Source organism: Aeromonas sp. 1805, from assembly GCF_013085525.1.
Classification (GTDB): domain Bacteria; phylum Pseudomonadota; class Gammaproteobacteria; order Enterobacterales; family Aeromonadaceae; genus Aeromonas; species Aeromonas hydrophila.
In genome coordinates this window covers 2,445,001-2,559,943 of sequence record NZ_CP038515.1, presented here as the reverse complement: position 1 = coordinate 2,559,943, position 114,943 = coordinate 2,445,001, and the positions used below count along the sequence as shown (strand labels likewise).

The window sequence follows — 114,943 nt, the reverse complement described above, 5'->3', positions numbered from 1 at the left end:
GCCCTGCAGCAGGGCCGAGATCAGCAGGAAGCGGCGCACCTGAGGGGACTTGAGGGTATCGAGCAGGGAGGCCTTGGCCCGTTCGCCCTGAATGTCCTGCGGCGCCGGGTGTAGCGGCAGCCAACTCAGCAGCAGCATCAGCAGCAGCCCGGCCACCATGGTGTGCAGTATCCAGTCGCTGCCAAAATTCCCCACCAGCGCCCCCACCAGGGTCGAAGCGACGATGAAGGCGAACGAGCCGCACAGGCGCACCTTGCCATAGTCGAGGTGCGCCTGCACCACCATGCGGGTGGCCAGCGCCTCCCCCACCGGCATCAGGGTCGGGTAGATGAAGTTCGCCACCAGGGTCAGCCCCACCAGCCACCAGAGGTTGTGGCTGAGGTAAAAGCCGAGGAAGGCCAGCAGACTGAGCAGGCAGAGCAGGCGGGTGACCGGCAGCAGGTGCCCCGCCCCCTTGATCTGCCCCATCACCATCAGATTGCCGGCAAAGCGGATCGCCATGCCCGCGCCGAGCAGCAGGCCGATCATCTCGGCGCTGACCCCGATCCCCTCCAGCCAGAGCGACCAGAACGGCAGATAGGCACCGTAGACGAAGTAGAAAGCGCCAAAAAACAGGGCTAACCAGGAGAAGGCGGGCATAGATCCTCGACACTGAGAAACGGGGGCACAAATGATAACCGATTTGTCGGTGGGGATCCTGCGATCCCGGCTGGGACGCCGCGCAGATAATAATGAAAAACATCAATAAAATTGAACTATTGGCGCAAGGCTGGTGTCTATTGAGTAACACCTCCTCCTGGTTAGTGTTGCAATCCTTCCACCCGCCTTCGGCGGGTTTCTTTTTGGCCGCCTTTTTGTCCGCCATCGGGGGCCCGGTCCCCGCCATGAAAAAGGGGCCCGCAGGCCCCTTGTCGTGGTGTGCATTCATCAGAACACGTACTTGACCCGTGCACTCAGGTTGCGACCCGGCTCGGTCTGGCGGCTGGTGCTGGCACTGGCGCTCTGGCCGGTGATGCTCTCGTAGTTGACGTACTCCTTGTCGAACAAGTTGAAGACGCCCACGTTGAACTGCAGATCCTGCACCGGCTTGAACTGGGCATAGATGTCCACCACGCCCCAGCCCGCACTCTTGATGTTGTCGTTGCCCTTGGCATCCTTGCCCACCTTGCTCATGTCGTCGGCAAAGCGCAGGGCGGTGTTGATGTTCCAGTTGGGCTGCTCCAGTCGAACACCCAGGGTCCCCTTGAGCGGGCTCAGGCTGTTGATGTAGTTGCCGTCGCCATCCTTGCCCTCGATGTAGGAGAGGTTGCCCCAGACGTTGACCAGATCGTTCAGCCAGTAGTCCGCCTTGGCCTCGGCCCCCTTGGTGGTTGCCTTGTCCAGGTTCTGATACTGATACAGCGCGGTGCGGCCCTCGGTGCCGACCCCGGCCAGCTCGATGAAGTCGTCGAACTTGTTGTAGAAGGTGGCCACTTCATAGCTGAAGCCGCCGGCGCTGCCGCGCACCCCCAGATCGATGCCGTCGCTGCTCTCGGGCTTGAGGTTCGGGTTGGGCTCGATGCGATAGCCGTATGCCTGGTGGTTCAGGGTGGAGAACGCGTTGTCATACATGGGGGTCTTGTAGCCGTGGCTGTACTGGGCGAACAGGTTGGCCGCCTCGTGCGCCTTGAACACCAGCCCCAGCTTGGGCGAGAACTCCCCTTCGGAGAAGCGCTTGAGGTTCTCGCCGGTGTAGGCGGGATCCTGATCTGGGTTCATCCGGTAGTAGTCGTAGCGAGCACCCGGCGTCAACACCCAGCGCTCGCCGAACTTCAGCTCGTCAAACGCCCACAGGGCGCCGTGCTCGGTGGTGGTGGAGGGGAAGCTCAGCTCGTTGTAGCCGACGAAATCCCCCGGCACGGTCGGCGCCTTGAAGCGGGTCCGCTCGTTGTCGGTGTGCTCATACTCCAGGCCCCAGGCCAGCCGCTGGCTCGCCAGCGCCTTGCTGAACTTCAGCTGGGCACCCAGGCTCTTCTGCTCGAAACCGTTGTTGTCCAGCGAGTTCTTGGTCACGTAGGGGTTGGTCGGCCGCACCGGGTATTTGGAAGAGGCGTACTGATCCATGGTCTGCTTGGTGCGGGCGTAGTAGATCTTGCTGTCGATGCGATCGACCCAGGGCGCGTTCAGGGCGATGCCGTGATCCAGCACCAGCGACAGGTTGTCGGTCTCCTTGTCGGTGATCGGCTGGTTGAAGACCGAGCCCGCCTTGGTGAGGTCGACGGCATCGGGGTCCTGCCCCTCGTTGAAGTAGTCGACGGTCAGCTTGAGGAACTGGGCATCGCTCAGGTTCCACTGGCTCTTGAACAGCACGGCCTGGCTGACAATGTCGAACTCGTTCTTGTCGCCGTCGTAGTTCTGGGTCACCCCGCCGTCACGCCAGGTGTAGCGCAGCAGGTTCTCGAACGCGCCGGCGCGCAGGGCCCCGGTAACGCCGGCCATCTTCTGGTGACTGCTGGAGGCATAGCCGGTGGTGGCATCCAGGTAGCTGTCACGACCCTTGAGGAAATCGGCCGCATCCTTGGTGGTGATGGCGATGACGCCGCCCAGTGCATCAGAGCCGTAGGCTGCCGAGGCCGGTCCCTTGACCACCTCGACCTGCTTGATCATGTCGGTGTCGAAATAGCTCTGACCCACGCCGCCGTTCTTGTAAGCGTCGTTCTGGCGCACGCCGTCGCGCACTATCTTGACCCGGTTCTCGCCCATGCCGCGAATGATGAAGGTCTGGGCGTCGCCGGCGCCGCCGAGGGCGGTGACGCCCGGTTCGTAACGGAACAGGTCGGCGACGTTGCTCACCACCTGCTCTTCAATCTGTTCGGCTGTGATGACCGAGATGGGGCCGGAGACATCCTCCAGTTTCTGCTCCATCCGAGAGCCACTGACCACCATGACTTCATCTGCTTTCTTGTCCGCCGCAAAAACCGGGGAAGCGAGGCCGGCCGCCACGGCAAGGGCGACCAGCGATAGGGTGTTGTTATGGGCCACTGCAAATCCTTATTGAGAACTGTTATCAAACAGCTGGCATCTTACCCACCTCTCAACAAAGATCAATAATAAACGGAATCATTCTCATTTTCTTTTGTCATAATTCGGTTCTACACTACGCCCCTCTGTTTTCCCGCCCGCCATGCTGCCATTGTATGGTGCAGGTACCTCATCGCTGCGAGACATCCATGACCCGACTACTGCCCCTGTTCACCCTGCCCCTGCTGCTGGCCGCCTGTGCCACGACGGCCCCCGTCAACGATGCCGGCACCCTCTACCACTATCAGCTCAAGGCCACCCAGGGGAACGATCTGACCCTCGAACAGGCCCTGGCCCGGGTGGCGGATGCCGACATAGTGCTGGTCGGCGAGCTGCACACCCATCCGGCGGTGCACCTGCTGCAGGCCAGAATGCTGGCGGGCCTGGCCGCAGACGGTCGCCCTCTGGTGCTCTCCATGGAGCAGTTCAGCCGCGCCGATCAGCCGGTGCTGGATGCCTACCTGGCCGGTCGCATCGGCGAGGCGGCGCTCATTCGTGACGGCAACGCCTGGCCCAACTACCAGAGCGACTATCGCCCGCTGGTGGAGTTCGCCAAGGCGCACCACCTGCCGGTCATCGCCGCCAATGCGCCCAAACCGCTGGTGAGCTGTGTCGGCCAGGAGGGGCCGGCCTGGCTGGAGAAGCTGCCCGCCAGCCGTCGCAGCCAGCTGGCCCGCACCCTCACCCTCGGCGATGACCCCTATCGCCAGAAGTTCATGGCCTCGCTCCATCATGGCGATGCCGACAGCAACGCCCGCCGCTTTGCCGCCCAGACCAGCTGGGACGACACCATGGCCGAGAGCATGGTGGATTACCTGCGCAGCCACCCAGGCCAGCGCATCATGCACATCGCCGGCAACTTCCACGTAGAGGGCGGGCTGGGGCTGGCCAGCCGCATCGCCAGCCGCAACCCGGATCTCAAGGTGGCGCTGGTCGTGCCGGAGCTGACGACGCCGCAAGCGGGTGACGGTCAAGCAGCGGCCGGCCGGGTTGCCGACGTGCGGGTCGGCATCGCCCCCTGCCGGAACGCTGGCTAAATGCCGATGAAATGAAGCAAGATATGGGCGCACTGCATCAATCCCGCAGTCGTGACTGCAGCCAGTGGCTGCAACCCTGACCTTGCGTCTGAGGAGCCCAGTGGCTGCCACCCTGACAAACATTTGCCCAAGGATTTCATATGGATGTGTTACTGGTCATCGACATGCAACAGGGGCTGTTCACCCAGCCTCGCCATCAGGACACTCAGGTCATCGCCAATATCAATCGATTGGCCGAACGCGTGCGGGCAAAACAGGGTCGTGTCATCTATGTGCAGCACGACGAACCCGGCACCGAGCTGGATCCCGCCAGCCCGGGCTGGCAGCTGCACGCCGATCTCGCCCCGCAGGGGCATGACAGCCGGGTACGCAAGACCGCCTGCGACAGCTTCCTCGACACCGAGCTCGGTTTCCTCTTGGCAGAACAGGCGGTGGACAGGCTGCTCGTCTGCGGCTGTGCCACCGACTTTTGCGTCGACACCACGCTGCGCAGCGCCGCCGCCCGCGGCTTCGAGGTGGTGGCGGTGACCGACGCCCATACCACGGCGGACAGGCCCCACCTGAGCGCGGAGCAGATCATCGAGCACCATCACTGGATGTGGCGTCACCTCAGCCTGCCAAAAGGCAGAAGCGTGACCCTGCTCACGACGGATGAGCTGCTCGGCGCCACCCAACCCGAGCCGGCATGTTAATCTGTCCGCTCTGAAGCGATCACCCGATTGGAGTCTTGTGTGCGTCTACTCTCTGCCGTTGCCTTCACGCTGCTGTTACCGGCAATCACCGCCTGCTCAGGCCTGCCGGGGCGCCAGCCGGATGGCCCGGCCCCCCTGTTCAGGACCCACATCAACGAGGAGGGGAGCAAGCGCTTCACCTTCGAAGCCGCCCCGCTCGATACCCTGCCCACCCGCCTGCAGGACGATGACGGCAGCCGCCTGAGTCGCAGCAAGAGCCTGCTGGAGCGGCGTGAAGCGCTGCAGGATGCCCAGCTCACCCAGGCGCTGGCCGAGCGCAAATACTGCCGTGAAGGCTACATAGTACTGAGCCAGACCTCCTGGAAGATCCGGGGCGAGTGCAACGAGACCGCCACCCGGGCCGACCGCGACGCCTTCCCCAACAAGGCCTCCTGGCAGGATTGAGGGAAAACCGTCCATAAAAAACGGGCAGCCCCAGGGCTGCCCGTTTTGTCATGTTGGTGATCGCGTGGATCAGACCGGCGCATCGGCCGGGCTGGTCAGCTCGGCGCCGTTGTCGACGCGCTTGTGCCCTTCCACCAGGTGGACGAAGTCCACCAGCTCGTCGCCTGAGACCCGGAACGCCTGGCCGAAGCCCTTGACGAACAGCCCCTGCTCGGGCTTGAGACGAAACAGCACGAAATCCTTGAGGTTGGAGAGCCCCTTGACTATCTCGCCGAAGCGCCCTTCCAGGGCGGCGATGGCCTTTTCCCAGCGCTCGTCGTCACGGGCCACCACTTCGGCCACCGCATCGAAGGTAAGGCGCTTGCGGGCAAACAGTTCGCGGGCTCCGTTCTCGTCCTCGATCAGCATCAGCGACACCTTGGGCACCTGTTGCAGGTTGCGGGCGTGGCGGGCGATCTCGGAGATGAGCACATAGTAGCCATCTTCCTGCAGCACGAAGGGGGCATAGCTGGCATTGGGGTTGCCTTCACTGTCCACCGTCGCCAGCTGCAGGGTGCGGCAACCGTCGCGAAACTCGCGGATCTCCGGTTGCAGGCGGTTCTGCAGACGCTCCTGACGTTCACTCATGCTTTGACTTCCTCTTGATACTGGTGGCGCAGGGCCATGAAGCGTTCCACCTGGGCCGGCAGCAGCTGACGCTGCTCGTCACGCCCCAGATAGACCTTGAAAATGCAGCGACCGCTGTGGCCGAAGAACTGGAAGGAGTGCCCCTCCTTGCCCATGAACAGCTTGCTGACCAGGGCGATGCCGACCACGTTGTCGAGCTTGAGGTGGCCGTGCATCTCGCCGTCGCGCCCCATCAGGTTGTAGTAGCCGCGGGCGCTCTTGCCACGGGGGAAGGGGGCCTTCACCTCGAAGATGGAGCCGTCGGACTCGACGATGGTGGTCACCTGGCCCCAGTCGGCCAGATCCGCCAGCAGGGCTTCGGCCTGCTCGGCGGGCACCAGGGTGACCAGCTCGGCCGGCAGGTGGCGTACCACTTCCCATTCGCTGACGGCCAGCTCGGCGGCGATGGTGGATGGGTGAGCGCTGGGATCTTGTTCCAGCAGCCCATGAATGCGTTGTGCAATGCTCATCGGTTCTCCCTTGGGGTGCCTGTGGCATCCCTGTTCTGTCATGGCGGATACTGTAATGAAGGCCCCAAACCAACGCAATTGATAATCGCTTTCATTCTCAGTGCATTTTTTTCGACGGCTTGATATTCTCGGCGGCAACCCAACTTCATTCACCCTTCGGAGGTTAGCATGGGCCGTCGTTTTGCCCTCGCACTCAGCCTGCTCGGCTGCTCAGCCTGGTCCCTGCCCGTTCTGGCGCAGGAACGTATCGTCAGCATAGGCCCGGCCACCACGGAACTCATTCTGGCGCTGGGCGGTGAGCAGAGCCTCATCGCCACCGACATCAGCAGCCCAGAGCCGAAAAACCTGCCACGGGTCGGCTATCACCGCGCTCTTGCCGCCGAAGGGATCCTGAGCCTGGCGCCGACCCGGCTGGTCGGCAGCGACGAGATGGGGCCACCGCCCGCCCTGGAGCAGTTGCGCCGGGCCGGGGTCGAGGTGGACGTGCTGCCCACCGCCCCCACCCTCGCCAACCTCAACCAGCGCATCGATACCCTGGCCGCCCTGCTCAAGGATCCGGCCGCCGGCTCCCGCCTGAAGGCCGAGATCCAGACCCAGAGCGAGCAGCTGGCCGCCCAGGCGAAGCAGAACGAACCGCTCAAGGTGGTCTTCCTGCTGCTGCACAAGGGCCAGCCCACCAGCATCGCCGGCGGCAACACCACCGCCAGTGCCCTGCTCACCCTGGCCGGCGGCGTCAACCCGGTGGCCCAGTTGCAAGACTACAAGCCCGTCTCCACCGAATCCCTGATCGAGCTGCAGCCCGATCTGGTGCTGGTGAGCGGCCGCGACTGGCAGCAGTATCAGGATCCTGAAACCGTGCTGAGCCAGGTGCCCGCCCTTTCCGCCACCCCGGCCGGCAAGAACAGGGCCATCCACGCCATCGACGGTCACGCCCTGCAAGGGGGGCTCAGCCTCACCTCGCTGCAGCAGGCCAGCCAGATCGCCAAGTGGATCAAGCTGGGTTCATGATGCGTCTGCCACTGCCCTGGCTGCTGTGCCTCACCGGCGGCGCTCTGGCGCTGCTGCTGGTCGGATCCTTGGCCACCGGCCCCATGGCCCTCTCCTTTGGCGAGAGCCTGCGTGCCCTGTTCGCCGGCCAAGGGAGCGGGATTGAGGCTCACAAGCTGCTGATCGTGCAGGAGATCCGCCTGCCGCGTACCCTGCTTTGCATCGCCGTAGGGGGGATTCTCGGCCTCTGCGGCGCCGTGATGCAGGGGCTGTTTCGCAACCCCCTGGCCGACCCCGGCATCATCGGGGTCTCCGGCGGCGCGGCACTCGGCGCGGCGCTGGCCATCGTGCTGCTGGCCCCCCTCGGCCAGCAGTGGCAGAGCCTGCTCGGCATCGGCCTGCTGCCCCTGCTCGCCTTTCTCGGCGGAGCGCTGACCACCACCCTCGTCTATCTGCTCGGCACCCGGGAAGGCGGCACCTCGGTCACCGTCATGCTGCTGGCCGGGGTGGCCGTCACCGCGCTGTCCGGCGCCGTCATCGGCCTGCTCACCTATCTCGCCGACGATCAGATGCTGCGCAACCTGAGCCTGTGGCAGATGGGGTCGCTGGCGGCGGGCAAGCCGGTAGACGTGGCGCTGGCGCTGCTGACCCTGGTTGCCCTGCTCATTCTGTTCTTGCGCGATGCCAACCCCCTCAACGCCCTGCTGCTGGGTGAAGGGGAGGCCCGCCACCTCGGCATCCAGGTGCAGTCCCTCAAACGGCGGCTGATCCTGCTCACCGCCGCCGGGGTCGGCGTGGCGGTGGCGGTGGCCGGCATGATCGGTTTCGTCGGTTTGGTGGTGCCCCACCTGGTACGGCTGCTGACCGGCCCCAACCACGTCCGGCTGCTGCCGCTCTCCGCCCTGCTCGGGGCCGCCCTGCTGCTGGGCGCCGACATGCTGGCCCGCACCCTGCTGGCGCCGGCCGAGATGCCGGTCGGCATCATCACCGCCCTGCTGGGCGCCCCCTTCTTCATCTGGCTGCTGGTCAAGGGCCGCCGGACGCTTTAACCGGAGGACTCCTCTTGTCTGCTTCATCGACCCTGCTGCACTGTCGCCAGCTCAGCCTCAGCCGGGGTGGCCGCCCCATTCTGGACAGGCTCGACCTCAGCCTGCAGGCGGGCAGCCTCACCGCCCTGCTCGGCCCCAACGGCGCCGGCAAGAGCTCGCTGCTCAAATGCCTCACCGGCGAGCTGGAACATCAGGGGGAGATCCGCCTGTTTGGTCGGGAACGGCAGGAGTGGGCCGGCACCGAGCTGGCCCATCGGGTTGGGGTGCTGCCGCAGAGCTCGTCCCTGAACTTCCCCTTCCTGTGCGAGGAGGTGGTGGCCATGGGCCGGCTGCCCCACAGCGAACCGGCCAGCCGGCGCGACCAGATAGTCCGGGCCGCCATGACCCATGCCGGGGTCGATCACCTGGCCGGCCGGCTCTATCCCGGCCTCTCCGGCGGGGAGCGCCAGCGGGTGCAGTTCGCCCGGGTGCTGGCCCAGATCTGGCAGGCACCGGACGAACCGCAGCAAGCCCGGCTGCTGCTGCTCGACGAACCCACCTCGGCGCTCGATCTCAAGTACCAGCACCAGCTGCTCACCATGGCGCGCGCCCTCGCCGCCCGCCATACCGCCGTGCTGGTGGTGCTGCACGACCTCAATCTGGCGGCCCGTTACGCCGACCGGCTGGTGATGCTGGAACAGGGCAGAGTGATGGCAGACGGCACCCCGCGCGAGGTGCTGACGCCTGATCTCATCGATCGGCTCTACGACTACCCGGCCCAGGTGATCCTCCACCCCGAAAGCGGGCTGCCCATGGTGGTGTGATGCGGTGATGGCCGTGCGGCAGATAGCAACAGAGCGCCATCAGGCGCTCTGTTTGTTTGCAAGGCGGGCAGGCTAATCGCCTGCCAAACAGCCTCATATGATTCTTTTCTCGTCAAGCGATCTGATAGCGGCCCGGCTTGTGGTTGAGTGTCAACACCAGGTTACAGATGATGGCCGCCACCACGGAGAGCGCCAGGATCCAGGGTTGCACCACGAAGAAAGAGGCGATGACGATGGTGCAATCCAGCCCCATCTGCAGCTTGCCGGCGCGGATGCCGAATCGATCCTGGATAAACAGCGCCAGGATGTTGAAGCCGCCCAGGCTCGATTTGTGGCGAAACATGATGAGCAACCCCATGCCGATCAGGGTACCGCCTATCAGCGCCGCGTAGACCGGCTCAATCTTGCCGATTTGCAGCACGGCGTTGAGGTGATCCGTCATGAAGGAGACCGCCGCCACCGAGACGAAGGTGTTGAGGGTGAAGCGCGGCCCCATCCTGAACCAGGCCAGGGCATAGAAGGGCAAGTTCATGCCGAAGAACAGCAGGCCGAAGCTCAGCCCCGTCACCTGCTGCAGCAGCAGCGCCAGCCCGGCGGTGCCGCCGGTGAGCAGACCGACCTGATGAAACAGAAAGATGCCGAGGGAGACGAAGCCGGCCGCGGTCAGCAGGGCGATGACGTCTTCATAGAGGGGGTGCGCAGTCCGAACGGAGTGCGCCGAGCCAGGGGTGTTGTCCATAACCGGTATCCAATAGCGAAGTGAAAGAGTGTCAGTTGCCCGTCTGGCGGGCGCGAGCCCTGTCCGCAGGGCTTCGTTATGGGGTTCAGTCTATTTTTTGCGACCATGATCACAATAGTTGCCGCCCACGCCCCGTTTTGGTGCCTGTCATTCTCCATTGACAGCCGCTGCACCAAGATGCAGCATGCCGCGCCTGAGCCGCCCCCGCTGCGCCGACACGGGCGGCTTGCCATGGCACAGATGCGCCGGCTCTGCTACAAAGCGCGCAGCCCCTTTTCCCATCACCGTCAGGAGCCCCATGATCTGCACAGGACCCCAACCATGAAGTATCTGGTCACCGGCGCCGCCGGCTTTATCGGTTTTCACGTGGCCAGACGGCTGTGCGAGGCGGGTCATCAGGTGGTGGGGCTGGACAACCTCAACGACTACTACGAAGTGAGCCTCAAGGAGGCTCGCCTGGCGATGCTGACCCCCTTCCCCCATTTTCGCTTCGTGCAGGGCGAGCTGGCAGACCAGGCCGGCATGGCCGCCCTGTTTGCCGAGGGGCAGTTCGAGCGGGTGCTCCACCTGGGTGCCCAGGCGGGGGTGCGCCACTCGCTGGAAAACCCGTTTGCCTACAGCGAGAGCAACCTCACCGGCATGCTGACAGTGCTGGAGGGGTGCCGCCAGCACGGCATCCGGCATCTGATCTACGCCTCCTCCAGCTCGGTCTACGGCATGGGCGAGCAGCTGCCGTTCAGTGCCGATCAGCAGGTGGACCACCCGGTCTCCCTCTATGCCGCCACCAAGAAGAGCGGCGAGCTGATGGCCCACGCCTACTCGGCGCTCTACGGCCTGCCCACCACGGGGCTGCGCTTTTTCACCGTCTACGGCCCCTGGGGCCGGCCCGACATGGCCATCGCCAAGTTCACCCGCGCCATCCTGGCGGGCGAACCCATCGACGTCTACAACCAGGGCGATCTCAGCCGCGACTTCACCTTCATCGACGACATCGTCGAGGGGATCCTGGCCGTCGCCGAGTTGCCGCCCCGCCCCAACCCTCACTGGCACGCCGGCGAGCAGAGCCCGGCCGAGAGCGCCGCCCCCTATCGCATCCTCAACATCGGCCATGGTCAGCCGGTGCGGCTGCTCGACTTCATCGAGGCGCTGGAACAGGCGCTGGACAGGCCCGCCATCAAGCGGATGCTGCCGATGCAGGCGGGCGACATGCACGCCACCTGGGCCGACAGCGAGCCCCTCCACACCCTCACCGGCCTGCGCCCCGCCACCTCCATCAAGGAAGGGGTTGCCGCGTTCGTACGCTGGTATCTCGACTACTACCAGCCCGCCCGCTGACCCATTCAGGCACGGCGTGCCTGCCGAGCGGGCACCAGCACCATGACCGCCATGGTCAGCAGCACGCCGAGCACGCCCCAGCCCACCTGCCGCCAGATCACCTCCTCCCCGCTCAGCATGCCGGTCAACAACACCAGCACCGGGATCAGGTAGGTGTAGGCCGAGACCTGCTCCGGCTGCAGCACCACGCTCCCCTGCTGGAACAAAAAGAAGCTGAGCGCCGTGGCAAACAGCGCCAGATAGGCAAGGCCGAGCCAGAGCGGCAGCGACACCTGCTGCCAGTCGGTTGTCAGCAGCCGCGGCGCCACCACCAGGGTAAGCAGCAGGGTGGCGCAGATCAGGGTCCAGCAGGTGAGGTGGGCAAACGACTCGCCCCGGTAGTAGCGCTTCACCAGTATGGGGTTGAGTGCCATCCCCACGCAGCCCAGCAGATAGATGCGGTTGCTGGGGGTGAGGCTCAGGCTCGCCAGCTGGCTCAGCTCACCGCGAAAGATGATGAGAGCGGCCGCCACCATGCCCCCCAGCAGGGCGAACGCCATCGACCAGCCGATGCGGCGCTGCAGAACAAGCATGCTGGCCAGCGCACTGATGAGGGGCACCGTGGTGTAGAGCGCGCTGGCATCGAGGGCGCTGGTCTCCTGCAACGCCACGAACATGGCGACGAAGTAGCAGAGGGCCGGCAGCGAGATGAGGGTATAACGCCCCAGATCCCGCAGCGAAGGTAGCGCGAGACGGCGCTGACACGCCAGCAGAATCACGAAGGTGAGCGCCGCCAGCAGGTAGCGCGCCCAGGTCACCACCAATGGGTCCAACACCGCGGTGAGGGCGCTGCCGATGGGAAAGGAGAGGCTGATGAGCAGGGTGAACAGCAGCACCTTGCCGTGGGCCTGCACGAAATGAAAACGGGGATGGGACATGGCATGCACCTGTGCAAAGGGGCGCCCCGCCGGGCGCCGCACTGGATTGGAATGATTCAATAACTGCCGTCGGCAGCAACCGGCTTCTTGCCTTCGATAGTGGCCAGCAACTGGCCAAGCAGGCTGGAGGCGCCGAAGCGAAAGCGATCGGCAACCAGCCACTCATCGCCAAAGAGTGCGGCCGCCATGGCCAGATACTCCCCCGCCTCCTGCGCGCTTTTCACCCCGCCTGCCGCCTTGAAACCCACCCGATTCTGCGCACCGCACTCGGCGATGGCCGCCAGCATGATGCGACACGCCTCGGGGGTGGCATTGACCGGCACCTTGCCGGTGGAGGTCTTGATGAAATTGGCCCCCTCCTCGATGGCGAGCAGGGAGGCGGCGCGGATAAGCGCGGGCTCCTGCAGCTCGCCGGATTCGATGATCACCTTGAGCAGCCGCGTTCCGCACAACGCCTTGCAGCCGCGCACCAGTGCCCGGGCAGGTGCCTCGTCCCCCGCCTTGAGCGCACGCCAGGGGATCACCAGATCGATCTCGTCGGCGCCATCGAGCAGGGCTGCGCGGGTCTCGGCCAGCACGACATCCAACTCATCGTCGCCGTGGGGGAAGTTGACCACGGTGGCGACCTTGATTTCGGGGGTGCCCTGGGCCGCTAGGGTGAGCCTGGCCAGCCCCACGAAGCGCGGATAGATACAGACCGCAGCGGTGTTGCCGACCGGGGTCTGCGCCTGATGGCAGAGCGCTATGATGCGCGCGTCGTGGTCATCGTCATTGAGGCTGGTGAGATCCATCAAGTGGATGGCTCGGCTGGCGGCCTCGGTGGCGGCGCAGGCAGGTGCAAAAGCAGTAGCTGGAATCATGGAAGGCTCCTGTCGGGATAAGAAAGGGGCGCCGCAGCGCCCCGGGATAAAGGATGGGACGCTCAGGCCAGGGAGAAGAAGATCCCGGCGATGGCGGCGCTCATCAGGTTGGAACAGGTGGCAGCCAGCACGGTACGCAGGCCGTAGCGGGCGATGAACTCGGTGCGGGAAGGGCAGAGGGTGCCGAGGCCACCGATCAGGATCCCCATGGAGGCCAGGTTGGCAAAGCCGCACAGGGCAAAGCTGATGATCACCTTGGACTTCTCCTCCAGCACCTGCAGGCCGGCGGCGGTCACAGTGCTGGCGTCTTTCAGGTAGGGGGAGAGGTCGCTGTAGGCCACGAACTCGTTCACCACCAGCTTCTTGCCGATCATGGCGCCAGCGATGCCGATGTCCGCCAGCGGTACCCCGAGCAGGAAGGCGAGCGGCGAGAAGATCCAGCCCAGGATGAGCTCGAGGGAGAGCGGCATGCCCACCATCTCCCCCACCCCGCCCAGCAGGGTGTTGACCAGGGTCACCAGGCCGATCATGGCGATCAGCATGGCGCCGATGGCCGCCGCCAGCTTGAGGCCGCTGCTGGCCCCCTCGCCTGCCGCCGCCAGCACGTTCTCCGGCTTCTTGCCGTCAAACTGGATGCTGTTGTCGAACACATAGTCCGGCTGGCTGGTTTCGGGAATGATCAGCTTGGCGAACAGGATCCCGCCCGGCGCCGCCATGAAGGAGGCGGCCAGCAGGTACTGCATGTCGACACCCATCATGGCGTAACCCGCCAGCACGGTGCCGGAGACCGAGGCCATGCCGCCACACATGACGGCGAAGAACTCCGAATCGCTCATCTTGGGCATGTAGGGCTTGACCACCAGCGGCGCCTCGCTCTGGCCGACGAAGACGTTGGCCACCGCCGACATGGATTCGGTCTGGGAGGTGCCGAGCAGTCGCGCCATGGCGCCGCCGATGAAGCGGATCACCAGCTGCATGATGCCGAGATAGTAGAGCACGGCGATCAGCGCCGAGAAGAACACCACCAGCGGCAGCACGTTGAGGGCAAACACGAAGCCGATGCCGTCCACCGAGAAGTTGACCAGGTTGCCAAACAGGAAGTGGATGCCCGCCTTGCCGCTCGCCAGCACGGCGTCGACCCCGTGAGCCATCCCCTCCAGCGCCCGGCGCCCCAGCGGTACATAGAGCACCAGGGCACCGATGGCGACCTGCAAGGCCAGCGCCAGCCCCACGGTGCGCAGGCTAATGGCCCTGCGGTTGGTCGATGCGAGCACGGCGATGAGGATCAGCGCCGCCATACCGAGAAATCCTGCTGCAAACATAACTGACCTCCTGGTCGTTCCCTGCTTACTGAAAGTGGTGCTTGATAAAGGCGTTGATGAGGCGGATGAAGTCCGTTTCCGCCAGCTTGGCGCACTTGAGGGTCTGCTCATGGGAGAGCTGCACGTCGCCAAGCCCCTCCGCCATGTTGGTGATGGCGCAGATGGCCAGCACCGGCAGCGCACAGTGAGCGGCGCTGACCACTTCTGGCACCACCGACATCCCCACCACGTCGCCACCGATGATCTGCATCATGCGGATCTCGGCCTCGGTCTCGAAACAGGGGCCGCTGTAGGAGACGAACACCCCCTGATTGACGGCGATCCCCTCCCGCTCGGCCAGCGCCAGCGCCTCGCTGCGCAGGCTCTTGTCATAGGCATTGGCCAGACTGAAGAAGCGCGGGCCGTAGGCCTCGTCATTGGCGCCCGTCATGGGGGTGCCCGGCATGGTGTTGATGTGATCGTTGAAGATGACCAGGGAGCCGACCCCGATCCGCTCCGGGCGCAGCGAGCCGGCCGCGTTGGTCACCAGCAGCAGCTCGCAGCCCAGCCGCTTGAAGGTGCGCACCGGGGTGGTCATCACCTTCATGGTTTCGTGTTCGTAGTAGTGGCCGCGCCCCTTCATGCAGACCACATCCACCCCGTGCAGCTTGCCGAGCACCAGCTCGCCGCTGTGGCCGGCCACCGTGCTGACCGGGAAGCCGTCCAGCTCCTCGTAGGGAATGGTGACCTTCTCCTCCAGCGCATCGGCCAGCACACCGAGGCCGGAGCCCAGGATCATGGCGGCGCGGGGGGCAAACCCCGGCTTGCGGGCGAGAATGGTGGCGACGGCGTTGAGTACCGGATCTTGTTGCATGAGCTGCACCTCTTGAGGCTGTAAATGGGACATGGCGCTCACTCTAGGGGAGGTATTGGGCGATAAAAATCGCTAAAATCGGCCTGACTATCCTGATTTTCAGCACAATTTCCCGCCGGGAGATGGCTGAAAACCAAAGGAACTGGCATGAATGGCGCTGATTGGCCCCGTTTTGCCGCCAGCCAGTCCCGCCACGGTCAAAACGGACCGGCAAAGGTGTGAGCCGGATCGACCATCCGCCGCGCAGCGGCCCTGCTGCCGCACGCACCGGTCGCGCAAACTTTGACGGGGATCGCACCCGGCCCTCAATCAGCCACCGAAGGAGGTCGCTTGGCCCTCGACAGTCACTGGCGCGATCGCGTCACCCTCAAGATGCTGCGCTACTTCCATGCGGTGGCCAGCCAGGGGCATTTCAGCCGGGCCGCCCTGCAGCTCAATGTCTCCAAGTCGCCGCTCAGCGCCCAGATAAAGGAACTCGAATCCCTGCTGGGGCTGGCGCTGTTCGAGCGCCACACCCGCCAGGTGAGCCTCACCGCCACCGGCCGGCTGCTGCAGGCCGAGTGCGCCCTGCTGTTCGACGTGCTGGAAAGCGGCCTCAACCGGGTGGTGCAGGCGGGGCGCATGGAGCGTAACCAGATCCGCATCGGGCTGGTCAGCTCCATCTTCTGGGCCGGCTTTGGCGAGGTGATCCGCCAGTGTCACCAGCGCCACCCCGAGTTCGAGATCACCTTCACCGAGCTCTCCCCCGAGCGGCAGAAACAGGCGCTCGCGCGCAAGGAGATAGACCTCGGCCTCGCCCGCTTCGCCGACACCGTCAACATCCATCCGCTGCTGGCCGAAACCATCTATCGCGAGTCCATGGTGCTGGTGGTGTCGGACGAGCATCCGCTGCGGGATCGCAAGCTGGTCTCCCTGCCCGAGCTGGCGGGGGAGCCGTTCGTCCTGATGAGCCGCGCCAACTCCTCCTCTACCGACCTCATCATCAACGCCTGTCTGGTGGAGGGCTTCTACCCCCATCTCAACCAGGAGGTGGTCGAACCCAACACCCTGATGGCGGTGGTGGCCACCAGCCTGCAGGTGGCGCTGGTGCCGGCCAGCTACGCCCGCCAGAAGTGGCCCCACGTGCGCTTCATCCGGCTCGAGCAAGCGATCCCCGCCGATCTCTGCGTGCTTTACGCCCCGCCCGGCGACGGCCAGCCGGCCGCGGTGGCGATCCGCCACTTCATCGACACCATGAGCGCGCAGATGAACCGGCCGACCGCGGATTGATGAGTTAATCGGATGGCGCTTAACTACCTCCGCCCTTAGGATGGGGATGTGAAGCGGATGGCGGTTTGCCGGGCACCGACTGGGGTATACTGGCCACACTTGGTGCCACACGGGCACGCATCCGCGCCCTCACCATGATGAGAAGGAGTCACCTCATGATCCGTATTCTGCTGTTGCTGGGCGCCGCCTTGTCTGCCTACGGACTGCAACAGAGCCACACCCTGGCGCCACTGCTGAGCCTGCTCGGCCTGCTCTCGCTCTGGGTGGCGAGCGAAATTCGCCTGATGTATCGCCAGCTGCCCGCCACCGAGCCGGACGAGCAGCCCTATCACCTCGACGTCTGAGGGGCCAGCAAGGCCCCTCCCTTCCTCTCTCCTTGTTCATGCCTGGTCAATTCCATGAAACCGACTCGTCCCCTCTGCTCTCTGCTGTTGCTGCTTGGCTGCCTGCACGGTGCCCCGCTGCAGGCCCGCACTCCCTGCCCGGCCGGTGATGACTGTCCGCCGGCGGACAATGGCCAGTGGCTCCCTGAACCGGGCAGCGATGGCAGCGCCGGTGCCAACGGCATGGACGGTGCTGATGGTATTGATGGCGCTGACGGTATCGATGGGGCCGATGGGGCCGATGGGGCCGATGGTGCCGATGGTGCCGATGGTGCCGATGGTGCCGATGGTGCCGATGGTGCCGATGGTGCCGAGCCTGGCCAGGGGCAGCTTATCTAGCAACCCCTTTGCTGGCTGCGATCCTTATGAGCCGTCGCCAACCCCTGCCGCATCAGCTTCGGTCATTGGTTCCATACCGTTTTGATCTCTGGATACCCGGATCCATAACAACAGGATCCACTGGATTAATGGCGGAGCAGGCCATGTTCCCCTATATCTTCTGTACCCCAACAGGAGAGAATCCATGTCGAGTTCCAGCGAAAACAGGCTGTTTTTGCTGCTTTTTTTATCGCTGTTGCTGGCCGGCACCGGGCAGGCAGCGGCGCAAAGCAGGGATTTCAGACAGGCGCCCAAGGCGCTCAGCGCACTGAAGAAAGGTCAGCAGGCACAGAGTCAGGGCAACCTGACCCAGGCCATCCACTTCTACTGCGCCGCCGCCACCACGGGTAACCCGGAAGGTTACTTTCGCATCGGCCGCCTGCTCGCCACCGGCCCGGGCTCGGTTCGCAACCCCCGCATGGCCAACGCCTACCTGGCCATGGCGATCCGCCTTGGCAACCAGCAGGCCGCCCGCTACTACAACAACCGGGTCGGCAATGCCGTGATGGGGGATCAGTGCGGCAGCGGCGTCGGTGGATCCGGCGGCTACTTCGCCGCCATTCCCACCACCCCCTTCAATCTGGAGGCCTATCTGGCCCGCCAGTCGCCCGCCAAGCAGAAGCTGGCCACCATGCTGCGCCACGCCGCCAAGCGCCACCGCATCGACGAACGGCTGGTGCTGGCCATCGCCATCGCCGAATCCAACCTCGACAGCCGCGCCGTCTCCCCCAAGAATGCCCAGGGGCTGATGCAGCTCATCCCCGAGACCCAGCAGCGCTTTGGGGTGACCCGCCCCTTCGATCCGGAGCAGAACATCAAGGGCGGCGTGGCCTATCTCAAGTGGCTGCACACCCACTTCGACGGCAACTGGACCCTGATGTCGGCGGCCTACAACGCTGGCGAAAAATCGGTGGAGCAGTATGGCGGCATCCCCCCCTATCAGGAGACCCAGCAATATGTGCGGCGGGTACTCTACTTCGCTGGCCACAAGCAGCCCTGAGCCAGGCTCCCTGCCGGCCCGCTATTGACAAAAACCATACCTGCATTTGCGCAATCGTTTGCCTTTCGGTAGGATCCGGCGCTTTCTCGCACGTTCTACAGGTAATCCATGAATTTCATCAAACGCTGCTCGCGCCTGCTCACCCTGCTTGCCCTCTTCTCCTCCGCCGTCGTGGCGGCCAAGCCGGCTCCCGCCCCCATCCTGATCCAGGGGGCGATGGATGTCGAAGTCGAGACCCTGGTGGCCGCCCTCAAGGACAAGCAAGAGCTGACCGTGGGCGCCTGGACCTACTGGCAGGGCACCCTCTCGGGCTATCCGGTGGTCGTCTCCCGCACCGAGGTGGGGCTGGCCAATGCCGCCGCGGCCACCACCCTCGCCATGGAGCGCTTCCAGCCACGCCTCGTCATCAACCAGGGCACGGCGGGCGGCCACGATCCGGCGCTGCACCGGGGTGACATCGTCATCGGCACCAAGAGCTTCAACATGGGGGCCTACCGCAGTGATCTGACGCCCGCCGAGCAAGGCGTCGACCCGAGCAGATGGCACAACTTCGAGGTCACCATGCGCCTGCGCGACAACGGCAAGCTGGTGGAACACTCCGCCTTTGCCGGCGATCCCGAGCTGGTCGGCCGCGCCCTCGGCATGGCCGACCGTTATCGTCACGGTCGGGTGGTCCCCGGCATCATAGGCACCGCCGACGAGTGGAACCGCCAGGTCGCCCGCATCAACTGGCTGCATCAGACCTACCATACCGCCGCGGAAGAGATGGAGACCTCCTCCGCCGCCCTGGTAGCCGAGGCCTACAAGGTGCCCTTCGTGGGCATCCGGGTGCTCTCCAACACCGATCTGCACGGCGAGGAGTTCGATCCGCAGACCGCCATCCACTGCCAGCAGTTCGTCATCGATTACGCAAAAGCGCTCATCAACGGCTTCAACAAAGCCTGACATGCCAGAGAGGCCGCCACTATGGCGGCCTCTCTACTTTGTAATCCCTATCAGGCAGGACTTGCCCCACGGTTTCTCCCGCAGCCGATATCAACTCCCCGGACATGCCCTGCGCCCATAGTGGCGGTAGTAACCCACCAGATTGCTGACCAGAAACAGCCCCTCCATCAGTGCCGCCACGGGCGACCCCACCAGCAGGTTGTTGGCCAGCCAGCAGAGGGTACCCAGCAGCATCCAGCGCCGCAGCAGGCGATCATCTAGGCAAAACGCAGCCCGGGTCTGCAGCAGGCTGGCCAGCAGCCCGATCAATGAGAGTACGCCCTGATAGGTCGCCAGCGCAGCCGCACAGGCCAACCCCATGAAAAACCACATAAAGATGCGCCTAACCAGCCAGATACTCACCAGAAAGCGCACGCTGGCCAGCAGCAACAGGCAGGCGGCCGACCACTGCCCGAGCAGGGCAAAGTGACCGGCATTGAGCGCGCAGGAGAGGGCCAGACAGGCCAGGATCCTGCGACGATCCCGCAACTGAAACGACAACAGATCGAGCAACAAGGCCAGGCTCACCACCAGTTGCGACCACAGAAACAGCGACATCATCCACCCCTCGTCCGTCATTTGGATGGCGCAGCATGAGGGGATGGCCGGAGAGCGGCATTAACCCGTGTTAATGCGCCGGCGGATCCGCGACAGGGTGACCGGGCTGATGCCGATGTAGTTGGCGAGCTGCACCTGAGTGAGCCGCGCCGGCCAGTGAGGGAAGGTGCGGCAGAGCTCCCGGTAGCGCTCTTCGGGGGAGTGCAGCAGCAAGAAGGCCTCCTTGCGCTCCTTGTAGCACAGCTGCTGGCGCAACAGGGCCATGCAGACCGGCTGCCAGGCGGGCTCGTCCAGCAGGGCGAGCGGTACCCGCACCAGCTGCAGCGCCGTGACGGCCTCCAGCTGGTAGCGGGCAGGCGACCCGGTGAGCCAGCTGTCGTAGAGCAGACAGAGCTCCCCTTCGAAGTAGAACTCCTTGCAGCGCTCCTGCCCGTCCCAGGCGTAGTGACAGGCGCGGGCGATGCCTCGCTCGAGGTAGAAGGCCGACTCCTGCATCGCCCCCTGGGCCAGCAGCGGCTGACCCGGCTGCAAGGTCAAACGGGGCAGGCTGGCGGCAAGCGGCTCACCGATGACGGGTGACAGCCCCATGGCGGCGAGGGTGGCCGCCAGAGGCGGGGCTGAAGGCAGGCTGGTCATGCAAACTCCGGGGCAAACAGGGCCTTCATCATGCCAAGTTTGGCGCCCCGTTGCAGCAGGCTGTGATGGCCCCGGCAAAGGGAATGGCCGACCGGGTGCCACCTTTGCCCCCCCTCGCCCATTGGTTTACAATCGACGGGTTTTTTGGAACCCGGTTGACCTGCGTCGACCTGGCCCCACCACGACATCAGTCTGTTAATGTCAAGACATTAACCTGCTGAAAAGGAAGAGAATTAGCCAATGGCTCAATTTATTTACACCATGAACAGGGTCGGCAAGGTAGTGCCGCCCAAGCGTCATATTCTCAAGAACATCTCCCTCTCCTTCTTCCCGGGCGCCAAGATCGGCGTGTTGGGTCTGAACGGCGCCGGTAAATCGACCCTGCTGCGCATCATGGCGGGCATCGATACCGAGATCGAAGGGGAAGCCCGTCCGCAGCCCGGCATCAAGATCGGCTACCTGCCGCAGGAACCGAAGCTGGATCCGGAGCAGACCGTGCGCGAAGCGGTCGAAGAGGCGGTCGGCGAGGTGAAACGCGCCATGGCCCGGCTGGACGAGGTCTATGCGGCCTACGCCGACCCGGATGCGGATTTCGACAAGCTGGCCCGCGAACAGGGCGAGCTGGAAGCCATCATCCAGGCCCAGGGCGGCCACAACATGGAGAACCAGCTGGAGCGCGCGGCCGACGCCCTGCGCCTGCCGGCCTGGGATGCCCAGATCAAGCACCTCTCCGGTGGTGAGCGCCGCCGGGTGGCGCTGTGCCGCCTGCTGCTGGAAAAGCCGGACATGCTGCTGCTGGACGAACCGACCAACCACCTGGATGCGGAATCCGTGGCCTGGCTGGAGCGCTTCCTGCATGACTACGAGGGCACCGTCGTGGCCATCACCCACGACCGTTACTTCCTCGACAACGTGGCCGGCTGGATCCTGGAACTGGACCGCGGCGAAGGGATCCCGTGGGAGGGCAACTACTCCTCCTGGCTGGAGCAAAAAGATGCCCGTCTGGCGCAAGAAGCCAGCACGGAAGCTGCTCGTCGCAAGTCTATCGAGAAAGAGCTGGAGTGGGTTCGCCAGAACCCGAAAGGCCGTCAGGCCAAATCCAAGGCCCGTATGGCTCGCTTCGAGGAGCTCAACACCAACGACTACCAGAAGCGCAACGAGACCAACGAGCTGTTCATTCCGCCCGGACCGCGCCTCGGCGACAAGGTGGTGGAGGTGGCAAACCTCTGCAAGTCCTACGGTGACCGCCAGCTGATCGACGATCTCTCCTTCTCCATTCCGAAGGGGGCCATCGTCGGCATCATCGGTCCGAACGGTGCCGGTAAATCGACCCTGTTCCGCATGATGTCGGGTCAGGAGCAGCCGGACTCCGGTTCCATCACCCTGGGTGAGACCGTGGTGCTGGCCTCGGTGGATCAGTTCCGCGACAGCATGAACGACAAGAAGACAGTGTTCGAGGAAGTCGCCGACGGCCAGGACATCCTGCGCATCGGCAACTACGAGTTCCCGAGCCGCGCCTACATAGGCCGCTTCAACTTCAAGGGCGCCGATCAGCAGAAGCGGGTTGGCGAGCTGTCCGGTGGTGAACGCGGCCGTCTGCACCTGGCCAAGCTGCTGCAGACCGGCGGCAACGTGCTGCTCTTGGATGAACCGACCAACGATCTGGACATCGAAACCCTGCGCGCCCTCGAGAACGCCCTGCTGGAGTTCCCGGGTTGCGCCATGGTCATCTCCCACGACCGCTGGTTCCTCGACCGCATCGCCACCCACATCCTGGACTACCAGGACGAGGGCAAGATCGCCTTCTTCGAGGGCAACTTCACCGAATACGAAGAGTGGAAGAAGAAGACCTACGGCGCCGAGGCCATCCAGCCGCACCGCGCCAAGTACAAGCGCATCGCCAAGTAACAGGGCAAACAAGTGCGGCTTCTGTATCAGCCGCACCGTTCCCATCACGACAAGCGCATCGCCAAGTAAACCGGCACATGCCACAAGGGGAGCCCAGGCTCCCCTTTCTTGTGCCCGATCGCTTACAATCCAAGACGGATACCTTATGCATGGATGTAGCAAGATGACGACCCAGCCCACCACAGAGAAGAAACTGACCATCCAGATCCGGGTCGAGCCCGGCTGCCTCGGGCCGGACGGCAAGGCGCACATCGAGACCTTCTGCGCTGCCGCCGCCAAGATCTTCGCCGCCGTGGAGCCCGAGCTGGTGAACTGGACCCTGCTGCCCCGCTATGACAAGCAGTTGCCGGAGCAGGAGTTTTTCATCGACGGCCGCAAGCTGACCGAAGAGCAGGCCAGCCTGTTTCTGCGCCGCCTGGGGCGGGAGCTGGGGGAAGTGCAGGAGACCCTCGACTCCGTGCTGGCCCAGCTGGTGGAGCGCTACTTCAAGACCCTCTGATGGGCAGCTGCCTGCGCAAAAGGTTCTCCAGCGAGAACCTTTTTTATTTTCGGCAGGGCAAACGTTTGAATTTTTGCTCTATTCATTGATCCGCCTCGCAGATCCGGGGTTTGTAAACGGCGCCGCCTGTGTAAAAATGTGCGCGCTGTCACGGTATCAGGACGAGTCTGGTTGTTTAACCACCAGAAACAGGGCATCACGCCCGCATGGATGGGACCGGCTCCTCGCCTGCTGCTTATTTCACGTCACCTATTGGAATCCAACATGAATCAACCACACCAGGCCCCCGCACAGGCCGCCGGGCAAGGATTGCTTGAGCGTCTGTTTGCCCTGAAGGGCCATGGCACCAACGCCCGCACCGAAGTGATCGCCGGCATCACCACCTTCCTGACCATGGTCTACATCGTCTTCGTCAACCCGCAGATCCTCTCTGCGGCAGGCATGGACACCCAGGCCGTGTTCGTCACCACCTGCCTCATCGCCGGCATCGGCAGCATCCTGATGGGCCTGCTCGCCAACCTGCCCATCGCGCTGGCCCCGGCCATGGGCCTCAACGCCTTCTTCGCCTTCGTGGTGGTGGCCGGTATGGGCTACTCCTGGCAAGTGGGCATGGGCACCATCTTCTGGGGTGCCATGGGCCTGCTGATCCTCACCCTGCTGCGGGTACGCTACTGGCTCATCGCCAACATTCCGCTCACCCTGCGGGTCGGCATCACCGCCGGCATCGGTCTGCTGATCGCCCTGCTCGGCCTGCACAACGCCGGCATCGTAGTCGCTAGCCCCGCCACCATGGTGACGGTGGGCAACCTCACCTCCCTGCCCTGCCTGCTGGGGCTGCTCGGTTTCTTCCTGATCTGCATCTTCTCCGCCCGCGGCGTCCACTCCGCGGTGCTGATCGCCATCGTGGTAACCACCACCCTGGGCTGGCTGTTTGGCGACGTCACCTTCAAGGGCTTCGTCTCCATGCCCCCCAGCATAGAGCCGGTATTCGGCCAGCTGGATCTGATGGGCTCGCTCGACATCAGCCTGGCCGGGATCATCTTCTCCTTCATGCTGGTCAACCTGTTCGACTCCTCCGGCACCCTGATCGGCGTTACCAACCGCGCCAAGCTGGCCGATGACAAGGGGCACTTCCCGCGCATGAAGCAGGCCCTGCTGGTGGATAGCGCCAGCTCCGTCGGCGGCGCCTTCATGGGTACCTCCTCGGTCACCGCCTTCATCGAAAGCAGCTCCGGCGTCGCCGTCGGCGGCCGTACCGGCCTCACCGCCATCGTGGTCGGCCTGCTGTTCCTGCTGGCGATCTTCTTCTCTCCGGTGGCCGCTATGGTGCCGGCGTATGCGGCGGCGGGCGCCCTCATCTACGTGGGCGTGCTGATGTGCTCCGAGCTGACCCGGGTGAAGTGGGAAGACCTGACCGAAGCGGTGCCGGCCTTCATGACCGCCGTCATGATGCCGTTCAGCTTCTCCATCACCGAGGGGATCGCCGTGGGCTTCATCTCCTACTGCGTGATGAAGGCGGGCACCGGCCGCTGGCGCGAGATCAACCCCTGCGTGCTGGTGGTGGCTCTGCTGTTCGTACTCAAGTTCGTCTGGGTCGACAGCCACTAAGCCGCGACGCACAAACACAGCGCAAACAAAAATGCCCGTCAGCGACGGGCATTTTTTATGGCTGACGAAGGGGCGCTCAGCGAATGCCGCGCGCCTCGCGGATCCACTCCCAGGCCTGCTGGATCTCCTGGGTCTTCTCCTTGGCCATCTCCATCATCTCCGGCGGCAAGCCCTTGGCGGCCAGCTTGTCCGGGTGATGCTTGCTCATCTCCTTGCGGTAGGCACGCTTGATCTCCTGATCGCTGTCGCTCTCGCTCACCCCCAGCAGCTGGTAGGCATCCTTGAGCCGATCACGGGAGGGGGCCTCCTGCCGGTACTGCTGCCCGCCGTGACCGCCATCCTGATACTGGCCACCGTGCGCCCGGTTGAAGAAGTTCATCTGCGCCTCGGCCATCGCCAGAATGCGGGCCAGCTCGATGCGGCTGAAGCCCAGCTCGTCGGCGATGGTGTGCAGGATGGCGCGCTCGTTGGCCTCGACCTTGCCATCGGCGAACGCGGCCTGCAGCTGCACCTCGAGGAAGAAGCGCAGGATATCGCGCTGGCCCTGGCTGGCACGGCGAAACTCGGCCAGGGTCTCCCGCAGCGGAAAGTCCGCCTCCTTGCCCTGGCGGAACGACTCCTGGGCGCGAGCCCGCTGCTCACCTGCCAGCCGCATCCGGTCCATCAGGTTGGAGGCGACCCGGATCTCCTGCTCGGTCACCTGGCCGCTCGCCTTGGCGATATGGCCCATGACGGCGAAGGTGGCGTGGAAGAAGACCGCCTGTTGCTGCTGGGTGGGTGCGCGGCGAAAATTCAAGCCCATGCCACGGTCGAAACGGTGGCCTATCCAGAGGCCAAGCAAGGCACCGAAGATGTTGCCGAGCAGAAAACCGAAGAAGGCGCCAAGCACCTTACCCCAAATACGCATGGTTCAAGACCTCGTGAAATTAATGAGTGCGTCCTTGCAACTGATCGTCCAGCGCCTGCAGCCGCGCCACCGTGCCGATGTCGCGCCACTCGCCGGCCAGCAGGCTGCCGCCCACCCGGCCCTGCGCCATCCACTCTCGCAGCAGAGGCGCCAGCTTGCGCGCTCCCGGCGTGAGTCCGGCAAAGGCGGCGGGATCATAGAGTCCGACTCCGCTGAAGGTCAGCGCCGGGCTATCGACCACCTTGCCCGCCTGCAGCGCAAAGTCCCCCGCCGGATGTTGCGGCGGGTTGGGCACCAGCCAGAGGTGGGCCAGATCCGTGCCCAGCGGCTGGGTCACCAGAGTGCGGTAGTCCAGATCGAGCCAGGTATCGCCGTTGATCACCAGAAACGGCTCAGCCCCCAGCAGCGACAGCGCCTGCACGATGCCGCCGGCGGTCTCCAGCGCGCTCTCCTCCGCCGACCATTGAATGTCGACGCCGAACTGACGGCCATCGCCGAGGGCCTCTACCAGCTTGTGGCCGAGCCAGGCGTGGTTGATGACCAGGTCGGTCACACCGGCATCCCTGAGCTTGTCGATATGGTGCACGATGAGCGGCTTGCCCCCCACCGCCAGCAGCGGCTTGGGCAGGCTGTCGGTGAGCGGACGCATCCGCTCGCCGCGACCGGCGGCCAGGATCATCGCCTTCATGACGTTACTCCGGTGCGGGCCAGCCCGGGCAGCACCACCTGCACCAGCCACTGGCCGAAGCGGGCCAGCACCGGGTAGGTCGCGCCATGGCTGTGGCAGACATCCACCACGTAGCCGAGGGTGCGGGGAATGTCCTTGAGGTAGCCGGACTTGCCATCGCGGTGGTAGAGGCGGGTGAAGATGCCCGCCGCCTTGAGGTGGCGCTGCATGCCGGTGAGATCAGCGGCGCGACGAAACGCGGCGTAATCGAGCTCGCCCAGCAGCCTGGCCTGCTGCAGGGTGTCGAACCCGAGCCGCATGCCCTGCTCGATCACCGTGTCCGGCCAGCGCACGTAGCAGTCTTTCAGCAGCGAGATCAGGTCATAGCTGAGCGGGCCTATGACCATGTCCTGGAAATCGATAACCGCCAGCCGGCTGTCGGCCGGGGTCTCGCCGCCGCACACCATCAGGTTGCGGCTGTGAAAATCCCGGTGCATCACCCCCTGCGGCTGGGCCAGGTTGTTCTCGGTGAGGCAGGCGAAGGTCTCAGCCAGCAACTGCTGCTCTTCATCGCTCAGGGTCAGTTGCAGATGGTGACCCAGCAGCCACTCGGGGAAAATGCTGTTCTCCCGCGCCATAAAGGCGGCATCAAAAGGCTCAAGGTCCAGTTCAACAGCGCCGAGACGGGGCAGCAGCGCGATGGCCTTGCCGTACCAGGCCAGCACGTTGTCTGCATTCAGGCAGCCGATAAGCTGGATGTCCCCCAGATCCGTCACCGCCAGCAGACCCTGCTCGTAGTCCACCGCCCGCACCTCGGGAGCCAGCAGGCCACCGGCGTTCAAGGCCGAGGCATTGCGGACAAACTCATGATTTTTTTCGGTTTTAGGATTGGCATCCACCCAGATCAGACCACCGCCACGGTGGTAGCGGCGAAAACTGGCGTCACCGGAAATGAGGGTCAACTGCAGGCTGGCATCACCGGAAATCCGGCGCGCCCAGTGCAACAAGAGGGAATCGCGATCGTGCATAAGTCGGGGACCAAATTGGAAAGCAGCACTTGGCTGTTAGCCCTGGCCGCAATAATGCTTTATCATTGCCGGCTAACATAAAGCAATGACATGCAATGTCAACTCGATGAATCCTGTCGTAAAATGCATGTCTTGAATCAGCCGTAGCTACCACGGATTGCGCGAGTCTTTCACATGACAAAACGGACACTGGGATACTCCTATCCCATCGCCCTGACCATCAGCCTTGTTCCAGCCCTGACCCCGGCCATCGTGCAGGCGGCGCCGCTGACGCCGCCGCCCGCCACCGGGATCCTGGACGGGCTCTGCTATGACTATGTCCCCAAGATTGAGAAGCTGGCGCCCGGCAAGGACGCCAACGCCCAACCCGTGGAAGTGGATGCCGATCGGCTCGAAGCCAAGCAGGGCGGCACCGCCGTCTACCAGGGTGACGTCAAGGTGCGCCAGGGCGTGCGCAAGTTCGATTCCGACTATGCCGAGCTCGATCAGAAGAGCCGGGACGTCATCGCCATCGGCAACATCTACTACAACGATGGCCAGATCACGGTCACCAGCGACAAGACCCTGAAATCCAACCTAGATACCAAGAACTCCGAGCTGGAAGAGGGCAAGTATCAGGTGCATGGCTCGCCGGTGCGCGGCTCAGCCGACCGGGTCACCATGACCAACAACAACCAGAACATCACCCTGGAAGGGGCCCAGTACACTACCTGCCCGCCGGGTCAGGAAGTGTGGACCCTGAAGGCGGGCAGCATCGACATCGATCAGACCGAGGTGTTCGGGGAGGCCTGGAACGCCAGTCTCTGGCTCTACGACTACCCGGTGTTCTACTTCCCGTACATCAACTTCCCGATCAAGGATGAACGCAAGACGGGCCTGCTCTACCCGGGTTATACCCAGAGCTCCAAGAACGGCATGGACATCACCCAGCCGTTCTACTGGAACATAGCCCCGAACTACGATGCCACCATCACCTCCCGCTTCATGGACAGACGGGGCCTGATGGAGCAGGTCGAGTTCCGCTACATGCCGGATCCGGCCCATGTCGGCAGCCTCTATTTCGAGAACCTGGCCAACGACAAGCAGTACGACGAGACGCCGAGTCTCAACGATTACCTCTCCGATGGTCATCGCTACCTGTTGAACGCCCGTCATACCTCCATGTTCATGGACAATGCGATGCGGGTCTCGGTGGACTACACCAAGGTGCGGGATCGGGATTACAACTACTTCAACGACTTCTCCCCCAAGGTGGGCACCCAGGTCGACAACCAGTTGCAGCAATCCCTGATGGCCGGTTACTTCCAGCCCAACTGGAACATCAACACCGAGGTACGCACATACCAGATCCTGCTGGCCAGCGCCCAGCAGCCCCACGAGCTGATGCCGCGCATCGACCACAACTATTACCAGCAAGGCAGCTGGTACGATCTCGCCTGGAACACCGAGATCACCAAGTTCGGTTACAACAATGCCCAGGCAATCGAGCAGAACAAGGGCGGCGCCTACACCGGCACCCGGGTCTACACGGCCCCGACCCTGACCATGCCGCTCATTGACGAGGCCGGTTACTACCTCGACAGCCAGTACAAGCTGATGTACACCCGTTACGATCAGGAAGTGCCGGACAACATGAGCCAAGCCTTCCGTGACAAATTTGATCCCAGCTCCAAAGGTGTTAACACAGGAACAGGCAAACAAGAAAACGTCACTCTGGACGAAGGGATCATCACCCGCACCCTGCCCTCCTTCCGTCTCAAGGGCGGCATGACCTTCGAGCGCAACCAGAACTGGTTCGGCGGCGATGCCAACCAGACCCTAGAGCCGGAGTTCCAGTACCTCTATGTGCCCTACAAGGATCAGGACAACATAGGTGTCTATGACTCCACCAATATGCGCCAGGACTACTACAGCCTGTTCAGCGATCGCCGCTACGCCGGTCTGGATCGCATCAGCGACTCCAACCGCCTGTCAGTCGGTGTCACCAGCCGGGTATATGATGAGGCTGGTGATGAACGAATTCGGCTAGCCGTTGCCCAAGCTTTCGATTTTGTTGCGCCCAGGGTCAAGCTCTATCCCAGCGATGCTCTGACCACCAATACCCGCTCTCCGCTCTCCTTCGAGGGGGATGCCAAGATCAACGAGCAGTGGTTTGCCCATGCCGGCGCGCAATATGATGTGGACCAGAGTCGCTTCAGCTCTGCCAACAGTGCCGTCGAGTATCGCCGCGAGAAGCTGATCAGCCAGCTGAACCATCGTTTCGTGCGCGATGCCAACCTTGTGCCGAACACCAATAACGAGGTCACCGACCTCAACCAGATCGGCCTGCTGTTGACCACACCGCTCAACGATCAGTGGCACCTGTACGGGGGTTACTATCAGGAGCTGAATCAGAGCGTGAAGTCTGACCGCAAGGTAGGTCTGAAGTACGACTCCTGCTGCTGGAGCATCAACTTCAACCTGGAGTGGGTCAATACGCCCAACAACGTGAACAATACGTCCACAGCCGAGCGCAGTTTCGGTATTCAGTTTGAAATGAAAGGATTGGGTAGCGTGGGTACCGGCACCAAGGGCACCTCCCTGGACACCGAAGCACTGCCTTACATTCGTCCGTTTAACCTGCGAGACCAATAAGCGGTCTGGCAAACGCCTTGAGAGATGGATATGAAGAAGACGTTGATTTCCCTGCTGACTGCAGGCCTGTTCGGAGCCATGAGCCAGGGTGCCTTCGCCGCCCCCGAACTGATGGACAAGGTGCTTGCCGTGGTCAACAAGGACGTGGTGCTGGCCAGCCAGCAGGAAGCCCTGGTGCAGAAGGTAAAGGCCTCTGCCCAGGAAAGCGGCCAGTCCCTGCCCGATGACGCCACCCTGCGCAAACAGGCGCTGGATCGGCTGATCCAGGAGAGCCTGCAACTGCAACTGGCGGATCGTCAGGGCCTCAAGATCAGCGATACCCAGCTGGAGCAGGCCATCCAGAGCATCGCCGCCGACAACAAGATGACCCTGGATCAGCTGCGGGCCCAGCTGGCCCGTGAAGGGCTGACCTATGCCCAGTATCGGGAAGAGGTGCGCCGCGAAATTCTGATGAACGAGGTACGCCGCAACCAGGTGCGCCGCCGCATCAACATCTCCGAGCAGGAGGTGAAGCAGGTGGTCGACATCCTCGCCAAGCAGGGTCAGCAACAGCAGCAATACCATGTCGGCCACATCCAGGTTGCCCTGCCGGACAACCCGAGCGCCGAGCAGCTCAACGCCGCCAAGAGCAAGATTGAACGCATCCTGGCCGCCCTCAAGCAGGGTGCCGACTTCCGCAAGATGGCCATTGCCGAGAGCAGCGGACCCAAGGCGCTGGAAGGGGGTGACTGGGGCTGGATGAGCCCGCAGGAGATGCCGACCCTGATGGCCGAGGCAGTGCAAGGCACCAAGAAGGGCGACATCGTCGGCCCGCTGCGTTCCGGTGCCGGCCTGCACATCATCAAGGTGTTCGACACCAAGGGCCAGCAGCAGGTCGTGCAGACCGAAGTGCGCGCTCGCCACATCCTGATCAAGCCCTCCATCATCCTGAGCGAAGAAAAAGCCAAGGGCATGCTGGACGGCATCCTGCACGACATCAAGAGCGGCCAGGCCAGCTTCGCCAGCCTGGCGGAGAAATACTCCGAGGATCCGGGCTCTGCAGTGCAGGGTGGCGAACTGGGCTGGTCTGATCCCAATGTCTATGTGCCGGAGTTCCGCGACATGGTCAACCGGCTGCAACCGGGCCAGATCAGCGAACCCTTCCGCACCACCCACGGCTGGCACATCGTCCAGCTGGAAGAGCGCCGCAGCCAGGATGCCACCAACAAGGCCCAGGAGCAGCGCGCCTATCAGCTGATCTACAACCGTCGCTTCACCGAAGAGTCCCAGGCCTGGCTGGACGAGCTGCGTGACGAGGCCTACATCCAGATCGAAGGCGCCGGCAGCTGATGAGTTGTCGTCGTCTCGCCATCACCCCGGGTGAACCGGCCGGGATCGGTCCGGATCTGGTGCTGCAGATTGCCCAGCAGGATTGGCCGCACCAGCTGGTGGTGATCGCCGATCCGGCGCTGCTGCGCGAGCGGGCCGCCCTGCTGGGGCTGCCCGTCGAGCTGCAACCCTATGATGCCGATCAGCCTGCCCGCCCGCAGCGGGCGGGCACTCTGACCGTCTGTCCGGTTCCCCTCGGCGCTGCCGTGGTGCCGGGCATGCTCGACGAGGGCAACGGCGCCTACGTGCTGGCCACCCTGCAGCGCGCCTGCGACGGCAACATGAGCGGCGAGTTTGCCGCCGTGGTGACCGGGCCGGTGCACAAGGGGATCATCAACCAGGCTGGCGTCTCGTTCAGCGGTCACACCGAGTTCTTTGCCCAGCAGTCGGGCACCGCCGACGTGGTGATGCTGCTGGCAACCGAGGGACTGCGGGTCGCGCTGGCGACCACCCACATTCCGCTGGCCTATGTGGCGATGGCCATCACCGAGGATCGGCTCGGCAAGGTGATCCGCATCCTGGATGAGGATCTCAAGAGCAAATTCGGCATCGCCAAGCCCCGCATTTACGTCTGCGGCCTCAACCCCCACGCCGGGGAAGGCGGCCATCTCGGCCGTGAAGAGATTGACGTGATCGAACCCGCCCTGGCAGGCCTTCGCCAGGAGGGGATCGATCTGGTCGGCCCGTTGCCGGCCGATACCCTGTTCCAGGACAAATACCTCAAGGATGCGGATGCGGTACTCGCCATGTACCACGACCAGGGGCTGCCCGTGCTCAAATACAAGGGCTTCGGCAGTTCGGTCAATATCACCCTTGGACTTCCTTTCATCCGCACTTCGGTGGATCACGGCACCGCACTGGATCTGGCAGGCAAGGGCCTCGCCGACTCGGGCAGCCTGATCACCGCGATCAACCACGCCATCAAGATGGTAGAGAAAAAAAGATATGAGCAGTAAGGTGCAGAGCAACAAGGTGCACATGGGCCACACCGCCCGTAAGCGTTTCGGTCAGAACTTCTTGCACGATCGCTACGTGATCGATCAGATCGTGGCCGCCATCAATCCGCAGCCGGGTCAGAATCTGGTGGAGATCGGCCCGGGTCTGGCCGCGCTGACCGAGCCGGTCGCCTCCCAGATGGACAAGATGACCGTGGTCGAGCTGGACCGGGATCTGGCCGCGCGCCTGCGCGAACACCCGACCCTCAAGGAGAAGCTGACCGTCATCGAGGCCGATGCCATGCGCTTCGACTTCGGCACCCTGATGGGGGAAGGCAAGGGGCCGCTGCGCATCTTCGGCAACCTGCCCTACAACATCTCCACCCCGCTCATCTTCCACCTGTGCGAGTTCGCCGACCGGGTAGAGGACATGCACTTCATGCTGCAAAAGGAAGTGGTGCTGCGTCTGGCCGCCGGCCCCGGCAGCAAGGCCTATGGCCGACTGAGCGTGATGACCCAGTACTACTGTCAGGTGGTGCCTGTGCTGGAAGTGGGCCCTGGCGCCTTCAAGCCGGCGCCAAAGGTGGATTCCGCCGTGGTGCGTCTGATCCCGCACAAGAACCCGACCATCGTCGCGAAAGACATTCGTTGCCTGAACCGGGTCTGTACCGAGGGTTTCGGCCAGCGTCGCAAGACCATTCGCAACAGCTTCTCCAACTTCATCACGGACGCCCAGCTGACCGAGCTTGGTATCGATGGCAACCTGCGCCCGGAGAACCTCTCCCTCGAGCAGTTCGTCATGATCGCCAACTGGCTGGCGGATCAGCAACAGGCCTGATCCCGTGGCCACTCCGCACATAGTCATCCGCCCATACCCCCGTTATGTGGCGGATTCCAAAGACCCTTACCAGTTCCACTATCTCATCGAGATCGAGAACCTGGGGCCGGGCCCGGCGCAGCTGCTGCACCGGCGCTGGCTCATCACCGATGCCAATGGCAAGATGCTGGAAGTCGAAGGCCCCGGCGTGGTCGGCGAGCAGCCGGTGATCGCAGAGGGAGAGACCTTCCGCTATCAGAGCGGCGTACCGCTGGCCACTCCGCTTGGGGTGATGGAAGGGAGTTATACCCTGCAAGACGAGTCGGGGCAGCAATTCGAGGCGCCCATCGCGCCCTTTACGCTGGCCGTCCCCCACATTATCAACTGAGGTTTCATGGCGAACTGTTTTGTTGGCGATATCCAGGGCTGTTACGACGACTTGCGCCGTCTGCTGGATCTGGCCGAGTTCGATCCCGCTAACGACGTGCTCTGGCTGTGCGGCGATCTGGTCGCCCGCGGCCCGGACTCGCTCAATACCCTGCGCTTCGTCAAGGGGCTGGGCAACCGGGCCGTCACCGTACTTGGCAACCACGATCTGCACCTGCTGGCGGTCGCCGATGGCGTCGCCCCGCTCAAGAAGAAAGACAAGCTGCAGGAGCTGATGGAGGCACTGGACCGGGACGAACTGCTGGAGTGGCTGCGCCACCGTCCACTGCTGGCGGAGCACCCCGACCTGCCCATCATGATGGTGCATGCCGGTATCTCCCCGGCGTGGGACGCCCGCACCGCCCGCAACTGCGCCCGCGAGGTGGAAAGCCTGCTGCGTGGCGATCAGTACCAGTGGCTGCTGCACAACATGTATGGCGATCAGCCGGATGGCTGGCAGGACGATCTGGTCGGGATCGAACGCTACCGCTACATCATCAACACCTTCACCCGGATGCGCTTCTGCTATTTCGACGGCCGGCTCGACTTCAAATGCAAGAAGGGCCCCAAGGAGTCGACCCCGGGCCTGCGCCCCTGGTTCGAGCAGCGCGAGCACCATGTGGATGACCCCATCCTGGTGTTCGGCCACTGGGCGGCCCTGATGGGCAACACCGGCAAGCAGGACATCAAGGCGCTGGACACCGGCTGTGTCTGGGGCAACAGCCTCACCCTGTGGCGCTATGAAGATGATGCCCTGATCGCCACCCCCTGTCCCACTTACGCCAAGTGACGATAAGGGGGCTGTGTCTGAGCAATCAGTGTCTCACCCTGCGGCGCTATGAAGATGACGCCCTGATCGCCACCCCCTGTACCACTTACGCCAAGTGACGATAAGAGGCTGGGTCTGAGTGATCAGCACCTCACTATAAAGATGATGCCTTGATAACTCTTCTGTCCCACCCACACCAAGCAGGTGGCGCAGGTGGCAGGCAATAAAACAAAACGGGCCCGGCATTGCCGGGCCCGTTTTTTATGGTGCATCGCTCACCCTAGAGCTTGCGCCCCAACCGCTTCTCGATCTGTTGCCGCTCCCACTCGGGCCCGAACAGCTTGAACGGCTGGAACAGGTTGATGGCATGGGAGATCAATCCCAGCCCCCAGCCCAGCGCCGGCCACCAGGCCCAGATATAGCCCGGGTTGCTCAGGTAGTTGATGACAAACAGCCCGCAAATCACCAGCAGGTAGCTGGCGATGTGATAATAGAAGCCCTTGAGCCCCTCCACATAACGCATGGCGGCCCGCTCCTCTACCGATACCCGTATCTCATCCCGTTCCATCGTGTCACTCCCTCTCATCTCGTGCTCCTGTTGGCTTGTACCGTCAAGTTGCGCCACCTCGAGCTCAAAGACGGCGGCCAGGGCCTTGAGGGATTCCAGTCCGGGCTGCTGGCCCTGCTCGATCCGCTGTATGGTGCGAACGCTCAGGCCGGTAAAGGCGGCCAACTGCTCCTGTGACCAGCCCCGCTGCAATCTCAACTTCCTGACGATCATCTCGAACTCCTTGTGGTTGATTGACGGGGCCAGCATAGGGGCCGGCGGGTGCCATGGGCCACGACAGCGCCCTGACACCAACCTGACTTTCCTTTGGATTCAGTGCATTAGATAAAAGAGCGTGCTCAAAAACTCAGCCTTCCCTCCCCCCTTTCGATCACCTGACAGCAGGGCGACAGAGGCGGCGCTTTGTGCAAGATAGCGCCTTGGTATCGGGCAGGCGAGCTTATAGCGCCTGCATCAACTCGGCGGCAATCTCGAAAGAGCGCAGACGAGCCTGATGATCGACGATGGGACCGTTGAACATCAGCTCGTCGGCCCGGGTTTCCGCCAGCAGCGCCTTGAGGCCGTGACGTATCTGGTCCGGATTGCCCACCAGCGAACGGGCCAGGGTCTGCTCCATGGCCAGCAGCTCGTGCTCCGACCACTCCTCCCCCAGCTCGATGACGGGGGCCGGCAGCTTGCCTGCGTTGCCGCGATGCAGGCGCAGGAACTGCTGCTGCAGGGTGGTGAACTGGAAGCGCGCCTCCCGCTCGCTGTCGGCGGCGATCATGTTGATGCAGACCACCGCATGGGGCTTGGGCCAGCGGGCGGAGGGGCGATACTGGGCGCGGTAGATCTCCAGCGCCTGCAGCAGCATGGCGGGGGCGAAGTGGGAGGCAAAGCCGAACGGCAGACCCATGGCCGCCGCCAGCTGGGCGCTGTAGAGACTGGAACCCAGCAGCCAGATGGGCAGATGCAGCCCCTGCCCCGGTACCGCCTGCACCGCCCCCACCTCGTCGCCAAAGTAATCCATCAACTCGCGCACATCGGCCGGGAAGTCATCCACCTCACCGCTGCGCTGGCGTCTGAGCGCCCGCATGGTGCGCTGATCGGTGCCCGGCGCACGGCCAAGCCCCAGATCGATGCGATCCGGATAGAGCGAAGCCAGGGTGCCGAACTGCTCGGCGATGACCAGCGGCGAGTGGTTCGGCAGCATGATGCCGCCGGCACCGATGCGCAGGGTATTGGTACCGCCGGCCAGATGACCGATCAGCACCGAGGTGGCGGCGCTGGCGATGCCCGGCATGTTGTGGTGCTCGGCCAGCCAGTAGCGGCAATAGCCCAGGCGTTCGGCATGACGGGCCAGGTCCAGCGAGCGGCGAAACGACTCGGCCGGCTGGGAGCCTTCGGCCACGGGCACCAGATCGAGTACGGAATAGGGGATGGCAGACATGGGTCACTCCATTGATTCACAGACCAGTAACAAGTGGGGCAATGTAGCACGGGATACCTGAATGAATCACGTGATCAGCCGGCAAAATTGGCCAGAGCGAGCACCGAGAGCTCCGGCAGGCGCCGTTTCCGTCAGCCACATCCCGATATCCATGAATGGGTTATTGTGTTTTCTGTCATCCTGTTGGCACACTGCAAGCTGATCGTCTCTGCAATCGCCCGTGTGACAAGGATGTGTCCATGACAACTGCCAGGCCAGGTCGTAAACCCTTCTACGTGCATATCGCCACCCTCTTCATCCTGCTGTTCACCCTGCTCGGCAGTGCCCTCATCGCCTTGCAGTTCCAGCAAGGGGCGCGCCAGGGACTGGAGCACGAGCGACAGAACTTCCTGCAGTATCGCCAGCAGCTGGCCCTCGCCCTGCAACTGAACGAGCGACCGGCCCGCATGTCGCTCAGCCTGTTGCGCAGCGGCCAGCTGGCCGCCATGACGACGTTGACCGAACGCCTGGCCTACCTGCCGCAACTGGCGGAGGTGCTGGCCAACAGCCCCAGCTATGGGGCCGTCTATGCCGGCTACGAAGATGGCGACTTCTTTCTGGTACGCAAGCTGACCGAGCGGGCCAGAGCCCAGCTGGGGGGCGTACCGACCGCCAGTACCCTGCTGGTGCAGAGCCTCAGCCAGGGCAAGGGGGAGTTTCTCTATTTCGATCAACGGCTGACCCTGCTCGAGCGCCGCCCCATGCCGAACTACCGCTACGATCCCCGCAGCCGCGACTGGTACAAGCAGGCCCGCTGGCGCGCGGGGATCGCCACCACCAGTCCCTATCTCTTCTTCACCACCAAGGAGCCAGGCATGACGCTGGCGGTGGAGAGCGACGATCGGCGCGCCGTGATCGGACTCGACACCAGTGTCGAGGGGCTGTCGGCCCTGATCGGCAAGCTGCAGTTGCCCGCCCAGAGCCAGGTGATCCTGTTCGATGAATACGCCACCCTGCTGGCTGCCGACCCCAGGCACCTGCCCAGCTTCGAGCAACTGAGCCAGCTGCCCATGCTGGCGACCCTGCCTCACCCGGCCCTGCCGGATCTGCAGCAGCGTATCATCAGCCAGCCCACCCTGCTGAGCGAGCCGGCGGAGCTCAACCTGACCGCCGCCGATGGCAGTGACTGGCTGGTCAACCTCGCCCCCCTCGGGACCGACTCCCCCTTCCATATCGCCCTGCTGGTCTCGGCCGACCTGCTCTATCAGCAGGCCCGGGACGAAGCCTTGGTCAACCTGGGCTGGGCACTGGCGGGCCTGCTGTTGCTGCTGCCGGTGATCTGGCTGGTCTCGCGGCGTACCGCCACCCCGCTGCTGGCGCTCACCAAGGAGGCGGAGCGGATCCAGCACTTCGATTTTGGCGAGAGCCGGGTCCCCGAGTCGGCCATCCGCGAGATCGACGATCTGGCCCGCACCATGTCCGGCATGCGGCTGACCCTAGGCAACTTCATGAACATGGGGCGGGCACTGGCGGCCGAACACCGCTTCGACTCCCTGCTCAGCCGCATCCTGCATGAGACCATCGCCGCGGTGCAGGCCGAAGGCGGGTGCCTCTATCTCTCCCAGGAGCGGGGCATGGTGGCGGTACAGGCGCTGTGGCACCAAGCTCCGCTGCCGGCCGGACAGATCCGCTGGCAGCAGGCCCTGTTTGGCGAGCTGGCCCGGGGCGAGCGGCTCAGCCTCGCCATCGACCAGAGTGGCTGGCAGCAGTATCTGGCCGACTGGGGCCCCTTCCCCGGCCCCTGCCAGCTGGTGGCCGAGCCGCTGCGCAACCATCGCCAGGAGCTGAGCGGCTGCCTGCTGCTGATCCTGCCTGACTGCCCGGCCCGCGAGCTGGCCTCGCGCATCAGCCTGATCGAGGCGCTGGCGGGCACCTCGGCCTCCGCCATCGAGAACCAGCGCCTGCTGGAGGAACAGAAACAGCTGCTGGAATCCTTCATCGAGCTGATGGCTGGCGCGATCGACGCCAAGAGCCCCTACACCGGCGGCCACTGCCAGCGGGTGCCGGAGCTGACCCGGATGCTGACCGAAGCTGCCTGCGCCCAGCAGCAGGGGCCGTTCGCCGAGTTTCGGCTCAACGAGGAGGAGTGGGAGGCCATCCATATCGCCAGCTGGCTGCACGACTGTGGCAAGGTGACCACCCCCGAGTTCGTGGTGGACAAGGCCACCAAGCTGGAGACCCTCTACGACCGGATCCACGAGATCCGCACCCGCTTCGAGGTGCTCAAACGCGACGGCTATATCGAAGCGCTGGCGGCCCGCCTGCCGGCATCGGAGCGGGAAGCGGCCAGGAGCGAGGTGGCCCCTCTCTGGAGCACCCTGGATCAGGAGTTCGCCTTCGTCGCCGAGTGCAACCTGGGCGGTGAGTGGATGGCGCCAGAGAAGCTGGCCAGGCTGGATGCCATCGCCAGCCGCACCTGGCTGCGCACCCTGGACGATCGGCTCGGCATCAGCCGGGAGGAGCTCAAGCTGCGCCAGAACGAGCCGGCCGCGCCGCAGCCCTGCGTCGAACCCCTGCTGGCGGACAAGGCCGCCCACCTCATCCCCCGCCCCGTTCACGATCAGCTGGACGAGCGCAACCCCTGGGGCTTCAAGGTGCGAGTGCCCACTCACCTCTACAACCGTGGCGAGCGCTACAACCTCGCCATCGGCCGCGGCACCCTCACCGAGGAGGAGCGCTACAAGATCAACGAGCACATCATCCAGACTATCCGCATGCTCGAACGCCTCCCCTTCCCCCGCCATCTGCGCAGCGTGCCCGAGATTGCCGGCGGCCACCACGAGCGGATGGACGGCAAGGGCTATCCGCGCCAGCTGCTGGGCAGCCAGATGAGCATCCCCGCCCGCATCATGGCCATCGCCGACATCTTCGAGGCGCTGACCGCCAGCGATCGCCCCTACAAATCGGGCAAGACGGTCTCCCAGTCGCTGGCCATCATGCAGAGCATGGTGCGCGAGCAGCACATCGATCCCGCCCTGTTTGCTCTGTTTGTCAGCAGCGGCATCTGGCACGACTATGCCGAGCGCTTCCTCGCCCCCGAGCAGCTGGATCCGGTGGATGAAACCGCCCTGCTGGCCGCACTGGCCTAGGGCGGGTCATATTTTCTTACATTTGCGGGCTGGCCTGAGCGCCCCCGGCTGGTTATAACGGTGCCCCTATAGCGAAGGGGGAGCAATAGACTCCCCCTCACTCTTTGTCACACCACACTGTTCAGGTTATCTATGTCAAAACATCTCATTGTGCTGGGCGCGCTGACGCTGTCCGGCTGCTCCTTGCTGTCTCCCCCCGCCCCCACCGTCACCCCGGTGCACCTGGCCGATGCCAGCCAGCGCGGCTTCTACATCGAGTGCAGCAGCATGACGGCCTGCTTCCAGCAGGCCAACCAGACCTGCCCGCAGGGCTACAAGGAGACCGATCGCCGCCAGCAGACGCTCTACAGCACCCAGTATCTGGGGGGCAGCTACGACGAAGACAAGAAGGTCTACAAGGCGGCCAAGCCCTATCGCGTCGCCAACACGGTCCACTCCCTGACCATCCAGTGTCCGGTCGATATGGGCATCACGCCGCGCTGATCCGCACCTCGCGGCCGGCACGGGAGATCCAGGCCGGCCCTTCTCTTGTCTCACCGAGAACGAGCCTCTTATGTCACCCAGAATATGGCTGCTGGGCAGCATCTTGCTGTCCGGCTGCGCCCTGCTGCCGGCGTCCGCCACCGTCAGGGAACTTCCCTCCGCCAATCCCGCCCAGCAACGCTTCCAGATCGAGTGCGGCGCGCCAGAGGAGTGCCAGCAACAGGCACTCTTGAGCTGCCCCCACGGCTATCAGGAAGTCGCTCGAAGCAAGCGCACCATCACCACTCACCAGATGAGCATGGGGGTCGCCGATCCGGTGACGGGATTTAGCCCGGGCTTCCCCCAGACCAGCACCTTCACCACCCACATGCTGCTGGTACAGTGCCCCCGCACACCGGCACAACCACATCCGCTTGGACTCTGACGAAAAAGGGCCCGCAGGCCCTTTTTCCGTTGTCACCGCCACTCAGCCCGTCGCCTCGGCGTGCTGGCGGGCCAGCTCGTCACTCATCAGCTCCCGCATCCTGAATTTTTGCAGCTTGCCGGTCACCGTCATGGGGTACTCCTCCACAAACCGGATGTATCTGGGCACCTTGAAATAGGCGATGCGGGCCGCCAGGAACTGTTTCAGCTCCTCCTCGCTGGCCTCCTGGCGGGGCCTGAGCTTGACCCAGGCGCACACCTCTTCGCCATAGCGCTCACTGTCGACCCCGAACACCGCCGCATCCTGCACCGCCGGATGATCGTACAGACGCTCTTCGATCTCGCGCGGATAGATGTTCTCGCCACCGCGGATGATCAGCTCCTTGCTGCGCCCGACGATCCGCACATAGCCCTCTTCATCCATGATGCCGATGTCCCCCGAGTGCAGCCACCCCTCCTGGTCGATGGTCTCCGCCGTCTTGACCGGATCCTGCCAGTACCCCTGCATCACTCCGTTGCTGCGACAGCAGATCTCGCCCCGCTCGCCGATGGCGACTATCTCTCCGCTGGGGTCGACCAGCTTGATCTCGGTGTGGCCGATGGCGCGGCCGACCGTGGTGACCCGCTTGTCCAGCGGCGCATCGATGGCGGTCATGTGATTGATGGGGCTGCACTCGGTCTGGCCGTAGGCGATGGTCACCTCGGTCATGTGCATCAGGGTCTGCACCTTGCGCATCAAGGGCTCGGGGCAGATGGCACCGGCCATGATGCCGGTGCGCAGGGAGGAGAGATCGAACTGGTCAAACTCCGCCAGCTCCAGCTCGGCGATGAACATGGTCGGCACCCCGTGCAGGGCGGTGCAGCGCTCCTCGCTCACCATCCGCAGGGTGGCCGCCGGATCGAAGGCTTCGGCCGGAAACAGGGCGCAGGCCCCCACGCTGATGCTGGCCAGGTTGCCGAGCACCATGCCGAAACAGTGGTAGAGCGGCACCGGGATGCAGAGCCGGTCCTGCTCGCTGAACGCCATGCCTTGCGCCACCTGGCGACCGTTGTTGAGGATGTTGCTGTGGCTGAGGGTTGCCCCCTTGGGGTTGCCCGTGGTGCCAGAGGTGAACTGGATGTTGATGGCGTCATCGGGTTTGAGGGTGGCCGCCACCCGGGCCAGCCAGGCCGGCTCCTGCTGGTCGCCCAGTGCCAGCACCTCGGGGAAGTTGAGCATGCCGGCGCTTTGTTCCTCCCCGAGCCGGATCACCATCTCCAGGCTCGGCAGCCGGGATGATGCAAGGTGGCCAGGTGGGCAGTGCTCTAGTTCTGGCGCCAACTCCCCCAGCATGGCGAGGTAGTCGCAACCCTTGAACGCACTGGCACAGATGAGGGCGCGACAGCCCACGTTGTTGATGGCAAAGACCAGCTCGTAACTGCGGTAGGCGGGGTTGATGCAGACCATGATGGCCCCGATGCGGGCCGTGGCAAATTGCACCAGGCACCACTCGATGTTGTTCGGCGACCAGATGCCGACCCGCTCCCCCGGCCGGATCCCGAGCGCCAGCAGGCCCAGCGCCAACCTGTCTATCTGGGTCAGGTATTCACGGTAGTTCCAGCGGATCTGCTGGTGGCGCACCACCACTGCGGGCCGGTCGGGGAAACGTTCCGCCACCTGTTGCAGGTAGGCGCCTATGGTCTGGTGAAGCAGCGGCTGATCGCAGGGACCGGCCCGGTAGCTGAGCAGTGAGGTCATGGGGTGACTCCTGGCCACATAGGTTTGGACGTGCCTACTGCTCGGCTGGCGTGTTTTTGCAGCCTGTTACATTAATGTAAAAACAAGACCTGTAAAAGACTCACTTTGGTCTAATGTCGGCCATAAAAAACGGCCAACCGAAGTTGACCGTGTGACAAGGTGCGAGCCGGCTCAGAACAGCAGGTGGGCCACCCCGGCGATGACCGGCAGAGTGATCAGGGTACGCAGCAGGAAGATCACGAACAGCTCCCACAACTTGACCGGGATCTTGCTGCCCAGCAGCAGGGCGCCCACTTCCGACATGTAGATGAGCTGGGTGACCGACATGGCGGCGATCACGAAGCGGGTGATGTCGCTCTCGATGGTGGAAGCCAGCACCGCGGGGATGAACATGTCGGCGAAGCCCACCATGATGGTCTTGGAGGCCGCTTCCGCCTCCGGCAGTTGCAGCAGCTCCAGCAAGGGCACGAAGGGGGCTCCCAGCCAGTTGAAGATGGAGGTGTGCTCGGCCAGCATCAGGGCGCAGGTGCCGATGGCCATCACCACCGGCAGCACGCCGAAGATCATGTCCAGCGCGTTCTTCACCCCTTCCCGCGCCACAGCCCCCATGTCGGTCATGCCCTCGGCCTTGGTCAGGGCCCGCTCATAGCCGTAGCTCAGCACGCTGTGCTGGTGCGGCACCGACTCCTGCTTGCGGCACAGGGGAGTTCCGTCGCTGTAGACATCCTTCTTCCAGCAGAGCGGCGGCAGACGGGGCACCACGATGGCGGCCACCACCCCGGCCAGACAGACGGTCAGGTAGAAGGGCACGAACATGTGCTCCAGCCGAACCTGGGAGATCACCACCAGGCAGAAGGTGATGGAGACGGCGGAGAAGGTGGTGCCGATGACGGCCGCTTCCCGCTGGGTGTAGAACTTGCCTTCGTACTGTTTGCTGGTCAGCAGGATGCCGACGCTGCCATCCCCCAGCCAGGAGGCGAAACAGTCCACCGCGGAGCGACCGGGCAGACGGAACACCGGGCGCATGATGCGGGTCATCATGGTGCCGACAAACTCCAGCAGACCGAAATCGAGCAGCAAGGGCAGCAGCAGGCCGGCGAAGATGAAGACGGAGAACAGCACCGGCAGCAGATCGTGCAGCACCAGGCCGCCGGTCGCATCGGAGCGCAGGGCTGCCGGGCCCGCCTCGAAGAAAGTCAGCAGCACGAAGATGCCGCCCAGCACCCGCACGCAGGCCCAGAAGGGGGAGACGTTGAACAGGCTGTTGAGGAAGGGGCGTCTGACCAGGATCGCCGGCTTGAACAGCCAGGCTACCAGCGTCATCAGCATGGTGGTGGTGATGATGGCGCTGACCATGGCCACCAGATAATCGGCGAACACCGTCTGTACCAGCTTCGCCAGCACGGCCACAGGGATGGTGACGTTTCCGTCATAAATGACGGGGGTCATGAACAGCAGGATCCCGATGAGTGACGGGACCAGGAACATCAGCACGTTGCGGCGGGTATTGAGCGCAGGTGCTTGCAGAGTCTTTTCCAGCATGGTCTACAGCCTTAATGTTACTTTTCCTTAGCCAGGCAAACCTGCATATCCATGCTCTCGCCCGGCAAAACGGGCGCAAGAATACCCCAATAAAATGCACAAACAAGCTTTTAATGGATCATTTCAAGCATAAATATTTATACAGGCAAACCTTCCATAAGAATGCACGCAAGCAGATACGCATATCAATTCATTGCAATTGGTTAGCATATTGTTTCAGCAAGGTTACATTCAGGTGCGCAGTATAATCAGTTGCGGTTGGCAGGCAATAAGTGACATGAGAAATATATCTATATGGTGATCCGGTCGATCCCCATAAAAAAACCGGAGCCTGGGAAGGCTCCGGTTTCTCAGCACCGGGTGGCGGCGCCATGACCGCGCACGGGATGCGGGTCAGTCACGCACGTAGATGACTTCCACGCCATCATCGTCTTCGTCGTCCCACTCGTCGTCGTCCAGCGATTCATCAAACGCCTTGGAGGCGGCCAGCGCATCGGCTTCAGCCTTGGCCAGCTGGTTCTTGTGGTAGTCGTCCCACTTGAACTCCACCTTCTCGATGGCGTCTTTGGCATCTTCCGCCAGCTGACGGGGCATGGTGTCCAGCAGGTCCAGGATGTCGTAGCAGACCTTCTTGGTCCCTTCCTTGCTGATGGCGGTGATGGCGTAGACAGGGCCTTCATGATTGAGGGCGGTCTTGACGCGATCCATCACTTCCTGCGCCTCTTCTTCCAGGATCAGGTCCATCTTGTTGAACACCAGCCAGCGCGGCTTGCTCGCCAGCTCAGGGCTGTATTTTTCCAGCTCCCGGACGATGGTCACCGCATTCTCGGCCGGATCAGAACCATCGACCGGGCAGATGTCCACCAGATGGATCAGCACGCGGCAGCGCTCGAGGTGCTTGAGGAAGCGGATACCGAGGCCAGCGCCTTCGGCGGCGCCTTCGATCAGACCGGGAATGTCGGCGATGACGAAGGAGCGGGAGTTCTCACCACGCACCACACCCAGGTTCGGAACCAGGGTGGTGAAGGGGTAGTCGGCCACTTTCGGACGGGCCGCGGAGACGGCGCGGATGAAGGTGGACTTGCCGGCGTTGGGCAGACCCAGCATGCCGACGTCGGCCAGCAGCAACAGCTCCAGCTTCAGGGTGCGTACTTCACCCGGGGTACCGTTGCTCTTCTGGCGCGGTGCCCGGTTGACGGAGCTCTTGAAACGGGTGTTGCCCAGACCGTGGAAGCCGCCCTTGGCGACCAGCAGTTTCTGCTCGTGGTGGGTCAGGTCACCCAGCAGTTCGCCGGTGTCTTCATCGCTGGCGCGGGTGCCGACCGGTACGCGCAGGATCCTGTCCTTGCCGCGACGGCCGGTACAATTGGCGCTCTGGCCATTCTCGCCACGTTCGGCGGCGTGAAAACGCTCGAAACGGTAGTCGATCAGGGTGTTCAGGTTTTCATCGGCAACCAGATATACGTCGCCACCGTCACCGCCGTCACCGCCGTCCGGGCCGCCGTTTGGAATGTACTTCTCACGGCGAAAGCTCACACAACCGTTACCACCGTCACCGGCATCGACTCGAATCTGGACTTCATCAACAAACTTCATAGGTAACCGTCACCTTAATTCGAAAAACCGATACGCAATTATAGTGGTACAGACCCCTGCGGGCGATACGCATCTTGCCAAGCATGCCCTTTCAGAGCCAGGGTCAGCTGCGTGCCGTTTTTTCGTAAACTGCTGCAGAAAAACAAAAGCCCCGCCTGTTGGCGGGGCTTCGGATCCTTGCGGTCCGTAATTACTCAGCAACGATGCTAACGTACTTACGGTTCAGCGGACCTTTAACTTCGAACAGGATTTTACCAGTCGCAGTAGCGAACAGGGTGTGATCCTTGCCCAGACCAACGTTGGTACCGGCGTGGAACTTGGTGCCACGCTGACGAACGATGATGCTGCCAGCCAGAACTGTTTCGCCGCCGAAACGCTTCACGCCCAGGCGTTTAGCTTCTGAATCGCGGCCGTTGCGGGATGAACCGCCAGCTTTTTTGTGTGCCATCTATCGTACTCCTCTAATTAAGCGCTGATGCCAGTGATTTTGACTTCAGTGAACCACTGACGGTGGCCCGCTTGCTTACGGTGGTGCTTACGACGACGGAACTTGACGATAGTCACTTTCTCGCCACGGCCGTGAGCCACAACTTCAGCTACAACCTTGCCACCTTCAACGAAAGGAGCACCTACTTTAAAAGTGTCGCCTGCAGCAACCATCAGCACTTCGTTGAAGTCGATGGTAGCGCCAGTCTCAACGTTCAGCTTTTCCAGACGAACGATTTGACCTTCGGCCACACGGTGTTGTTTTCCGCCGCTTTGGAATACCGCGTACATTTGATTAACTCCGTAAAGGCGTGTCTTTTGCTCAAGGCCAGACACGCGCAAAAACCTATAACAATGGGCCGGCATTCTACGCAAATCGATTTGCTCAGGCAAGGCCAATTTAGCAAAAAGTTTATTTTGTGCGCATATCTGCCGCCGTGAACAAACGCTTAACTGTAACCCATTGTGAAATCGTGTAGAATCCCCGCCATTGCTAAAATCGCAGTCATCACTGCCGTCACGTTACGAGACTTATGGACCAACAGACTATCCGTGCGCTCTGTGCCGCCGACATGACGGCGGTCAATGAACTGATCCTGGCGAGACTCCAGTCCGATGTCAGCCTGATCAACCAGCTGGGTTTCTATATTGTCAGTGCAGGCGGGAAACGGATGCGCCCCATGCTGACCGTCATGGCCGCCCGCTCACTGGGATACGAAGGTGAAGATCACCTGAAACTGGCTGCCATCATCGAATTCATTCATACCTCCACCCTGCTGCACGACGACGTGGTCGACGAATCCGACCTGCGTCGCGGCCGGGAAACCGCCAACGCCCTGTTCGGCAATGCCGCCAGCGTGCTGGTGGGCGACTACCTCTACAGCCGCTCCTTCCAGATGATGAGCGAGCTCTCCAACCTGCGGGTGATGGAGATCCTCTCCGATGCCACCAATACCATCGCCGAAGGGGAAGTGTTGCAGCTGATGAACTGCAACGATCCGGATACCACCGAAGAGAGCTACATGACGGTCATCTACTGCAAGACCGCCAAGCTGTTCGAGGCGGCCACCCGACTCGCTGCCGTGCTGACCCATCAGCCCGCGCCCGTCGAGCAGGCCATGACCGACTATGGCAAGTATCTGGGCACCGCCTTCCAGATCATTGACGACGTGATGGACTACTGCTCCCAGAGCGACGAGATGGGCAAGAACGTCGGCGATGATCTGGCCGAAGGCAAGCCGACCCTGCCGCTGCTGCGGGCCATGGAAGTGGGTAGCCCGGATGAGCGCCAGCTGGTGCGCGATGCCATCGAGCACCGCAACGGCATGGAACACCTCGACCGGATCCTGGCCATCCTCGACCGTACCGGCGCCCTGGAATACTCCCGCATGCGGGCTCGGGAAGAGGCCGACAAAGCCATCGCGGCCCTCGCCATCCTGCCGGACTCTCAGCACAAACAGGCATTGGCAACACTGGCCCACATGGCGGTGCAGCGCAGCGCCTGATGCCAGTCGGAGCACAATAAAAAAGAGGCCCTTTGGCCTCTTTTTTATTGTCCGGCAAACACAGTCTGGCTCACTCAGCTCCATCCTCTAACGCGCCAGCACCCACAGAATCACGGCCCCGGCCACCACCAGACAGCCGCCGATGCGGCGCAGCTGCTCGGTGGGCTGCTCGCTCAGCAGCCGCAGCATCTGTTGCCAGGCGCGCGGCATCAGCAGCGGTCCCAGCCCCTCGAACAGCAACAGCAAGCCCAGCCCCATCAAGATGGATGTCAGCATCACCTCTCCTCTCAACCACCAGGTCCACAAGCTGCCGGAGCACCGGCAAGCCCCCGACCGGCAAACAAAAGGGCCTGAATCATCAGGCCCTTGGGTGTTATTGCGACTCGCTTACTGCTTGCTGCCGTGCGGCGACTTGAGGTAGCGGAAGAACTCGCTGTCCGGCTTGAGGACCATCAGGTCATTGCCACCGGCAAAGCTCTTGCGATAGGCCTCCATGCTGCGCACGAAGCTGAAAAACTCGGGGTCTTTCTTGTAGCTGTCGGCATAGATCTTGGCGGCCTCGGCATCCCCTTCACCACGCAGCTGACGGGCGTTACTCTCGGCGTCGGCGATCATCACGGTCACCTTGCGGTCGATGTCGGCGCGCAGGATCTCGGCCTGCTCGCGGCCCTGGGAGCGATGCTCGCGGGCTACCGCAGTCCGCTCGGCACGCATCCGCTGATAGATGGAGCTGGAGACTTCCACCGGCAGGTTGATCTGCTTGATGCGCACATCTACCACCTTGATGCCGAGCTCGGAGGAGCGCGCCATCTTCATCAGGGCATCTTCCATCACGGTGCTGCGCTCACCGGAGACGATGTCCTTGATGGTGCGGTTACCGATCTCGGAACGCAGACCGTTGTTGATCTTGCGCTTGAGCAGGTCTTCGGCCTGGATCTTGTTGCCACCACCGGTCGCCAGGTAGTACTTGGAGAAGTCCTCGATCTTCCACTTCACGTAGGAGTCGATGATGAGGTCTTTCTTCTCCGAGGTAACGAAGCGATCCGCCTGGCCTTCCAGGGTCTGGATGCGGGCATCCATCTTGCGTACCTGGTCGATGAGCGGCACCTTGAAGTGCAGGCCCGGCTCGTACAGGCGCGGCTCACCGGAGTCGACCCGCTTCACCTTGCCGAACTGCACGACGATGCCCTTCTGGCCTTCATCGACGATGAAGACCGACGAGAAGCAGACCATGGCGGCCACAGCGATGACACCAATAGCTATCTTTTTCATCTATTAGTTTCTCCCTGAGCTGAAACGGTCGCCGCTACGCAGCGGAGTCGGAGTGGAGTTGGCCCCTTCGTTGGACGGCGGGGTCTGTTCCACCACAGGCGCACCTGCCGGACGAGCCGGTTGCACTGCGGTCGCCTTGCCGGAAAGCTTGTCGAGCGGCAGATAGATCATGCTGTTGTTGCCAGCCGGCATGTCGACCACCACCTTGTTGGCCTGCTGATACAGCTCCTCCATGGTCTCCAGGTAGATACGATCACGGGTCAGCTCGGGCGCAGCCTGATACTGGGGCAGCAACTCGTTGAAGCGAGCGACTTCACCCTTGGCCTTCAGCACGATCTGGGACTTGTAGGCTTCGGCCTCCTGCTCCAGACGCTTGACCTGGCCACGGGCCTTCGGCTCCACTTCACGGGCATAGGCTTCGGCTTCACGAATGAAGCGCTGTTCATCTTCCTGGGCGGAGATGGCGTCATCGAAGGCGTCTTTCACCTCTTCCGGCGGACGTGCCGGCAGGAAGTTGACGTCGACGATCTGCAGACCCATGTGATACGGCTCGATGATGCTGTCGATCACCTGCCAGGTCTCCTGGCGCACCTTCTCACGACCTGTGGTCAGCACGTCGTCCATCCGGGTGTGGCCCACCACGTAACGCAGGGCGCTGTCGGTGGCCTGGCTCAGACTCTCGTCGGCATTGGTCACGCTGAACAGATACTGCTCCGGGTCGACCACGCGATACTGCACGTCCATCTCGACCCGCACCACGTTCTCGTCCTGGGTCAGCATGAAGCCGGAAGCCGGCAGGGAGCGGACCGATTCCACGTCCACCGGGATCACCCGGTCGATGAAGGTCGGCTTCCAGCGCAGGCCGGGATCCACGTTGTGGGAGTATTCGCCAAAGCGCAGCACCACGCCCCGCTCGGCTTCACGAATGGTATAGAAGCCGCTGACGACCCACACCACTACCGCCACTACCAGGGCGATGGAGAGGCCAAACTTGCCTACATCGCCACCACCAGACTTGCCGCCACCGAGCAGACCACCAAAACGGCGGCTCACCTTGCGCAGCATCTCGTCCAAATCAGGGGGTCCCTGATTCTTGCCGTTGTTCCCCCAGGGGTCACGGTCTTTGCCGTTGTTACCAGGCTCATTCCAAGCCATCAGCGTCTCCATTAATACATGCGGATGGATATCATCTCTATCGGGCCATCAACCGTTGATGAAGCCAGCAAACATTCATCTCATCGACGAATCAATGCCTGATAAAGCGTTGTAAACTCTCACCTTCTTGTTTCATGAGGCGGTTCCAGTCAGCCAGTTGCAGGCGGACTTCCAACACAAAATCCCCCTCCTCGCTGAAACCTTCCTGCTCGATGCCCTTGAGGCGATAGAGCGCACTGCGCAATCTGGCGGCCGAAGGCGGCAACTGCAGGGTGTGGTGCACCATGGATCCGGCCAGCAATTCAGTCAGGGCCGTAAACAGGTCTGCACACCCTTCCCCGGTCTGGGCTGACAGCCAGACCCGCACCGGGCGCCCCTCTTCGTCACGCTCAAGCCCGACCGGATGTTCACCCAGCTTGTCGATCTTGTTGCAGATCATCAGCTGGGGTCGGTCATCGGCTTCGATCTCGGCCAGCACCTGCTGCACCGACTCGATATTTTCCTGCATCTGCTCATCGGCACAGTCCACCACGTGCAGCAGCAGGTCCGCTTCGCGGGTCTCCTGCAGCGTCGCCTTGAAGGCCGCGACCAGATCATGGGGCAAGTGTCGAATAAATCCAACTGTATCCGCCAGAATCACATCACCCACATCCTGGATCACCAATTTGCGCAGGGTCGGATCCAGGGTTGCGAACAATTGGTCGGCAGCATACACGCTGGCAGCTGTAAGTTGGTTGAACAAAGTGGACTTTCCGGCGTTGGTGTAACCCACCAGGGAAACGGTCGGTACCTCGTTGCGGTTGCGGGCACGACGCCCCTGCTCCCGCTGCTTGGCCACCTTGTCGAGCCGACGCAAAATCGCCTTGATGCGCTCACGCAACAGGCGACGGTCGGTTTCCAGCTGAGTTTCACCCGGGCCGCGCAGGCCGATCCCGCCCTTCTGACGTTCAAGGTGGGTCCAGCCTCGCACCAGGCGAGTAGAAAGATGGCGTAACTGGGCCAGTTCGACCTGCAACTTGCCTTCGTGGGTACGGGCGCGCTGGGCAAAGATATCGAGGATCAGGCCGGTCCTGTCCACTACCCGGCACTGGAACAGACGCTCCAGGTTGCGCTCCTGGGCAGGGGTCAGGGCATGGTTGAAGATGACGACGTCGGCATCCAGCATCTGGACCTGGGACGCTATCTCTTCAGCCTTGCCGCTGCCGACAAAAAATTTGGCGCTGGGCGCACTGCGGCTGGTGGTGATCACCCCCAGCGCATTGACCCCGGCCGAGCTCACCAGCATCTTGAGCTCTTCCAGATCCTCCCGCTCACCCTCATCACTGAAGTTGACATGTACCAGAACGGCCTGTTCGCCGGCTTCATAACGGTCAAACAAGCGCTTGCTCCTTGACAGGAATCATGATGAATCTGGGTTGACGAGTCGCCTCGTCCCGGGATATCACGCCTCGGCTTCACCCTGCTCTTCGCCAGCCGCGCCCGGCGCATGCTGGTGGTGGTTGACGGCACGGGCCGGCACCACGGTAGAGATGGCGTGCTTGTAGACCATCTGGCTCACGGTGTTCTTCAGCAAAATGACAAACTGGTCAAACGATTCGATCTGACCCTGCAGTTTGATGCCGTTCACCAAATAGATAGAAACAGGAATCCGCTCACGGCGCAGCGCATTCAAAAACGGGTCTTGGAGAGATTGCCCCTTAGCCATCTTCTTTTCCTTATAGTTTGTTGTTTTTAAACACCGGATATCAATATAACAACCTGATTATACAGGAGTGTCAAGCCACTCCGGCACGGGCGACGACCCTTGCCAGATTGCCAGACTCACCAGATTCCAACCAGGTCACATCAGACCAACCGCGCAACCAGGTCATTTGGCGCTTGGCCAATTGGCGGGTGGCAACAATTCCGCGATAGCGCATCTCATCATACTCCACTTCCCCCGCCAGGTAGTCCCACATTTGGCGGTATCCCACGCAGCGGATGGAGGGAAGATCCGGGGTGAGATCGCCCCGTTGGTAGAGCGCCCTGACTTCCTGTTCAAAGCCGCCCTGCAGCATCTTGTCAAAGCGCAGCTCGATGCGCTGGTGCAGCACGGCGCGATCGCTTGGTGCGATGGCAAACTGCAACACCCGATAGGGCAGCCCCTCCCCCTGCACCTGAGTCAGCTCGGTGAGCGTCTTGCCGCTGATGCGGTAGACCTCGAGCGCCCGGCTGAGCCGCTGCGGGTCATTGGGATGGATGCGGGCACCGGCCACCGGGTCGATGCGCACCAGTTCATCGTGCAGAGCCTGCCAGCCCAGACGGGCGGCCTCCTCCTCGATGCCGGCCCGAATGACGGGGTCGGCGGAGGGCAACGGAGAGAGCCCTTCCAGCAGCACCTTGAAATAGAGCATGGTGCCACCCACCAGCAGCGGAATGCGGCCGCGCTCGGCAATCTCTTTCATCTCCCGCAGCGCATCCTTGCAAAAATCGGCCGCCGAATAGCTCATGGCGGGGTCCAGGATGTCGATCAGCCGGTGCGGCGCCAACGCCAGCTCGGCGGCACTCGGTTTGGCGGTGCCGATATCCATGCCGCGATAGATAAGCGCGGAATCCACGCTGATGATGTCGCAGGGCAGCGCCTGGCACAGTTCGATGGCGAGATCCGTCTTGCCGGAGGCCGTCGGCCCCATCAGAAAAATTGCAGTCGGCAAGTCAGCCACGTGAAAAACTCCCCTTGCATGGTCGCCAGCCGTGCGGCGCACCTGCAAAAAACTGGTTTATGGATTCAAGAGGGGCATTCCCCTCAATGGCCATCGGCGAACTCGGCCAGCACGCTCGCCAGCGCCAGCGGGCGCACCATGCGAACGTCTGCCAGTTGGTCACTGAAATCGGCAACAAGTTCCGTCAGCAGGCGGTTGGCCGTGGCAAAATCGTATACTTTTTCGCGACTTATCCCCTGCTCCACCAGCCATTGGCATAGTACTTCAGCCTGCTGGCCGGCATCACTGTCAGATCCGCTCTCGATCAGTTGCAACAATTCGGGTAATAAGCGCACCAGATCGGTCTGGCGCAGCAACGCCGGCACCCGAGTCAGGATCATGGTGTCGCGCCCGCCGCTTTTCAACTCCAGCCCCATCCGTTTGAGCAAACGATCCTGCTGCTCGACCAGCGCGACCAGGTTTTTCGGCAGCTTGAAGGAGACCGGCAACAGCAGCGGCTGGGCCGCCAGCCCCTGACCCCAGGTCTCCAGCAGCCAGTGGCGCAGCAGCAAGCGCTCGGCCCGCACCAGCGACAGCAGGGCCAGCCGGTTGTCTCGCTCCAGCAGCAGATAGGCCTGTTCCACCAGGGTCAATGCCCGCCACGCCCCCGCTTTGGCAGGCACGGCAGCGGCAACAGGCGCGGTTTCAGCCTCTGCCAGCGGCGTGCCCTGCACCGCCGGCAGGGTGGTGAGCAGCGATCCCATGCCGCGCATCGCCTCCCGACTGGGGGGCTCAGGCGGCTGGTAGTTGCCGGCCCGCCCGGTACTACTGCCTTCCCGCACTTCCCGGGCCGGCGCCCGGTAGTTGTGCTCGGCGCCATACCACTCGGCTCTGGGGGCCTGACCCGGATACTCGATGGGGGCACTGACCGGCAGCTCGACCAGGGTCTCGGCCAGGGGCTCATCGCTGGCCGCTCCTTGCTGGCGCAGGGCAGTAAACAGCGCCTGGAAGATGAAGTCGTGAATGAGGCGGGCCTGATGAAAGCGCACCTCGTGCTTGGCCGGATGGACGTTGACATCCACCTGACGGGGATCCAGCTCGATGTAGAGCACGTAGGCCGCGAACCGGTCGGCCGGCAGCAGCTCGTCATAAGCCTGGCGAATGGCATGGTTGATCAGCTTGTCGCGCATCATGCGGCCATTGACATAGGTGTATTGCAGATCGTTCTGCGGCCTGGCGCCCTCGGGGGTCGCCAGCCAGCCCCACAGCCGCACGTCGCTGTGCTCGCTCTCCACCGCCAGCGCGTGGTGCATGAAGGGAGAGCCGCACACCGCAGCGAGTCGGCGCTCCTGCTCCGCCACCGTGTTGGCGGCCTTGTACTGGCGCACCACCTTGCCGTTGTGGCGCAGGATCAGGGTGACGTCGAAACGGGAGAGCGCGATGCGGCGCACCAGCTCGTCGATGTGGGCGAACTCGGTCTTTTCGCTGCGCATGAACTTGCGCCGCGCCGGAGTATTGAAGAAGAGGTCCACCACCTCTACCGTGGTGCCCACCGGGTGGGCCGCCGGCTTGACGGTGACGCTCATCTCGCGCCCTTCGGCCTGCGCCTGCCAAGCTTCGGACTGCTCCGCCGTGCGGGAGGTGAAGGTGAGCCGGGAGACCGAACTGATGGAGGCGAGCGCCTCGCCGCGAAAGCCCAGGCTGTTGATCCCTTCCAGATCGTCGAGGGTCGCAACCTTGGAGGTGGCGTGACGCGACAGTGCCAGCACCAGCTCATCCTTGGCGACACCACCGCCATTGTCACGAATGCGAATGAGCTTGGCACCGCCCTTGTCGATGTCGATCTCGACCCGGTCGGCGCCCGCGTCCAGGCTGTTTTCCACCAGCTCCTTGACCACGGAGGAGGGCCGCTCCACCACCTCACCGGCAGCAATCTGGTTGGCCAGAATCGGCGGCAATATACGAATTGGCATCGCTTACTCCTGATGGTTAAAGGCGCGGGTAATCGGCGGGGGTCGATGACGGCTCGCCGGACCCGTCCCTGCCACCGGCAGGGACGGGTCCGGCGCCTCATCCAGCGCTATTTTTGCGGAATATAGAGCACCTGCCCTATCTGGATGTCCCGCGACTTGAGCTTGTTGATCTCCACCAGCCGCGCCTGGCTGACCCCGTATTTCTCGGCGAGCCGGGAGAGGCTCTGCCCGCGGGTGACCACATGACGGAGCATGTTGGCCTTGTCGTTGGTCTGCACGCTGGCGACAGGTGCACTCGGCTCCTTGGCCGCCACCACGTAGGGCTTGATCACGCCAGCGCCGGACGAGGGTCCGCCAACGCTGCTGACCGGTGCCCCGCCATCGCTGCTGCGATTCGGCTCGGTGGCCGGCATCCGGTTGGTCACCACCTGCTGTACCGGTTGCGCCGCCGGCTTGCTGACGGCGACCGGCTTGCTGGCGGGGGCGGGTCGGCTGACCACTGCCTGCTTGTTACTAGCCTGCCCCTTGCCGGTGAGCATGGCTCCCTTGGTTGGATGGGCCCGGTAATAGTTGCGGATCCCCTCAAAGATGGCGCGGGCCAGCTGATCCTGATAGCTGGCGGTGGCCAGCAACTGCTCTTCGGCATGGTTGGAGATAAAGCCCGTCTCCACCAGCACGGAGGGGATATCCGGCGCCTTCAGCACCGCCAGACTGGCGTGCTCCGGTGCCTTCTTGTGCAACCTGGCAACCCGGCCCAGCGAGCGCAGGATCTGGCGGCTGACGTCATAGCCCTCGGCGCGGGACTTGTCCATGGAGAGGTCGAGGAAGGTCTGCGCCAGATAGGGGTTCGGGTCTGATTCGGCCAACACCTTACCGACGCCCCCCAGCAGCTCGCCCTGCTTCTCCTGTTTCTCCAGCCAGCTGCCCATCTCGCGGTTGGCGCGGTTGGTCGACAGTACCCAGACGGAGGCACCGCGCGGGGTCGAGTTGTGGAAGCTGTCGGCATGCACCGACACCAGCAGGTCGGCCTTGGCCTTGCGGGCAATCTCGGAGCGCTTGTTCAGATCGACGAAATAGTCGCCGCGCCGGGTCAGCACGGCACGCATGCCGGGCTCGCGGTCGATGAGGGCGGCCAGCTTCTGGGAGACCGCCAGGGTCACCCGCTTCTCGTAGGTGCGACGCGGGCCGATGGAGCCCGGGTCTTCACCGCCGTGGCCCGGGTCGATGGCAATCACCACTCCCTTGCCCTTGCCCCCCACCGGCGTGGCTTGCACCGCGGCGGAGGCCTTCTCTTCGTACGGCAGGTCGATCACCAAGCGGTGGCCGTAGGGTCCCGCCGGCGCCAGCGGGAACACCACCGGCTTGATGGTGGAGCTGAGATCCAGCACCAGCCGCAGACCGCCCTTCTCCAGCGGCGAGCTCTCGCGGATCTTGCGCACCAGCTCGCTCTTGTTCTCGATGCGGGCCAGATTGGTGACGTTGCTCGCCCCTTTCAGGTCGATCACCAGCCGGTCGGGGCCGGTCAGGGTGAAATAGTTGTAATTGGGGGCACTGCTCATGTCGAGCACCACCCGGGTGTTGTCCGGCGACGGCCACACCCGCACGCTCTTGAGCTGATTCGCCCAGGAGGGTAAGGCCAGCAGGGAAAGGGCAATAACAAGGATCAAGCGCACGTAGATGACAACCGTTCCAGAATGGCTTCGCCAATAGCGGTGCGGGCCTCTATCAGGACCTCGCGCTGCTCGTTTGCATAACTCAGGGTAATGTCGAGATCGGGAGCAGGCAGCCAGCCTTCCCCTTTCTCCGGCCACTCCACCAGACAGAGGGTATTGGCGCCGAAGTAGTCACGGATCCCCATGAACTCCAGCTCCTCCGGGTCGGCCAATCGATAGAGATCGAAGTGGTAGAGCTGCCAGTCGGCCAGCTCATAGGGCTCGACCAGGGTATAGGTCGGGCTCTTGACCTTGCCCTCATGCCCCAACCCCTGTACCCAGCCCCGGGTCAGGGTGGTTTTGCCGGCCCCGAGAGAGCCGTGCAAGAACACCGTGGTTGCCTGCTGGCAGGCGTGGGCTAGTCGGCCACCCAGTGCCACTGTTGCTGCCTCGTCCGGCAGTGTCATCATCAACTGTTTTGCCATGTTCTTCTTTAGCTTGTTATGGTGTCGGGATTTACCAGTCGACGGATAAAGGGCAGCAGGTCCGATGCCAGCATGCCCCGCTCTCCGTCTGCAGCGGCCAGATCGGCCGCTTCCCCGTGGATCACGGCGCCCAGTCGGGTTGCCTCGGCGGCAGACCAGCCCTGGGCCAAAAGGGCGGCGATTATACCAGATAACAGGTCGCCCATGCCGCCACTGGCCATGCCGGGATTGCCCTCGTTGCAGAGCGCCATCCCCTTGCCGTCGTGGATCAGCGTCCCCGCCCCCTTGAGCAGCACCACACCGCCGAAACGCTGCTGCAGACGCTGCACCGCGGCAAAACGATCCGCGGTAATCTCGGCAATGGTGCAGCCCAGCAGGCGGGCTGCCTCGCCCGGATGGGGCGTGAGCACCCAATTATCCTGATGACGGGGACATTGCGCCAGCCAATTCAATCCATCGGCATCCAATACCAGCGGCACCTGCTCGTTAACAAAAGACTCATAATGGCGCCGACCCCACTCATCCTGACCCAGGCCAGGTCCCACCACCCGCACCGAGGCCCAGCGCTCCTCACCTCCGCCCTGACTGCCCATCAATTCGGCCTGGTAGAGGCTGGCGGGCAGCTGGTCAGGATGCTGGCACACCCGCACCAGACCGGCACCGGCCCGCAGGCAGGCGCGAGCGGCCAGCACGATGGCCCCCTGCATCCCCGCATTGCCCCCCACCAGCAGCACCTTGCCGTGGGAGCCCTTGTGGGACGAGCGCTGGCGCGGGGTCAGGCGGGGGTGCAGGGAGGGATAATCGATGCGCTCGGCGGCCGCCTGCCACCCGGGCGGGACGCTGACGCCGAGGGGGTCGCAGTCGAGCCGACCGACGCAATCCACCCCGTCGGCGGTGAGCATGCCCTGCTTGATACCGATGAAGGTGAGGGTGCGGCTGGCGTGCACCACGGCCCCCATGGCGCAGCCGGTGTCGGCATTGAGGCCGGAGGGGAGATCCACCGATAGCACAGGCACCTGCAAGCCATTGATTGTTGCGACGATCTTTGTCATAAGCGGTGACAGCCGGGTATGGACACCGGTGCCGAGCAGTGCGTCGATTACCAGGTCCGGCGCCGGCAGCCGGTCGAGCTCGCCCGCTTCGGCCGACACCACTGCGCCCCCCGTCGCCAGCCACTCGTCGGCGGCCCGCCTGGCGTCCCCCGTCAGCTCGGCGGGATCCCTCAGTGCTATCACCTGGGGCTCCAGCCCCAACTGCCTCGCAAGGCGGGCCAATACATAGCCGTCGCCACCGTTGTTGCCGGGGCCGGTGAAGATCCACCAGCATCGGCTGTGCGGCCAGTGGTGGGTGGCGTAGGTGCGCAGTGCCGCCCCGGCCCGCTCCATCAGGGTATAGAGTGCCAGCCCCTCGCGCTCGGCCCACTCCCGCTCCAGGGCACGGATCTGTTCAGCCCGCCACAGTGATTGTGGTAAACTGCGCACCTCTTTCCCGCTGATAGCATCCCCGATGATCTGTACCATGACGGCTCCTGACTCTCATCCATTCATCCGGGCCAGCTGGCACCGGGCACATGATGCAGTATGACGGCAACCGCCATGCCCGTCGGTCAACCTTGGCAACAAGACCCCAGAGATGCGATACAGCATGACAGTACACCTCCATCCCGGTCAGCACCCGGGCAGGCAGACGGCCCCATGACCACCACCGAACTCCATCAACTGGCCCAAGATATCAAGCTCTGGGCGAGCGAGCTAGGATTCGACCAGGCCGGTATCACCGACACGGATCTCACCCTCGAGGAGCCCAGGCTGCAGGCCTGGCTCGATGCGGGCCATCACGGCAGCATGGATTACATGGCGCGCCACGGCATGATGCGAGCCCGCCCTCACGAGCTGCTGCTGGGCACCTTGCGGGTGCTGTCGGTACGGATGAACTATCTGCCGTTCGAGGCGGGCTTTGCCGCCACCCTGCGCGACCCCACCCTCGGCTACATCAGCCGCTATGCCCTCGGGCGCGACTACCACAAGCTGCTGCGCAACCGGCTCAAGCAGCTGGGGGAGCGCATCGAGCAGCGCTGCGAGGCGCTGGGCTGGCGCCCCTTTGTCGACTCGGCCCCCATTCTGGAGCGGCCGCTGGCGGCCAAGGCCGGCCTCGGCTGGGTGGGCAAGCACTCGCTGCTGCTCAACGAGTCGGCGGGCTCCTTCTTCTTTCTGGGGGAGCTGCTGCTCAGCCTGCCGCTGCCGCTGGATGCCCCGGTGGAGAAAGAGCAGTGCGGCAAGTGCGTGGCCTGCATCAATATCTGCCCCACCGGCGCCATCATCGCCCCCTACGTGGTGGACGGCCGTCGCTGCATCTCCTATCTCACCATCGAGAACGACGGCCCCATCCCCGAAGAGTTCCGGCCGCTGATGGGCAATCGCATCTATGGTTGTGACGACTGCCAGCTCATCTGCCCCTGGAACCGCTATGCCGATGCCAGCCCGGAGCCCGACTTCAGCCCGCGCCCCAATCTGCATCGCCCGCCGCTGTTGACCTTGTGGGGCTGGAGCGAGAGCGAGTTCCTCAAGCACACCGAAGGCAGCCCCATCCGCCGCATCGGCTATCAGCGCTGGCGCCGCAACCTGGCGGTGGCCCTTGGCAACGGCCCGGCCAGCCCGCAGGTCATGACGGCCCTGCAGCAGGCGCTGGCAGCAGCCGAACCCATGGTGGCCGAACACATCGAATGGGCGCTGGCCACCCTGGCCAAACGCCAGCAGGATGACAACAAAAAGACGCGCTTGCTGATCCGCTGCATCGAAAAAGGTCTGCCGGATCACGCATAGACGATCTGCCCCTTGCCGGATCGAAGCCATTTTTTCATGCTCTGCCGACGGTCGATCGTCGGCACTATAAAAGGAACAAGCTGATGCAGATGTTGGGAGTGGATATCGGTGGCTCGGGGATCAAGGGATGCCTGGTCGACACCGCAACGGGCGAGCTGATTGGCGAACGTCACCGGCTGGTGACGCCGCAGCCGGCCACCCCGGCTGCCGTGGCGCATACCCTCAAGGCGCTGGTGGAACACTTCGACTGGAAAGGCCCGGTGGGCTGCGGCTTTCCCGCCACCATCCACAACGGCATCGCCAAGAGTGCGGCCAACATCGACAAGAGCTGGATTGAGACCGACGTCGCCCACCTGTTCGCCGACGTGACCGGCCAACCCTGCCACGTGCTCAACGACGCCGATGCGGCCGGCCTGGCCGAGATGCGCTTCGGGACCGGCAAGGATCGCAGCAAGGGGGTCATCATCCTCGTCACGGTCGGCACCGGCATCGGCACCGCCGTGTTCGTCAACGGTCAGCTGCTGCCCAACACCGAGCTGGGTCATCTGATGCTGGAAGGCATGGTGGCGGAGCACTACTGCTCGGATGCGGTGCGCAAACGCGAGGATCTCTCCTGGGGCCGCTGGGGCAAGCGTTTCAACAAGTACCTGGCCCGCCTCGAATTTCTGTTCTCCCCCGACCTCTTCATCCTGGGCGGCGGCAGCGCCGCCAAGCTCGACAAGTTCATCGACAAGATTGAGACCCGGGCCCCGCTGGTGGCGGCCGCCAACCTCAATCAGGCCGGCATCATAGGTGCCGCTCTGCACGCTGCCGAGCTGACCGCGGCCCGCCAGTCGGCATGATGCCGTCGTGAACAAACAGCAGAGGCCCGGCATTGCCGGGCCTCTTGTTTTCACCGCCCATTTTTCACCCTACATGTCGCCCGGGGACATGTCGCCCGACCGGCTATTTCCTATAGGTCGTCGAGCCGATGGGCGCCGTGCACCAAGCGGGTCAGGCGGGTCTGCTCCTGCTCGGCCAGGCCGCCGAGCAGCCGTACCGTCTCTTCGGTCGGACACTCCCGGGCCAGATGGCTGAGCTCGCCGATGAGCTTCTCATCCTGGCGGCACACCAGCTGCACTATGTCCTGGGTCTGGGCCGTGGCGGGTAGGCTCAGGCGCCGGATCCCGGGCAGCAGATCCTCGCTGAAGCCTCGCTCCAGCCAGGTCTCCTTCACCCCTTCGCCAAGTTCATTCAGGTAGTCATCCAGCTGGCTCTTTGCCGCCTCCTCACGCTGCTGCAGATAGGCCAGCAGCAGCCGGCTGCGCTCGCCATCCACCTGTGCCATGAGGCGCCCGTAACCGAGCCCAAGCTGGTGATGCACCTGCTCCAGATAGAGCAGCAAGTCTTTGATTTGTTGAAATCGCATCAGGTTGCCCTCCTGTATATCGTGCCCTTTAAGTATAAAAAACAGACAATTGCAATCCAAGCCAAAGCGCGGCCCTTGTTGTGCTGCATCAAGCCAGTGGCCAAGAAAGCAGCGATCGATACAAAGTGGAATGATTTGTGCCAACCCGGAGGCAATAAAAGGATGAGCAGGTGAATCCGGTTGGCGGCTAATAAAGGAGGTTGTAAGCGGATATTTACCATGTGATATTCGGCAATCATGCCATCCCACCAAATACAATATTGATGTGAGCGAGATCACCGTCGGCGTTAGTCGGCGGGCGGGAATCCTTAGCACTTTTTTAGACGTCTAGATGTATAAACACGCGTTGACACGGCCATCCAGACATCTTAGCATCATCCTCCATGATGGCAGAGCAACCCAGTGGAACCTCTGCCCAATTCACCCGCCTGTAGCGCCCTGTGCTTTAAGGCTGTTAGCACGGAAGAATCCATGATTAAGTTGATCGGTCTCAACAAAGTCTACGGTAAAGGCAGTGATGCCGTGCACGCCCTGCGTGACGTGAGCCTGCATGTGCCACAAGGCAAAATTTTCGGGGTGATCGGCGCCTCCGGTGCCGGCAAGAGCACCCTCATCCGCTGCGTCAACCTGCTGGAGCGCCCGACGGAAGGTCAGGTCATCGTCGACGGCCAGGATCTGGTCGCCTTGAGCGAACGGGATCTGACCCAGGCTCGCCGCCAGATCGGGATGATTTTCCAGCACTTCAACCTGCTCGCCTCCCGCACCGTCTCCGCCAACATCGCCTTCCCGCTGGAACTGGCGGGCTGGAGCAAAGAGAGGATCCGGCAACGGGTCGAAGAGCTGCTGGCGCTGGTCGGGCTGGAAGCCCGCGCCCACGCCTATCCGTCCGAGCTCTCCGGTGGCCAGAAACAGCGGGTCGCCATCGCCCGGGCGCTGGCGCCGGCCCCCAAGGTACTGCTGTGCGACGAGGCTACCTCGGCCCTCGACCCGCAGACCACCCGCTCGATCCTGACCCTGCTCAAGGAGATCAACGTCAAGCTGGGGCTCACCATCCTGCTCATCACCCATGAGATGGACGTGGTGAAGGGGATCTGTGACGAAGTGGCCATCATCAGCGACGGCCGGCTGATCGAACAGGGTGAAGTGGCTTGGTTCTTCAGCAATGCCAAGACCCAGCTGGCGCGGGACTTCATCCACTCCACCATCCACCTGGAAGTGCCCCAGGAGTATCAGGATCGGATGAGTGCGGAACGGGTCCCCGGCAGCTATCCGCTGGTGAAGCTCGGCTTTACCGGCAGCACGGTCGACACGCCGCTCATCTCCGAGGCGAGCCGCCGTTTCAACATCGACATCAGCATCCTGAGCGCCGACATCGAATACGCCGGGGGCGTCAAGTTCGGCTTCCTGTTGGCAGAGCTGTTCGGGGATGAAGCCCAGTGCGAGGCGACCCAGCAGTTCCTCATCGACAACCATATTCAGCTGGAGGTAATGGGTTATGTCCGAAGCCATGATTAATCTGCTGTTCACGGCCCTGGGTGACACCCTCATCATGGTGTTTGCCTCCGCCCTGTTCGGCTGCCTGCTCGGTCTGCCGCTCGGTGTGGCGCTGCACGTGACCAAGGCTGGCCAGATCCTGGCCAACCCGCTGCTCAACCGCACCCTGGGCATGGTGGTCAACGTGGGTCGCTCGGTGCCCTTCATCATCCTGCTGGTCGCCATCATCCCGCTGACCCGGCTGATCGTCGGCACCAGCATCGGCACCATCGCCGCCATCGTGCCGCTGACCGTCGGTTGCATTCCCTTCATCGCCCGTCTGGTGGAAGGGGCCCTGATGGAGGTGCCGGACGGCCTGCTGGAGGCGGCCAAGGCCATGGGCGCCAAGCCCCTGCAAATCATCACCAAGGTGCTGCTGCCCGAGGCCCTGCCCGGCATCCTCAACAGCGTCACCATCACCCTCGTCACGCTGGTGAACTACTCCGCCATGGCCGGTGCCATCGGGGGCGGTGGTCTGGGCGATGTGGGTATTCGTTACGGCTATCAGCGCTTCGACCCGACCGTCATGCTGGTGACCGTGGTTATTCTGGTCGTACTGGTTCAACTCATCCAGAGCGCGGGTGAGCGCCTGGTCAACAAATGTGATCATCGTTAATCGTCGATTTCTGACAGGAGGTTTTATGAAATTTGGCATCAAATCCGTTGCGGCAGCCCTGCTGGCCACTCTGGTACTGGCCGGTTGCGGTCAAAAAGAAGAGAACAAGACCCTGAAAGTAGGCGCCATCGCCGGCCCCGAAACCGAACTGGTTGAAGTGGCCGCCAAAGTGGCCAAGGAGAAATACGGTCTGACCGTCGAGGTGGTCAACTTCTCCGACTACGTCACCCCGAACGTGGCGCTGAACGATGGCAGCATCGACGTCAACGCCTTCCAGCACAAGCCCTATCTGGATGCCCAGATCCGTGATCGCGGCTTCAAGCTGGTGCCGGTCGGCAACACCTTCGTCTACCCGATCGCTGGTTACTCCAAGAAGATCAAGGCGCTGAGCGAGCTGAAAGATGGCGCCCAGATCGCGGTGCCGAACGATCCGACCAACCTGGGCCGTTCCCTGATCCTGCTGGAGAAACAAGGTCTGCTGAAGCTCAAAGAGGGTGCCGGTCTGGAAGCGACCGTGCTGGACATCGCCAGCAACCCTCGCAACTTCAAGATCGTCGAGCTGGAAGCTGCCCAGCTGCCGCGCTCGCTGGAAGACGTGGACTTGGCCATCATCAACAACACCTTCGCCGGTCAGATCGGGCTGACCCCGACCGAGAACGGTCTGTTTGTTGAGGATAAAGAATCCCCCTACGTCAACCTGATCGTCGCCCGCGACAACAACAAGGACGACGAGAAGGTCAAACAGTTCGTACAGGCTTTCCAGACCGACGACGTCTACAAGAAAGGGCTGGAACTGTTCAAGGGCGGCCTGGTGAAAGGTTGGTAATCACTCACTCGGCAAAAAAGGCCACGCAATGCGTGGCCTTTTTTTTTGCTGCCGTTATCATATCGGCGAGCACGGCAACACGAACATATTCAGCACATGAAAAAATGGTATCTGGCCTACTGCAAGCCAAAAGAAGAGGCCCGCGCCCGCGCCCATCTCGAAGCCCAGGGGATCGAGTCCTATTACCCCATGGTGGAAATTGAAAAACTGCGGCGGGGCAAGCGTGTCCCGGTGCGGGAGCCCATGTTCCCCAACTACCTGTTCATCTATGTGGATCTGGAAGAGGTCACCCCGGTCACCCTGAAGTCGACCCGCGGCATCAGCCGCATCATCCACTTCGGTCGAGAGTGGACCTCCATCAGCAGCCAGCTGGTCTATCAGCTGATGAGTCGGGACGACAGCGACGAGGCCCGCGCCAGCTACGCCAGCCTGCCGACCCAGGGCGACAAGGTGCTGATAGAATCCGGTCCGCTGGCCGGCTTCGAGGCCATCTATCTGGAGCCGGACGGCGACAAGCGGGCGATCCTGCTGGTGAGCCTGCTCAATCAGGAGACCAGCAGCAGCTTCGACAACCAGTCCTTCCGCCGGCTGGACTGACATTCAGGCCCCCATGGCGAGAAGCACCTGATTCCTGCTGGTGAGCCTGCTCAACCAGGAGACCAGCAGCAGCTTCGATAACCAGTCCTTCCGCCGGCTGGACTGACATTCAGGCCCCCATGGCGAGAAGCACCTGATTCCTGCTGGTGAGCCTACTCAACCAGGAGACCAGCAGCAGCTTCGACAATCAGTCCTTCCGCCGGCTGGACTGACATTCAGGCCCCCATGGCGAGAAGCACCTGATTCCTGCTGGTGAGCCTACTCAACCAGGAGACCAGCAGCAGTTTCGATAACCAGTCCTTCCGCCGGCTGGACTGACATTCAGGCCCCCATGGCGAGAAGCACCTGATTCCTGCTGGTGAGCCTGCTCAACCAGGAGACCAGCAGCAGCTTCGACAATCAGTCCTTCCGTCGGCTGGACTGACCCGGTCATAAACCACGGCAGCCCAGAGCAACCCTCTCTTGCGCCAGCGAGGCTAAAAAAACGGGGCAGGCCCAGCGGCCTGCCCCGTTTTCATACGCCTTGTCCGCCTCAGGCATCCAGCTCGAAGCGGCTGATCACCGCCGTCAAGCGGCCGGTATCCTGCGCCAGCCGGGCCACTATCTCCTCCCCCTGCTGGCTACGCTGGCTCGACTGTCGGCTGAGGCCGGCGATCTCCTCCACCGTTCCCGCCACCTCCTGGGCCACCCGTGACTGCTGCTCGGTCGCGGTGGCGATGGCCCCCAGCTGGCCCGACAGATCCTGTACCAGCTGCAGCATGGCATTGAGGGTACCGGTCACCGAGTCGACGGCCCCGCGCCCCTCTTCCACCAAGCGGGTGCCGCTGCCCACCGTGTTGACGGTCTGGCGCGTCTGCTGCTGGATGCTGGCGATGGTCTGGCTGATCTCCTCGGTGGACTGACTGGTCCGGCTCGCCAACAGCCGCACCTCGTCGGCCACCACGGCAAACCCGCGCCCCTGCTCGCCGGCCCGCGCCGCCTCGATGGCGGCATTGAGCGCCAGCAGATTGGTCTGCTCGGCGATGGTGGCGATCACCTCGGTGACGCGTCCCACCTGCTCGCTCTGGCTGCTGAGCTGGCCCATCGCCTCGTTCGCCTCGGCAATCATGGCGGCGATCTGCTGCATGGTGGCGGTCATGCGGGCCAGCTCGTGGCCGCCTTGGCGAGTCTGCTGCTCCGCCTGCTGAGCGGCTCGCGCCGCTTCGGCGATATTGCCCGCCACATCCCGGGTACTGACCGACATCTGCTCGATGGCCGCCGCCACCGTATCGACCCGCTGATTCTGGCTGGCCAGATCGGTGACGATGGCGCGGGTGGTGCTGCCCACCTCGCCGCAGGCCCCGTCCACCTGCCCCACCGCCCCCTGGATCTCCCCCACCAGCTGGCGCAACTGGCCGGACATCTGGTTGATGGAGCCCGTCAGCCCGCCCAGCTCATCCTGGCTCTGTACCGGCAGAGGGCGGGCCGGCAGCCGGCCGTTGGCCACCAGATCGGCCCGCAGCACCAGGCTGGCGATGTCCCGGGTCAGGCGGCGACTGAACAGCAGCGCCACCAGGGTGCCCAGCACGATCACCGTCAGGGTGGCCAGCAGCAGGGTACGATTGATGGTCTGACCGGCGCTGGTCATCTTCTGGCCCATGCTTTCCACCTCGGCGCGGGTCTGGATCACCTGGCCGGCCAGCTGGGTCGCCAGCTGACCGAGAGCCGGTTCAATCTCGGTCGCCATCAGATGGTTGGCCTGATCCCAGTCGGGTGCCTGCCGCTTGTTGATCACCTGCCCCACCAGCTCGGCGAAGGGGGCCGACATCTCCTCGAACAGCGACCAGATCCCCTTCTGCGCCTCGGTAAAGTTGGCCTCCTGCTGCTTCAGCTCGGCCACCCGCTGCTGGTGGAACTGGTAATAATCCTGGTATTTGGTGCGATAGTCCGGATCCCCGGAGATGAGGAAGTCGCGCAGGGCGGAGAGCGCATTGGAGAGACCGTTGTAAGCATCCCCCACCTGCTTGAGCAGCAGGCGGCGATCGCCGGGCAGCTGATCCTGCGGGGTGGCCACCTCTTCGTTGGCAAAGGACTGCAACTGATCGAGGGCCGACTCCGCCAGCGGCCCCGCCTCCTGCAGCATCAGGGTATGGGCGGGCAGGTTCTCGTCGGTATGGGCGATGTCCCACACCTTCTGCTGGCTGGTCTTGAAGACCTTGAGCGAGCGGGTCAGCTCGGCGGTGAACTGCTGATGCTCGATCACCTGCCAGGCCCCCTCCCACTCCTGTTTGAGACGGGCGGCCTGCGCCGGATCCTTGCCCAGGATGAGATAGGCCCGCAGGGAAGAGATGGTCGCCACCAGCGCCTTCTGGCTGGCTTCATCCCGTTGCAGGGCGGGCAGAGCCTGCTCCAGCAGGGCGCTGCCGGCCTGTCCGATGCGACCGAGCTGGTGGTAGACAAGGCAGGAAGAGAGGATCACCAGCAGATTGATAAAACAGAAGCTGAGCAGCAACTTGCTTGAAATTTTCATGAACATCCTTGTTTCGTTGCGGGCATCCTGCCCGACATTCACTCCCCGAGCAGCGCCGGTAGCCGTTCACGCCAGGAGTCATGCCATCCCAGCAACTCCTCACGTGGCATGGGCCGGGCCGAGAAGAAGCCCTGGCACACGTCGCACCCCAGCCGTGCCAGCAGCCGCCAGGTAAGTTCATCCTCCACCCCTTCGGCGACGGACTTGAGCCCCAGTTTGCGGGCCAGCTCGATGCTTGACTCTATTATGGCCAAGCGGGAGGGGTCCTCAAAGCAGCGATCGACGAAAGAGCGATCCAGCTTGAGCTCGGTGAAGGGCAGCAGGGCCAGCTGCTGCATGGAGGAGTAGCCGGTACCGAAGTCGTCGATGGAGAGGCCGAAGCCGTGCATGCGCAGGCGGGTCAGCACCTCCAGCGACTTGCCCAGATCCTTCACGAACGAGCTCTCGGTCACCTCCAGGGTGATGAGCTCGGGGTTGATGCTCCAGCGCTGGCACTGGTTGATCAGGGTATTGCACAGATCCCCCTCGATGAGGGAAGTGGTGGAGAGGTTCATCGACAGATTGAGAGAGAGCCCGGTCTGCTCCCACAGATGGCCATCGCGCAGCGACTTGCTGATGATCACCTCGGTCAGCTGATCGATGAGGCCGTTGTGTTCCGCCAGCGGAATGAAGCGGGCCGGCGAGATGAGGCCGTACTCCGGGTGCTGCCAGCGCGCCAGCGCCTCCATGCCGACCCACTGGCCGGAGCCGAAGCTCACTTTGGGCTGATACCAGGGCAGCAGCTGATCCTGCTCCAGCGCCAGACTCAGCTCGTCCAGGGTCAGGCGGTGACCGTCCTCCTCCTGGGCTCGCTCCTGCTGCGGGCGCCAGGCGCCGATGAGCTGGCTGATCTGCTGCTGGCTGGAAGGCTTCTCGATACGCCCCAGCACCTGCAGACCATAGGCGGCACTCATGCGCAGCACGGCCTCGACCACGTCATCCTCCAGCGCGCTGGAGAGGATGATGCCGCCACGAAAACCGCCCAGCGAGAGGCGACGCAGCAGCGCCATACCGTCCATGCCAGGCATGCGCAGATCGCAAAACAGGATGTCGACCTGATGACTCTGACACATGGCCAGCGCCTCCACCCCGTCCTGCGCCTCCAGCAGGGAGCCGTAACCGAGCCCGCGGATCTGGTGCATCAACGCCTTGCGCTGGAACGCGTGGTCTTCCACCACCATGATCACCAACTCATGCTGTGTCTTGTTCATCGAGCCATAATCCAATTTCGCATGTAATAGAGTTCATCAGCGCCAGTACCGTCTGACTCAACTCGGTAAGTTCGTCCAGCTGCTTGAGGCGGGCCGCCGCTTCGAGCCGGGCCGCCTCCTCCGCCAGAGCCTGCTGCCCCACCATGCGGGCAGCCCCCTTGATGCGGTGCGCCGTCTCCACCAGGGCATAGGTGTCCTGCCTGGCCAGTGCCTGCATCATGTCATCGCCGTCCTGGCGATTGGAATCCAGATATTCCCGCGCCATGCTGCGCGCCACCGCCTCATCGCCAAACAGCGAGATCCAGCACTCTCCCTGCTCGCTAGCCAACGGAGCGGGCTGGTCCAGCTCCTGGGTCTGAGGGCTCACCGGCAACCAGCGCATCAGCATCTGATGCAGCGTCTCCAGGGTATAGGGTTTGAACAGCATGTCGTTCATGCCGGCTTCCTGCATCTGCAGGCTGGCCTCTTCGGATGTATCGGCGGTCACTCCGATGACGGGAGCCGACTCCCCCTGTGCCCGCAGGGCCCGGGTCAGACTATAGCCATCCATCACCGGCATGTGGCAGTCGGTCAGCAGCAGGGCGAATGCCTGCCCCTGCCAGGTGCGCAAGGCCTTGTCACCGTCATCCACCACCTCGGCATCCACCCCGAGGATCGCCAGCTGGCGAGCCAGCAGCGCACGGTTGATGGGGTGATCGTCGGCCACCAGCACCCGTCCCTGCAATTTGGGGGCATTGGCTTCGACTGGGCTGATCGCCGCCTCTCCCAGCAACTGGTGACAGGTTTCCAGCAGCAGGTCAGGATAGAGCGGAGACTGCCCCAGCCGCCACCAGGCACCCGACCCCATGCGGCCGCGCAGGGCCTCCTGCGGGGAGAGCACTATGCCCTTGAGGGCCGAGCGCTGCAAATGTGTCAGCCATTCGCTGCCAAGGGCCTGCTCGAGCCAGCTCTCCTCTGCTAATAACAAACCACTCATCGGCTGCTGCCACTGCTGTGGATCCAGACGATGCAGCCTGGCTCCCAGCCGCTGCATCGCGCTCTGCAGGGCCGCATCCTCGCCAAACAGCCACCAATCGTGGCCTGCCAGCGGCGGGGCATCCCACTGACACGCCGCCAGCGGGAAGTCGAAGGTGAGCCGGGTACCGTGCCCCGGCTTGCTCTCGAGCACCAGCGTGCCCCTCATTTTCTGGGCCAGCTGGTGGCAGATGGCAAGGCCGAGCCCGGTACCACCGAAGCGTCGGGTTATGTCGGACTCCACCTGCTCGAACGGGGTAAACAGGCGATCCTGCTTGTCCTCGGCAATGCCGATGCCGGTGTCGCTGACCGCGATGGCGAGCCGCTCTTTCTCAAAGCTGACCTGGATACGGATCTCGCCCCGCTCGGTAAACTTGACCGCATTGTTGAGCAGATTGGAGAGCACCTGCCCCACCCGCACCGCATCGATGCGGGCCTGATCCGGCACCTCCGGTGCCCACCCCAGCGTCACCTTGAGCCCCTTGCCATGGGCCAGGGTGGCGTGACCGCGGATCACGTCACAGATGACGGAGGCGAGGCGGCAATCCTGATAGTGCAACTGCAGCTGACCCGCCTCTATCTTGGAGAAATCGAGCACGTCGTTGACCAGATAGAGCAGGTTGTTGGTGGAGGTCACCACGTTGCGCAGCAGATAGCGCTGGTCGTCGTTCAGCTCGCTCATCTGCAGCAGCTCCAGCATGCCGTGCATACCGGAGATGGGGGTCCTCAGCTCGTGGCTCATGGTGGCCAGGAAGCGGCTGCTCACCTGCATCGCCTGCTCGGCATAGGCGCGCGCCTCCCTCAGGTCGTGCTCCTGGTGCTTGAGGGCCGTGATGTCCTGGATCACCCCGTTGAGGATCAGGTGCCCCTCCTCCTGCGGCACGAAACTGCCGCGCACCTGCAGATAGCGGGCCCCCTCCGGCCGCTCCACCCGCACTTCCAGATCGAGCGGGGCCAGGGTCTCGGCATGATTGGCCACCTTGCTGACGAAATCCTGCAGTGCCTCCTCGGTAAAGCCGAACACCTCGCCACCTGACTCGGCCGACAATATCTCCTGCCGGCTGGCGCCCAGGATCTCGCTCGCCCCCTGCGAGGCATAGAGGAAGCGCCCCTTGCCGGGGCCGAGCCAGAGGTACTGGTAGACGATGCCCGGCATGCTGTCGGTGATCTGGGTGAGCCGGGTCTCCGCCTTGCGGGCCCGCGCCTCGGCCTCCTTGATGCGGGTCACGTCGGTCAGTACCGTCAGTACTCCCAGCATGTCGCCCTTTGGGGAGCGATAGGGACGCTTGGTGTAGATGACGTGGAACATGGCGCCATCCTGACGGCGGCTGTTGCCCGCCCCTTCCAGCTGTTCGCCGCTTTGCCACACCCCCGACTCTTCGCGCAGCACCCGCTCCCGCTCTCTGGCCGGCATCCGGTCCAGATCGTCGCCATCATCCTGGGTCAGCTCACCGATAAAGGCATCCCGATAGGCCTGGTTGCAGAGGGTGATACGCTGCTCGCGATCCCGCAGCACCACCATGTTGGGCAGGGAGTTGAGCAGGGTCTGCACAAAGGTCAGCTGTTCGTTCAATTTGTGCTCGGCCAGCTTGCGCTGCACTATCTGGCGGCGCAGGGTCCGGTTCCAGCCCATGAACAGCAGCACGCAGAGCAGGAAAGCGCCCACGCCGACCGCGGACCAGAGCGCCACTGTGGCAGGGTTGATGCCGGTCTGGATGGTCAGAGCCAGCCACTTGTGCTCCAGCTTGGTCATCTCTTCCGGGCGGATGGAGAGCAGCACCTTGGTGAGGATCTGCTGCAGCATGGGGTCCTGCTGGTGCACCGCCATGGCGACCGGCACCCGCAGCTCGTTGCCGGAGAACACCACCTGATAGCGGTTGTTGAACCCCTTTTGCAGCGCCTGCTCCAGGGTGGTCATGCTCATCAGCACGTAGTCAACCTGATGCCCGTCCAGCAGTGGCAGCAGCTTGGTATCGCTGCTCACCGTCACCGGGTGGGCACCCACCTCGTTGAGTACCAGCTCCTCCACCGAGCCGCCGACGATCCCCACCCGTCGCCCCTTGAGCTCGTTGAGGTTGTCCAGCTCCTCACTCCCCTGTCTGGCGGCGATCACCCGGTGGATGAAGGCGTAGTCGGGAGTAAACAGGGAGTATTGACGCCGCTCCGCGGTCGGCGTGATGGCCGGGATGAAGTCCAGCTTGCGCGCCTGAAACAACGCCTGGGTCTCGGCCCAGCTGCTGGTGGGCACCAGGGTAAACTGCAGGCCGGAGCGCAGGCTCACCAGCTTGAGCATGTCGGCGATGAAACCCTTGAGCTGGCCATTACCGTCGATCTCGCTCACCGCCGGCCAGTCCGGTGCCACCCCGAAACGCAGGGTCGGATGGCGGGCCAGCCAGTCGAGCTCGCTCTGGTTGAACACGATCTGGCGGGGACCGTTGGCCAGCTCGTAGTCAACTATTCCGCCGGTCTCCAGAATGCGGCGCCGCTCATCCAGCGGAATGTCGTTGAGGGCCAGCTCCAGCAAACCGAGCAGCCCCTGATTGTCGGGCCCTACCGCCATGGCCAGCGAGGTGTCCGTCACCCACTCCGGGGTAATTACCTTGAGCCCGGCCTGCTGCTGCAGGCGCTGCAGGCGAACCAGAGAGGGCAGATCGGAGAGATAGGCATCCGCCAGCCCCTTCTTCACCATGAAAACCGCTTCGTCACTGCTGTCCGCCTCGGTGAGCTGGGTCATGCCGAGCTCCGCCAGCTCTTCACAGGAGCTGAAGCCATGTTCGCACACCCAGCGCAGCTGGCGCGCCGTCGCCAGAGTCGGCTCCCCTTCCTCTCGCGCCAGCAACACGCCACGCGGCAGGGTCATCAGATCCGAGGTAAAGCGCATCTTCTGCTGCCGCAACTGACTCGGCGTCACCCCGATCAGCATGTCCACTTCGCCATCGAACAAAGCTTGCTGGGCACCGGCATAGTAGGGGTAAGTCTTGTAGCGCACGGTCAGCCCCAGCCGGCCGGCAATCAGGGTGGCAAAATCGTCGAGCGGGCCGCTGAAGCCACCCCGGCTATTGGCATAGATGTAGGGCGGCCAGGCCACCGACGGCATGCCGACCACCAGGTCGCTGCGCGAGGCAAGCCAGAGCCGCTCCGCCAGCCCCAGCTGATCCTTGTCCAGGGAGGTTTCCGCCGCAGCCACCAGGCTCCAGCAGGTAAACCAGCACAACAAAATGGCGCGATAGCAGAGGCGCAGCATGGGTAACTCCTGAGCGGCTTGGAGAGCGATCATAGGGATTTTGGCAAAATGTGCGAATAGAAATTCGTAACAGAACTCGTCCGGATACGAAAAACGGCAGGCTCACGCCTGCCGTTTTCTAGCAAGAAGGGGGCCAAGCCCCACATCATCAGGTTATTCGGTTCCCGAGCCGGAAGCCGGTTTGATATTCCCGCTCACGGATGTGGGCGATCTGCACATTTTGCCCTTCCAGACCGATGTCCTTGAGCAGAGCAGGCGACAGATGCAGGTAGCTGACACGACGCTCCAGCCGGGTAATCCGTTTCTGGACCAGGGTTTCGACGGTGCGCAGCAGGGTCAGTTCGATAGACATAATATTCTCCAGTTGAACGTGCGGTTCCCCCGGAGAGAAGAGATCACCCTGCGGGACAACCGCGGGTGATGAAAAAGCAGGTGTTACCTGTTTCCTCCACGCGGCAGAAAAAGAGCGCGAGTTTTCGCGCTGCTGATGCAGCGGTCGAACGCAACGTTTAGCATTGAATGTTGCATATCCGTCTCCTTACCGAGTGAAAGTTGAACAAGTTGCCACAGTCTAAAAAAAGACCGAATTTTATACAAGAACCTCACCCCCCATATGGGGAGGTGAGTCATCTATCAATACTCATTCGGCACAGGCAGACCCGTGCCGCTCCGGCTCAGATCCCGGACAACAGCCGGAACTCCTCCAGCGCATAGGTATCCGTCATGCCGCTCACGTAGTCGAGCAGCAGCCGCACCCGGAAATACCACTCCTGTTCCGCCCCATCGCTGAAGCGCGGATCCCTACTAGCCACCGCCAACCGGTATGCCTTGAGATGACGGGCCGACAGTCGATGGAACAGCCGGCGGGCGAAGAACAGCTCGCTGCCCCCCTGCCCAGCCAGCAGCCGCTCGAACTGCGCGGCCGGCAACGCCAGCAGGCAGGCATAGGTGGAGAGCACCCCGCGCAGAGCGGCATAACCCTCCAGCTCCAGCGCCTCCACTTCGGGGCGCATGAACACCAGCTCGCGAGCCACCTGTTTGAGGGTATCGAGCACCCGCGCCGCCGGTGCCTGACCGTGCAGCAGGGCCTGGGGATAGGCGCCGCTCAGGATCTGTAGGTGCTCGCTCACATAGGTGTGAGCGGCCAGTTCCACCAGATCCCGGGTCAACTGCTGGCGAAAGTGAGGGAAGAAACCCCTGCCCGAGGCAGTCGCCGCCGCCAGCAAGCCGGCCATGTAGGCGCCGTCATCGGCCAGCCGCAGCGCCTGTTGCAGCTCGCTCAGGCTGAGGATGCGCCGATCCACCGCATCTTCCAGATCGGCGATGCAGTAGGAGATGTCGTCGGCCGCTTCCATGATGTAGACCAGCGGATGACGGCAGCCGGGGGCCAACCCCAGGCTCTGACCGAGGGCGCGGTAGAGGGGTTGTTCGCTGAAGAAGATGCCGCGCTTGCTGGCCCAGCCGTGATGTTGACCGCCGTGCAGGGGCTGCTGCGGGTATTTGCACAGTGCCGCCAGCTGCCCCAGGGTCAGGTTCAGCTCGTGCAGGCTGTGTACCAGCCGCAGACTCTGGGCATTGCCGTCAAACACCAGCAGATCCTGGCGCAGCGTTGCCCACTGCGGGCTGGGTGCGCTGCCAAGGGCCTCGGCAAACAACCCATCCAGCGCCTGCACCAGCCACTGGCTCATCACCTGCTCGCCAAAGTGACCGAACGGCGGGTTGCCGACGTCGTGCAACAGGCAGGACATCTCCACCAGATTGATGAAGGCCCCCTCACACACCGACCCCGCCGGCAGGGCCGCCAGAACGCGGCGGCTGATCTGGCGGCCGGTCTCCTGCACCTCCAGCGAATGGGTGAGACGGCTGCGCACCGAGGCCTTCACGTCGAGTGGAAATACCTGGGTCTTCTGCTGCAGCCGGCGCACCGGCGCCGCCTGCACGATGCGGGCGCGATCCTGTTCGGTCGCCTCCAGCAGATCTTCCTCACCCCAGCGATGGATGCGCTCGGGGGTAATCAAACGGCTATACATGTTGCGGCTCCTTGCCTGCGGCTCGCGTCTACGAGAGCAGCCAGCGCTTCAAGCGGGCGATGTCACCCGGACATTCGCGGCGCAGCGACTCTATCCAGTCTTCCACGTTCTCCCACCAGGCGGGATGATCCGGGCTCTGGATCAGCTGGGCCAGCTGCTGCAGCCGGCGCAGACCGATGGAGCCGGCCGCCCCTTTTATCTTGTGCGCCTCCTCCACCACGCCGGCCTGATCCCGGGCAATCATGTTGGAGTCGAGCACCGCCATGTAGTCGGGCATCATCTTCTCGAACAGCTCGACGCTGGAGATCAGCACCTGCTTGCCCACGGTATCGGCGTAATCGGTGAGGAAGGGCAAGTCCAGCAGCGCATCCTGACTGTCCGCATCCGCCTGTTCGTCCGCCTCATCCTCGGCCAAATCGGCAAACAGGTGGCCAATCACCTCCCGCACCGCCTTCGAGCCGAGCGGCTTGTTGATCACATCCTGCATGCCGTGATCCCGGTAGTACTGGCGATCGCCGGTAGCGTTGGCGGTGAGTGCCACCATGGGCGGCAGGCTGTCGCCATAGCGGGCGAGCAGTTGTTCCGCCACATCGAAACCGGTCATGTCCGGCAGCTGGATATCCAGCAGGATCAGATCAAAATCGTCGGGATTGGCCATGGCCAGCGCCTGGGCACCGTCCCGCGCCACCTTGACCTCATGACCCAGCTTGTTGAGCAGGGCGCAGGCCACGGTCACGTTGAGCTCGACGTCCTCCACCAGCAGGATATCGAGGCAGGGCATCTCGGGCTCGGCCGCGGGCGTCTGGGCGGCGACGCAGTCTACCTCCAGCTCGGCGGTGAAGCAGGCGCCCTCGCCCGGGTCGCTGTCCACGTAGAGCTGGCCGCCCATCGCCTGCACCAGCTGGCGGGAGACCGCCAACCCGATGCCGGTGCCGGTGGCGTGCTTCTTGCCCTGCACCTGATAGTACATGGCAAAGATCTTCTCCTGCTGGGCGCGCGGAATGCCGACCCCGGTATCTTCCACCTCGAAGTGCAGCGCCAGCTTGCCCGGCGTGTCGGCCGGGTGGGTGAGGCAGCGCACCGTCACCCCCCCCTCGTCGGTAAACTTGACCGCATTGCCCACCAGATTCCACAGCACCTGGCGCAACCGGGTCCCATCCGCCATCACGAACTGCGGCACGTCGCCATCCCGGTCGAAATGCAGATAGAGCCCCTTCTGCTCCGCCTGGATGCGCGACAGCGTCTCCAGCTCGTCGAGGAAGGCAGGCAGGTCGATGGGGGTCGGGGCGATTTCCAGCCGGCGTCGGTCCAGCTTGTCGAGATCGATGATGTCATTGAAGATATTGCCGAGCGTCACCGCGCTCAGGTGAATGGTCTTGAGCTGCTGGTGCTGCTTGGGATCGAGCGGCGTATCCATCAGCATCCGGCTCAAGCCGACGATGCCGTTGAGCGGGGTGCGCAGTTCATGGCTGATGGTGGAGATGAAGGTGGTCTTGTCGCGGCTCGCCTTCTCCAGCTTGTCCTGATACTGCTTGCGCTCGGTGATGTCGCGACCAAAACCGAGCAAGCCGAGCCGCTTGCCGAAACGATCGAAGAAGGGCACCTTGCGCAGCTCGAAGTAGGCCTTGCGACCGTCTGGGTACTCCAGCCACTGTTCATAGGTGAGCGGCTCGTTCTGGGCAAAGACCTGCTTGTCGGTCTCCACCACCTTGCTGGCGATGTCGTGCTTGTAGACATCGAACGGGGTCAAGCCGATGAGCTCCGCCTCCACCTTGCCGGTCAGCTCCTCCATGGCGCGATTGCAGCCGGAGAACTGCTCGTCTTCGTTGCGGTAGTAGACCAGATCGGGGGAGCAGTCGATGAAGGAGCGCAGCAGGGCGGTGCGCTCCCCCAGATGCAGCTGGGCCTTCTCGCGCTGGAATACCTCGTTCTCCAGATCCTCGATGGCCTGCTGGCGCAGGGTCTCGGCTCGGTTGGTCTCGGCGATCTGGGCGTTGAGGCGGCTGATGTTCTCCTGCAGCTGGCTGTTGAGCTCGAGATCCCGCTCACGCATGTCCTGCAGCTTGCGCACCATGCGGGTCAGCCGCTGGCGGGAGTCCTCCAGCTGATCCACCACGATGGAGAGAAAATAGACGGCCCAGGGAGTGACCAGCAGGCCGAAGAAGACCGAGCGCACCAGGTCGACGATGTCCACGGTGCCGCGCAGGAACAGGGTGACCCCCATCTGGATCGAAACAGCCAGCACTATGATGCCGGTGGCCAGGAACATGCTGAAGCGCACCAGTCCCAGCTTGGTCATCAGGTCGACGTAATATTGCGCCCAGGATTTGATTTGTTTCATCTTATTGTTTTCTCCCCGATATTCGCCGAACAGAATACCAGCACGGCGCGCCGAACTCTTGTGCCGTCGCACGATAAATTATCGGTTAACCTCCTCCGCCCGCTGGGGTAGCATGCCAGAGTCAATTCGGTCAGCCCGGGTTAAGCCTGGCTGGCTATAATGTTCGGCCGTTCAATTCAACCAACTGATATTTCAGGAGTCTCATCGATGCGTAATCTCACCCTGCTGAGTCTTGGCCTGCTGGCAGCCAATGCCGCCCACGCCGATCTGGGCGAGATCCCCAAGCAGTCCGGCTGGTCCGGCTTCCTGCTGGGCGGGGTCAACGCCGTCAGCTACAAGTCCAACTTCTATGCCGGCGATGACAACCACAGTCGCATCAATGACCTCGGTTCACCCGACAGCGAGAGCGGCCTGACACCGCTGCTCAACGCCGATATCCGCTACACCTTTGCCGATACCCGTACCCAGATCTTCCTCGGCAACCTGATCCAGGACGCGGTCCGCTTCGACTTCACCCAGCAGCTCGGCCTGCGCCAGGAGATGGGTGACAAGGGCATAGTCGCCACCTCGCTGGTGTTCAACGTCATGCCGGTCGAGCTGTGGAGCGATCCCTTCGCCACCGGGGTGGATCGCAGCTCCACCGATGTGAAATCAAAAGGGGCGCGTTTTGCCTGGGACAAGATCTGGGGTAGCAACTTCTACGGCAACCTGACCACCCGGGAGGTGGACATGGATGAGGAGCGCAGCGGCCAGCAGTATGACCAGAGCCACGGCACCCACTACGCCGACCTGCTGGATCGCAACGGCAAGATGCACGACATGGAGCTCTCCTACCAGTGGCACTTTGGCGGCAACCAGCTGCTGGAGCCGGCCATCGTCTACAAGCAGGCCCGCCTTGACGGCAGCGCCGAGAGTTTCAAGAACACCGGTCTGAAGCTGACCTATGCCAAACGCGGCCCCCAGTGGTCCTTCGTCAGCAACCTCTATACCGGCAAGCGCAAGTATGACGAGGCAAACCCCATCTTCGGCCAGCGTGCCGATGCCGACGAATTCGCCATCAACGGCACCTTCTTCTGGCACAACCTGTTTGGCGTCAACGCCCTCGCCGCGACCTTCACCGCCGCCTATGCCAGCGCCAACTCGGACATCAACTTCTACGACAGCCAGTCCACCCGCTTCAGCACGGGTCTGCTCTACAACTTCTAAACCTGACCCGCATCAACAAACGAGGCCACCCCATGGGTGGCCTCGTCATTTGCAACGGCCTGCGGCCATCAGATCCCGAGCGAATCGAGCAGATCGTCGTGATCGTTGGTCACCGGGGCGGCGGCCGGAGCCGGCTGAGCAGCCTCGCGCTTGGTCTGGGCGATCAGGGCATCCGGATCCAGCTCCTCCTGATCCATGCCGTCGTTGTGGATGCGGATGAACTCGGTCTTGTCCATCGCCAGCTCCAGATAGAAGATGTTGTTGCGGGCGGTAAAGAAGGTGACCCGGCGCGATTCCGGGCTGTCGAGGTTGGTATCAACGCTCAGCATCACCTGCTTGTTGAGGGCCAGCATCTTCGGCTGGTTCTGGGTGATGTGCGTCTGCAGATCCCGGCCGACCTTGACGGTGAAGCTGCCGACGATCTGGTTCATCAGCTCGCCCATGACGTTGCTCACCTCGTCCGAGGTGTGGGAGATGGCGAGATCTTCCTTGGAGAGCCCCATGCTGAGCATGTAGCTCTCGTACAGCTCCATGGCGGCGGAGGCGGAGAAGTTGATCACCACCAGGCCGGAGAAGCCGCCGTCAAACAGCACGAAGCAGCCGATATCCGGCTTGAGGCAGGTCTTGCTGATCCGCTGCACCATGCCGGAGAAACGCACCTGACTCTGGGTTGCCGCACTCAATACATCCGTGACCGAATGGCACAGGCTCAGCAGCACGTCCTCTGTGGTCAATACGGTATCGTTGTCGGCTCTTGTCACTATCATGGGACCTTCCTGAACATCGAAAATGGGCTTATCTATACCATAACTCTAACAGATAGCGCGGCTTGGGCTTCGAAATAGCGAGCCGCCTCTCAGTTGATTCAATTGTCAGTGCCAAGCGGACTGAATCCGGCCAGATTGGCCAGCTTGAGGCGCCAGCTGGCCGCCTCTACCAGCAATGCGGCTTCCTCATAGGGCACGGAGGGGTGAGCCCCCCAGATGGGACCGGGCCAGGCCTTGTCGGTACTGAAACGGGCGACATGATGCAGATGCAGCTGGGGTACCAGATTGCCGAGCGCCGCCACGTTGATCTTGTCCGGCCGCAGCGCCTGCTCCATCAAGGTGGCGACCGCGCAGGACTCCTCCATCAGCTGCTGTTGCTGCGCCGGTGCCAGGTGGTGAATTTCCCGCAGATTGGCCACTCTCGGCACCAGGATGAGCCAGGGATACTGGCTGTCCTTGGCCAGCAGGACGCGGCAAAGGGGCAGATCGCCGAGCAGGCGGGTATCTGCCTGCAGGCGGCTGTGCAGTTCAAACATGAAGACCTCGTTGACGTAAGGTGGGCGCGATGCACGATGAGAGCACCCACGTTACTGCAACGGGCCGCAAACTTAAAGTCGCGGCACGGCCCAGCTGACAAAGCGCTTGCGAAGCGCAGGATCGGCCTTGAGGAAGAGTTGCTGCAACTGGCCCTCCAGCGCGCTGGCCGCCACCGGTTCAACCGCAGCGGCGGTTGCGGTGACAGGCACGACCGTGCTCAATGCCGCCTTGCCGCCGCTCTGGTTGTATTCGGCGAGTTTGGCCCGCCAGTCCATCCCAATCAGCATGCCGCTGGTGTTCAGCGCATCCTGCTGGCTGGCAATGCGCTGGCCACCGGCCTGCAGCCCCATGACGGGAGACTCGGCATACTGCGCCATGCCCCTGTCATCGCTCGGCAAGTTGGCGACCAGTCGCACCTGCTGCTGACTGGCGTGATAACGCAGCACCTGCGGCGCGGAGCGCAACTGGCGGTCATTCTCGCTGCTGCTGCGACTCGGGATCACCCCTTCATAACGCACCAGCAACTGCTGCTCCCCATCCGGCAGGGTGGCATGCTGCTCATCGTGCAGCGTCCCCGCACTCACCGCCAGGATCTGGAAATCCGCTGGCACCGTCACCTCGACGGCCGCCCACGCCGCACTGCCCAGCACCATCTTCATGCCCAGCGCTGCCCACAGCAGCGATACCCCACGCCCGTACCGATAACCCTTCATGTTTGCTCATCTTCCTGTTCGCGTTGATGGGCGCAGGCTAGCAGCCGAAGATGACAGAAAAATAACGAGGGCTCAGAGCAGGTAGTGGGGGCGCTCGGCAAACCACTGGGCCAACACCTGCTTGAACAGCCGGATCTTGCGCGGCACCCGCCGCTGCTGGGCGTGCAGAACGTGCAGCGGGTGCAACCCGGTCTGCCACTCCGCCAGCACGGTGACCAGCTCCCCCTGCGCCAGCCAGGGTTCCACCAGCATCAGCGGGCACTTGGCGTACCCCATGCCGGCCCGAGCCAGCTGCAGCACGGTACTGTAGTGGTTGGCCCGCACCTTGCCCTGCACCAGGATGTGCGCCTCCTCCTCCCCCTTGCGAAAGTGCCACTGCTCCCAGGCCGGGTTGTGGCCCTGCAGCAGACAGGGCCTCCCGCCCAGCTCATAAGGGGTAGCGGGGATCCCCTCCCGCGCCAGCAGGGCCGGGCTGGCCACCACCACGTCCCTGAGCCTGCCGAGCGGCAGCGCCACCAGGTTGTCGGGAATGCTGCTCATGGCGCGCAGGGCGATGTCGTGTTCCCCCTGGCTCATGTCGATCATGGCGTTGGTGAAGTTCAATTCGACCTGGACGCCGGGGCAGAGCTCGGCAAACCGGGCCAGCAGATCGTTCACCATGCGATCGCCGGTACTGACCGGGCAGGTGAAGCGCAGCCGGCCGCCATCCTCCTCGGTCAGCGCCTGGATATCCTGCTCCGCCTGGCGCGCCAGCGCGAAGATCTCGCCGGCCTGCTGATAGAGGGTCCGCCCCGCCTCGGTGAGGCTGAGTCGGCGGGTGGTACGCTGCAGCAGCTGGGCATTGAGGGTCGATTCCAGCGCGCTGACGTGACGGCTCAGCATCCCCTTGCTCACCCCCAGACTGTCAGCCGCGGCTGAGAAACTGCCCTTTTGCACCACCTCGTAAAAACTGGCCAGGTGGGAGATGTCCATTCACTAGCTCCAATATGGAAACAATGCGTTTATTTTACGCGCTTTTTCTCCCTTTTCATCGCGCTAGAATCAACACATCCCAACCAGGAGTGAAACAGATGAAGATTGTGATTGTGGGTGCCTCCGGCACCGTCGGCTCCGCCGTCAGCGAGTTGCTTGCCAAAGACCACCAGGTGATCCGGGTCGGTCACAGCCAGGGGGACGCCACGGTCGACATGCGCGATCCCGCCTCCATCAAGGCGCTGTTCGCCAAGCTGGGCCAGTTCGATGCGCTGGTGGTGGCCAGTGGCAGCGTGGCCTTCAACGCCCTCACCGAGATGACCGACGAGCAGTGGCAGGTGGGACTGGAGAGCAAGCTGATGGGCCAGATCAACCTGACCCGGGCCGCCATCCCCCACCTGAACGACAAGGGCTCCATCACCCTGATCAGCGGCATCCTGAGCGAGGAGCCCATCAACTGGGGGGCGAGCGCGACCACCATCAACGGCGCCATCGATCACTTCGTCAAGGCGGCGGCCTGCGAGCTGCCGCGGGGTCTGCGCATCAACGTGGTGAGCCCGACCGTGCTGACGGAGTCGATGGATAAATACGCCAGCTTCTTCCCCGGCTTCGTCCCCGTGCCCGCCGCCAGGGTGGCGCAGGCCTACCAGAAGTCGGTACTGGGGGTGCAGACCGGCCAGGTGTTCAGGGTCAACGGCTGATCGCCACCCTGCTGCCGCCCAGCCGGCACGGCAACAAAAACGGGCCCCGTGATGGGGCCCGTACCATTGCTGCCAGCATGCCGACTTGCAAGCTGGCTGATGGCAAACGTTTGTTTTTACGACAACAAAAAAGGCGATGTACCTCAGTCGATCAGCCCGTACTGTGCGCGCAGCACTTCGATGATCTCCTGCTTCGGATTGGCGCTGCGTACCAGCGGCTGACCGATGATCTTCTCGGCAATCCCCACATAGGTGTTGGAGATGTCCATCATCACCTCGGTCGGCAACTTGTTGTCGCGGGCCAGGGCAAAGCGCTCGGGCATGCGGTGCTTGTTGAGCAGGATGTCCGGATCCGGGAAGTGATTCAGCAGCCACTGGCGGAAGCCCTCTTTCGACTTCTCGACGATCTGGCCGTCACGCAGGGCGGCGCCATCCCAGATGCGGGAGCTGTCGGGGGTACCCACTTCATCCATGTAGATCAGCTTCTCGTTGCCGGCGGCGTCATTGACGTAGCCAAACTCGAACTTGGTGTCGACGAAGACCTGATCCAGCTCGGCCAGCGCGTCACTGATGACGTTGAAGCCTTCCTTGAGCAGCACTTCGTAGCGGTCGATGTCGGCCGGCTTGCTGAAGTTGAAGCCCTGGTAGTGGCGCTCGATGTCGGCACGGGAGACGTTGACGTCGTCGGCTTCCGGCACGCCGTCCAGCCCGGTCAGCACACCCTTGGTGGAGGGGGTGATGAGGATCTCGGGCAGCTTCTGATCCTTCTTCAGTCCTTCCGGCAGGGTGATGCCGCAGAACTCGCGCTCGCCATCCTTGTAGGCACGCCACATGGAGCCGGTGATGTACTGGCGGGCAATCGCCTCGATCATCACGGGACGGGCTTTTTGCACGATCCAGACGAAGGGATGGGGGATGTCCAGGATGTGGCTGTCGGCCAGCCCCTTCTCCTTGAACAGCTTGAACCAGTGGCTGGAGATGGCGTTGAGCGCAGCCCCTTTGCCCGGCACGCCGTTGAGCCCGTCCACGCCCTGCCAGATGCAGTCGAAGGCCGAGATCCGGTCACTGATCACCATGATGGCGAGCGGCGCATCTGCCGGCACGTCGTAACCCTTCTCGCGGATGAGGCGGGCACTGTCTGCGGCGGTCAGCCAGTAGACGCTGCGCACCTTGCCGGAATGGACGGGTTTATCGGTACGGATCGGCAAATCGTCGTTCACCGCCAATACTTGATCTGCAAGACTCATGGTAAGTAACACTTCCTGTTTGTGGGGGTTTACATAACAAAACAGGGGCACAAGGCCCCTGTTTCTATTCTGTTTTTGCAGCTTGGTCAGCCAGACCCTTGGCGAATGCCTCGGACAGACTGATGTACATCTGGGAGATGACACCGGACGACACGGGCTTCTTGTCCTTGTCGAACAGGGTGATGGAGGTCTTGCCCCCCGCCATCTCGCCAAGCTGGAAGCGATACTTGTCTTCGTCCAGCTTGAACGGCTCGCTGCCCTTGGCCTTCCAGAATTCGCTGCCCGGCTCGTCGTACTCCACGTCGATCCAGCCCAGCGACTGCTGGGTATCCTTGATGGTGAAACCGTAAGCCGGCAGCACCTGATTGAGACGACGCCACACCTGATCAAACGAACCATCGACGATCCAGGCGCTCAGCTCGTTGTTGTCCAGACCCAGTTCCAGCCCCATGCCATCGTTGGCCTTGTGCTGTTCGCGGGACTTGAGCTGCTTGTCGTAGTAGAGCGAGAACTGGTTGAGGGCCCGGGTCGCATAGCGCTGGGCATCCGCCGGGGTCAGCTCCTTGCTGGTCTCGCCATCGACGGTCTCTTCATGATCCAGCACCCGTACCGACATGTTGACGGCGTGGCGCTGGGGATCGTTGCGCAGGGTGAACTGGTAGCGCTGGCGAATGACGAAGTCATCGTCCTCTTCACTCCAGCCGTCGAGCGCCTTGGTGTTGTCAAACCAGCCGGTCTGCAGCACGCCGGCCTGCTGGTCCAGCTTCTCGGTGGTGACCTTGTACTGGGCGAGGAAGTTCATCAGGAAGGCCCAGGTATCGCGCTCCACGCTCTGGGAGGTGCTGAGCGCATAGAAAGCCATGGTGGGTTCGCCAGCATTGGCCACCACCTGGCTGCCCGGTACCACGGTCAGCAGCTGGGCGGGTGGACGCACGTCAACCTTGGCACCCAGCGCACCGTCACGGCTGCTTTCGGGCAGGGCCGGAATGTCGAAACTGCTGTTAAAGGCGGGGGTATTCAACCCGGCCGGCACCAGAAACGCACGGCCTTCAAGGCGGGCATCCTCGTACTCGAAACCACGGTTGGCCATCTTGCGTTCCTGGGGTGAGCTACAGGCTGCCAGCACGGCAACGGTCGCCACACTCAGCACCAGGCGCACTGCATTTCCCTTTCCATTTGCTTTAAACACTCGCCATCAACTCCGCAGTCGTCAGTGCTTGCGCCATCGCCTGTTCGCCCTCGGGGGTGAGGTCGGTGAGCGGCAGACGCAAGGTGGCCGTCGCAATCAATCCCAGCTGGGCACAAGCCCACTTCACCGGGATGGGACTCGGTTCGCAGAACAGAGTCTGATGCAACGGCATCAATCGATTGTTGATGTCGTGCGCTCGTCCGGCATCACCGGCCAGGGCAGCACGACACATGTCGGCCATCTGGGCCGCTGCAATATTGGTGGTGACCGAAATGACTCCGTCCCCGCCTTGCAGCATGAAATCACATCCACTGGCATCATCGCCACTATAAAGCGCGAATTGTGCGCCGCACAGCTCGCGCAGCAGCGGCGTACGGCTCAGATCCCCGGTTGCCTCTTTCAGGCCTATGATGCCGGGCACCTTGGCCAGTCGGGCTACCGTCTCCGGTTTGAGATCGCAACCGGTACGACCGGGCACATTATAAAGAATTTGGGGCAGACCACTAGCCTCGGCGATCGCACAATAGTGACGATAGAGGCCTTCCTGGGTGGGTTTGTTGTAATAGGGGGTGACCGAGAGACCCGCCACCACGCCGGTTTCGGCGAAGCGCTTGGCCAGGGCGATGGCATGGGCGGTATTATTGGAGCCACAGCCGGCGATGACCGGAATGCGTCCGGCGGCCAGCGCCACGGTTTTCTCCACGACGGCGATGTGCTCCTGCTCGCTCAGGGTCACCGACTCCCCCGTGGTCCCGACCGCCACGATGGCGCTGGTCCCGGCGCTGACATGATAGTCGACCAGAGTGGCCAGACTGGCCCAATCGACTTCGCCTGAAGCCAGCATGGGGGTAACGAGGGCAACAATACTACCGCGCAACATGGATATTTCTCCCGATTTTCAGGGGCGTTATGGTAAAGCTGCCCCCTTGGAAAAACAAGGGAGGCCAGGGGCAAGCCGTGTTACCATCCGGCAAAAACCGCACTGCGCGAGCCGCGGTGGAACACGCCGGACGCTGGTCGTGACACCCCGATACCGTGCTCGTTGCAACGAGATTCTCAACGAGGTTGCCATGCAGGATCGCTGGCAGTGGCCCATGGTCAGCCCCTTCGGGCCATGCCACTGCATCCACATTCGCAACCCGCTAATGGACGAGAGAAGATTTATGACTCATTACCTGGTCGTAACGGCCATCGGCACGGACAGGCCTGGCATCGTCAATGAGGTCACCCGCCACGTCAGTGGTTGTGGCTGCAACATTGTCGACAGCCGTCTTGGCATCTTCGGCAATGAATTCACCTTCATCATGCTGCTGTCCGGTGACTGGAACAGCCTGATGCAGCTCGAAATAAGCCTGCCCCTGCGCAGCCAGGAGTGGGACCTCATCACCATGATGAAGCGCACCGAACGCCACCAGTCGCTGCAATACGACATCAGCGCCAACGCCGAGATCCTGATCCGCGACCAGCCGGGCATCGTAAGCCAGTGCACCCAGTTCTTCAGCGATCACGGCTGGGATATCCAGGCCATGCAGACCATCACCCTGGAACAGCAGCCGTTCAACCTGCTCAAGGCCAGCTTTCAGCTCAATCTGGCCAAGCAAGGTGAGGCAGCCGGCTCGCAGACGGCCTTCGCCGGATTCTGTCGTGAACTGGGCGCAGAATCGTTCGAATTCATCGTCAATCACAAACACGCCTGACGGCTCATCCAAGGAGATCCCATGCAACCTTTATCCGCTGGCAGCCTGGCCCCCGATTTTTCCCTGTCCGACCAGGACGGCAACCAGGTACGCCTTGCCGACCTGCGCGGCAAGAAAGTACTCGTTTACTTCTATCCCAAGGCGATGACCCCGGGCTGTACCACCCAGGCCTGCGGCCTGCGCGACGTCAACGCCGAGCTGGCCGCCCTCAATGTGGTGGTGCTCGGCATCAGCCCGGATCCGGCCAAGCGGCTGAAAAAATTCGAGGAGCGCGACAACCTGAACTTCCGCCTGCTGGCCGATGAAGATCATGCGGTGGCCGATGCGTTTGGCGTCTGGGGCCCGAAGAAGTTCATGGGCAAGGAGTATGACGGTATCCACCGGCTGAGCTTCCTCATCGACGAAGAGGGCAAGATTAACCATCGCTTCGACAAGTTCAAGACCAGCGATCACCATCAGGTGGTGCTCGACCTGCTCAAGGGCTGAACCCCAGATACCGGTACTGCCGATATGGAAAGGGCCTGCAAGTGCAGGCCCTTTTTTTATTCGCATGTCGTTGCCTGCCTCGCGTTGCGGGCAGGAGACTCGATGCCCGGTCCTTTCGCTCGCCTGCCAGGCAAGTGACTGGCGGCGACGTTCTCATTTGTCGTGAAGGCGCCGGCTTGCATCCAGGATGGGATGCCTTGGTGACGGGTCTTTCGGCACAGGCCAAATGACGCCCTTATTGTTGCGCCAGCAAGCCAGAAAGCAAGCCGCCAGCCGTTACATTTAATTAACCAGCCGGGATCGACGTTGATTTCCCGCCCCGCTATCTCGCCAACCTCCCCTGCCAGATCAAAAAATTCATCTTATATATGGGTTAACGTGACCCCAGTTTCATTTTCCAGTGAGAAAAGCCCATGAACATGAGCCACACCGAACGTCTGATCCTGAGCAACCAGTACGAGATCCTGGCCAAACTCAATCCGGAGAAGGCGGCGTTTTACCAACGGGCCAGTACCATCATCGAGCGCGGCTACTGCCTGCAGATCCTCGAACTGGAGAAGAGCTTCGGCCATCTGGATCTGGCCACCTGCCAGGAGGTGATCGACACCCTGGAACTGCACCACGCGCTGGCCATCTCCTGGGGCAACCTGGAAGCGGCCGATCAGGGCGAAATCAATGCCAGCCGGCTGGAGTTCAACGGCTACAGCCGCAGCCAGGAGCGGGAGCTGGCCGACTATGTCTGCTTCCTGCTGGAGGTGGACAAGCGCTTCCCCGAGCTCAAATGCCCGTGCGACGAGCTCTCCAGCGACATCGCCATGCGCGACAAGTACCAGCGCATGCTGACGGTCTGGCGCCAGTGCCCGCGTCAGTACAAGCTCTCCATTCAGGAGATCCGCAAGGTTCTGGCGGCCTGACAGATATGAAAAAGGCGCCGCGAGGCGCCTTGGTCCGAGTCATGGGCCACAGGCCTCACTCGTAGAGGAAGGATTTGTCCAGCTGCTTGAAGGCGGCGTTGAGGGTATCGGCCAGCTCTTCATATCTGGGCTGGGCCACCAGTTGGCGACGACCGCCCTGCTCGTTCATCTTGCCGTTGATCTCGCGATACCAGCTGGCAAGGGAGGGCGGCAGCCGGGTATCGGCGCGCTGACCGAGCCAGTAGTAGCCCTGCAGCGGCAGGCTGAGTAGAAACAGCACCGAGGTCATGACGGAAGGCCAGTAGTGCAGCTCGCCGAACTGGAACTGCAGCATGACGCTGAGCACCGCCAGCGCCGGGATGACCTTGAGGGCGAACTCGGTGGCCTTGATCACCCGATTCTCCGGGAACATGGAATTAAGCTCGGGACGGCGGGGCCAAAGGGTCATATAATGACGGCCTTGCTGTAACTTAGTTCCAAAAATGTTCATGCTCATGCTACCTCCGAGCTCTTTTTGAACGTATTAACGGCAAAACCACGACAATATTTGATGCGCAATAACAAAGGTTGAGGATGACTTTGTTATTTTTCAACAATCGGGTTATCCTTTGTACGCCCAATTTTTGCGCCAACGGCCTGCCGTTGCGCTGTCAGGGACGTCTGGATTTCGGGTCTTGTATCACTATACAAGGGGCAAGCAACAGATTGCCAACCCTCATAAGGATAAGTTGAAAGTTTTTGGACACGGCTCGTCCAACGCATCCTCCTACACAACCCAATCTGCGATAGGATTTATTCATGAGTAAGCTGGTTCTTGTTCTTAACTGTGGCAGCTCGTCCCTGAAGTTTGCTGTCATTGACGCAACCACCGGTGATGACCTGCTGTCCGGCCTGGCCGAGTGCTTCAACCTCGACGACGCCCGCATCAAGTGGAAACTGAACGGTGAGAAAGGCAGTGCCGATCTGGGCGCCGGTGCCGCTCACCAGGAAGCGCTGGACTACATCGTCAACAAGATCCTGCCGCTCAACCCGGAGCTGTCCAAGAACCTGATCGCCATCGGCCACCGTGTGGTACACGGTGGTGAGCGCTTCACCTCCTCCGTGCGCATCTGCGACGACGTCATCGCCGGCATCGAAGCCGCCGTACCGTACGCGCCGCTGCACAACCCGGCTCACCTGATCGGTATCCGTGAAGCCCGTCGCGTGTTCCCGGCGCTGGCCGAGAAGAACGTTGCCGTGTTCGACACCGCGTTCCACCAGAGCATGCCCGAAGAAGCCTTCCTGTACGCCCTGCCGTACAAGCTCTACAAAGAGAACGGCATCCGTCGCTACGGCGCCCACGGCACCAGCCACTACTACATCAGCCTGGAAGCCGCCAAGCAGCTGAACAAGCCGGTGGAAGAACTGAACATCATCAACTGCCACCTGGGCAACGGCGGTTCCGTCTGCGCCATCAAGAACGGCAAATCCGTCGACACCTCCATGGGCCTGACCCCGTTGGAAGGCCTGGTGATGGGTACCCGTTCCGGTGACATCGATCCGGCCATCATCTTCTTCCTGCACGACAAGCTGGGCATGAGCGTGGCCGACATCAACACCATGCTGACCAAAGAGTCCGGCCTGCAGGGTCTGACCGAAGTCACTTCCGACTGCCGTTTCGTTGAAGACAACTACGACAGCAAAGAAGAAGCCAAGCGTGCCATGGACGTTTACTGCTATCGCCTGGCCAAGTACATCGGCGCCTACGCCGCCGCCATGGACGGTCGTCTAGACGCCGTGGTCTTCACCGGTGGTATCGGTGAAAACTCCGCCCCGATCCGTGAAATCACCCTGAACAAGCTGGGTCTGCTGGGCTTCGACGTCGATCACGACGCCAACCTGAAGGCTCGTTTCGGCAAGGGTGGCGAGATCACCAAGGCTGGTTCCACCAAAGCCCTGGTTATCCCGACCAACGAAGAGTGGGTCATCGCCCACGACGCGCTGGAACTGGTTGGCGCATAATTTCGCTGTAGAGCAAGGCCGCCCAAGGGCGGCCTTTTCCTGATCCCAAAAATGAACAAGGGGTATAAAGTGGCACGCACTATTATGCTTATCCCGGTCGGCACTGGTGTCGGCGTAACTTCCGTGAGCCTTGGCGTTGTTCGCGCCATGGAGCGTCACGGTGTCAATGTCAGCTTCTTCAAACCGGTCGCTCAGCCGCGTCCGGGTGAAACCGGTACCGAGCGCTCCACCGCCGTGATCCGCGCCGCTGCCAACATCAACCCGCCCGAGCCGTTCGCCCTCTCCTACGCCGAGAACATGATCACCTCCAGTAACACCGATATCCTGCTGGAAGAGATCGTGGCCCGCTTTGAAGAGCACGTGAAAGCCAGCGGTGCCGAAGTGCTGGTCATCGAAGGCATGGTGCCGACCGACAAGCAGCCGTTTGCCAACAAGCTGAACTACGACGTCGCCAAGGCGCTGGATGCAGACATGGTGTTCGTGACCCATCCGGGCAACGACTCCAGCCAGAAGCTGAAAGAGCGTATCGAGCTGGCCTGCTCCAACTTCGGTGGCGTCAACAACCCCCGTATCGTTGGCTGCGTCATCAACAAGGTGGGTGCACCGGTTGACGAGCATGGCGTGACCCGCCCCGACCTGACCGAGATGTTCGAGGCCCACCACCACACCTCCGACGCCGCCCATAACCTGGAAGTGCTGCAGGTATTCGGCAAGAGCCCGCTGCGCATCCTCGGCTGCATCCCCTGGAATACCCAGCTGATCGCCCCGCGCGCCAAGGATCTCGCCAAGCACCTGGCCGCCAAGATCCTGCACAAGGGTGAGCTGGACAGCCGTCGCCTGCAGACCGTGACCTTCTGTGCCCGCTCCATCCACAACATGATCGAGCACTTCCGTCCGGGCAGCCTGTTGGTGACTTCCGGCGACCGCTCCGACGTCATCGTCTCCGCCTGCCTGTCCGCCATGAACGGCGTCAAGCTGGGTGCCCTGCTGCTGACCGGCAACTACCACCCGGAACCGCAGGTGATGGCGCTGTGCCAACAGGCCATGGCCACCGGCCTGCCGATCATGATCACCGGCACCAACACCTGGCAGACTGCGGTCAGCCTGCAGAACTTCAACGTCGACATTCCGGAAGATGACCGCGAGCGGATCGAGCTGGTGCAAGACTATGTGGCCGGCCACATCGACAAGCACTGGATCGAGTCTCTCTCCGCCAAGTCAACCCGTTCCCGTCGCCTGAGCCCGCCGGCTTTCCGCTACCAGCTGACCGAACTGGCCCGTCAGGCCAACAAGCGCGTCGTGCTGCCGGAAGGGGAAGAGCCGCGGACTATCAAGGCTGCCGCCATCTGTGCCGAGCGCGGCATCGCCCGTCCGGTCCTGCTGGGCAACCCGGAAGAGATCCGTCGCGTTGCCGAACAGCAGGGCGTAGTACTGACCGACCGCGTCGAGATCATCGATCCGGTTGCCGTGCGCGAGCGCTATGTGGCCCGTCTGGTCGAGCTGCGCAAGAACAAGGGCATGACCGAAGTGGTTGCCCGCGAACAGCTGGAAGACAACGTGGTACTGGGTACCATGATGCTGGAGCGCAATGAAGTTGACGGCCTGGTATCCGGCGCGGTGCATACTACTGCCAACACCATCCGTCCGCCGATGCAGATCATCAAGACCGCTCCGGGCTCTTCCCTGATCTCCTCCATCTTCTTCATGCTGCTGCCGGACCAGGTACTGGTCTACGGTGACTGCGCGATCAACCCGGATCCCACTGCCGAGCAGCTGGCCGAGATCGCCATCCAGTCCGCCGACTCCGCTGCCGCCTTCGGCATCGAGCCGCGCGTCGCCATGATCTCCTACTCCACCGGCACCTCCGGCGCCGGCGCCGATGTAGAGAAAGTGCGTGAAGCCACCGAGCTGGCCAAGGCCAAGCGCCCCGACCTCATCATCGATGGCCCGCTGCAGTACGATGCGGCCATCATGGAGAACGTGGCCAAGTCCAAGGCACCGAACTCTCCGGTCGCAGGTAAAGCCACCGTGTTCGTGTTCCCGGACCTGAACACCGGCAACACCACCTACAAGGCGGTACAGCGCTCCGCGGATCTGGTCTCCATCGGCCCGATGCTGCAAGGCATGCGCAAGCCGGTCAACGACCTGTCCCGTGGCGCCCTGGTGGACGACATCGTCTACACCATCGCCCTGACCGGTATCCAGGCAGCCCAGGCCGAGTAATCGACCGAGCTTATCCCTGTTGAAAAACCCGCCGCAAGGCGGGTTTTTTTATGGCTGACGGGCAGATGTTGATCCGCGAGATCAAATCAGGATCCAGCTCGGATCCCGCATTCTCGTTCAGAGCCCAGCCCGACAAGGGCGGCGGGATAAGCAAACGCTCACACCCGCCAGAGTCGATTGCACAATTGCGCCCCAGCCGAGATCAGATCCAAATACTTCTTTAAGATCAGCACACTAACGTCAGACCCACCGCTAATCTACAGACTTTTCCACAGCTTTTGTGGATAGTTTACCGATCATTTGAAAGAAAATGACAGACTCGGCCACTCCCCTGCTCCACCTTGCGCCCATGAAAAAGGGGCTCCGAGGAGCCCCTTTGGACAACAAACCCGCCAGCCACCGGCTCAGGGGCGCAGCGCCTTGTCGGCACGGGATATACCGCAGACACCGGAGCGCACCACTTCGATGATCTCGTTGGTCTGGGCGGCCGTCTTGATGAAGGCATCCAGCTTGTCGCTGGTACCCACCAGCTGCACCGTGTAGAGCTCGGGGGTGACGTCGACGATCTGGCCACGGAAGATATCCGCCAGCCGTTTCAGCTCGTCACGACCACCACCGGCGGCGCGCGCCTTGACCAGCGCGATCTCCCGCTCGATGTGCTCACCCTCGCTCAAGTCGCATACCTTGAGCACGTCCACCAGCTTGTGCAACTGCTTCTGGATCTGCTCCAGCACCCGCTCGTCACCCATGGTGACGATGGTCATGCGCGACAGGGTGGGATCCTCGGTGGGGGCCACCGTCAGGGTCTCGATGTTGTAGCCGCGCTGGGAGAAGAGGCCCACCACCCGGCTCAGGGCACCGGATTCGTTTTCCAGCAGTACTGAAATGATGTGTCTCATCAGGTTCTCTCCGTCTTGCTCAGCCACATCTCGTCCATGGCGCCGAACTTTATCTGCATCGGATAGACGTGCTCATCCGGATCGACCGAGATGTCCATGAACACCAGCCGATCCTTCATGGCGAAGGCCTTCTCCATGGAGCTCTCCAGCTCGGCCGGATCGCTCACCGCGATGCCGACGTGGCCGTAGGCTTCCGCCAGTTTGACGAAGTCCGGCAGCGACTCCATGTAGGAGTGGCTGTGACGGCCGCCGTAGAACATCTTCTGCCACTGCTTGACCATGCCCAGCGCCCGGTTGTTGATGGAGATGATCTTGATGGGCACCCCGTACTGCATGCAGGTGGAGAGCTCCTGAATGTTCATCTGCACCGAACCGTCGCCGGTGACGCAGCAGACCACCGCATCCGGGTTGGCAAACTGGGCGCCCATGGCGGCCGGAATGCCGAACCCCATGGTGCCGAGGCCGCCGGAGTTGATCCACTGGCGCGGCTTGGCAAACGGGTAGTAGAGGGCGGCAAACATCTGGTGCTGGCCCACGTCGGAGGCCACGAACGCCTCCCCCTTGGTCACCTTGTAGAGGGTCTCGATCACCTGCTGCGGCTTGATCAGGGTGGGGTGGGTCTCGTAGGCCAGGCAGTTGCGCGAGCGCCACTGGCCGATCTGGCTCCACCAGTCCGCCAGTACCTGCTTGTCGTTGTCGAAACCACACTCGCGGATCACTTCCAGCATCTGCTCGAGCACGGTTTCCACCGAGCCGACGATGGGCACGTGGGCCTGCACCGTCTTGGAGATGGAGGTGGGATCGATGTCGATGTGAACTATGGTGGCGTTGGGGCAGAACTTGGCCACGTTGTTGGTGACGCGGTCATCGAAACGGGCACCCACGGCGAAGATCAGATCCGCGTTGTGCATGGTCTTGTTCGCTTCGAAGGTGCCGTGCATGCCCAGCATGCCGATGAATTGCGGATGGGTGCCGGAGAAGGCCCCCAACCCCATCAGGGTGGTGGTCACCGGCAGGTTCAACAGCTCCGCCAGCTTGGTCACCAGGTGATCCGCATTGGCATTGATGGCGCCGCCGCCGACGTACATCACCGGGCGCTCGGCCTCCACCAGCAGCTTGGCGGCCCGCTTGATCTGCCCCTTGTGGCCCGACTTGGTCGGATTGTAGGAGCGCAGGGACACCGTCTCGGGATACTGATAGGGAAACTTCTCTTTCGGGTTCTGCACGTCTTTGGGCAGATCCACCACCACCGGCCCCGGGCGGCCGCTGGCAGCAATGTAGTAGGCCTTCTTGATGGCGTCGGGAATGTCGCTGGCCTTCTTGCACAGGAAGCTGTGCTTCACCACCGGGCGGGAGATGCCGATCATGTCGGTCTCTTGGAATGCATCCTCCCCGATCATGCTGGTCGGCACCTGGCCGGACAGGATCACCAGGGGGATGGAGTCCATGTAGGCGGTCGCGATCCCCGTAATGCAGTTGGTGGCGCCAGGACCCGAGGTCACCAGCACAGTGCCCACCTTGCCGGTGGAGCGGGCGTAACCGTCCGCCATGTGCACCGCGGCCTGCTCGTGCCGCACCAGGACATGCTCCATCTTGCCGTTTTCAAAGAGAGCGTCATAGATGTCGAGCACTGAGCCACCAGGGTAGCCGAAAACGTGCTCAACTCCCTGATCTTCCAGCGCTCTAACCACCATCTGGGCGCCTGATAACATCTCCATGATAAAGCCCTCCAGGCTTTGCTCCGTTAAGCGAAAGCTATCGGCAGTCCGCTGCTTCCCGGCACCGCCGGTCCGTGCATTGTTGTTGTCTGAATACGGACCCGGCGAGTTCGGCGCTGTCGATAGTAGAAAAATAGGTTTTTTCCATCATTCACCCGAAAAGCGGGTGAAAAACCAACTTAACCCGCTTGTGAACGCTTGTCCACGGCTTTGTCTGACCAGAACAGTCATAAATTTCAAACAGCTATTAACATTCAGTGACTTGAGAAAAAGGGTGGGGACAATGCGGGGAAGTTGGGGGAATGACCAGCGGATCATGCTGCCACGGCCGCCCTGAATGGAAAAAAATAAGCCCACCGCCTGGGTGGGCCCGCAAGCCTGGCAGGGGATCAGTGATCCTCTTCCGGCTCCGCCAGCCAGATCTGCTGATCCGGATCCGTCTCCTCGCAGACCGAGATACTGACCCCCATGTCCAGCAGCTCGTGCAGGGTGAGATTGTCCGCCAGATTCATGGTGTCGCCGTTTTCATTGGTAAAGCGCATGGTGTCCGTCCTCTCCTTGGTGGGATCCCTCTCAGTCTAGTCAAAGGCGCTCACTTGCGATAACCAACTGCTGTTTAGCGGGCTGCCCCCCTCCAGTTCGCTCAGCCGATCGCACACCTCTTCCGGGAACAGGGTGCGAGCCCACAGCCGGCGGGAGAGCGCCGGCACGCTCTCCTGCGCTCCGTCCGCCAGCCAGCCCGCCAGCTCGCTGGCCACATCGGGGTAGATAATCTGGCCAGGGGCGGCGGCATCCAGCCAGGCCCGCACCGCGTTGGCATCGAGTGCATCCATCAGCCGAGCCAGCCCCATCAGCTCCAGGGTCTTGCTGTTGGTCAGCTGCTCGAACTGGCCCCCAGCGGCTTGACCAGCAGCTTCTTGCCAAGGGAGAGCGCCTCCGAGGCGAGCTCGAAGCCACCGTTGGTGATGACCCCGCGACAGCCGGCCAGCATCTGCTTGAACCCCTCCCTAGCCTGCGGCTCGAACGCTATGTTGCGCCACTGGCTGGCGTTGCGAATGGCCGGATGAAAGCAGACGAAGCGCTGCTGGTTGAAGCGCGACAGCAGGGCTGCGATCGCCTCGGTCTGCTCAAACGGCAGGTAGACCAGGATCTGCTGATTGTCGGGCGCAGGCGGGATGGCGTCTATGATGGGTGGCAGCAAGGGCTGGCCGAAGTGAAACCAGTGCAACCCGAGCGCCTGGCGCACCGGTGCGAAGTGGCGCATCAGCTGACGGTTGAAGCCGCTCTCCCCCCAGCGCGGAATGGGCCAGCCGAAGCTCGCCTGGTGGCTGATGGTGAGACTCGGCTTGCCCCAGCGACGGGCGGCGTGGGCACTGATCGGCTCGAAATCGCTGATGACGAGGTCGTAGTCGCGGCAGTCGAGTGCCCGCATGTCACGCCAGAAGCGCAGCGGCGAGAGCCCCTTGAGGGTTCGCCAGCCCGAGATGGCCCCCTCATGGCTGACAAAGGTGATGCCGGGAAAGACACGATAATCGCCGAACTCGGCCATCTCGAAATAGCCGTCCGCGGGGCGGCCACTGAACAGGTAGTCCACCTCCAGACTACGGGCTCGAAGCGCCCGCGCCAGGGTGCGACTGCGGCTGATGTGACCGTTGCCGGTGCCCTGTACCCCGAACAGGATCCTCATCATTGGCCCCAGCCGAGCGCCAGCAGGGCGCAGCCGCCGCCGAGCAGGGCGCCGGCCACCAGATCGCTCAGATAGTGCACCCCGAGCAGCAGACGGGACGCCCCCACCAGCGCGGCCCAGACAAACAGCAAGGGGGCCCAGAGCGGGAAGCTGGCGGCCAGCACGGTTGCCATCAGAAAGGCGGCGGCAGTGTGACCGGAGGGCAGGCTGTAGCGATCGGAAGGGGTGATGAAGACCGGCAGCCCCACCGGGCGCTGGCGCTTGAGCAGATTTTTCAGCAGCAGGTAGAGCGGCAACTCGAAGGCGAAGGCGAGCAGCGCCAGCTTCACCAGCTCGCGCTCGGCCTCCCCCTGCCACCAGAGCAGGACCGCCAGCACGGCGTAAAGGGGGCCATCACCGGTACGGGAGATGAGCCGGCTGATCCTGGCCTGTGGCCGGTTGTAGGCGTGCAGCAGGCAGATACGGCACACCTGCAGGTCCCATTGCTGGATCTTGTTCATAACCCCTCCTTCCCTGAAGTCTTGGAGCAGACTAGGGCGACGGGGTGACACTTGGTTGAACGTGGGATAACAGATTTATGAAAAAAGGGCCGAATGGCCCTTTTTGCTGTCTAGGTGGCAAATGATCAGTTCAGAGTGCCGCGCAGACCGTTTTCCATCAGACGGCAGTTGTGATCCGCCAGGCGGGCCATGAAGTGTTCATCCACGGTCAGGCCGAACACCTGCTCGTAGAGATCCTTCATCACGAACGGCTGCCACATCATGCTGAGGAAGGAGATCTTCAGCATCTCGGGATCCAGGTTGTCACCCAGTTCGCCGTTGTTCTTCATGGACTCCAGCAAGGCATCGAACTGGGGCAGCTGACGTTCCAGCAGGCGGTTCAGCACAAAATCCCGACCAGGGCTTTTCTCGGTCGATAATGCGCTGGAGATGGCGGAGGTCAGCTCGCTGTTGGGTGCCATTACCTGATAGTAGGTGTTGAGCAGGTCGTTGAGGCTGCGATTGCCGGCCTCATCGTGCCAGGCTTGGTCCAGCGGCTCGGCCACATCGCCCAGCACCGCCTTGTAGAGACCCTCTTTGCTGCCGAAGTAGTAGTGGATCATCGCCAGATTGGAGCCAGCCAGCTCGGCGATCTCACGGGTCGTCACCTTACTGTAGGGGGTGTTGAGAAAACGCTCACGGGCGGCAGAGAGCAACTTGTCACGAATGTCAGAACGTCCGACCGGACGACCAGGTCTACGTTTTTCCATTTAATACCTCGGATAATTCAGCAAAAACTGACAAGTCGATCTGATTGCACAGATGATCGAGTACAGCAGGAATGACCAGATAATCGTGCAAGGGCCGAATATGGGACAAGTAAATTTGCACTCCTTTACAATCCGATTAAATAAACCAGCGAAATGAACCGGGTCTGCGCGGTTGACACAGCATAAAAATCTCGATATTGGTAAAAGCGTTATCGACTGGAAGGATTGATTCATCATGCGTATTGCCGCTCCGCTACTACTAATCTCCCTAATCGCGACCAGTCGCGCGGGATCCTTGTAGCCGGGCTCAGGCATAGCCGGAATTTACAAAAACCCGTGCACCCTGCACGGGTTTTTTTATGCCAACGCAGGATGCACGTCACCGAACTTAGGAAGAGGGAAGTCACATGTCAGATCGGGTCATCATATTCGACACCACCCTGCGCGATGGTGAGCAGGCCCTGGCGGCCAGCTTGACGGTCAAGGAGAAGCTGCAGATCGCCCAGGCGCTGGAGCGGCTCGGTGTCGACGTCATGGAGGTGGGGTTCCCGGTCTCCTCCCCCGGCGACTTTCAATCGGTGCAGACCATCGCCCGCCACATCAAGCAGAGCCGGGTCTGTGCCCTCGCCCGCGCCCTGCCCAAGGACATCGACGCCGCCGGCGAAGCACTGCGGGTCGCCGAAGCCTTTCGCATCCACACCTTCATCTCCACCTCCTCCATCCACGTCGAGAGCAAGCTGAAGAAGAGCTTCGAAGACGTGCTGGAGATGGGGGTCAGCGCCATCAAGCATGCCCGCCGCTACACCGACGACGTGGAGTTCTCCTGCGAGGATGCGGGCCGCACCCCGATAGACAACCTGTGCCGCATGGTGGAAGCCGCCATCAAGGCCGGTGCCCGCACCATCAATATTCCCGATACCGTCGGCTACACGGTACCGACCGAGTTCTCCGGCATCATCCAGACCCTGTTCAACCGGGTACCCAACATCGATCAGGCCATCATCTCGGTGCACTGCCACGACGATCTGGGCCTCTCGGTGGCCAACTCCATCGGCGCCGTGCAGATGGGGGCCCGCCAGATCGAGTGCACCATCAACGGCATCGGCGAGCGGGCCGGCAACTGCTCGCTGGAAGAGGTGGCGATGATCCTGAAGACCCGCGCCGACCTGCTCGGGGTGCACACCAACATCCGCCACAGCGAAATTCATCGCACCAGCGCCCTGGTCAGCCAGCTCTGCAACATGCCGGTGCAGCCCAACAAGGCCATCGTCGGGGCCAACGCCTTCTCCCACAGCTCCGGCATCCATCAGGATGGCGTGCTCAAGGCGAAAAACACCTACGAAATCATCACCCCGGAAAGCATCGGCCTCACCCAGAACAACCTCAACATGACCTCCCGCTCCGGCCGCCACGTCATCAAGCACCGGATGGAGTCCATGGGCTACGCCGAGAGCAGTTACGACCTCGACGATCTCTACGGCAAATTCCTCACCCTGGCCGACAAGAAGGGGCAGGTGTTCGATTACGATCTGGAGGCCCTCGCCTTCTTCAGCCAGATCCACGAAGAGCCGGAGCACTTCAAGCTGGAGTACCTCGGCGTGCAGAGCGGCAGCTCGGTGATGGCCACCGCCTCGGTGAAATTGAAGGTGGGCCAGGAGATCGTCAGCGAAGCCGCCACCGGCAACGGCCCGGTGGACGCGGTCTACCAGTGCATCAACCGCATCACCGGCTACGAAATCAGCATCGACAAGTACGAACTCAAGGGCAAGGGGGAAGGCAAGAACGCCCTCGGCCAGGTCGACATAGTCGCACAGTACAAGGGCCGCAAATTCCATGGCATGGGCCTGGCCACCGACATCATAGAGTCTTCCGCCCAGGCGTTGATCCACGTGATCAACAGCATCTGGCGCGCCGATCAGGTGGCCGAACAGATGGAACGCAACGTCGCAAAAACAGACAAGATCAATACGGAGAGCGTGTGAGTATGAGCAGTTATCGGATCGCAGTATTGCCGGGTGACGGCATTGGCCCGGAAGTGATGGCAGAGGCCGTCAAGGTGCTGGAAAAGGTGCAGGCCAGATTCGGCTTCACCCTCGACTACGAGCGCCATGACGTCGGCGGCATCGCCATCGACAACCACGGCACCCCGCTGCCCCAGAGCACCATTGCTGGCTGCGAGGCGGCCGACGCCGTGCTGTTCGGCTCGGTGGGCGGCCCCAAGTGGGAGCACCTGCCCCCCAACGATCAGCCGGAGCGCGGCGCCCTGCTGCCCCTGCGCGCCCACTTCAAGCTGTTCTGCAACCTGCGTCCGGCCCGCATCTATACAGGCCTCGAGCAGTTCTCGCCGCTGCGGGCCGACATCTCGGATCGCGGTTTTGACATCGCCTGCGTGCGCGAGCTGACCGGCGGCATCTACTTCGGTCAGCCCAAGGGGCGTGAAGGGGAAGGCCCCACCGAGAAGGCATTCGACACCGAGGTATACCATCGCTTCGAGATCGAGCGCATCGCCAAGATAGCCTTCGAATCCGCCCGCGTGCGCAAGGCCAAGGTCACCTCCATCGACAAGGCCAACGTGCTCGCCTCCTCCATCCTGTGGCGCGAAGTGGTGACCGAAGTCGCCAAGTCCTATCCGGACGTGGCGCTCAATCACATGTACATCGACAACGCCACCATGCAGCTCATCAAGGATCCGTCCCAGTTCGACGTGCTGCTCTGTTCCAATTTGTTCGGTGACATCCTCTCCGACGAGTGCGCCATGATCACCGGCTCCATGGGGCTGCTCCCCTCCGCCAGCCTCAACGAGTCGGGCTTCGGTCTGTTCGAGCCGGCCGGTGGCTCGGCCCCGGATATCGCCGGCAAGGGTATTGCCAACCCCATCGCCCAGATCCTCTCCGCCGCCCTGATGCTGCGCTACAGCCTGGGCCAGGAAGCCGCCGCCCAGGCCATCGAGCAGGCCGTGGCCCAGACCCTGGCCGAGGGTTACTTCACCGCCGACCTGCATCAGGCCAACGCCCGTCACCCGGTGCAGAGCACGGCCGAGATGGGCAGCCAGATCGCCGCGCGCATCTGACCCCACGGCATCGATAACAAGGAAACCGAGCAATGGCCAAGACCCTCTATCAGAAAGTATTCGACGCCCACGTGGTCCGGGAAGTGGAAGGGGAGACGCCCCTCATCTACATCGACCGCCACCTGGTGCATGAAGTGACCAGCCCGCAGGCATTCGACGGCCTGCGCGCCATGAACCGCCAGCTGCGCCGCCCGGACCTGACCTGGGCCACCATGGATCACAACGTCTCCACCACCACCAAGGACATCGCCGCCTCCGGCGAGATGGCCCGCATCCAGATGGAAACGCTGGCCGTCAACTGCAAGGAGTTCGGGGTCCGTCTGTATGACCTGAACCACAAATACCAGGGTATCGTCCACGTGATGGGCCCCGAGCTCGGCATCACCCTGCCCGGCACCACCATCGTCTGCGGCGACTCACACACCGCCACCCACGGCGCCTTCGGCTCGCTGGCGTTCGGCATCGGCACCTCCGAAGTGGAGCATGTGATGGCCACCCAGACCCTGAAACAGGGCCGCGCCAAGACCATGCGCATTTCGGTCAACGGCAAACTGGCCGCAGGTATCAGCGCCAAAGACGTGGTGCTGGCCATCATCGGCCGGGTCGGCCACGCCGGCGGTACCGGCTATGTGGTGGAGTTCGCTGGCGAGGCCATCGAAGGGCTCACCATGGAAGGGCGCATGACGGTGTGCAACATGGCCATCGAGCTTGGCGCCAAGGCGGGGATGATCGCCCCCGACCAGACCACCATCGACTACATCCGTGGCAAGGAGTTCGCTCCCAAGGGCGAGACGTTGGAACAGGCCATCACCTACTGGCAGAGCCTCAAGAGCGACGAAGGGGCCCGTTTCGATGCCGAGGTAGTGCTCGACGCCGCCGACATCGCCCCGCAGGTCACCTGGGGCACCAATCCGGGTCAGGTGATCGCCGTCAATGAACCCATTCCGGCGCCGGAATCCTTCAGCGACCTGATGGAGCAGCAGTCCGCCCGCAAGGCGCTCGCCTACATGGACCTGCAGCCTGGCCAGAAGCTCTCCGATGTTGCCATCGACAAGGTGTTCATCGGGTCGTGCACCAACAGCCGCATCGAGGATCTGCGCGCCGCCGCCGCCATCGCCCGTGGTCGCAAGGTCGCCGCTGGCGTGCAGGCGCTGGTGGTGCCGGGCTCCGAACAGGTGAAGGCCCAGGCCGAAGCCGAGGGGCTCGACAAGATCTTCATCGAGGCTGGCTTTGAGTGGCGCCTGCCCGGCTGCTCCATGTGTCTCGCCATGAACAACGACCGGCTGCAACCGGGGGAGCGCTGCGCCTCCACCAGCAACCGCAACTTTGAAGGGCGCCAGGGCCGCGCCGGCCGCACCCATCTGGTGAGCCCGGCCATGGCCGCCGCCGCCGCCGTTACCGGCCGCTTCGCCGACATTCGTGCGTTGTAATTACGAGGAGAACAAGATGACAGGCTTCAAACAGCATAAAGGGATCGTCGTCCCCCTCGACAGCGCCAACGTCGACACCGACGCCATCATTCCCAAGCAGTTTCTGCAGAAGGTCAACCGCATCGGTTTTGGCAAGCACCTGTTCCACGACTGGCGCTTCCTGGACGATGCAGGGGAGCAGCCCAACCCCGAGTTCGTGCTCAACCAGCCGCAGTTTGCCGGTGCCAGCATCCTGCTGGCCCGCGAGAACTTCGGTTGTGGCTCGAGCCGTGAGCACGCCCCCTGGGCGCTGGCGGACTACGGCTTCAAGACCATCATTGCCCCGAGCTTCGCCGATATCTTCTATGGCAACGCCATCAACAACGGCATGGTGCCGGTGCGCCTGAAGGAGGAGGAGGTCGAGGCCCTGTTCCAGCTGGTTGCCGCCCAGCCGGGCATCGAGATCGAAGTGGATCTGGAGGCCAATCAGGTGCGCGCAGGTAGCCTCTGCTTCGGCTTCGAGATCGACGAGTTCCGCCGTTACTGCCTGCTCAACGGGCTCGATGCCATCGGCCTGACCCTGCAGCACGAAGCCGCCATCAGCGCCTTCGAGGCGAAGCAGCCCAGCTGGATTTGACCCATCAGGTGCCATAAAACGAGTAGAATCAACAGGGAGCCGCGGCTCCCTGTTTTATTGTCAGGCCAGGCTACACGCATGGCCGGCCACTTCTGCCTGCCCGACGGGACACTCGAATGAAAATGACGATCGCCCTCCCCCTGCTCTGCAGCCTCTGGCTGGCGCTGCCGCTCTGTGCCGGGCAGACCTATTTCAACAGCAGCGGCGGGCAGCTCAACGTCGGCTGGCAGGACAAGGACGGCAAGGCACAGCAGCTCACCTATCGGCTGGAAGCGGGCAAGTTGCCGCCGCTCATCGCCTATCGGCCGGCCCGCATGCAGGAGGACGTGCTGCAGAGCCTGCTGCAACAGGGGATGGCCGAGTTCCCTACCGTGCAGTTTGCCCTCTCTCGCCCCCAGATGGAGCTCAAGATCAAGGGACGCCAGCCCGAGCAGGTCAACAAGGCCATGAGCTGGCTCACCCAGCAACGGGACAAGCTGGAAGCCGAGTGGCTCAAGCAGCACTACTTCCAACCCTTCACCGCCCCCGACGGCGCCGCCGCCATCAAGCAGGACCATGTGCGCATCGCGCTGGAGAGTCGTAGCGAACTGGCGCCGCTGGCAGAGCAGCTCAGGCAACAGGGCAGCACCGAGACCGAAGCCCGCCAGAAGACGGTGGCCCATATGCTCGACTTCGTGCAGTCCATCCCCTATCAGCTGCTCGACAGCCAGTCGGGGCGCCAGGGGAAGGGCTTTTTAAGCCCGCGCCAGGTGCTGGAGCAGAACCAGGGCGACTGCGACAGCAAGGTGACCCTGATGGCCGCCATGCTGGCCCAGCTTTTTCCCGAATTGAAACAGGCCATGGTGTTCGTGCCGGGTCATGCCCTGCTGGGAGTGGCGCTGCCAGCCAAGCCGGGTGAGGCCACCCTGAACCGGGAAGGGGAAACCTATCTGCTGATGGAGCCCACCGGCCCGGCCCAGTTGGCAATGGGCCAGCTGGCGCCCACCAGCAAGACCCTCATCGACAGCAAGCAGCTGAGCGTACAACCGGTTCGCGCGGATAAATAGCGCCGCCCGTCGGAGTCGTCGTGAAAACAAGGGGAAATACGCCAGAATGAAATCGACCAGCGCGGGGCTGGTCGATACATGACGAAGGGTGTGACAGGCCGGTCAGGCGAGGGCCTGGAACTCGATGGCCAGCAGCAGTCCATCCTCTTCTTCCAGCACGCGGATGATGCGGGCCTGCGCCTCGAAGGGGGGCAGCAGGTTGTTGTTGGTGGCCAGGCTCACCCGGATGGGTTGGCTCACATCGAGCTGATGCTCGGCGACGGCGATCCCCATGCCGTTGGCGCTGAGATCCCGGCAGACCCCTTCCAGTACCTGCTGTTGCTGAAAGATGGTGACGGGGGCATTGATTATCATGCGCTGGAAGGCGCGTCTTTCCTTGGTGCTGGTGATCACGCGAACATCCTCTGTTGTCTGACGCCGTCTCGCTGGCCCGCAGGAACAATTGTGCTGGCCTCCCCCCAAGAACGTTAATACAATGCGGTTCGTTTCTCAAACGGGGTGCGGTTTACCGCTGAGATTATACCCGTGAACCTGATCCAGATAATGCTGGCGGAGGAATTTGAGGCATGGCGCTCATTTTTTGCGCCCTCATCCGCTGGCACCTCATTGCTAAGGGAGTGCCGCTCATGAAAACCCTGCTGCTGGTCGCCACCAGCCTGCTCAGTGCCCAGGCCTTCGCGGCCGACACCCTCACCGTCTACACCTACAACTCCTTCACCGCCGAGTGGGGACCCGGTCCCAAGATCAAGCAGGCCTTCGAGAAGGAGTGCGGCTGCACCCTCAAACTGGTGCCGCTTGAAGATGGTGTGGCCATCCTCAACCGGCTGCGGCTGGAAGGCAAACACAGCAAGGCCGATCTGGTGCTGGGGCTGGACGATGCGCTCGTCAGCGAAGCCAAACAGAGCGGCCTGTTTGCCCCCCACGGCAGCAAGCTGGACGGGGTCAAGGTGCCGGGCGGCTGGCAGGACGATACTTTCGTCCCCTATGACTACGGCTACTTCGCCTTCGTCTACGACCAGAGCAAGCTCAAGAACCCGCCCAAGAGCCTAAAAGAGCTGGTAGAGCGCCCCGATCTCAAGGTGATCTATCAGGATCCGCGCACCTCCACCCCGGGTCAGGGGCTGATGCTGTGGATGAAGTCGGTCTACGGGGATGAGGCACCTGCCGCCTGGGCGCAACTGGCCAAGAAGACGGTCACCGTCACCAAGGGCTGGTCCGAGGCCTACGGCATGTTCCTCGATGGCGAGGCGGACATGGTACTCTCCTACACCAGCTCCCCGGCCTATCACCTGATTGCCGAGAACAAGCCGCAGTATCAGGCTGCAGCGTTTGAGGAGGGTCATTACCGCCAGGTGGAAGTGGCCGCCAAGCTCAGCAGCGCCACCCAGGGCAAGCTGGCGGATAAGTTCCTGCAGTTCATGACAAGCCCCGCGTTCCAGAACGAGATGGCCACCGGCAACTGGATGTATCCGGTGATCGACACACCGCTACCCAAGGGCTTCGAGCAGATGATCGCCGTAGCTAAGCCGCTCGCCTTCAGCAGCGATGAGGTGGCCGCCAACCGCAAGAACTGGATCCGCGAGTGGCTGCAAGCCGTCACCCAGTGAGCCCTATCTTCGCCAGAGCGCAGGCTCGCCCCCTCTGGTGGTTGCCGGGCAGTGCCGCCACCCTGATCATCCTGCTGCTCTCCCTGGGGCCGCTGGCGGCCCTGCTGTGGCAGGCCGGGGCGCTGGCGCCCCGCACCCTGCTGGCCGACCCCTACCTGCGCCACGTGCTGGGCTTCAGCCTCTGGCAGGCGCTGCTCTCCACCCTGCTGAGCCTGGGGTTGGCCATTCCGGTGGCCCGCGCGCTGGCGCGGCGCCGCTTCATCGGCCGCCGTCTGCTGCTCAAACTGTTCGGCCTCTCGCTGGTATTACCGGTCATCATCGCCATCTTCGGCATCGTCGCGGTACACGGCAAGCAGGGCTGGTTACCGCAGCTGCTGCACGGGCTGGGGCTCGCCCCCGGCAATTACCTTTATGGCCTGCTCGGCATCTTGCTGGCCCACGTCTTCTTCAACATGCCGCTGGCGGCACGCCTGCTGCTGCAGAGCATAGAGAGCATTCCCGAGTCCTCCTGGCGCCTCGCCAGCCAGCTCGGCATGCGCTCCTCCCATATTTTCCGGCTGCTGGAGTGGCCGCTGATCCGGGCCCAGTTGCCAGGCCTGGCCAGCCTCATCTTCATGCTCTGCTTTACCAGCTTCACCACAGTGTTGGCGCTCGGGGGCGGCCCCAAATCCACCACTCTGGAGGTGGCCGTCTATCAAGCGCTGCGCTTTGACTTCGATCTCGCCACCGCCGGCGGGCTGGCACTGGTGCAACTGATCCTCACCGCGGGTCTGCTGATGCTGCAACACAAGCTACAGAGCAGCCCGGCCAGCCGGATCAGCGCTCGCCGACCCTGTCTGCGCCCGGACCGTCATCAGCCGGGAACCGGTCTGGCGGATGCCCTCGCCCTCGGGATCGGACTGGCAGTATTCCTGCCCCCCTTGCTGGCCATCGTGGTTGCAGGCCTCAACCCCGGCCTGCCGGGTGCACTGACCTCAAGCAAGTTGTGGCTGGCCAGCGGCCAGTCGCTGCTGATCGCGCTGGCGGCAGGCAGCCTGGCTACCCTGCTCGGCAGTGCGCTGCTGCTCACCAGCCGTCACCTGCGCGTGCGGGATCGCAAGCGGCGGGCCGCCGCCCTGTGGGAGGCCAGCGGCTCGGTGATCCTGATGATCCCGGCAGTGGTCCTCTCCACCGGCCTGTTCATCCTGTTCATGCCGTTCGCCGACGTGTTCACCCTCGGCCCCTGGCTGGTGGTGCTGGTCAACGCCTTGATGGCGCTGCCCTATGTGCTGCGTACCCTCTCCACCCCCATGCAGCTGGTGGTGCGCCAGTACGACCGGCTGGCCGACAGCCTGGGGGTACGCGGACTACATCGCCTGCGGCTGGTGGAGTGGCCCCTGCTGCGCCGCCCGCTGGCCCAGGCGGCCGCGCTCTCGATGATCCTGTCACTGGGGGATCTCGGCGCCATCGCCATGTTCGGCAGCCAGGAGCTAACTACCCTGCCCTGGCTGCTCTATCAGCAGCTCGGCAGCTACCGGTTGACCGAGGCGGCCGCCACCGCCCTGCTGCTGCTGATCCTCTGTTTCTCGCTGTTCTGGCTGATTGAACGTGGCCTGGGAGGCAAGCATGCCGATCACTGAAGCACACGCCCCAACCGTTTATTCGGCCGCTCCGGTTGGTCGAGCTGCCCCTTGGAGAAGAGAACATGCTGAATATTGATCAGCTGGTCACCAGCTACCCGGACTGGCGCGTCAGCTTCAGCGCCACCCTGCCCAAGGGGGAGATCACCGCGCTCATCGGCCCGAGTGGTGCAGGCAAGTCGACCCTGCTCGGCATGATCGCCGGTTTCGTGCCGATAGAGTCCGGTACCCTCGACTTCGATGGCGAGGATCTGCTGCCGCTGGGCCCGGCCGCGCGGCCGGTCACCACCCTGTTTCAGGATCACAACCTGTTCCTGCATCTGTCGGTGTTCGACAACATCGCCATCGGCCTGCACCCCGGCCTGCGCCTGAATGCAACCCAACGGGCTCAGGTGAAAGATGCCGCGAGCCGGGTCGGCCTCGGCGAGATGCTAACCCGGCTGCCGGAACAGCTCTCCGGCGGCCAGCAACAGCGGGTCGGACTGGCCCGCGCCCTGGTGCGGGGCAAGCCGCTGCTGCTGCTGGATGAACCCTTCTCGGCGCTCGATCCGGCCCTGCGCCGGGAGATGCTGGCGGAGGTGGCGAGGCTCGCCTGCGAGCAGGGCATTACCGTGCTGATGGTCTCTCACAACCCGGAGGATGCCCAGCTCATCGCCGATCAAGTGCTGTTCATCGACGAGGGGCGCATCGCCCTGCAGGGTACGCCGGATATCCTGCACAACAGCGATCACCCCGGGTTGTTGCGCTATCTTGGCCGCGGCCGCGCGCAGGAGAAATAACCGACGACGGGATCAAAAAAGGGAAGCCGCTTGGCTTCCCTTTTTCATACGAAGATAGACAGTCAAATCAGAGGTTTTCCTCGGCGAAGGAGGCGAGCTTGCTGCGTACCACCCCGTTCAGGAAGATGTTGGCACTGCCGTCGAAGTCCTTGAACCGCTCGACGATGTAGGTCAGCCCCGAGGTCACCGGGCTCAGGTAGTTGGAGTCGATCTGGGCCAGGTTGCCAGAGCAGACGATCTTGGTGCCCTCGCCGCAGCGGGTGATGATGGTCTTGATCTGGGACGCGGTCAGGTTCTGGCACTCGTCCAGCAGCACGAAGGTGTTCTGGATGCTGCGCCCACGCATGAAGTTGACCGATTTGAACTGGATGTTGGCCTTCTCCATGATGTAGCTGAGGGACCCGCTCATGTTCTCGTCCTGCTTGTGCAATACCTCCAGAGTGTCGGTCACCGCCGCCAGCCAGGGCATCATCTTCTCCTCCTCGGTGCCAGGCAGGAAGCCGATGCTCTCGGCGATTTCCGGAGTGTTGCGGGTGACGATCACCTTCTCGTAGATCCCCTTCTCGATCACCAGCTCCAGCGCGGCAGCCATGGCCAGCAGGGTTTTGCCGCAACCCGCCGGGCCGGTCAGGATCACCAGATCGATGTGCGGATCGAGCAGCGCATCGAGCGCCATCCCCTGATAGACGTTCTTGGGATGTACCCCCCACGCCTTGCGGGACATCAGCCGCTCGCGCCCCAGATCCTTGATGCGGATCTTCTGGTTGTCGTGGCTGAGCACCCGGGCGGCGAAGAAGTTCTCTTCATCGATCAGGTACTGGTTGACGTGAATGCCCTCCAGCAGGTTGGCATCGATGACGTGAACGGTATCGCGGCCATGGGTCTCGCTGTCGCACTCGCCGACCCGCTCCCAGAAGCTGCCGGGCACCACCTGAAAGCCCTTGGCCAGCAGGCGGATGTCGTCGATCAGCTGATCGCTGCGGTAATCCTCGACGTGGGCAAGCCCGGCGCCCTTGGCCTTGAGCCGCATGTTGATGTCTTTGGTGACCAGCACCACCTGACGTTTCAACTCGTGCTTTTGCAGGTAGAGGGCCGCGTTGATGATGCGGTTGTCGGCCTCCTTGTCGGTGAACACCTCGGCATCCTGCGGCAGATGATGGTCACTGAAGATGGAGATGTGACCGCTCGCCTCACCGGCCAGCGCTACCCCCTGTGCAATCTGTTCCGGCGTTGCATCGCGAAATACATCCTCCAGCGCCCGGATGGCCACCCGCGCATCACGGCTGACGTCCTTGTGGCGATCCTTGATGTTGTCGAGCTCTTCCAGCACCGTCATGGGGATGAGCACGTCGTGCTCTTTGAAGGAGTAGATGGCGAGGGGTTCGTGAAGCAGAACGTTGGTATCCAGGATAAACAGCTTTCGGTCCGTGTTGTCCATAAGCATCCTCCTTGGCACTGAAGGTGCCACGTGTGTGAATCTCAGATGTCATTGAAACCACACGGCCGTGACAGTTTTATTACCCCCAACGCTACGCCCGATTTTACTATCGCGCAACAAATCGCGTGTGCTGCCAGTGCGTTCGAACAGAAAAGCAGCAATGAAAAAGGCCGGCACCAAGGCCGGCCTGTTGTCTGCACTCAATCACTCAACCGCACTTGGAATCGCCGCAGTTAAGGCAGGTCATGCAGCCATCCTTCTGCACCAGCGCCTTGCTGTGGCACTTGTAGCAAAGCGCTGCACCGGGTGGGAAGCCGCTGCCGGCCTGCTGCTCGTCGGCCTGTTGCCGGGCTTGCAGCTCGGCCTGCTTGTCGGCCAGGAACGCCTGCTGGTGTTCATCCAGCCCAGCCACCTTGAGCATGCCGATCTCGGTGAGATGGGTTTCGATCACGTTGCCAATTTCGGCGATAAGCGAGGGTACGTACTTGCCCTTGTTCCAGTAGCCCCCCTTGGGATCGAACACCGAGCGCAGCTCCTCCACCAGAAAGGTGACGTCTCCCCCTTTGCGAAACACCGCCGAGATGATGCGGGTCAGCGCCACGATCCACTGATAGTGCTCCAGGCTTTTCGAATTGATGAAGATCTCGAACGGGCGGCGAGTCTCGTGCACCGTCCCCTCGTTGAGAATGATGTCGTTGATGGTGATGAACAGCGAGTGCTCGGAGACATGCTCCGGCGTCTTCAGCTTGTAGGTGGTGCCCATCAACCGCTCCGGCCGCAACACCGTCTCGTGCATGTGAACCACATCATCCTGCACAGGGGGTTGCTGCGGTTCATCCCGGGTTTTCACCTGGTAGGCGACGATTTTCCTGTCGATTTTCTTGACCATGCGCTCGTCCTCAGAATTTACCGTAATAGCCTTCTTTCAAGGCATCGTAGAGGTTGGCTGCGGTATGCAGCTCCCCATCGTATTCGATCTCCTCGTTTCCTTTCGCCGTGACGACCGAGCCATCCTCCAGGGTGAACTCGTAGAGGGTGTTCTCCAGATCCTGCTCCTTCACCAGCACCCCCTGGAAGGCTGCCGGGTTGAACCGGAAGGTGGTGCAACCCTTGAGCCCCGAATCCGACGCATAGAGATAGATGTCCTTGAACTGCTCGAACGGAAAATCGGTCGGCACGTTGGCCGTCTTGGAGATGGAGGAGTCGATCCAGCGCTGGGCCGCCGCCTGAATGTCTACGTGCTGGGCCGGGCTGATGTCGTCGGCGGTGATGAAGTAATCCGGCAACCGGGTCGCCTCATCCTCGGCATAAGGCATGGCAGCCGGATTGACCAGCTCGCGGTAGGCCAGCAGCTCATAGGAGTAGACGTCCACGCTCTCCTTGCTCTTCTTGCCCGGCTTGATGACATTGCGACTGTAGTGATGGGCAAAGCTCGGCTCGATGCCGTTGCTGGCGTTGTTGGCCAGCGACAGCGAAATGGTGCCGGTCGGTGCAATGCTGCTGTGGTGGGTGAAACGCCCCCCCACCTCGGCCAGTTCGGCAACCAGGGCGGGATCCACCTCGGCCACCTGCTGCATGTAGCGGCTGTAGCGGGCGTGCAGCACCTTGCCCTTCACCTTGTCACCGAGCTTGATGCCGTCTGCCGCCATCTCGGGACGCAGCCGCAGCAGCTTGCCGGTCACCTCGAACTCCTGCTCCATGATGGGGGCCGGGCCTTTCTCCTTCGCCAAGGCCAGGGACTCGCGCCAGCCGGTCATGGCCAGCTCCTGAGATACCTGCTTGGTAAAGGCGACGGCGGCAGCAGAACCGTATTTTATCCGCAGCATGGTGAGGGCCGAGCCGAGGCCGAGGAAGCCCATGCCATGACGGCGTTTGCTGATGATCTCCTCACGCTGCCTGGCAAGCGGCAGCTGGTTGATCTCCACCACGTTGTCCAGCATGCGGGTAAAGATGGCCACTACCTTGCGAAACGCGGACCAGTCGAAGGCGGCCTGTTCGGTGAAAGGGTCGCGCACGAACCGGGTCAGGTTGACCGAACCCAGCAGGCAGGCGCCATAGGGGGCAGAGGCTGCTCACCGCAGGGGTTGGTGGCGCGGATCTCCTCGCAGAACCAGTTGTTGTTCATCTGGTTGACCTTGTCGATCAGGATGAAACCGGGCTCCGCATAGTCATAGGTGGAGGTCATGATGACGTTCCACAGCTTGCGTGCCGGCAGGGTCTTGTAGACCTTGCAGGCGACCTGCCCCAGCTCGTTGAACACCACCTCTTCCCTGTTCGGCCAGTCGGCCCAGAACACCTGAGCCGGATCGTCCAGCGCTATGCCGTCCTGCTCCACCTCCTTGGCGGTGTAGGGGAAGATTAGCTGCCAGGGGGCATCCTCTTTCACCGCCTTGACGAACTCTTCGGTGATGAGCAGAGAGAGGTTGAACTGGCGCAGACGGCCATCCTCCCGCTTGGCCTGGATAAACTCGACCACATCGGGGTGACGGATATCCATGGTACCCATCTGGGCGCCGCGACGACCACCGGCTGACGAGACGGTGAAACACATCTTGTCGTAGATATCCATGAAGGAGAGCGGGCCCGAGGTATAGGCCCCGGCACCGGAGACAAAGGCCCCGCGCGGACGCAGGGTTGAAAAATCATAGCCGATGCCACAACCGGCTTTCAGGGTCAGTCCCGCTTCATGCACCTTGCCGAGGATATCGTCCATTGAATCCTCGATGGTGCCGGAGACGGTGCAGTTGATGGTCGAGGTCGCCGGCTTGTGCTCGAAGGCTCCCGCATTGGAAGTGATGCGTCCCGCCGGGATGGCCCCGTTGCGCAGCGCCCACAGGAAGGGCTCATACCAGACGTCTGGCTGCGACTCCTGGCCAGCCAGGGCACGAGCGACCCGCTGGTAGGTTTCATCGATCGTGCCATCAATGGGGACGCCATCCTTGCTCTTGAGACGATACTTGCTATCCCAGATCTCGAAGGAAGTGTCCTGCAGGGGGATCAGGCGATAAGCGCTCTCACTCTCCTGCACCGGGTTGGATTTAGCCATGTTCAATCAACCTCATGTGAATGGAACAACGTCACGACAGTAGCAACAAACACAACCAATAGCGAATAAACAAAATAAAAACACTATATGTAGTGTTTTTAATGACAAGAGAGCCTTCTCATCCTAAAAAAACGCCCCGGCCAGCAGTGTGCTGGGCCGGGGCATTGAACCGATTTATCGCCCGGGAAACGTGCTTCCCGGTCCAGATCAGGGTTTCTTGACGTACACGGTCGGGGTATCGCCCGCCATGTTCAGATAGAACTCATAGACGCCATCCGCATCCGGCGAGAACTTCATGTCTTCATACTTGGAGCAGGGATTGACCGGCACGGCTTCACCGCCCAGCACGGCAACGCCGTCACTCGGGCTCTTGTAGCCAAAGTTGGTGCCACAGCTCCAGCCGGAGTCGGCGAACTTGAACTTGTAGGGAGCCCACTCTTTCTTGAGCGTTCCCTTGGCCATGTAGAGCTTGTCGGCCACCTTGACCACCTTGCTCGCATCGGTTGCCATCCAGTCGTTCATCTCCCCACGCAGGTAGATGGACTTGCCACCGAAATCGCTGTTGTCCGCAGCCGCTTGTTCAGCGCCACCGTGAGATGCGCAACCGCCTAATACCAGGGTTCCCGCCGCCAGCATCATCGTTACTGTTCTTTTGAACATGTGTCCATTCCTCAGATTATTGTGATTCCTTGGCCCATCAAACGTGGGCAGACGAATTAAAGCAGAGCGGGCATCACAAGAAAGGTAGAGGCATCACATTCTGTGCTTTTTCTGTTCAGCAATTGAATTGATGAACAAATATCAGCCAGACAAGAAGCAGACCATATAGGAAACGGGGTCAGGAAAGATGATCTTGAACGATCAGATAAACGGGGTTCAGAGAGGAAAAAGCTGAATTTCTAGAAATAAAAAACCCCGCTCAAATGAGCGGGGTTTCTCGTGTTGGGTGCCTGGCAGTGTCCTACTCTCGCATGGCGAATGCCACACTACCATCGGCGCTACCGCGTTTCACTTCTGAGTTCGGCAAGGGTTCAGGTGGTTCCACGGCGCTATGGCCGCCAGGCAAATTCTTCAATCTAAGAAAGCTGATGTAAGTAGTTTCGTATTTGTCACAAGGCTCGAAACACTTCTTGGGTGTTGTATGGTTAAGCCTCACGGGTAATTAGTATGGGTTAGCTCAACACGTCGCCGCGCTTACACACCCCACCTATCAACGTTGTGGTCTCCAACGGCCCTTTAGGACCCTCAAGGGGTCAGGGATGACTCATCTCAGGGCTCGCTTCCCGCTTAGATGCTTTCAGCGGTTATCGATTCCGAACTTAGCTACCGGGCAGTGCCACTGGCGTGACAACCCGAACACCAGAGGTTCGTTCACTCCGGTCCTCTCGTACTAGGAGCAACTCCCTTCAATCATCCAACGCCCACGGCAGATAGGGACCGAACTGTCTCACGACGTTCTGAACCCAGCTCGCGTACCACTTTAAATGGCGAACAGCCATACCCTTGGGACCGACTTCAGCCCCAGGATGTGATGAGCCGACATCGAGGTGCCAAACACCGCCGTCGATATGAACTCTTGGGCGGTATCAGCCTGTTATCCCCGGAGTACCTTTTATCCGTTGAGCGATGGCCCTTCCATTCAGAACCACCGGATCACTATGACCTACTTTCGTACCTGCTCGACCTGTCCGTCTCGCAGTTAAGCTGGCTTATGCCATTGCACTAACCTCCTGATGTCCGACCAGGATTAGCCAACCTTCGTGCTCCTCCGTTACTCTTTGGGAGGAGACCGCCCCAGTCAAACTACCCACCAGGCACTGTCCGCGACCCGGATTCACGGGCCTGCGTTAGAACATCAAACATACAAGGGTGGTATTTCAAGGACGGCTCCAGCGCAACTGGCGTCACGCCTTCAAAGCCTCCCACCTATCCTACACATGTAGGTTCAATGTTCAGTGCCAAGCTGTAGTAAAGGTTCACGGGGTCTTTCCGTCTAGCCGCGGGTACACCGCATCTTCACGGCGAATTCGATTTCACTGAGTCTCGGGTGGAGACAGCATGGCCATGGTTACACCATTCGTGCAGGTCGGAACTTACCCGACAAGGAATTTCGCTACCTTAGGACCGTTATAGTTACGGCCGCCGTTTACCGGGGCTTCGATCAAGAGCTTCGCTTGCGCTAACCCCATCAATTAACCTTCCGGCACCGGGCAGGTGTCACACCCTATACGTCCACTTTCGTGTTTGCAGAGTGCTGTGTTTTTGATAAACAGTCCCAGCCATCTGGTCACTGCGACTCCCAACTGCTCCATCCGCAAGGGACTTCACTGTCAAGAGCGAACCTTCTCCCGAAGTTACGGTTCTATTTTGCCTAGTTCCTTCACCCGAGTTCTCTCAAGCGCCTTGGTATTCTCTACCCGACCACCTGTGTCGGTTTGGGGTACGATGACTTGTAATCTGAAGCTTAGAGGCTTTTCCTGGAAGCAGGGCATCAATGGCTTCCGCACCGTAGTGCGTTCGTCTCGTGTCTCAGTGTTGTGTCTCCGGATTTGCCTAGAAACACCACCTACGCACTTTCACCAGGACAACCGTCGCCTGGCCCACCTAGCCTTCTCCGTCCCCCCATCGCAATTACAAGTCGTGCAGGAATATTAACCTGCTTCCCATCGACTACGCCTTTCGGCCTCGCCTTAGGGGTCGACTCACCCTGCCCCGATTAACGTTGGACAGGAACCCTTGGTCTTCCGGCGAGGAGGCTTTTCACCCCCTTTATCGTTACTTACGTCAGCATTCGCACTTCTGATATCTCCAGCATGCCTCTCGACACACCTTCGCAGACTTACAGAACGCTCCCCTACCACTCACACTTAGTGTGAATCCGCGGCTTCGGTGCCTGGTTTGAGCCCCGTTACATCTTCCGCGCAGGCCGACTCGACTAGTGAGCTATTACGCTTTCTTTAAATGATGGCTGCTTCTAAGCCAACATCCTAGCTGTCTGAGCCTTCCCACATCGTTTCCCACTTAACCAGAACTTTGGGACCTTAGCCGGCGGTCTGGGTTGTTTCCCTCTTCACGACGGACGTTAGCACCCGCCGTGTGTCTCCCGGATATTACTTACTGGTATTCGGAGTTTGCATGGGGTTGGTAAGTCGGGATGACCCCCTAGCCCAAACAGTGCTCTACCCCCAGTAGTATTCGTCCGAGGCGCTACCTAAATAGCTTTCGGGGAGAACCAGCTATCTCCGAGTTTGATTGGCCTTTCACCCCCAGCCACAGGTCATCCCCTAACTTTGCAACGTTAGTGGGTTCGGTCCTCCAGTTGATGTTACTCAACCTTCAACCTGCCCATGGCTAGATCACCCGGTTTCGGGTCTACACCTTGCAACTAGACGCCCAGTTAAGACTCGGTTTCCCTACGGCTCCCCTATACGGTTAACCTCGCTACAAAATGTAAGTCGCTGACCCATTATACAAAAGGTACGCAGTCACCCCGAAGGGCTCCCACTGCTTGTACGTACACGGTTTCAGGTTCTATTTCACTCCCCTCACAGGGGTTCTTTTCGCCTTTCCCTCACGGTACTGGTTCACTATCGGTCAGTCAGGAGTATTTAGCCTTGGAGGATGGTCCCCCCATATTCAGACAGGATGTCACGTGTCCCGCCCTACTCGATTTCACATCAAGGTTGTTTTCGTGTACGGGGCTATCACCCTGTATCGCCGGCCTTTCCAGGACCGTTCCACTAACTTCCAAGATGCTTAAGGGCTAATCCCC

Annotated in this window: 100 protein-coding genes, 2 rRNA genes, 5 pseudogenes and 1 riboswitch (2 of these 108 running past the window's edge); of the genes and pseudogenes, 48 read left to right on the top strand and 59 right to left on the bottom strand. The window is 62.4% G+C overall.

Going from position 1 to position 114,943, the window contains the following annotated elements:
- Positions 1-639: the 5' portion of a 3-phenylpropionate MFS transporter gene (locus tag E5E96_RS12125; protein ID WP_139703655.1), read on the bottom strand. The gene continues 501 nt to the left of window position 1, outside the view; 639 of the gene's 1,140 nt are visible here — the first part of the coding sequence; it begins with the start codon at positions 637-639; the stop codon falls past the left edge of the window.
- A 288-nt stretch (positions 640-927) separates the two neighbouring features.
- Entirely contained in the window at positions 928-3,021 is a 2,094-nt protein-coding gene (locus E5E96_RS12120) for a TonB-dependent hemoglobin/transferrin/lactoferrin family receptor (RefSeq protein ID WP_171282239.1), read from the bottom strand.
- Between the two features lie 188 nt (positions 3,022-3,209).
- Here E5E96_RS12120 and E5E96_RS12115 point away from each other — a divergent pair.
- The 3 genes and pseudogenes from E5E96_RS12115 to E5E96_RS12105 all read left to right on the top strand — a co-directional run bounded on the left by E5E96_RS12115 (position 3,210) and on the right by E5E96_RS12105 (position 5,233).
- Positions 3,210-4,177: pseudogene (locus tag E5E96_RS12115) on the top strand (ChaN family lipoprotein).
- 60 nt (positions 4,178-4,237) lie between these two features.
- Entirely contained in the window at positions 4,238-4,789 is a 552-nt protein-coding gene (locus tag E5E96_RS12110) for a cysteine hydrolase family protein (protein ID WP_171282238.1), read from the top strand.
- Between the two features lie 39 nt (positions 4,790-4,828).
- Positions 4,829-5,233 carry a lipoprotein gene (locus E5E96_RS12105; protein ID WP_010634919.1) on the top strand — a complete coding sequence of 135 codons (405 nt, stop codon included), beginning with the start codon at positions 4,829-4,831 and terminating at the stop codon, positions 5,231-5,233.
- Between the two features lie 69 nt (positions 5,234-5,302).
- On the opposite strand, the gene hutZ is transcribed toward E5E96_RS12105, so the two are convergent.
- Complete coding sequence (gene hutZ / locus E5E96_RS12100) at positions 5,303-5,860, bottom strand: heme utilization protein HutZ (protein WP_024944358.1); 558 nt, start codon at positions 5,858-5,860, stop codon at positions 5,303-5,305.
- Positions 5,857-6,369, bottom strand: a complete 513-nt coding sequence (gene hutX / locus E5E96_RS12095) for a heme utilization cystosolic carrier protein HutX (RefSeq protein WP_011704903.1) — start codon at positions 6,367-6,369, stop codon at positions 5,857-5,859. Before hutX ends, hutZ begins: the two co-directional genes overlap by 4 nt.
- Before the next feature lie 168 nt (positions 6,370-6,537).
- Between hutX and E5E96_RS12090 the strand changes: the two genes are divergently transcribed.
- The 3 genes from E5E96_RS12090 to E5E96_RS12080 are packed head-to-tail and all read left to right on the top strand — an operon-like array spanning position 6,538 to position 9,208.
- Positions 6,538-7,377: a hemin ABC transporter substrate-binding protein gene (locus E5E96_RS12090; RefSeq protein WP_171282237.1), complete on the top strand. Its 840-nt coding sequence runs from the start codon at positions 6,538-6,540 to the stop codon at positions 7,375-7,377.
- Positions 7,374-8,405 (top strand): iron ABC transporter permease, encoded by a 1,032-nt coding sequence (locus tag E5E96_RS12085; RefSeq protein ID WP_171282236.1) that lies wholly within the window; start codon positions 7,374-7,376, stop codon positions 8,403-8,405. Before E5E96_RS12090 ends, E5E96_RS12085 begins: the two co-directional genes overlap by 4 nt.
- A 14-nt stretch (positions 8,406-8,419) precedes the next feature.
- Positions 8,420-9,208, top strand: coding sequence for a heme ABC transporter ATP-binding protein (locus E5E96_RS12080; protein WP_045528106.1), 789 nt, complete (start codon positions 8,420-8,422; stop codon positions 9,206-9,208).
- 112 nt (positions 9,209-9,320) lie between these two features.
- Here the strand turns inward: E5E96_RS12080 and E5E96_RS12075 are convergent, their stop codons facing one another.
- Positions 9,321-9,947, bottom strand: coding sequence for a YitT family protein (locus E5E96_RS12075; protein WP_171282235.1), 627 nt, complete (start codon positions 9,945-9,947; stop codon positions 9,321-9,323).
- A 321-nt stretch (positions 9,948-10,268) separates the two neighbouring features.
- Between E5E96_RS12075 and E5E96_RS12070 the strand changes: the two genes are divergently transcribed.
- Positions 10,269-11,282 (top strand): NAD-dependent epimerase, encoded by a 1,014-nt coding sequence (locus tag E5E96_RS12070; protein ID WP_171282234.1) that lies wholly within the window; start codon positions 10,269-10,271, stop codon positions 11,280-11,282.
- 5 nt (positions 11,283-11,287) lie between these two features.
- On the opposite strand, the gene E5E96_RS12065 is transcribed toward E5E96_RS12070, so the two are convergent.
- The 4 genes from E5E96_RS12065 to xapA all read right to left on the bottom strand — a co-directional run bounded on the left by E5E96_RS12065 (position 11,288) and on the right by xapA (position 15,234).
- A complete protein-coding gene (locus E5E96_RS12065) occupies positions 11,288-12,199 on the bottom strand; it encodes a DMT family transporter (protein WP_171282233.1) in 912 nt (303 codons plus the stop codon).
- Between the two features lie 56 nt (positions 12,200-12,255).
- Positions 12,256-13,059 carry a deoxyribose-phosphate aldolase gene (gene deoC / locus E5E96_RS12060; RefSeq protein ID WP_171282232.1) on the bottom strand — a complete coding sequence of 268 codons (804 nt, stop codon included), beginning with the start codon at positions 13,057-13,059 and terminating at the stop codon, positions 12,256-12,258.
- A 62-nt stretch (positions 13,060-13,121) separates the two neighbouring features.
- Positions 13,122-14,381, bottom strand: a complete 1,260-nt coding sequence (locus tag E5E96_RS12055) for a NupC/NupG family nucleoside CNT transporter (protein WP_171282231.1) — start codon at positions 14,379-14,381, stop codon at positions 13,122-13,124.
- Between the two features lie 25 nt (positions 14,382-14,406).
- On the bottom strand, positions 14,407-15,234 hold the full coding sequence (xapA, locus tag E5E96_RS12050; protein ID WP_171282230.1) for a xanthosine phosphorylase: 828 nt from the start codon (positions 15,232-15,234) through the stop codon (positions 14,407-14,409).
- Positions 15,235-15,564: 330 nt separating this feature from the next.
- Here xapA and E5E96_RS12045 point away from each other — a divergent pair, with 330 nt between their 5' ends.
- The 5 genes from E5E96_RS12045 to mtnN all read left to right on the top strand — a co-directional run bounded on the left by E5E96_RS12045 (position 15,565) and on the right by mtnN (position 19,209).
- Positions 15,565-16,503 carry a LysR family transcriptional regulator gene (locus E5E96_RS12045; RefSeq protein WP_101149413.1) on the top strand — a complete coding sequence of 313 codons (939 nt, stop codon included), beginning with the start codon at positions 15,565-15,567 and terminating at the stop codon, positions 16,501-16,503.
- Positions 16,504-16,658: 155 nt separating this feature from the next.
- The gene (locus E5E96_RS12040) at positions 16,659-16,847 is read left to right on the top strand and encodes a hypothetical protein (protein WP_017782097.1); all 189 of its coding nucleotides are present in this window, start codon (positions 16,659-16,661) and stop codon (positions 16,845-16,847) included.
- Positions 16,848-16,901: 54 nt separating this feature from the next.
- Positions 16,902-17,225 carry a hypothetical protein gene (locus E5E96_RS22425; RefSeq protein ID WP_216368085.1) on the top strand — a complete coding sequence of 108 codons (324 nt, stop codon included), beginning with the start codon at positions 16,902-16,904 and terminating at the stop codon, positions 17,223-17,225.
- Positions 17,226-17,409: 184 nt separating this feature from the next.
- Positions 17,410-18,264: a lytic transglycosylase domain-containing protein gene (locus E5E96_RS12030; protein WP_171282229.1), complete on the top strand. Its 855-nt coding sequence runs from the start codon at positions 17,410-17,412 to the stop codon at positions 18,262-18,264.
- A 108-nt stretch (positions 18,265-18,372) separates the two neighbouring features.
- The gene (gene mtnN / locus E5E96_RS12025; protein ID WP_171282228.1) at positions 18,373-19,209 is read left to right on the top strand and encodes a 5'-methylthioadenosine/S-adenosylhomocysteine nucleosidase; all 837 of its coding nucleotides are present in this window, start codon (positions 18,373-18,375) and stop codon (positions 19,207-19,209) included.
- A gap of 90 nt (positions 19,210-19,299) precedes the next feature.
- Here the strand turns inward: mtnN and E5E96_RS12020 are convergent, their stop codons facing one another.
- Positions 19,300-19,809, bottom strand: a complete 510-nt coding sequence (locus E5E96_RS12020; RefSeq protein WP_171282227.1) for a YgjV family protein — start codon at positions 19,807-19,809, stop codon at positions 19,300-19,302.
- 57 nt (positions 19,810-19,866) lie between these two features.
- Entirely contained in the window at positions 19,867-20,442 is a 576-nt protein-coding gene (locus E5E96_RS12015) for a Crp/Fnr family transcriptional regulator (RefSeq protein ID WP_171282226.1), read from the bottom strand.
- Between the two features lie 240 nt (positions 20,443-20,682).
- Here E5E96_RS12015 and ettA point away from each other — a divergent pair, with 240 nt between their 5' ends.
- The 3 genes from ettA to E5E96_RS12000 all read left to right on the top strand — a co-directional run bounded on the left by ettA (position 20,683) and on the right by E5E96_RS12000 (position 24,457).
- Complete coding sequence (gene ettA / locus E5E96_RS12010; protein ID WP_016349627.1) at positions 20,683-22,350, top strand: energy-dependent translational throttle protein EttA; 1,668 nt, start codon at positions 20,683-20,685, stop codon at positions 22,348-22,350.
- Between the two features lie 163 nt (positions 22,351-22,513).
- Positions 22,514-22,849, top strand: a complete 336-nt coding sequence (locus E5E96_RS12005; protein ID WP_041218398.1) for a hypothetical protein — start codon at positions 22,514-22,516, stop codon at positions 22,847-22,849.
- Between the two features lie 264 nt (positions 22,850-23,113).
- Positions 23,114-24,457, top strand: a complete 1,344-nt coding sequence (locus E5E96_RS12000) for an NCS2 family permease (protein WP_005304142.1) — start codon at positions 23,114-23,116, stop codon at positions 24,455-24,457.
- A gap of 76 nt (positions 24,458-24,533) precedes the next feature.
- Here the strand turns inward: E5E96_RS12000 and djlA are convergent, their stop codons facing one another.
- Genes djlA through E5E96_RS11985 form a run of 3 tightly spaced genes read right to left on the bottom strand, consistent with a single transcriptional unit; the run spans position 24,534 to position 27,059 of the window.
- A complete protein-coding gene (gene djlA, locus E5E96_RS11995; protein WP_011704885.1) occupies positions 24,534-25,364 on the bottom strand; it encodes a co-chaperone DjlA in 831 nt (276 codons plus the stop codon).
- Positions 25,365-25,383: 19 nt separating this feature from the next.
- Complete coding sequence (gene murU, locus E5E96_RS11990; protein WP_171282225.1) at positions 25,384-26,052, bottom strand: N-acetylmuramate alpha-1-phosphate uridylyltransferase MurU; 669 nt, start codon at positions 26,050-26,052, stop codon at positions 25,384-25,386.
- Positions 26,049-27,059, bottom strand: a complete 1,011-nt coding sequence (locus E5E96_RS11985) for an aminoglycoside phosphotransferase family protein (protein WP_171282224.1) — start codon at positions 27,057-27,059, stop codon at positions 26,049-26,051. Before E5E96_RS11985 ends, murU begins: the two co-directional genes overlap by 4 nt.
- Before the next feature lie 174 nt (positions 27,060-27,233).
- On the opposite strand from E5E96_RS11985, the gene lptD reads away from it, so the two are divergent.
- Genes lptD through E5E96_RS11955 form a run of 6 tightly spaced genes read left to right on the top strand, consistent with a single transcriptional unit; the run spans position 27,234 to position 34,029 of the window.
- Positions 27,234-29,693 carry an LPS assembly protein LptD gene (gene lptD / locus E5E96_RS11980; protein ID WP_171282223.1) on the top strand — a complete coding sequence of 820 codons (2,460 nt, stop codon included), beginning with the start codon at positions 27,234-27,236 and terminating at the stop codon, positions 29,691-29,693.
- A gap of 30 nt (positions 29,694-29,723) precedes the next feature.
- Complete coding sequence (gene surA / locus E5E96_RS11975; protein WP_171282222.1) at positions 29,724-31,022, top strand: peptidylprolyl isomerase SurA; 1,299 nt, start codon at positions 29,724-29,726, stop codon at positions 31,020-31,022.
- Positions 31,022-32,017 carry a 4-hydroxythreonine-4-phosphate dehydrogenase PdxA gene (pdxA, locus tag E5E96_RS11970; protein ID WP_171282221.1) on the top strand — a complete coding sequence of 332 codons (996 nt, stop codon included), beginning with the start codon at positions 31,022-31,024 and terminating at the stop codon, positions 32,015-32,017. The genes surA and pdxA overlap by 1 nt, the downstream gene beginning before the upstream one ends.
- Positions 32,007-32,834, top strand: coding sequence for a 16S rRNA (adenine(1518)-N(6)/adenine(1519)-N(6))-dimethyltransferase RsmA (gene rsmA / locus E5E96_RS11965; protein WP_016349619.1), 828 nt, complete (start codon positions 32,007-32,009; stop codon positions 32,832-32,834). The genes pdxA and rsmA overlap by 11 nt, the downstream gene beginning before the upstream one ends.
- Before the next feature lie 4 nt (positions 32,835-32,838).
- Complete coding sequence (apaG, locus tag E5E96_RS11960) at positions 32,839-33,201, top strand: Co2+/Mg2+ efflux protein ApaG (protein WP_016349618.1); 363 nt, start codon at positions 32,839-32,841, stop codon at positions 33,199-33,201.
- Positions 33,202-33,207: 6 nt separating this feature from the next.
- Complete coding sequence (locus tag E5E96_RS11955; RefSeq protein WP_171282220.1) at positions 33,208-34,029, top strand: symmetrical bis(5'-nucleosyl)-tetraphosphatase; 822 nt, start codon at positions 33,208-33,210, stop codon at positions 34,027-34,029.
- A gap of 259 nt (positions 34,030-34,288) precedes the next feature.
- Here the strand turns inward: E5E96_RS11955 and E5E96_RS11950 are convergent, their stop codons facing one another.
- Both E5E96_RS11950 and E5E96_RS11945 read right to left on the bottom strand, forming a co-directional pair.
- Positions 34,289-34,789 (bottom strand): 2TM domain-containing protein, encoded by a 501-nt coding sequence (locus E5E96_RS11950; protein ID WP_017410311.1) that lies wholly within the window; start codon positions 34,787-34,789, stop codon positions 34,289-34,291.
- A 226-nt stretch (positions 34,790-35,015) separates the two neighbouring features.
- Positions 35,016-36,005 (bottom strand): luciferase-like monooxygenase, encoded by a 990-nt coding sequence (locus E5E96_RS11945; RefSeq protein WP_171282219.1) that lies wholly within the window; start codon positions 36,003-36,005, stop codon positions 35,016-35,018.
- A gap of 155 nt (positions 36,006-36,160) precedes the next feature.
- Here E5E96_RS11945 and E5E96_RS11940 point away from each other — a divergent pair, with 155 nt between their 5' ends.
- From E5E96_RS11940 to E5E96_RS11930, 3 genes are all read left to right on the top strand, one after another.
- Positions 36,161-39,133, top strand: coding sequence for an HD domain-containing phosphohydrolase (locus E5E96_RS11940; protein WP_171282218.1), 2,973 nt, complete (start codon positions 36,161-36,163; stop codon positions 39,131-39,133).
- Positions 39,134-39,265: 132 nt separating this feature from the next.
- Positions 39,266-39,616 (top strand): hypothetical protein, encoded by a 351-nt coding sequence (locus tag E5E96_RS11935; protein WP_024944334.1) that lies wholly within the window; start codon positions 39,266-39,268, stop codon positions 39,614-39,616.
- 70 nt (positions 39,617-39,686) lie between these two features.
- Positions 39,687-40,040 carry a hypothetical protein gene (locus E5E96_RS11930; protein WP_171282217.1) on the top strand — a complete coding sequence of 118 codons (354 nt, stop codon included), beginning with the start codon at positions 39,687-39,689 and terminating at the stop codon, positions 40,038-40,040.
- 42 nt (positions 40,041-40,082) lie between these two features.
- Here the strand turns inward: E5E96_RS11930 and E5E96_RS11925 are convergent, their stop codons facing one another.
- The 5 genes from E5E96_RS11925 to rplU all read right to left on the bottom strand — a co-directional run bounded on the left by E5E96_RS11925 (position 40,083) and on the right by rplU (position 45,692).
- The gene (locus E5E96_RS11925) at positions 40,083-41,777 is read right to left on the bottom strand and encodes an AMP-binding protein (protein WP_171282216.1); all 1,695 of its coding nucleotides are present in this window, start codon (positions 41,775-41,777) and stop codon (positions 40,083-40,085) included.
- Positions 41,778-41,948: 171 nt separating this feature from the next.
- Positions 41,949-43,319 carry a YjiH family protein gene (locus tag E5E96_RS11920; RefSeq protein ID WP_016349611.1) on the bottom strand — a complete coding sequence of 457 codons (1,371 nt, stop codon included), beginning with the start codon at positions 43,317-43,319 and terminating at the stop codon, positions 41,949-41,951.
- Positions 43,320-43,712: 393 nt separating this feature from the next.
- Positions 43,713-44,915, bottom strand: a complete 1,203-nt coding sequence (gene cgtA, locus E5E96_RS11915) for an Obg family GTPase CgtA (protein ID WP_011704870.1) — start codon at positions 44,913-44,915, stop codon at positions 43,713-43,715.
- 190 nt (positions 44,916-45,105) lie between these two features.
- A complete protein-coding gene (gene rpmA / locus E5E96_RS11910) occupies positions 45,106-45,363 on the bottom strand; it encodes a 50S ribosomal protein L27 (protein ID WP_005339028.1) in 258 nt (85 codons plus the stop codon).
- Between the two features lie 17 nt (positions 45,364-45,380).
- Positions 45,381-45,692: a 50S ribosomal protein L21 gene (gene rplU / locus E5E96_RS11905; RefSeq protein ID WP_005304210.1), complete on the bottom strand. Its 312-nt coding sequence runs from the start codon at positions 45,690-45,692 to the stop codon at positions 45,381-45,383.
- Between the two features lie 242 nt (positions 45,693-45,934).
- Between rplU and ispB the strand changes: the two genes are divergently transcribed.
- Entirely contained in the window at positions 45,935-46,906 is a 972-nt protein-coding gene (ispB, locus tag E5E96_RS11900; protein WP_171282215.1) for an octaprenyl diphosphate synthase, read from the top strand.
- An 87-nt stretch (positions 46,907-46,993) separates the two neighbouring features.
- On the opposite strand, the gene E5E96_RS11895 is transcribed toward ispB, so the two are convergent.
- The 10 genes from E5E96_RS11895 to E5E96_RS11850 all read right to left on the bottom strand — a co-directional run bounded on the left by E5E96_RS11895 (position 46,994) and on the right by E5E96_RS11850 (position 57,644).
- Positions 46,994-47,182 (bottom strand): DUF2065 family protein, encoded by a 189-nt coding sequence (locus tag E5E96_RS11895; RefSeq protein ID WP_158197920.1) that lies wholly within the window; start codon positions 47,180-47,182, stop codon positions 46,994-46,996.
- A gap of 111 nt (positions 47,183-47,293) precedes the next feature.
- Entirely contained in the window at positions 47,294-48,178 is an 885-nt protein-coding gene (hflC, locus tag E5E96_RS11890) for a protease modulator HflC (RefSeq protein ID WP_011704867.1), read from the bottom strand.
- A 3-nt stretch (positions 48,179-48,181) separates the two neighbouring features.
- Complete coding sequence (gene hflK / locus E5E96_RS11885; protein WP_016349609.1) at positions 48,182-49,333, bottom strand: FtsH protease activity modulator HflK; 1,152 nt, start codon at positions 49,331-49,333, stop codon at positions 48,182-48,184.
- 91 nt (positions 49,334-49,424) lie between these two features.
- Positions 49,425-50,711, bottom strand: a complete 1,287-nt coding sequence (hflX, locus tag E5E96_RS11880; RefSeq protein ID WP_011704865.1) for a ribosome rescue GTPase HflX — start codon at positions 50,709-50,711, stop codon at positions 49,425-49,427.
- A gap of 63 nt (positions 50,712-50,774) precedes the next feature.
- Complete coding sequence (gene hfq, locus E5E96_RS11875) at positions 50,775-51,038, bottom strand: RNA chaperone Hfq (RefSeq protein WP_011704864.1); 264 nt, start codon at positions 51,036-51,038, stop codon at positions 50,775-50,777.
- A gap of 70 nt (positions 51,039-51,108) precedes the next feature.
- Positions 51,109-52,026, bottom strand: coding sequence for a tRNA (adenosine(37)-N6)-dimethylallyltransferase MiaA (miaA, locus tag E5E96_RS11870; RefSeq protein WP_171283230.1), 918 nt, complete (start codon positions 52,024-52,026; stop codon positions 51,109-51,111).
- A 92-nt stretch (positions 52,027-52,118) separates the two neighbouring features.
- Positions 52,119-53,987, bottom strand: a complete 1,869-nt coding sequence (mutL, locus tag E5E96_RS11865; protein ID WP_171282214.1) for a DNA mismatch repair endonuclease MutL — start codon at positions 53,985-53,987, stop codon at positions 52,119-52,121.
- A 107-nt stretch (positions 53,988-54,094) separates the two neighbouring features.
- Positions 54,095-55,660: an N-acetylmuramoyl-L-alanine amidase gene (locus E5E96_RS11860; RefSeq protein ID WP_171282213.1), complete on the bottom strand. Its 1,566-nt coding sequence runs from the start codon at positions 55,658-55,660 to the stop codon at positions 54,095-54,097.
- Complete coding sequence (gene tsaE / locus E5E96_RS11855; protein ID WP_011704860.1) at positions 55,651-56,124, bottom strand: tRNA (adenosine(37)-N6)-threonylcarbamoyltransferase complex ATPase subunit type 1 TsaE; 474 nt, start codon at positions 56,122-56,124, stop codon at positions 55,651-55,653. Before tsaE ends, E5E96_RS11860 begins: the two co-directional genes overlap by 10 nt.
- An 8-nt stretch (positions 56,125-56,132) precedes the next feature.
- Positions 56,133-57,644 carry an NAD(P)H-hydrate dehydratase gene (locus E5E96_RS11850; protein ID WP_171282212.1) on the bottom strand — a complete coding sequence of 504 codons (1,512 nt, stop codon included), beginning with the start codon at positions 57,642-57,644 and terminating at the stop codon, positions 56,133-56,135.
- Between the two features lie 174 nt (positions 57,645-57,818).
- Between E5E96_RS11850 and queG the strand changes: the two genes are divergently transcribed.
- Both queG and ppgK read left to right on the top strand, forming a co-directional pair.
- A complete protein-coding gene (gene queG, locus E5E96_RS11845) occupies positions 57,819-58,946 on the top strand; it encodes a tRNA epoxyqueuosine(34) reductase QueG (RefSeq protein ID WP_171282211.1) in 1,128 nt (375 codons plus the stop codon).
- 83 nt (positions 58,947-59,029) lie between these two features.
- Positions 59,030-59,788, top strand: a complete 759-nt coding sequence (gene ppgK / locus E5E96_RS11840; RefSeq protein WP_011704857.1) for a polyphosphate--glucose phosphotransferase — start codon at positions 59,030-59,032, stop codon at positions 59,786-59,788.
- A 110-nt stretch (positions 59,789-59,898) separates the two neighbouring features.
- Here ppgK and E5E96_RS11835 read toward each other — a convergent pair whose 3' ends face one another.
- On the bottom strand, positions 59,899-60,354 hold the full coding sequence (locus E5E96_RS11835) for a hypothetical protein (protein ID WP_171282210.1): 456 nt from the start codon (positions 60,352-60,354) through the stop codon (positions 59,899-59,901).
- 471 nt (positions 60,355-60,825) lie between these two features.
- On the opposite strand from E5E96_RS11835, the gene metN reads away from it, so the two are divergent.
- From metN to E5E96_RS11810, 6 genes and pseudogenes are all read left to right on the top strand, one after another.
- Positions 60,826-61,869, top strand: a complete 1,044-nt coding sequence (gene metN / locus E5E96_RS11830; RefSeq protein WP_171282209.1) for a methionine ABC transporter ATP-binding protein MetN — start codon at positions 60,826-60,828, stop codon at positions 61,867-61,869.
- Positions 61,850-62,503 (top strand): methionine ABC transporter permease, encoded by a 654-nt coding sequence (locus tag E5E96_RS11825; RefSeq protein WP_011704854.1) that lies wholly within the window; start codon positions 61,850-61,852, stop codon positions 62,501-62,503. Before metN ends, E5E96_RS11825 begins: the two co-directional genes overlap by 20 nt.
- Positions 62,504-62,528: 25 nt before the next feature.
- Positions 62,529-63,329, top strand: coding sequence for a methionine ABC transporter substrate-binding lipoprotein MetQ (gene metQ / locus E5E96_RS11820; protein WP_011704853.1), 801 nt, complete (start codon positions 62,529-62,531; stop codon positions 63,327-63,329).
- A 96-nt stretch (positions 63,330-63,425) separates the two neighbouring features.
- Positions 63,426-63,926, top strand: a complete 501-nt coding sequence (gene rfaH, locus E5E96_RS11815; protein WP_016349600.1) for a transcription/translation regulatory transformer protein RfaH — start codon at positions 63,426-63,428, stop codon at positions 63,924-63,926.
- 140 nt (positions 63,927-64,066) lie between these two features.
- Positions 64,067-64,138: pseudogene (locus tag E5E96_RS22515) on the top strand (transcription/translation regulatory transformer protein RfaH); the annotation flags it as partial.
- 140 nt (positions 64,139-64,278) lie between these two features.
- Positions 64,279-64,350, top strand: a pseudogene (locus E5E96_RS11810) (transcription/translation regulatory transformer protein RfaH); the annotation flags it as partial.
- 108 nt (positions 64,351-64,458) lie between these two features.
- On the opposite strand, the gene E5E96_RS11805 reads toward E5E96_RS11810, so the two are convergent.
- The 6 genes from E5E96_RS11805 to arcB form a co-directional block, all read right to left on the bottom strand.
- Positions 64,459-66,435 (bottom strand): methyl-accepting chemotaxis protein, encoded by a 1,977-nt coding sequence (locus E5E96_RS11805; protein WP_171282208.1) that lies wholly within the window; start codon positions 66,433-66,435, stop codon positions 64,459-64,461.
- A gap of 38 nt (positions 66,436-66,473) precedes the next feature.
- A complete protein-coding gene (locus tag E5E96_RS11800; RefSeq protein ID WP_171282207.1) occupies positions 66,474-67,685 on the bottom strand; it encodes an EAL domain-containing protein in 1,212 nt (403 codons plus the stop codon).
- Complete coding sequence (locus E5E96_RS11795; RefSeq protein ID WP_171282206.1) at positions 67,666-71,943, bottom strand: transporter substrate-binding domain-containing protein; 4,278 nt, start codon at positions 71,941-71,943, stop codon at positions 67,666-67,668. Before E5E96_RS11795 ends, E5E96_RS11800 begins: the two co-directional genes overlap by 20 nt.
- Before the next feature lie 148 nt (positions 71,944-72,091).
- Positions 72,092-72,295, bottom strand: a complete 204-nt coding sequence (locus E5E96_RS11790) for a hypothetical protein (RefSeq protein WP_011704847.1) — start codon at positions 72,293-72,295, stop codon at positions 72,092-72,094.
- 322 nt (positions 72,296-72,617) lie between these two features.
- Entirely contained in the window at positions 72,618-73,973 is a 1,356-nt protein-coding gene (gene dgt / locus E5E96_RS11785; RefSeq protein ID WP_171282205.1) for a dGTPase, read from the bottom strand.
- Between the two features lie 28 nt (positions 73,974-74,001).
- Positions 74,002-76,314 carry an aerobic respiration two-component sensor histidine kinase ArcB gene (gene arcB / locus E5E96_RS11780; RefSeq protein ID WP_016349595.1) on the bottom strand — a complete coding sequence of 771 codons (2,313 nt, stop codon included), beginning with the start codon at positions 76,312-76,314 and terminating at the stop codon, positions 74,002-74,004.
- Positions 76,315-76,521: 207 nt separating this feature from the next.
- Here arcB and E5E96_RS11775 point away from each other — a divergent pair, with 207 nt between their 5' ends.
- Positions 76,522-77,520: a DUF2860 family protein gene (locus tag E5E96_RS11775; protein WP_171282204.1), complete on the top strand. Its 999-nt coding sequence runs from the start codon at positions 76,522-76,524 to the stop codon at positions 77,518-77,520.
- A gap of 68 nt (positions 77,521-77,588) precedes the next feature.
- On the opposite strand, the gene E5E96_RS11770 is transcribed toward E5E96_RS11775, so the two are convergent.
- From E5E96_RS11770 to E5E96_RS11755, 4 genes are all read right to left on the bottom strand, one after another.
- A complete protein-coding gene (locus E5E96_RS11770) occupies positions 77,589-78,287 on the bottom strand; it encodes a DUF3334 family protein (protein WP_158197929.1) in 699 nt (232 codons plus the stop codon).
- 98 nt (positions 78,288-78,385) lie between these two features.
- Positions 78,386-78,823 carry an HIT domain-containing protein gene (locus E5E96_RS11765; protein WP_171282203.1) on the bottom strand — a complete coding sequence of 146 codons (438 nt, stop codon included), beginning with the start codon at positions 78,821-78,823 and terminating at the stop codon, positions 78,386-78,388.
- Between the two features lie 72 nt (positions 78,824-78,895).
- Entirely contained in the window at positions 78,896-79,537 is a 642-nt protein-coding gene (locus E5E96_RS11760; RefSeq protein WP_171282202.1) for a DUF2057 domain-containing protein, read from the bottom strand.
- Between the two features lie 72 nt (positions 79,538-79,609).
- On the bottom strand, positions 79,610-80,509 hold the full coding sequence (locus E5E96_RS11755) for a LysR family transcriptional regulator (RefSeq protein ID WP_171282201.1): 900 nt from the start codon (positions 80,507-80,509) through the stop codon (positions 79,610-79,612).
- 98 nt (positions 80,510-80,607) lie between these two features.
- On the opposite strand from E5E96_RS11755, the gene E5E96_RS11750 reads away from it, so the two are divergent.
- Positions 80,608-81,210, top strand: coding sequence for a short chain dehydrogenase (locus tag E5E96_RS11750; protein ID WP_029301730.1), 603 nt, complete (start codon positions 80,608-80,610; stop codon positions 81,208-81,210).
- A 143-nt stretch (positions 81,211-81,353) separates the two neighbouring features.
- Here the strand turns inward: E5E96_RS11750 and E5E96_RS11745 are convergent, their stop codons facing one another.
- The 3 genes from E5E96_RS11745 to dapA form a co-directional block, all read right to left on the bottom strand.
- On the bottom strand, positions 81,354-82,457 hold the full coding sequence (locus E5E96_RS11745) for a phosphoribosylaminoimidazolesuccinocarboxamide synthase (RefSeq protein ID WP_171282200.1): 1,104 nt from the start codon (positions 82,455-82,457) through the stop codon (positions 81,354-81,356).
- Positions 82,458-82,521: 64 nt separating this feature from the next.
- Positions 82,522-83,646: an outer membrane protein assembly factor BamC gene (gene bamC / locus E5E96_RS11740; protein ID WP_011704837.1), complete on the bottom strand. Its 1,125-nt coding sequence runs from the start codon at positions 83,644-83,646 to the stop codon at positions 82,522-82,524.
- The gene (gene dapA / locus E5E96_RS11735; protein WP_076362479.1) at positions 83,639-84,526 is read right to left on the bottom strand and encodes a 4-hydroxy-tetrahydrodipicolinate synthase; all 888 of its coding nucleotides are present in this window, start codon (positions 84,524-84,526) and stop codon (positions 83,639-83,641) included. The genes bamC and dapA overlap by 8 nt, the downstream gene beginning before the upstream one ends.
- 283 nt (positions 84,527-84,809) lie before the next feature.
- Here dapA and E5E96_RS11730 point away from each other — a divergent pair, with 283 nt between their 5' ends.
- The 3 genes from E5E96_RS11730 (at position 84,810) to E5E96_RS11720 (ending at position 86,743) form a co-directional block, all read left to right on the top strand.
- Entirely contained in the window at positions 84,810-85,343 is a 534-nt protein-coding gene (locus E5E96_RS11730) for a glycine cleavage system protein R (RefSeq protein ID WP_016349586.1), read from the top strand.
- Between the two features lie 21 nt (positions 85,344-85,364).
- Positions 85,365-85,829, top strand: coding sequence for a thioredoxin-dependent thiol peroxidase (gene bcp, locus E5E96_RS11725; RefSeq protein WP_011704834.1), 465 nt, complete (start codon positions 85,365-85,367; stop codon positions 85,827-85,829).
- Positions 85,830-86,242: 413 nt separating this feature from the next.
- A complete protein-coding gene (locus E5E96_RS11720; RefSeq protein ID WP_011704833.1) occupies positions 86,243-86,743 on the top strand; it encodes a YfbU family protein in 501 nt (166 codons plus the stop codon).
- A gap of 55 nt (positions 86,744-86,798) precedes the next feature.
- Here E5E96_RS11720 and yfbV read toward each other — a convergent pair whose 3' ends face one another.
- Entirely contained in the window at positions 86,799-87,239 is a 441-nt protein-coding gene (gene yfbV, locus E5E96_RS11715) for a terminus macrodomain insulation protein YfbV (protein WP_011704832.1), read from the bottom strand.
- Between the two features lie 302 nt (positions 87,240-87,541).
- Between yfbV and E5E96_RS11710 the strand changes: the two genes are divergently transcribed.
- Both E5E96_RS11710 and pta read left to right on the top strand, forming a co-directional pair.
- Positions 87,542-88,744, top strand: coding sequence for an acetate kinase (locus tag E5E96_RS11710; RefSeq protein ID WP_011704831.1), 1,203 nt, complete (start codon positions 87,542-87,544; stop codon positions 88,742-88,744).
- A gap of 51 nt (positions 88,745-88,795) precedes the next feature.
- Complete coding sequence (pta, locus tag E5E96_RS11705) at positions 88,796-90,967, top strand: phosphate acetyltransferase (protein ID WP_017410280.1); 2,172 nt, start codon at positions 88,796-88,798, stop codon at positions 90,965-90,967.
- A gap of 404 nt (positions 90,968-91,371) precedes the next feature.
- On the opposite strand, the gene ilvN is transcribed toward pta, so the two are convergent.
- From ilvN to E5E96_RS11675, 6 genes and pseudogenes are all read right to left on the bottom strand, one after another.
- On the bottom strand, positions 91,372-91,866 hold the full coding sequence (ilvN, locus tag E5E96_RS11700; protein ID WP_011704829.1) for an acetolactate synthase small subunit: 495 nt from the start codon (positions 91,864-91,866) through the stop codon (positions 91,372-91,374).
- Entirely contained in the window at positions 91,866-93,584 is a 1,719-nt protein-coding gene (locus E5E96_RS11695; protein ID WP_171282199.1) for an acetolactate synthase 3 large subunit, read from the bottom strand. Before E5E96_RS11695 ends, ilvN begins: the two co-directional genes overlap by 1 nt.
- Positions 93,585-93,973: 389 nt before the next feature.
- Positions 93,974-94,126 (bottom strand): hypothetical protein, encoded by a 153-nt coding sequence (locus E5E96_RS11690; RefSeq protein WP_011704826.1) that lies wholly within the window; start codon positions 94,124-94,126, stop codon positions 93,974-93,976.
- 36 nt (positions 94,127-94,162) lie between these two features.
- A pseudogene (locus E5E96_RS11685) lies at positions 94,163-95,271 on the bottom strand (MJ1255/VC2487 family glycosyltransferase).
- Positions 95,271-95,771, bottom strand: coding sequence for a phosphatase PAP2 family protein (locus E5E96_RS11680; RefSeq protein ID WP_171282198.1), 501 nt, complete (start codon positions 95,769-95,771; stop codon positions 95,271-95,273). Before E5E96_RS11680 ends, E5E96_RS11685 begins: the two are co-directional and overlap by 1 nt.
- Positions 95,772-95,896: 125 nt before the next feature.
- Positions 95,897-96,520, bottom strand: a complete 624-nt coding sequence (locus E5E96_RS11675) for a TetR/AcrR family transcriptional regulator (protein ID WP_011704823.1) — start codon at positions 96,518-96,520, stop codon at positions 95,897-95,899.
- Positions 96,521-96,927: 407 nt separating this feature from the next.
- Between E5E96_RS11675 and leuA the strand changes: the two genes are divergently transcribed.
- The 5 genes from leuA (at position 96,928) to E5E96_RS11650 (ending at position 102,682) form a co-directional block, all read left to right on the top strand.
- On the top strand, positions 96,928-98,502 hold the full coding sequence (gene leuA, locus E5E96_RS11670; RefSeq protein WP_011704822.1) for a 2-isopropylmalate synthase: 1,575 nt from the start codon (positions 96,928-96,930) through the stop codon (positions 98,500-98,502).
- A 2-nt stretch (positions 98,503-98,504) separates the two neighbouring features.
- Entirely contained in the window at positions 98,505-99,590 is a 1,086-nt protein-coding gene (gene leuB, locus E5E96_RS11665; protein WP_216368084.1) for a 3-isopropylmalate dehydrogenase, read from the top strand.
- A gap of 32 nt (positions 99,591-99,622) precedes the next feature.
- On the top strand, positions 99,623-101,020 hold the full coding sequence (gene leuC, locus E5E96_RS11660) for a 3-isopropylmalate dehydratase large subunit (protein WP_171282196.1): 1,398 nt from the start codon (positions 99,623-99,625) through the stop codon (positions 101,018-101,020).
- Between the two features lie 16 nt (positions 101,021-101,036).
- The gene (leuD, locus tag E5E96_RS11655) at positions 101,037-101,636 is read left to right on the top strand and encodes a 3-isopropylmalate dehydratase small subunit (RefSeq protein ID WP_171282195.1); all 600 of its coding nucleotides are present in this window, start codon (positions 101,037-101,039) and stop codon (positions 101,634-101,636) included.
- A gap of 116 nt (positions 101,637-101,752) precedes the next feature.
- Positions 101,753-102,682: a transglutaminase domain-containing protein gene (locus E5E96_RS11650; RefSeq protein ID WP_171282194.1), complete on the top strand. Its 930-nt coding sequence runs from the start codon at positions 101,753-101,755 to the stop codon at positions 102,680-102,682.
- Positions 102,683-102,784: 102 nt separating this feature from the next.
- Here the strand turns inward: E5E96_RS11650 and E5E96_RS11645 are convergent, their stop codons facing one another.
- Positions 102,785-103,075 (bottom strand): PilZ domain-containing protein, encoded by a 291-nt coding sequence (locus E5E96_RS11645; protein WP_017410271.1) that lies wholly within the window; start codon positions 103,073-103,075, stop codon positions 102,785-102,787.
- Between the two features lie 91 nt (positions 103,076-103,166).
- A riboswitch (TPP riboswitch) is annotated at positions 103,167-103,257 on the top strand.
- 51 nt (positions 103,258-103,308) lie between these two features.
- On the opposite strand from E5E96_RS11645, the gene thiB reads away from it, so the two are divergent.
- From thiB to thiQ, 3 genes are all read left to right on the top strand, one after another.
- Entirely contained in the window at positions 103,309-104,289 is a 981-nt protein-coding gene (thiB, locus tag E5E96_RS11640) for a thiamine ABC transporter substrate binding subunit (protein ID WP_171282193.1), read from the top strand.
- Entirely contained in the window at positions 104,286-105,908 is a 1,623-nt protein-coding gene (gene thiP, locus E5E96_RS11635) for a thiamine/thiamine pyrophosphate ABC transporter permease (protein ID WP_171283229.1), read from the top strand. Before thiB ends, thiP begins: the two co-directional genes overlap by 4 nt.
- A gap of 65 nt (positions 105,909-105,973) precedes the next feature.
- Positions 105,974-106,687, top strand: a complete 714-nt coding sequence (thiQ, locus tag E5E96_RS11630; RefSeq protein WP_171282192.1) for a thiamine ABC transporter ATP-binding protein — start codon at positions 105,974-105,976, stop codon at positions 106,685-106,687.
- A gap of 67 nt (positions 106,688-106,754) precedes the next feature.
- On the opposite strand, the gene E5E96_RS11625 is transcribed toward thiQ, so the two are convergent.
- The 6 genes and pseudogenes from E5E96_RS11625 to E5E96_RS11600 all read right to left on the bottom strand — a co-directional run.
- Complete coding sequence (locus tag E5E96_RS11625; protein ID WP_017410267.1) at positions 106,755-108,125, bottom strand: PhoH family protein; 1,371 nt, start codon at positions 108,123-108,125, stop codon at positions 106,755-106,757.
- A gap of 208 nt (positions 108,126-108,333) precedes the next feature.
- Positions 108,334-109,014: an NrdJb gene (locus tag E5E96_RS11620; protein ID WP_017410266.1), complete on the bottom strand. Its 681-nt coding sequence runs from the start codon at positions 109,012-109,014 to the stop codon at positions 108,334-108,336.
- A 10-nt stretch (positions 109,015-109,024) separates the two neighbouring features.
- Positions 109,025-111,171 (bottom strand): annotated as a pseudogene (locus tag E5E96_RS11615) (adenosylcobalamin-dependent ribonucleoside-diphosphate reductase).
- Between the two features lie 207 nt (positions 111,172-111,378).
- Positions 111,379-111,831: a pullulanase gene (locus E5E96_RS11610; protein ID WP_011704809.1), complete on the bottom strand. Its 453-nt coding sequence runs from the start codon at positions 111,829-111,831 to the stop codon at positions 111,379-111,381.
- Positions 111,832-112,119: 288 nt separating this feature from the next.
- Positions 112,120-112,234 (bottom strand): 5S ribosomal RNA (rrf, locus tag E5E96_RS11605).
- A 78-nt stretch (positions 112,235-112,312) separates the two neighbouring features.
- Positions 112,313-114,943, bottom strand: a 23S ribosomal RNA gene (locus E5E96_RS11600) (it continues 258 nt past the right edge of the window).

Coding starts and splice junctions, on each gene's coding strand:
- E5E96_RS11760 (WP_171282202.1), bottom strand. CDS start 79,537: ATGAAGGGTTATCGGTACGGGCGTGGGGTATCGCTGCTGTGGGCAGCG.
- E5E96_RS11790 (WP_011704847.1), bottom strand. CDS start 72,295: ATGTCTATCGAACTGACCCTGCTGCGCACCGTCGAAACCCTGGTCCAG.
- E5E96_RS12085 (WP_171282236.1), top strand. CDS start 7,374: ATGATGCGTCTGCCACTGCCCTGGCTGCTGTGCCTCACCGGCGGCGCT.
- E5E96_RS11955 (WP_171282220.1), top strand. CDS start 33,208: ATGGCGAACTGTTTTGTTGGCGATATCCAGGGCTGTTACGACGACTTG.
- E5E96_RS11895 (WP_158197920.1), bottom strand. CDS start 47,182: ATGCTGACATCCATCTTGATGGGGCTGGGCTTGCTGTTGCTGTTCGAG.
- E5E96_RS12000 (WP_005304142.1), top strand. CDS start 23,114: ATGAATCAACCACACCAGGCCCCCGCACAGGCCGCCGGGCAAGGATTG.
- E5E96_RS11925 (WP_171282216.1), bottom strand. CDS start 41,777: ATGACCTCACTGCTCAGCTACCGGGCCGGTCCCTGCGATCAGCCGCTG.
- bcp (WP_011704834.1), top strand. CDS start 85,365: ATGCAACCTTTATCCGCTGGCAGCCTGGCCCCCGATTTTTCCCTGTCC.
- E5E96_RS12040 (WP_017782097.1), top strand. CDS start 16,659: ATGATCCGTATTCTGCTGTTGCTGGGCGCCGCCTTGTCTGCCTACGGA.
- leuB (WP_216368084.1), top strand. CDS start 98,505: ATGAGCAGTTATCGGATCGCAGTATTGCCGGGTGACGGCATTGGCCCG.
- E5E96_RS12005 (WP_041218398.1), top strand. CDS start 22,514: ATGACGACCCAGCCCACCACAGAGAAGAAACTGACCATCCAGATCCGG.
- xapA (WP_171282230.1), bottom strand. CDS start 15,234: ATGCAACAAGATCCGGTACTCAACGCCGTCGCCACCATTCTCGCCCGC.
- E5E96_RS11795 (WP_171282206.1), bottom strand. CDS start 71,943: ATGCTGCGCCTCTGCTATCGCGCCATTTTGTTGTGCTGGTTTACCTGC.
- E5E96_RS11805 (WP_171282208.1), bottom strand. CDS start 66,435: ATGAAAATTTCAAGCAAGTTGCTGCTCAGCTTCTGTTTTATCAATCTG.
- E5E96_RS12090 (WP_171282237.1), top strand. CDS start 6,538: ATGGGCCGTCGTTTTGCCCTCGCACTCAGCCTGCTCGGCTGCTCAGCC.
- cgtA (WP_011704870.1), bottom strand. CDS start 44,915: ATGAAGTTTGTTGATGAAGTCCAGATTCGAGTCGATGCCGGTGACGGT.
- E5E96_RS11940 (WP_171282218.1), top strand. CDS start 36,161: ATGGGTTATTGTGTTTTCTGTCATCCTGTTGGCACACTGCAAGCTGAT.
- mtnN (WP_171282228.1), top strand. CDS start 18,373: ATGAATTTCATCAAACGCTGCTCGCGCCTGCTCACCCTGCTTGCCCTC.
- E5E96_RS11745 (WP_171282200.1), bottom strand. CDS start 82,457: ATGAGTCTTGCAGATCAAGTATTGGCGGTGAACGACGATTTGCCGATC.
- E5E96_RS22425 (WP_216368085.1), top strand. CDS start 16,902: ATGAAACCGACTCGTCCCCTCTGCTCTCTGCTGTTGCTGCTTGGCTGC.
- E5E96_RS11775 (WP_171282204.1), top strand. CDS start 76,522: ATGCGTAATCTCACCCTGCTGAGTCTTGGCCTGCTGGCAGCCAATGCC.
- queG (WP_171282211.1), top strand. CDS start 57,819: ATGACCACCACCGAACTCCATCAACTGGCCCAAGATATCAAGCTCTGG.
- rplU (WP_005304210.1), bottom strand. CDS start 45,692: ATGTACGCGGTATTCCAAAGCGGCGGAAAACAACACCGTGTGGCCGAA.
- E5E96_RS12055 (WP_171282231.1), bottom strand. CDS start 14,381: ATGTTTGCAGCAGGATTTCTCGGTATGGCGGCGCTGATCCTCATCGCC.
- E5E96_RS11620 (WP_017410266.1), bottom strand. CDS start 109,014: ATGGTCAAGAAAATCGACAGGAAAATCGTCGCCTACCAGGTGAAAACC.
- metQ (WP_011704853.1), top strand. CDS start 62,529: ATGAAATTTGGCATCAAATCCGTTGCGGCAGCCCTGCTGGCCACTCTG.
- E5E96_RS11850 (WP_171282212.1), bottom strand. CDS start 57,644: ATGGTACAGATCATCGGGGATGCTATCAGCGGGAAAGAGGTGCGCAGT.
- E5E96_RS12020 (WP_171282227.1), bottom strand. CDS start 19,809: ATGATGTCGCTGTTTCTGTGGTCGCAACTGGTGGTGAGCCTGGCCTTG.
- dapA (WP_076362479.1), bottom strand. CDS start 84,526: ATGTTGCGCGGTAGTATTGTTGCCCTCGTTACCCCCATGCTGGCTTCA.
- E5E96_RS11945 (WP_171282219.1), bottom strand. CDS start 36,005: ATGTCTGCCATCCCCTATTCCGTACTCGATCTGGTGCCCGTGGCCGAA.
- E5E96_RS11710 (WP_011704831.1), top strand. CDS start 87,542: ATGAGTAAGCTGGTTCTTGTTCTTAACTGTGGCAGCTCGTCCCTGAAG.
- E5E96_RS12065 (WP_171282233.1), bottom strand. CDS start 12,199: ATGTCCCATCCCCGTTTTCATTTCGTGCAGGCCCACGGCAAGGTGCTG.
- E5E96_RS11650 (WP_171282194.1), top strand. CDS start 101,753: ATGAAAATGACGATCGCCCTCCCCCTGCTCTGCAGCCTCTGGCTGGCG.
- E5E96_RS11675 (WP_011704823.1), bottom strand. CDS start 96,520: ATGGAAAAACGTAGACCTGGTCGTCCGGTCGGACGTTCTGACATTCGT.
- E5E96_RS12030 (WP_171282229.1), top strand. CDS start 17,410: ATGTCGAGTTCCAGCGAAAACAGGCTGTTTTTGCTGCTTTTTTTATCG.
- leuA (WP_011704822.1), top strand. CDS start 96,928: ATGTCAGATCGGGTCATCATATTCGACACCACCCTGCGCGATGGTGAG.
- leuD (WP_171282195.1), top strand. CDS start 101,037: ATGACAGGCTTCAAACAGCATAAAGGGATCGTCGTCCCCCTCGACAGC.
- thiQ (WP_171282192.1), top strand. CDS start 105,974: ATGCTGAATATTGATCAGCTGGTCACCAGCTACCCGGACTGGCGCGTC.
- rfaH (WP_016349600.1), top strand. CDS start 63,426: ATGAAAAAATGGTATCTGGCCTACTGCAAGCCAAAAGAAGAGGCCCGC.
- E5E96_RS11765 (WP_171282203.1), bottom strand. CDS start 78,823: ATGTTTGAACTGCACAGCCGCCTGCAGGCAGATACCCGCCTGCTCGGC.
- E5E96_RS12110 (WP_171282238.1), top strand. CDS start 4,238: ATGGATGTGTTACTGGTCATCGACATGCAACAGGGGCTGTTCACCCAG.
- ilvN (WP_011704829.1), bottom strand. CDS start 91,866: ATGAGACACATCATTTCAGTACTGCTGGAAAACGAATCCGGTGCCCTG.
- hfq (WP_011704864.1), bottom strand. CDS start 51,038: ATGGCTAAGGGGCAATCTCTCCAAGACCCGTTTTTGAATGCGCTGCGC.
- E5E96_RS11770 (WP_158197929.1), bottom strand. CDS start 78,287: ATGATAGTGACAAGAGCCGACAACGATACCGTATTGACCACAGAGGAC.
- E5E96_RS12070 (WP_171282234.1), top strand. CDS start 10,269: ATGAAGTATCTGGTCACCGGCGCCGCCGGCTTTATCGGTTTTCACGTG.
- pdxA (WP_171282221.1), top strand. CDS start 31,022: ATGAGTTGTCGTCGTCTCGCCATCACCCCGGGTGAACCGGCCGGGATC.
- E5E96_RS11835 (WP_171282210.1), bottom strand. CDS start 60,354: ATGCGATTTCAACAAATCAAAGACTTGCTGCTCTATCTGGAGCAGGTG.
- E5E96_RS11930 (WP_171282217.1), top strand. CDS start 39,687: ATGTCACCCAGAATATGGCTGCTGGGCAGCATCTTGCTGTCCGGCTGC.
- hflK (WP_016349609.1), bottom strand. CDS start 49,333: ATGGCTTGGAATGAGCCTGGTAACAACGGCAAAGACCGTGACCCCTGG.
- E5E96_RS11750 (WP_029301730.1), top strand. CDS start 80,608: ATGAAGATTGTGATTGTGGGTGCCTCCGGCACCGTCGGCTCCGCCGTC.
- arcB (WP_016349595.1), bottom strand. CDS start 76,314: ATGAAACAAATCAAATCCTGGGCGCAATATTACGTCGACCTGATGACC.
- thiB (WP_171282193.1), top strand. CDS start 103,309: ATGAAAACCCTGCTGCTGGTCGCCACCAGCCTGCTCAGTGCCCAGGCC.
- lptD (WP_171282223.1), top strand. CDS start 27,234: ATGACAAAACGGACACTGGGATACTCCTATCCCATCGCCCTGACCATC.
- E5E96_RS11800 (WP_171282207.1), bottom strand. CDS start 67,685: ATGAACAAGACACAGCATGAGTTGGTGATCATGGTGGTGGAAGACCAC.
- E5E96_RS11920 (WP_016349611.1), bottom strand. CDS start 43,319: ATGCTGGAAAAGACTCTGCAAGCACCTGCGCTCAATACCCGCCGCAAC.
- E5E96_RS11695 (WP_171282199.1), bottom strand. CDS start 93,584: ATGGAGATGTTATCAGGCGCCCAGATGGTGGTTAGAGCGCTGGAAGAT.
- E5E96_RS11730 (WP_016349586.1), top strand. CDS start 84,810: ATGACTCATTACCTGGTCGTAACGGCCATCGGCACGGACAGGCCTGGC.
- ppgK (WP_011704857.1), top strand. CDS start 59,030: ATGCAGATGTTGGGAGTGGATATCGGTGGCTCGGGGATCAAGGGATGC.
- E5E96_RS12015 (WP_171282226.1), bottom strand. CDS start 20,442: ATGACCAGCCTGCCTTCAGCCCCGCCTCTGGCGGCCACCCTCGCCGCC.
- E5E96_RS11985 (WP_171282224.1), bottom strand. CDS start 27,059: ATGCACGATCGCGATTCCCTCTTGTTGCACTGGGCGCGCCGGATTTCC.
- rsmA (WP_016349619.1), top strand. CDS start 32,007: ATGAGCAGTAAGGTGCAGAGCAACAAGGTGCACATGGGCCACACCGCC.
- mutL (WP_171282214.1), bottom strand. CDS start 53,987: ATGCCAATTCGTATATTGCCGCCGATTCTGGCCAACCAGATTGCTGCC.
- djlA (WP_011704885.1), bottom strand. CDS start 25,364: ATGCGTATTTGGGGTAAGGTGCTTGGCGCCTTCTTCGGTTTTCTGCTC.
- E5E96_RS11755 (WP_171282201.1), bottom strand. CDS start 80,509: ATGGACATCTCCCACCTGGCCAGTTTTTACGAGGTGGTGCAAAAGGGC.
- metN (WP_171282209.1), top strand. CDS start 60,826: ATGATTAAGTTGATCGGTCTCAACAAAGTCTACGGTAAAGGCAGTGAT.
- E5E96_RS11950 (WP_017410311.1), bottom strand. CDS start 34,789: ATGATCGTCAGGAAGTTGAGATTGCAGCGGGGCTGGTCACAGGAGCAG.
- E5E96_RS11690 (WP_011704826.1), bottom strand. CDS start 94,126: ATGCGCTTTACCAATGAAAACGGCGACACCATGAATCTGGCGGACAAT.
- murU (WP_171282225.1), bottom strand. CDS start 26,052: ATGAAGGCGATGATCCTGGCCGCCGGTCGCGGCGAGCGGATGCGTCCG.
- rpmA (WP_005339028.1), bottom strand. CDS start 45,363: ATGGCACACAAAAAAGCTGGCGGTTCATCCCGCAACGGCCGCGATTCA.
- E5E96_RS11720 (WP_011704833.1), top strand. CDS start 86,243: ATGAACATGAGCCACACCGAACGTCTGATCCTGAGCAACCAGTACGAG.
- pta (WP_017410280.1), top strand. CDS start 88,796: ATGAACAAGGGGTATAAAGTGGCACGCACTATTATGCTTATCCCGGTC.
- tsaE (WP_011704860.1), bottom strand. CDS start 56,124: ATGGCAAAACAGTTGATGATGACACTGCCGGACGAGGCAGCAACAGTG.
- E5E96_RS11935 (WP_024944334.1), top strand. CDS start 39,266: ATGTCAAAACATCTCATTGTGCTGGGCGCGCTGACGCTGTCCGGCTGC.
- dgt (WP_171282205.1), bottom strand. CDS start 73,973: ATGTATAGCCGTTTGATTACCCCCGAGCGCATCCATCGCTGGGGTGAG.
- deoC (WP_171282232.1), bottom strand. CDS start 13,059: ATGATTCCAGCTACTGCTTTTGCACCTGCCTGCGCCGCCACCGAGGCC.
- ettA (WP_016349627.1), top strand. CDS start 20,683: ATGGCTCAATTTATTTACACCATGAACAGGGTCGGCAAGGTAGTGCCG.
- yfbV (WP_011704832.1), bottom strand. CDS start 87,239: ATGAGCATGAACATTTTTGGAACTAAGTTACAGCAAGGCCGTCATTAT.
- ispB (WP_171282215.1), top strand. CDS start 45,935: ATGGACCAACAGACTATCCGTGCGCTCTGTGCCGCCGACATGACGGCG.
- surA (WP_171282222.1), top strand. CDS start 29,724: ATGAAGAAGACGTTGATTTCCCTGCTGACTGCAGGCCTGTTCGGAGCC.
- E5E96_RS12075 (WP_171282235.1), bottom strand. CDS start 9,947: ATGGACAACACCCCTGGCTCGGCGCACTCCGTTCGGACTGCGCACCCC.
- hflC (WP_011704867.1), bottom strand. CDS start 48,178: ATGAAAAAGATAGCTATTGGTGTCATCGCTGTGGCCGCCATGGTCTGC.
- hutZ (WP_024944358.1), bottom strand. CDS start 5,860: ATGAGTGAACGTCAGGAGCGTCTGCAGAACCGCCTGCAACCGGAGATC.
- E5E96_RS11825 (WP_011704854.1), top strand. CDS start 61,850: ATGTCCGAAGCCATGATTAATCTGCTGTTCACGGCCCTGGGTGACACC.
- E5E96_RS11610 (WP_011704809.1), bottom strand. CDS start 111,831: ATGTTCAAAAGAACAGTAACGATGATGCTGGCGGCGGGAACCCTGGTA.
- leuC (WP_171282196.1), top strand. CDS start 99,623: ATGGCCAAGACCCTCTATCAGAAAGTATTCGACGCCCACGTGGTCCGG.
- E5E96_RS11680 (WP_171282198.1), bottom strand. CDS start 95,771: ATGAACAAGATCCAGCAATGGGACCTGCAGGTGTGCCGTATCTGCCTG.
- hutX (WP_011704903.1), bottom strand. CDS start 6,369: ATGAGCATTGCACAACGCATTCATGGGCTGCTGGAACAAGATCCCAGC.
- E5E96_RS11625 (WP_017410267.1), bottom strand. CDS start 108,125: ATGGACAACACGGACCGAAAGCTGTTTATCCTGGATACCAACGTTCTG.